This is a genomic window from Pseudomonas onubensis (assembly GCF_965653655.1).
Classification (GTDB): domain Bacteria; phylum Pseudomonadota; class Gammaproteobacteria; order Pseudomonadales; family Pseudomonadaceae; genus Aquipseudomonas.
Map to the genome: position 1 here is coordinate 57347 of NZ_CBFHAZ010000001.1, position 114088 is coordinate 171434.

At 58.1% G+C, this 114088-nt stretch carries 100 protein-coding genes, 1 other RNA gene and 1 pseudogene; 54 read left to right on the top strand and 48 right to left on the bottom strand.

Annotation, left to right across the window (positions count from 1 at the left end; translation table 11 throughout):
* The first annotated feature begins 50 nt into the window (after nt 1-50).
* A complete protein-coding gene (rlmKL, locus tag ACTD9P_RS00250) occupies nt 51-2315 on the top strand; it encodes a bifunctional 23S rRNA (guanine(2069)-N(7))-methyltransferase RlmK/23S rRNA (guanine(2445)-N(2))-methyltransferase RlmL (RefSeq protein WP_219269247.1) in 2265 nt (754 codons plus the stop codon).
* A 151-nt stretch (nt 2316-2466) separates the two neighbouring features.
* Nucleotides 2467-4851 carry a sensor domain-containing diguanylate cyclase gene (locus tag ACTD9P_RS00255; protein ID WP_438866234.1) on the top strand — a complete coding sequence of 795 codons (2385 nt, stop codon included), beginning with the start codon at nt 2467-2469 and terminating at the stop codon, nt 4849-4851.
* A 118-nt stretch (nt 4852-4969) separates the two neighbouring features.
* Here ACTD9P_RS00255 and dacB read toward each other — a convergent pair whose 3' ends face one another.
* Nucleotides 4970-6430, bottom strand: coding sequence for a D-alanyl-D-alanine carboxypeptidase/D-alanyl-D-alanine endopeptidase (gene dacB, locus ACTD9P_RS00260; protein ID WP_438866235.1), 1461 nt, complete (start codon nt 6428-6430; stop codon nt 4970-4972).
* A gap of 236 nt (nt 6431-6666) precedes the next feature.
* Here dacB and ACTD9P_RS00265 point away from each other — a divergent pair, with 236 nt between their 5' ends.
* On the top strand, nt 6667-7011 hold the full coding sequence (locus tag ACTD9P_RS00265; protein WP_438866236.1) for a YggL family protein: 345 nt from the start codon (nt 6667-6669) through the stop codon (nt 7009-7011).
* A gap of 37 nt (nt 7012-7048) precedes the next feature.
* Here the strand turns inward: ACTD9P_RS00265 and ACTD9P_RS00270 are convergent, their stop codons facing one another.
* On the bottom strand, nt 7049-8239 hold the full coding sequence (locus ACTD9P_RS00270) for a benzoate/H(+) symporter BenE family transporter (RefSeq protein WP_438866237.1): 1191 nt from the start codon (nt 8237-8239) through the stop codon (nt 7049-7051).
* A 214-nt stretch (nt 8240-8453) separates the two neighbouring features.
* On the opposite strand from ACTD9P_RS00270, the gene ACTD9P_RS00275 reads away from it, so the two are divergent.
* The gene (locus ACTD9P_RS00275) at nt 8454-9218 is read left to right on the top strand and encodes a GntR family transcriptional regulator (RefSeq protein ID WP_003175499.1); all 765 of its coding nucleotides are present in this window, start codon (nt 8454-8456) and stop codon (nt 9216-9218) included.
* A gap of 139 nt (nt 9219-9357) precedes the next feature.
* Here the strand turns inward: ACTD9P_RS00275 and guaD are convergent, their stop codons facing one another.
* The 4 genes from guaD to xdhA form a co-directional block, all read right to left on the bottom strand.
* Nucleotides 9358-10662 carry a guanine deaminase gene (gene guaD / locus ACTD9P_RS00280; RefSeq protein ID WP_438866238.1) on the bottom strand — a complete coding sequence of 435 codons (1305 nt, stop codon included), beginning with the start codon at nt 10660-10662 and terminating at the stop codon, nt 9358-9360.
* Nucleotides 10663-10677: 15 nt separating this feature from the next.
* On the bottom strand, nt 10678-11517 hold the full coding sequence (gene xdhC, locus ACTD9P_RS00285; RefSeq protein WP_438866239.1) for a xanthine dehydrogenase accessory protein XdhC: 840 nt from the start codon (nt 11515-11517) through the stop codon (nt 10678-10680).
* A 120-nt stretch (nt 11518-11637) separates the two neighbouring features.
* Nucleotides 11638-14025 (bottom strand): xanthine dehydrogenase molybdopterin binding subunit, encoded by a 2388-nt coding sequence (gene xdhB, locus ACTD9P_RS00290; RefSeq protein ID WP_438866240.1) that lies wholly within the window; start codon nt 14023-14025, stop codon nt 11638-11640.
* Nucleotides 14018-15466 carry a xanthine dehydrogenase small subunit gene (gene xdhA, locus ACTD9P_RS00295; protein WP_438866241.1) on the bottom strand — a complete coding sequence of 483 codons (1449 nt, stop codon included), beginning with the start codon at nt 15464-15466 and terminating at the stop codon, nt 14018-14020. Before xdhA ends, xdhB begins: the two co-directional genes overlap by 8 nt.
* A 280-nt stretch (nt 15467-15746) precedes the next feature.
* Here xdhA and ACTD9P_RS00300 point away from each other — a divergent pair, with 280 nt between their 5' ends.
* The 6 genes from ACTD9P_RS00300 (at nt 15747) to ffs (ending at nt 25050) form a co-directional block, all read left to right on the top strand.
* Complete coding sequence (locus tag ACTD9P_RS00300; protein WP_438866242.1) at nt 15747-16406, top strand: GntR family transcriptional regulator; 660 nt, start codon at nt 15747-15749, stop codon at nt 16404-16406.
* Nucleotides 16407-16408: 2 nt separating this feature from the next.
* Nucleotides 16409-19897, top strand: coding sequence for a chromosome segregation protein SMC (gene smc / locus ACTD9P_RS00305; RefSeq protein ID WP_438866243.1), 3489 nt, complete (start codon nt 16409-16411; stop codon nt 19895-19897).
* 259 nt (nt 19898-20156) lie between these two features.
* Complete coding sequence (gene zipA, locus ACTD9P_RS00310; RefSeq protein WP_017134785.1) at nt 20157-21026, top strand: cell division protein ZipA; 870 nt, start codon at nt 20157-20159, stop codon at nt 21024-21026.
* Nucleotides 21027-21113: 87 nt separating this feature from the next.
* Nucleotides 21114-23471 carry an NAD-dependent DNA ligase LigA gene (gene ligA, locus ACTD9P_RS00315; RefSeq protein ID WP_438866244.1) on the top strand — a complete coding sequence of 786 codons (2358 nt, stop codon included), beginning with the start codon at nt 21114-21116 and terminating at the stop codon, nt 23469-23471.
* Nucleotides 23472-23547: 76 nt separating this feature from the next.
* Nucleotides 23548-24714, top strand: a complete 1167-nt coding sequence (locus tag ACTD9P_RS00320) for a zinc-binding metallopeptidase family protein (protein WP_438866245.1) — start codon at nt 23548-23550, stop codon at nt 24712-24714.
* A gap of 239 nt (nt 24715-24953) precedes the next feature.
* An RNA gene (gene ffs, locus ACTD9P_RS00325) (signal recognition particle sRNA small type) lies at nt 24954-25050 on the top strand.
* Between the two features lie 56 nt (nt 25051-25106).
* Here the strand turns inward: ffs and ACTD9P_RS00330 are convergent.
* On the bottom strand, nt 25107-25256 hold the full coding sequence (locus ACTD9P_RS00330) for a hypothetical protein (RefSeq protein WP_438866246.1): 150 nt from the start codon (nt 25254-25256) through the stop codon (nt 25107-25109).
* Here ACTD9P_RS00330 and ACTD9P_RS00335 point away from each other — a divergent pair.
* The 3 genes from ACTD9P_RS00335 (at nt 25255) to ACTD9P_RS00345 (ending at nt 27993) form a co-directional block, all read left to right on the top strand.
* On the top strand, nt 25255-26196 hold the full coding sequence (locus ACTD9P_RS00335) for an N-acetylmuramidase family protein (protein WP_438866247.1): 942 nt from the start codon (nt 25255-25257) through the stop codon (nt 26194-26196). The two genes, ACTD9P_RS00330 and ACTD9P_RS00335, sit on opposite strands and share 2 nt — an antisense overlap.
* Nucleotides 26197-26351: 155 nt before the next feature.
* Nucleotides 26352-27398, top strand: a complete 1047-nt coding sequence (locus ACTD9P_RS00340) for an N-acetylmuramidase family protein (RefSeq protein ID WP_438866248.1) — start codon at nt 26352-26354, stop codon at nt 27396-27398.
* Nucleotide 27399: 1 nt separating this feature from the next.
* On the top strand, nt 27400-27993 hold the full coding sequence (locus tag ACTD9P_RS00345) for an SH3 domain-containing protein (RefSeq protein WP_438866249.1): 594 nt from the start codon (nt 27400-27402) through the stop codon (nt 27991-27993).
* Here ACTD9P_RS00345 and ACTD9P_RS00350 read toward each other — a convergent pair.
* Nucleotides 27990-28853, bottom strand: a complete 864-nt coding sequence (locus tag ACTD9P_RS00350) for a LysR family transcriptional regulator (RefSeq protein ID WP_438866250.1) — start codon at nt 28851-28853, stop codon at nt 27990-27992. The genes ACTD9P_RS00345 and ACTD9P_RS00350 overlap by 4 nt on opposite strands.
* 102 nt (nt 28854-28955) lie before the next feature.
* Between ACTD9P_RS00350 and ACTD9P_RS00355 the strand changes: the two genes are divergently transcribed.
* Entirely contained in the window at nt 28956-29915 is a 960-nt protein-coding gene (locus ACTD9P_RS00355) for a DMT family transporter (RefSeq protein ID WP_438866251.1), read from the top strand.
* Here the strand turns inward: ACTD9P_RS00355 and ACTD9P_RS00360 are convergent.
* On the bottom strand, nt 29829-30200 hold the full coding sequence (locus ACTD9P_RS00360; protein ID WP_438866252.1) for a VOC family protein: 372 nt from the start codon (nt 30198-30200) through the stop codon (nt 29829-29831). The two genes, ACTD9P_RS00355 and ACTD9P_RS00360, sit on opposite strands and share 87 nt — an antisense overlap.
* Before the next feature lie 54 nt (nt 30201-30254).
* Nucleotides 30255-31046, bottom strand: coding sequence for a transporter substrate-binding domain-containing protein (locus ACTD9P_RS00365; RefSeq protein ID WP_438866253.1), 792 nt, complete (start codon nt 31044-31046; stop codon nt 30255-30257).
* Between the two features lie 133 nt (nt 31047-31179).
* Between ACTD9P_RS00365 and dnaX the strand changes: the two genes are divergently transcribed.
* From dnaX to ACTD9P_RS00390, 5 genes are all read left to right on the top strand, one after another.
* Nucleotides 31180-33264 (top strand): DNA polymerase III subunit gamma/tau, encoded by a 2085-nt coding sequence (gene dnaX / locus ACTD9P_RS00370; protein ID WP_438866254.1) that lies wholly within the window; start codon nt 31180-31182, stop codon nt 33262-33264.
* A 46-nt stretch (nt 33265-33310) separates the two neighbouring features.
* Nucleotides 33311-33649 (top strand): YbaB/EbfC family nucleoid-associated protein, encoded by a 339-nt coding sequence (locus tag ACTD9P_RS00375; RefSeq protein WP_438866255.1) that lies wholly within the window; start codon nt 33311-33313, stop codon nt 33647-33649.
* A 132-nt stretch (nt 33650-33781) separates the two neighbouring features.
* A complete protein-coding gene (gene curA / locus ACTD9P_RS00380) occupies nt 33782-34816 on the top strand; it encodes an NADPH-dependent curcumin/dihydrocurcumin reductase (protein WP_438866256.1) in 1035 nt (344 codons plus the stop codon).
* Between the two features lie 66 nt (nt 34817-34882).
* On the top strand, nt 34883-35485 hold the full coding sequence (gene recR / locus ACTD9P_RS00385; protein WP_017134798.1) for a recombination mediator RecR: 603 nt from the start codon (nt 34883-34885) through the stop codon (nt 35483-35485).
* 188 nt (nt 35486-35673) lie between these two features.
* Complete coding sequence (locus ACTD9P_RS00390; protein ID WP_438866257.1) at nt 35674-36822, top strand: acyl-CoA dehydrogenase family protein; 1149 nt, start codon at nt 35674-35676, stop codon at nt 36820-36822.
* 109 nt (nt 36823-36931) lie between these two features.
* Here the strand turns inward: ACTD9P_RS00390 and ACTD9P_RS00395 are convergent, their stop codons facing one another.
* Together ACTD9P_RS00395 and fnr are read right to left on the bottom strand one after the other, a co-directional pair.
* Nucleotides 36932-37480, bottom strand: coding sequence for an adenine phosphoribosyltransferase (locus tag ACTD9P_RS00395; RefSeq protein ID WP_438866258.1), 549 nt, complete (start codon nt 37478-37480; stop codon nt 36932-36934).
* A gap of 81 nt (nt 37481-37561) precedes the next feature.
* Complete coding sequence (gene fnr, locus ACTD9P_RS00400; RefSeq protein WP_056861531.1) at nt 37562-38296, bottom strand: fumarate/nitrate reduction transcriptional regulator Fnr; 735 nt, start codon at nt 38294-38296, stop codon at nt 37562-37564.
* Nucleotides 38297-38449: 153 nt separating this feature from the next.
* Here fnr and ACTD9P_RS00405 point away from each other — a divergent pair, with 153 nt between their 5' ends.
* Nucleotides 38450-38935, top strand: a complete 486-nt coding sequence (locus ACTD9P_RS00405) for a hypothetical protein (RefSeq protein WP_438866259.1) — start codon at nt 38450-38452, stop codon at nt 38933-38935.
* A gap of 6 nt (nt 38936-38941) precedes the next feature.
* Here ACTD9P_RS00405 and hemN read toward each other — a convergent pair whose 3' ends face one another.
* The 16 genes from hemN to ccoN (ACTD9P_RS00485) form a co-directional block, all read right to left on the bottom strand.
* A complete protein-coding gene (hemN, locus tag ACTD9P_RS00410) occupies nt 38942-40324 on the bottom strand; it encodes an oxygen-independent coproporphyrinogen III oxidase (protein ID WP_438866260.1) in 1383 nt (460 codons plus the stop codon).
* 103 nt (nt 40325-40427) lie between these two features.
* Entirely contained in the window at nt 40428-41111 is a 684-nt protein-coding gene (locus ACTD9P_RS00415; protein ID WP_438866261.1) for a sulfite exporter TauE/SafE family protein, read from the bottom strand.
* Nucleotides 41104-41316: a cbb3-type cytochrome oxidase assembly protein CcoS gene (gene ccoS, locus ACTD9P_RS00420; protein WP_017134806.1), complete on the bottom strand. Its 213-nt coding sequence runs from the start codon at nt 41314-41316 to the stop codon at nt 41104-41106. The genes ACTD9P_RS00415 and ccoS overlap by 8 nt, the downstream gene beginning before the upstream one ends.
* 22 nt (nt 41317-41338) lie before the next feature.
* A complete protein-coding gene (locus ACTD9P_RS00425; RefSeq protein WP_438866262.1) occupies nt 41339-43789 on the bottom strand; it encodes a heavy metal translocating P-type ATPase in 2451 nt (816 codons plus the stop codon).
* Nucleotides 43790-43913: 124 nt separating this feature from the next.
* Nucleotides 43914-44453, bottom strand: a complete 540-nt coding sequence (locus tag ACTD9P_RS00430) for a FixH family protein (protein WP_056861526.1) — start codon at nt 44451-44453, stop codon at nt 43914-43916.
* Nucleotides 44454-44471: 18 nt separating this feature from the next.
* On the bottom strand, nt 44472-45887 hold the full coding sequence (gene ccoG, locus ACTD9P_RS00435; RefSeq protein ID WP_438866263.1) for a cytochrome c oxidase accessory protein CcoG: 1416 nt from the start codon (nt 45885-45887) through the stop codon (nt 44472-44474).
* A gap of 207 nt (nt 45888-46094) precedes the next feature.
* On the bottom strand, nt 46095-46505 hold the full coding sequence (locus ACTD9P_RS00440; protein WP_438866264.1) for a type II toxin-antitoxin system VapC family toxin: 411 nt from the start codon (nt 46503-46505) through the stop codon (nt 46095-46097).
* Complete coding sequence (locus ACTD9P_RS00445; RefSeq protein ID WP_017134811.1) at nt 46505-46759, bottom strand: type II toxin-antitoxin system Phd/YefM family antitoxin; 255 nt, start codon at nt 46757-46759, stop codon at nt 46505-46507. Before ACTD9P_RS00445 ends, ACTD9P_RS00440 begins: the two co-directional genes overlap by 1 nt.
* Nucleotides 46760-46911: 152 nt before the next feature.
* Nucleotides 46912-47889 carry a cytochrome-c oxidase, cbb3-type subunit III gene (gene ccoP / locus ACTD9P_RS00450; RefSeq protein ID WP_438866265.1) on the bottom strand — a complete coding sequence of 326 codons (978 nt, stop codon included), beginning with the start codon at nt 47887-47889 and terminating at the stop codon, nt 46912-46914.
* Nucleotides 47886-48071, bottom strand: a complete 186-nt coding sequence (locus tag ACTD9P_RS00455; RefSeq protein WP_005790274.1) for a CcoQ/FixQ family Cbb3-type cytochrome c oxidase assembly chaperone — start codon at nt 48069-48071, stop codon at nt 47886-47888. Before ACTD9P_RS00455 ends, ccoP (ACTD9P_RS00450) begins: the two co-directional genes overlap by 4 nt.
* A 5-nt stretch (nt 48072-48076) precedes the next feature.
* A complete protein-coding gene (gene ccoO / locus ACTD9P_RS00460) occupies nt 48077-48685 on the bottom strand; it encodes a cytochrome-c oxidase, cbb3-type subunit II (protein WP_056861521.1) in 609 nt (202 codons plus the stop codon).
* Nucleotides 48685-50127, bottom strand: a complete 1443-nt coding sequence (gene ccoN, locus ACTD9P_RS00465; RefSeq protein WP_438866266.1) for a cytochrome-c oxidase, cbb3-type subunit I — start codon at nt 50125-50127, stop codon at nt 48685-48687. Before ccoN (ACTD9P_RS00465) ends, ccoO (ACTD9P_RS00460) begins: the two co-directional genes overlap by 1 nt.
* Nucleotides 50128-50545: 418 nt before the next feature.
* Nucleotides 50546-51460, bottom strand: coding sequence for a cytochrome-c oxidase, cbb3-type subunit III (gene ccoP / locus ACTD9P_RS00470; RefSeq protein WP_438866267.1), 915 nt, complete (start codon nt 51458-51460; stop codon nt 50546-50548).
* Nucleotides 51457-51657 (bottom strand): cbb3-type cytochrome oxidase subunit 3, encoded by a 201-nt coding sequence (locus tag ACTD9P_RS00475; protein WP_056861518.1) that lies wholly within the window; start codon nt 51655-51657, stop codon nt 51457-51459. The genes ccoP (ACTD9P_RS00470) and ACTD9P_RS00475 overlap by 4 nt, the downstream gene beginning before the upstream one ends.
* A 3-nt stretch (nt 51658-51660) precedes the next feature.
* Nucleotides 51661-52269 (bottom strand): cytochrome-c oxidase, cbb3-type subunit II, encoded by a 609-nt coding sequence (ccoO, locus tag ACTD9P_RS00480; RefSeq protein WP_065909614.1) that lies wholly within the window; start codon nt 52267-52269, stop codon nt 51661-51663.
* A gap of 10 nt (nt 52270-52279) precedes the next feature.
* Nucleotides 52280-53704, bottom strand: coding sequence for a cytochrome-c oxidase, cbb3-type subunit I (gene ccoN / locus ACTD9P_RS00485; RefSeq protein WP_138814392.1), 1425 nt, complete (start codon nt 53702-53704; stop codon nt 52280-52282).
* Nucleotides 53705-53783: 79 nt separating this feature from the next.
* On the opposite strand from ccoN (ACTD9P_RS00485), the gene ACTD9P_RS00490 reads away from it, so the two are divergent.
* Nucleotides 53784-54476, top strand: coding sequence for an alpha/beta family hydrolase (locus ACTD9P_RS00490; protein ID WP_438866268.1), 693 nt, complete (start codon nt 53784-53786; stop codon nt 54474-54476).
* A gap of 102 nt (nt 54477-54578) precedes the next feature.
* On the opposite strand, the gene ACTD9P_RS00495 is transcribed toward ACTD9P_RS00490, so the two are convergent.
* Nucleotides 54579-56144 (bottom strand): methyl-accepting chemotaxis protein, encoded by a 1566-nt coding sequence (locus tag ACTD9P_RS00495; RefSeq protein ID WP_438866269.1) that lies wholly within the window; start codon nt 56142-56144, stop codon nt 54579-54581.
* A gap of 73 nt (nt 56145-56217) precedes the next feature.
* A complete protein-coding gene (locus ACTD9P_RS00500; protein WP_438866270.1) occupies nt 56218-57009 on the bottom strand; it encodes a CPBP family glutamic-type intramembrane protease in 792 nt (263 codons plus the stop codon).
* A gap of 421 nt (nt 57010-57430) precedes the next feature.
* Between ACTD9P_RS00500 and ACTD9P_RS00505 the strand changes: the two genes are divergently transcribed.
* The 13 genes from ACTD9P_RS00505 (at nt 57431) to ACTD9P_RS00565 (ending at nt 73037) form a co-directional block, all read left to right on the top strand.
* Entirely contained in the window at nt 57431-58291 is an 861-nt protein-coding gene (locus ACTD9P_RS00505; protein WP_438866271.1) for a DMT family transporter, read from the top strand.
* Between the two features lie 255 nt (nt 58292-58546).
* Nucleotides 58547-59521, top strand: coding sequence for a glycosyltransferase family 2 protein (locus ACTD9P_RS00510; RefSeq protein WP_438866272.1), 975 nt, complete (start codon nt 58547-58549; stop codon nt 59519-59521).
* Between the two features lie 4 nt (nt 59522-59525).
* Nucleotides 59526-60596, top strand: a complete 1071-nt coding sequence (gene rfbB / locus ACTD9P_RS00515) for a dTDP-glucose 4,6-dehydratase (RefSeq protein ID WP_438866273.1) — start codon at nt 59526-59528, stop codon at nt 60594-60596.
* The gene (gene rfbD, locus ACTD9P_RS00520) at nt 60593-61489 is read left to right on the top strand and encodes a dTDP-4-dehydrorhamnose reductase (protein ID WP_438866274.1); all 897 of its coding nucleotides are present in this window, start codon (nt 60593-60595) and stop codon (nt 61487-61489) included. Before rfbB ends, rfbD begins: the two co-directional genes overlap by 4 nt.
* A gap of 2 nt (nt 61490-61491) precedes the next feature.
* Entirely contained in the window at nt 61492-62376 is an 885-nt protein-coding gene (rfbA, locus tag ACTD9P_RS00525; protein WP_438866275.1) for a glucose-1-phosphate thymidylyltransferase RfbA, read from the top strand.
* 505 nt (nt 62377-62881) lie between these two features.
* Entirely contained in the window at nt 62882-63712 is an 831-nt protein-coding gene (locus tag ACTD9P_RS00530) for an ABC transporter permease (RefSeq protein WP_438866276.1), read from the top strand.
* A gap of 17 nt (nt 63713-63729) precedes the next feature.
* Nucleotides 63730-65079, top strand: coding sequence for an ABC transporter ATP-binding protein (locus ACTD9P_RS00535; RefSeq protein ID WP_438866277.1), 1350 nt, complete (start codon nt 63730-63732; stop codon nt 65077-65079).
* On the top strand, nt 65072-66136 hold the full coding sequence (locus tag ACTD9P_RS00540) for an acyltransferase family protein (protein ID WP_438866278.1): 1065 nt from the start codon (nt 65072-65074) through the stop codon (nt 66134-66136). Before ACTD9P_RS00535 ends, ACTD9P_RS00540 begins: the two co-directional genes overlap by 8 nt.
* A complete protein-coding gene (locus ACTD9P_RS00545; RefSeq protein ID WP_438866279.1) occupies nt 66129-67196 on the top strand; it encodes an NAD-dependent epimerase/dehydratase family protein in 1068 nt (355 codons plus the stop codon). The genes ACTD9P_RS00540 and ACTD9P_RS00545 overlap by 8 nt, the downstream gene beginning before the upstream one ends.
* Nucleotides 67193-68110: a glycosyltransferase family protein gene (locus ACTD9P_RS00550; RefSeq protein WP_438866280.1), complete on the top strand. Its 918-nt coding sequence runs from the start codon at nt 67193-67195 to the stop codon at nt 68108-68110. The genes ACTD9P_RS00545 and ACTD9P_RS00550 overlap by 4 nt, the downstream gene beginning before the upstream one ends.
* A 5-nt stretch (nt 68111-68115) precedes the next feature.
* The gene (locus tag ACTD9P_RS00555; RefSeq protein WP_438866281.1) at nt 68116-69981 is read left to right on the top strand and encodes a methyltransferase domain-containing protein; all 1866 of its coding nucleotides are present in this window, start codon (nt 68116-68118) and stop codon (nt 69979-69981) included.
* Nucleotides 69982-70050: 69 nt separating this feature from the next.
* Nucleotides 70051-71007: a glycosyltransferase gene (locus tag ACTD9P_RS00560; protein ID WP_438866282.1), complete on the top strand. Its 957-nt coding sequence runs from the start codon at nt 70051-70053 to the stop codon at nt 71005-71007.
* 149 nt (nt 71008-71156) lie between these two features.
* Nucleotides 71157-73037, top strand: coding sequence for an LTA synthase family protein (locus ACTD9P_RS00565; protein WP_438866283.1), 1881 nt, complete (start codon nt 71157-71159; stop codon nt 73035-73037).
* Nucleotides 73038-73283: 246 nt separating this feature from the next.
* Here ACTD9P_RS00565 and rfbC read toward each other — a convergent pair whose 3' ends face one another.
* Entirely contained in the window at nt 73284-73829 is a 546-nt protein-coding gene (rfbC, locus tag ACTD9P_RS00570) for a dTDP-4-dehydrorhamnose 3,5-epimerase (RefSeq protein WP_438866284.1), read from the bottom strand.
* An 861-nt stretch (nt 73830-74690) separates the two neighbouring features.
* Here rfbC and ACTD9P_RS00575 point away from each other — a divergent pair.
* Nucleotides 74691-74833 (top strand): annotated as a pseudogene (locus ACTD9P_RS00575) (glucose-1-phosphate thymidylyltransferase RfbA); the annotation flags it as partial.
* Here ACTD9P_RS00575 and ACTD9P_RS00580 read toward each other — a convergent pair.
* A complete protein-coding gene (locus ACTD9P_RS00580) occupies nt 74830-75723 on the bottom strand; it encodes a DMT family transporter (protein ID WP_438866285.1) in 894 nt (297 codons plus the stop codon). The pseudogene ACTD9P_RS00575 and the gene ACTD9P_RS00580 sit on opposite strands and share 4 nt — an antisense overlap.
* A gap of 64 nt (nt 75724-75787) precedes the next feature.
* A complete protein-coding gene (locus tag ACTD9P_RS00585; RefSeq protein WP_438866286.1) occupies nt 75788-77413 on the bottom strand; it encodes a methyl-accepting chemotaxis protein in 1626 nt (541 codons plus the stop codon).
* Nucleotides 77414-77800: 387 nt separating this feature from the next.
* On the opposite strand from ACTD9P_RS00585, the gene aceK reads away from it, so the two are divergent.
* From aceK to ACTD9P_RS00610, 5 genes are all read left to right on the top strand, one after another.
* Nucleotides 77801-79510 (top strand): bifunctional isocitrate dehydrogenase kinase/phosphatase, encoded by a 1710-nt coding sequence (gene aceK / locus ACTD9P_RS00590; protein ID WP_438866287.1) that lies wholly within the window; start codon nt 77801-77803, stop codon nt 79508-79510.
* 184 nt (nt 79511-79694) lie between these two features.
* The gene (gene hrpA / locus ACTD9P_RS00595; RefSeq protein ID WP_438866289.1) at nt 79695-83606 is read left to right on the top strand and encodes an ATP-dependent RNA helicase HrpA; all 3912 of its coding nucleotides are present in this window, start codon (nt 79695-79697) and stop codon (nt 83604-83606) included.
* Between the two features lie 366 nt (nt 83607-83972).
* A complete protein-coding gene (locus ACTD9P_RS00600; RefSeq protein ID WP_438866290.1) occupies nt 83973-85094 on the top strand; it encodes a beta-ketoacyl-ACP synthase III in 1122 nt (373 codons plus the stop codon).
* A gap of 124 nt (nt 85095-85218) precedes the next feature.
* Nucleotides 85219-85833 (top strand): RNA polymerase sigma factor, encoded by a 615-nt coding sequence (locus ACTD9P_RS00605; RefSeq protein ID WP_016973332.1) that lies wholly within the window; start codon nt 85219-85221, stop codon nt 85831-85833.
* On the top strand, nt 85827-86060 hold the full coding sequence (locus tag ACTD9P_RS00610; protein ID WP_438866291.1) for an anti-sigma factor family protein: 234 nt from the start codon (nt 85827-85829) through the stop codon (nt 86058-86060). The genes ACTD9P_RS00605 and ACTD9P_RS00610 overlap by 7 nt, the downstream gene beginning before the upstream one ends.
* A gap of 161 nt (nt 86061-86221) precedes the next feature.
* On the opposite strand, the gene ACTD9P_RS00615 is transcribed toward ACTD9P_RS00610, so the two are convergent.
* A complete protein-coding gene (locus ACTD9P_RS00615; RefSeq protein WP_017134842.1) occupies nt 86222-87544 on the bottom strand; it encodes a putative porin in 1323 nt (440 codons plus the stop codon).
* 282 nt (nt 87545-87826) lie between these two features.
* Here ACTD9P_RS00615 and ACTD9P_RS00620 point away from each other — a divergent pair, with 282 nt between their 5' ends.
* The 3 genes from ACTD9P_RS00620 to ACTD9P_RS00630 all read left to right on the top strand — a co-directional run bounded on the left by ACTD9P_RS00620 (nt 87827) and on the right by ACTD9P_RS00630 (nt 89533).
* A complete protein-coding gene (locus ACTD9P_RS00620) occupies nt 87827-88951 on the top strand; it encodes a GNAT family N-acetyltransferase (protein WP_438866292.1) in 1125 nt (374 codons plus the stop codon).
* Between the two features lie 77 nt (nt 88952-89028).
* On the top strand, nt 89029-89307 hold the full coding sequence (locus ACTD9P_RS00625; protein ID WP_438866293.1) for a BrnT family toxin: 279 nt from the start codon (nt 89029-89031) through the stop codon (nt 89305-89307).
* Nucleotides 89285-89533, top strand: a complete 249-nt coding sequence (locus ACTD9P_RS00630) for a BrnA antitoxin family protein (protein ID WP_438866294.1) — start codon at nt 89285-89287, stop codon at nt 89531-89533. Before ACTD9P_RS00625 ends, ACTD9P_RS00630 begins: the two co-directional genes overlap by 23 nt.
* A 101-nt stretch (nt 89534-89634) precedes the next feature.
* On the opposite strand, the gene ACTD9P_RS00635 is transcribed toward ACTD9P_RS00630, so the two are convergent.
* The 4 genes from ACTD9P_RS00635 to ACTD9P_RS00650 all read right to left on the bottom strand — a co-directional run bounded on the left by ACTD9P_RS00635 (nt 89635) and on the right by ACTD9P_RS00650 (nt 93858).
* On the bottom strand, nt 89635-91467 hold the full coding sequence (locus tag ACTD9P_RS00635; RefSeq protein WP_438866295.1) for an ABC transporter ATP-binding protein: 1833 nt from the start codon (nt 91465-91467) through the stop codon (nt 89635-89637).
* Between the two features lie 82 nt (nt 91468-91549).
* Entirely contained in the window at nt 91550-92113 is a 564-nt protein-coding gene (locus ACTD9P_RS00640; protein ID WP_438866296.1) for a peptidylprolyl isomerase, read from the bottom strand.
* Nucleotides 92114-92116: 3 nt separating this feature from the next.
* Nucleotides 92117-92920, bottom strand: a complete 804-nt coding sequence (locus ACTD9P_RS00645) for an alpha/beta fold hydrolase (protein ID WP_438866297.1) — start codon at nt 92918-92920, stop codon at nt 92117-92119.
* 14 nt (nt 92921-92934) lie between these two features.
* Nucleotides 92935-93858, bottom strand: coding sequence for a PA3225 family LysR-type transcriptional regulator (locus ACTD9P_RS00650; protein ID WP_065929812.1), 924 nt, complete (start codon nt 93856-93858; stop codon nt 92935-92937).
* Between the two features lie 49 nt (nt 93859-93907).
* On the opposite strand from ACTD9P_RS00650, the gene ACTD9P_RS00655 reads away from it, so the two are divergent.
* The 3 genes from ACTD9P_RS00655 to ACTD9P_RS00665 all read left to right on the top strand — a co-directional run bounded on the left by ACTD9P_RS00655 (nt 93908) and on the right by ACTD9P_RS00665 (nt 96043).
* Complete coding sequence (locus ACTD9P_RS00655) at nt 93908-94222, top strand: 3-phosphoglycerate kinase (protein WP_438866298.1); 315 nt, start codon at nt 93908-93910, stop codon at nt 94220-94222.
* Between the two features lie 151 nt (nt 94223-94373).
* A complete protein-coding gene (locus ACTD9P_RS00660) occupies nt 94374-94973 on the top strand; it encodes an FMN-dependent NADH-azoreductase (protein ID WP_017134849.1) in 600 nt (199 codons plus the stop codon).
* Nucleotides 94974-95176: 203 nt separating this feature from the next.
* Nucleotides 95177-96043 carry a carboxylate/amino acid/amine transporter gene (locus tag ACTD9P_RS00665; RefSeq protein WP_438866299.1) on the top strand — a complete coding sequence of 289 codons (867 nt, stop codon included), beginning with the start codon at nt 95177-95179 and terminating at the stop codon, nt 96041-96043.
* Nucleotides 96044-96152: 109 nt separating this feature from the next.
* Here ACTD9P_RS00665 and ACTD9P_RS00670 read toward each other — a convergent pair whose 3' ends face one another.
* Nucleotides 96153-97451 (bottom strand): mechanosensitive ion channel family protein, encoded by a 1299-nt coding sequence (locus ACTD9P_RS00670; RefSeq protein ID WP_138814430.1) that lies wholly within the window; start codon nt 97449-97451, stop codon nt 96153-96155.
* A 193-nt stretch (nt 97452-97644) separates the two neighbouring features.
* On the opposite strand from ACTD9P_RS00670, the gene ACTD9P_RS00675 reads away from it, so the two are divergent.
* The gene (locus tag ACTD9P_RS00675) at nt 97645-98991 is read left to right on the top strand and encodes a DEAD/DEAH box helicase (protein ID WP_026013512.1); all 1347 of its coding nucleotides are present in this window, start codon (nt 97645-97647) and stop codon (nt 98989-98991) included.
* Between the two features lie 114 nt (nt 98992-99105).
* Here ACTD9P_RS00675 and ACTD9P_RS00680 read toward each other — a convergent pair whose 3' ends face one another.
* On the bottom strand, nt 99106-99381 hold the full coding sequence (locus tag ACTD9P_RS00680; protein ID WP_438866300.1) for a hypothetical protein: 276 nt from the start codon (nt 99379-99381) through the stop codon (nt 99106-99108).
* A gap of 156 nt (nt 99382-99537) precedes the next feature.
* Here ACTD9P_RS00680 and ACTD9P_RS00685 point away from each other — a divergent pair, with 156 nt between their 5' ends.
* Complete coding sequence (locus ACTD9P_RS00685) at nt 99538-99927, top strand: hypothetical protein (RefSeq protein WP_017134854.1); 390 nt, start codon at nt 99538-99540, stop codon at nt 99925-99927.
* Nucleotides 99928-100041: 114 nt separating this feature from the next.
* On the opposite strand, the gene ACTD9P_RS00690 is transcribed toward ACTD9P_RS00685, so the two are convergent.
* The 3 genes from ACTD9P_RS00690 to ACTD9P_RS00700 all read right to left on the bottom strand — a co-directional run bounded on the left by ACTD9P_RS00690 (nt 100042) and on the right by ACTD9P_RS00700 (nt 102084).
* Entirely contained in the window at nt 100042-100908 is an 867-nt protein-coding gene (locus tag ACTD9P_RS00690; protein ID WP_438866301.1) for a DUF6279 family lipoprotein, read from the bottom strand.
* Nucleotides 100909-100974: 66 nt separating this feature from the next.
* Nucleotides 100975-101697, bottom strand: a complete 723-nt coding sequence (locus ACTD9P_RS00695; RefSeq protein WP_438866302.1) for a TorF family putative porin — start codon at nt 101695-101697, stop codon at nt 100975-100977.
* Nucleotides 101698-101904: 207 nt separating this feature from the next.
* On the bottom strand, nt 101905-102084 hold the full coding sequence (locus tag ACTD9P_RS00700; protein WP_003193095.1) for a PFL_1563 family small protein: 180 nt from the start codon (nt 102082-102084) through the stop codon (nt 101905-101907).
* A 324-nt stretch (nt 102085-102408) separates the two neighbouring features.
* On the opposite strand from ACTD9P_RS00700, the gene ACTD9P_RS00705 reads away from it, so the two are divergent.
* The 3 genes from ACTD9P_RS00705 to ACTD9P_RS00715 all read left to right on the top strand — a co-directional run bounded on the left by ACTD9P_RS00705 (nt 102409) and on the right by ACTD9P_RS00715 (nt 105337).
* Nucleotides 102409-103245: a CvfB family protein gene (locus ACTD9P_RS00705; protein WP_438866303.1), complete on the top strand. Its 837-nt coding sequence runs from the start codon at nt 102409-102411 to the stop codon at nt 103243-103245.
* A 52-nt stretch (nt 103246-103297) separates the two neighbouring features.
* On the top strand, nt 103298-103696 hold the full coding sequence (locus tag ACTD9P_RS00710; protein ID WP_438866304.1) for a DUF2177 family protein: 399 nt from the start codon (nt 103298-103300) through the stop codon (nt 103694-103696).
* Nucleotides 103697-103894: 198 nt separating this feature from the next.
* Nucleotides 103895-105337, top strand: a complete 1443-nt coding sequence (locus ACTD9P_RS00715) for an NCS1 family nucleobase:cation symporter-1 (RefSeq protein ID WP_438866305.1) — start codon at nt 103895-103897, stop codon at nt 105335-105337.
* On the opposite strand, the gene ACTD9P_RS00720 is transcribed toward ACTD9P_RS00715, so the two are convergent.
* Nucleotides 105249-106448 carry an MFS transporter gene (locus ACTD9P_RS00720; protein WP_438866306.1) on the bottom strand — a complete coding sequence of 400 codons (1200 nt, stop codon included), beginning with the start codon at nt 106446-106448 and terminating at the stop codon, nt 105249-105251. The genes ACTD9P_RS00715 and ACTD9P_RS00720 overlap by 89 nt on opposite strands.
* A 104-nt stretch (nt 106449-106552) precedes the next feature.
* Here ACTD9P_RS00720 and ptrR point away from each other — a divergent pair, with 104 nt between their 5' ends.
* From ptrR to ACTD9P_RS00735, 3 genes are all read left to right on the top strand, one after another.
* A complete protein-coding gene (ptrR, locus tag ACTD9P_RS00725; RefSeq protein ID WP_438866307.1) occupies nt 106553-107446 on the top strand; it encodes a putrescine utilization regulator PtrR in 894 nt (297 codons plus the stop codon).
* Between the two features lie 142 nt (nt 107447-107588).
* Entirely contained in the window at nt 107589-107711 is a 123-nt protein-coding gene (locus ACTD9P_RS00730; protein WP_017134862.1) for a PA1414 family protein, read from the top strand.
* 319 nt (nt 107712-108030) lie between these two features.
* Entirely contained in the window at nt 108031-109572 is a 1542-nt protein-coding gene (locus ACTD9P_RS00735; RefSeq protein ID WP_438866308.1) for an NAD(P)-dependent oxidoreductase, read from the top strand.
* 70 nt (nt 109573-109642) lie between these two features.
* Here ACTD9P_RS00735 and ACTD9P_RS00740 read toward each other — a convergent pair whose 3' ends face one another.
* The 4 genes from ACTD9P_RS00740 to speB are packed head-to-tail and all read right to left on the bottom strand — an operon-like array spanning nt 109643 to nt 114083.
* Complete coding sequence (locus ACTD9P_RS00740) at nt 109643-111025, bottom strand: sodium:solute symporter family protein (RefSeq protein ID WP_438866309.1); 1383 nt, start codon at nt 111023-111025, stop codon at nt 109643-109645.
* A 29-nt stretch (nt 111026-111054) separates the two neighbouring features.
* A complete protein-coding gene (locus tag ACTD9P_RS00745) occupies nt 111055-112692 on the bottom strand; it encodes a purine-cytosine permease family protein (RefSeq protein WP_438866310.1) in 1638 nt (545 codons plus the stop codon).
* 21 nt (nt 112693-112713) lie between these two features.
* Nucleotides 112714-113133, bottom strand: a complete 420-nt coding sequence (locus ACTD9P_RS00750; RefSeq protein WP_438866311.1) for a YybH family protein — start codon at nt 113131-113133, stop codon at nt 112714-112716.
* Nucleotides 113133-114083, bottom strand: a complete 951-nt coding sequence (speB, locus tag ACTD9P_RS00755; RefSeq protein WP_056861477.1) for an agmatinase — start codon at nt 114081-114083, stop codon at nt 113133-113135. Before speB ends, ACTD9P_RS00750 begins: the two co-directional genes overlap by 1 nt.
* Nucleotides 114084-114088: the final 5 nt, after the last annotated feature.

A 114088-nucleotide genomic window follows, 5' to 3' on the forward strand; every position in this document is an offset into this window, starting at 1 on the left:
CTGGCGATGCGTCGCCCGTTCATTTATTGCTGAAAAGCCTGGAATGCCCCATGTCGGACCGTTTTGAACTCTTCCTCACCTGCCCCAAGGGCCTCGAAGGCCTGCTGATCGAGGAAGCCGTCGGGCTTGGCCTTGAGGAAGCCCGCGAGCACACCTCGGCCGTGCGCGGCATGGCCGACATGGAAACCGCCTACCGCCTGTGCCTCTGGTCGCGCCTGGCCAACCGTGTGCTGCTGGTGCTCAAGCGCTTCCCGATGAAGGACGCCGAAGACCTCTACCACGGCGTGCTGGATATCGAATGGGCCGACCACATGGTCCCGGACGGCACCCTGGCCGTTGAATTCAGTGGCCACGGCTCGGGCATCGACAACACCCACTTCGGCGCGCTGAAGGTCAAGGATGCGATTGTCGACAAGCTGCGCACCCCGACCGGCGAACGTCCGTCCATCGACAAGATCAACCCGGACCTGCGCATTCACCTGCGCCTGGACCGTGGCGAAGCCATCCTTTCCCTTGACCTGTCCGGCCACAGCCTGCACCAGCGCGGTTATCGCTTGCAGCAGGGCGCTGCACCGTTGAAGGAAAACCTCGCGGCCGCGATCCTGATTCGCTCTGGCTGGCCGCGCATTGCGGCCGAAGGTGGCGCGCTGACGGACCCAATGTGTGGCGTGGGCACCTTCCTGGTGGAAGGCGCAATGATCGCCGCCGACATGGCGCCTAACTTGAATCGTGAGCTGTGGGGCTTCACCACCTGGCTCGGTCACGTGCCGGCGCTGTGGAAAAAGCTGCACACCGAGGCCACCGAGCGTGCCGCCATCGGCATGAACAAACCACCATTGTGGGTACGTGGCTACGAAGCTGATCCGCGCCTGATCCAACCTGCGCGCAACAACATCGAACGCGCAGGCCTGAGCCACTGGATCAAGGTGTACCAGGGCGAAGTCGGCACCTTCGAGCCGCGCCCGGACCAGAACCAGAAAGGTCTGGTGATCTGCAACCCACCCTACGGCGAGCGCCTGGGTGACGAAGCCAGCCTGTTGTACCTCTACCAGAACCTCGGCGAGCGTCTGCGCCAGGCGTGCATGGGCTGGGAAGCGGCGGTGTTCACCGGTGCGCCGGACCTGGGCAAGCGCATGGGCATCCGCAGCCACAAACAGTATTCGTTCTGGAACGGCGCATTGCCGTGCAAGTTGCTGCTGATCAAGGTCAACCCGGACCAGTTCGTCACCGGCGAGCGCCGTACCCCGGAACAGCGTCAGGCAGAACGTGAGCAAGCCGCTTACGATCAGGCCCCGACCGAGCCGGTCGAGCGCCAGTACAACAAGAACGGCAACCCGATCAAGCCGGCTCCAGCCCCGGTGGTTGAGCAGGCGCGTCTGAGCGAAGGCGGGCAGATGTTCGCCAACCGCCTGCAAAAGAACCTCAAGCAACTGGGCAAGTGGGCCAAGCGCGAAGGCGTGGACTGCTACCGTGTGTACGACGCCGATATGCCGGAATACTCCATGGCTATCGACCTGTACCACGATTGGGTGCATGTGCAGGAATACGCCGCGCCGAAATCCATCGACCCGGAAAAAGCCTCCGCACGCATGTTCGATGCGCTGGCGGCGATTCCCCAGGCGTTGAACGTCGACAAGAGCCGCGTGGTGGTTAAACGTCGCGAACGTCAGAGCGGCACCAAGCAGTACGAACGTCAAAGTGCCCAAGGCAAGTTCACTGAGGTCAGCGAAGGTGGCGTGAAGCTGCTGGTCAACCTCACCGACTACCTGGACACCGGCCTGTTCCTTGACCACCGGCCAATGCGCATGCGCATCCAGAAGGAAGCGGCCGGCAAGCGGTTCCTCAACCTGTATTGCTACACCGCCACCGCCAGTGTGCATGCCGCCAAGGGCGGCGCGCGCAGCACCACCAGCGTCGACTTGTCCAAGACTTACCTGGACTGGGCACGTCGCAACTTCTCCCTCAACGGTTTCTCTGACAAGAACCGCCTGGAGCAGGGTGATGTGATGGCCTGGCTGGAAGCCAGCCGCGATGAGTTCGACCTGATCTTTATCGACCCGCCGACCTTCTCCAACTCCAAGCGCATGGAAGGCATCTTCGACGTGCAGCGTGACCACGTGCAGTTGCTCGACCTGGCCATGGCGCGCCTGGCCCCGGGCGGCGTGCTGTACTTCTCGAACAACTTCCGCAAGTTCGTGCTCGAGGACAACCTCAGCGAGCGCTATGCGGTCGAGGAAATCAGCGACAAGACCCTGGACCCGGACTTCGCCCGTAACGCGAAGATTCACCGGGCGTGGAAAATCACCGCGCGCTGATTGACACACTCAAGCTGCACCAAAAAGCCGCAAGCCCGGACTAATCCGGGCTTGCGGCTTTTTTGCGCTGGTCAAACGCCGGCCTCATGGCTATAACTTAACGCCTAGCCAAAGTGACACCCCCCGCACGCTGGCGTTGTGAGTGTTGCCTATGCCGATGCAAGCCGTTCGCCCGAAAATACTAGGCTTTATCAGTGAGCAGGCGTCGGCTTGGCTGGTGGCATTGGTGGTGTTATTGGCAGGTGGCGCGCTGACGGGTATCGTCGCCTGGGCGGCCTCCGACCTCTATCAGCAGCAAGTGCGCCAGCGTTTCCAGTTGTTGGTCAACGAGCGCTACACCCGCCTTCAGGAGCGTTTTGAAGACCAGGAGCAACGCCTGGCCAGCCTGCAGCGCTTCTTCGTCAATTCCAGTGATGTGTCCCGCGCCGAGTTCGATGGTTTCGCCAAGCCTTTGCTTCTGCGCGCCCGCGCCTATGCCTGGGCGCCACGTATATTTCGCGAACAGCGCAACGCTTTTGAACAAGAAATCTCGCGTCAGCGTGGTACACCTTTCGTCATTCGAGAGCTGAACGCGTCGGGTGAGCTGGCGCCTGCGCCTGAGCGCGACGAGTATGTGCCGGTGTTGTACAGCCAGACGCAAAGCTTGCTGGGGTCGCCCCTGGGATTTGATCTGTTGGCCCAGCCGCTGCGCCGTTCGGTGCTTGAACGGGTGCAAAAAAGCGGCCGGCCTGCGGTGTCCCAACCCATGCAACTGGTGGGTGTGGAGCCGGCTTATGCCGCCGGCGTTTTGCTGGTGGCGCCGGTGAGCAAACCTGCCGACACCGAGCCCCATGGTTATGTGATGGCAGTGATCAGCATGCGCCAATTGGTCGCCGATGGTTTGCCCAAGCCCAACCGCGACAACCTGGTGATGCAAATCGTCGACACCTCCGACACGCAACAGCGTGTGCTGTACGCGTCCAGCAACGCGGTAGGCGACAGCAACCTTATCGCCACGCGCCGGCTCACCCTCGGCGACCATGTGTATGCCTTGAGCATTCGCGCCAGCCAGATGTTCGACCAGGCCAATCACTCGTCGATGCACACCATCCTGGCCATGGGCGTGCTCCTCAGCCTGCTGCTCAGTGCGTTGCTGTATGTGTTGGTCAGCCAGCGCCAGCGCGCGCTCAAACTGGTGGAGCAACGCACGCAGCAGTTGCACTTGCGTGAGCAGGAGCTTCGCGCGGCCCACGGGCAATTGCGCAGTGTGCTGAACGCCGCCACCCATGTTGCGATCATTGCCACTGATTTGCGGGGTGTGATCAACACCTTCAATGCCGGTGCCGAGAAAATGCTCGGGTTCAAGTCCGAGGCGGTGGTGGGGCGGCTGACCCTGGAAAGCCTGCACCTGGGCCTAGAACTCGAAGCGCGCGCGGCCAGTTTGAGCGTGACCTTGGGCAAACGTATTCCGCCGAGCCAGGCGATGTTGGTGGAAAGCCCGGACAATCTGCACGAGGCGCGCGAGTGGACATTACTGCGCGAGGATGGCAGCTACCTGACGGTGAATATGCTCACCACCGTGTTGCTGGACGACTATGGCCTGTGGATCGGGCACTTGGCTATTTACCTGGATGTGACCGAACAAAAACGCGCCTACGAGGCGTTGGCCGCGCGCGACCGCCTACTGAAAAAACTCAGTGCCCACGTGCCTGGCGGGATCTTTCAGTTCACCCTCGAACCCCAGGGCAAAGGGCGTTTCATCTATGCCAGCGATGGTATGCGCGATATTTATGAGATCGATACGGGCGTATTGCAGCAAGACGCGGACACCGTGTTCGAACGCATTCATCCGCAGGACGTGGAGCGGGTGCGCCAGTCTATCCGGCTGTCGGCGTTGCAGTTGAGCCATTGGCGCGAAGAGTATCGGGTGGTGTTGCCGCAACGCGGCCTGCGCTGGATACGCGGTGAAGCCACGCCGGAGGAGTTAACCGGCGGTGGCACGTTGTGGCATGGCTACGTGTCGGATATCTCCGATCTGAAGCGTGTCGAGGAGGAGTTGCGCGCGCTGTCGATTACCGACTCGCTGACGGGCATTCATAACCGCCGTTATTTTCAGGATCGGCTCAAGGCCGAAATGCTCAGGCTCAACCGAACCACGGGCACGCTGTCGTTGATCATGCTCGATATTGATCACTTCAAGCGCATCAATGACCAGTACGGGCACGCCGTGGGCGATGGCGTGTTGCAGGAGGTGTGTAAGCGCATCGGCCAGCGCCTGCGGCGCACGGATGTGTTCTGCCGCTTGGGGGGCGAAGAGTTCGTGGTGCTGTGCCCGCATACCGATGCCCAGCAGGCTTACAGCCTGGCGATGGAGTTGTGGCAGTCGCTGCGCACCGAACCGATGGAGGTGGTGGGCGTTGTGACCGCCAGCTTCGGTGTGGCCAGCTGGCGCATTAATGAAGGGATTGACGGGCTGTTGCTGCGCGCCGACTCGGCGGTGTATGTGGCCAAGCAGGCGGGCCGCGACCGGGTGGAAGCGGAGCGCTTACGTGCCTGATCGTTCCCGCGCTCTGCGTGGGAACGCCTCTTGTGACGCTCTGCGTCACGCTTTGGGACGCAGAGCGTCCCAGGCTGCGTTCCCACGCGGAGCATGGGAACGATCAGTTAACGATCAGTTACAAGACGGGCGCCGCGGCTGTCAGCTTCGGCTGGCGATACAGGTCCAGCAGCACCTGATCGAGCACCGACGACGCGCCCCATGGCTTCGAATCGTTGAGGATCGCCACCACTACCCAGGTGTTGCCGTTGTTGTCGCGGCTGAACCCGGCAATGGCGCGCACGGTGTTCAAGGTGCCGGTCTTGACGTGAGCCTCGCCGCGCAGGGCCGTGGTTTTCAGGCGCTTGCGCATGGTGCCGTCAGTGCCGGCAATCGGCAGCGAACTGATGTATTCCGCCGCATACGGGCCTTTCCACGCGGCTTGCAGCATGGCCGCCATCTCGCGGGCGCTGACACGTTCGGCGCGGGACAGGCCGGAGCCGTTTTCCATCACCAGGTGCGGCGCGGTGATGCCTTTTTTCGCCAGCCACTGGCGTACCACGCGTTGCGCAGCCTTGGCATCGTCGCCATCGGCGTCGTTACGGAACTGCGCGCCCAGGCTCAGGAACAACTGCTGGGCCATGGTGTTGTTACTGTATTTGTTGATGTCGCGGATGATCTCGGCCAGGTCCGGCGAGAATGCACGGGCCAGCACTTTAGCGTCCTTGGGCACTGGCGCCTGGATATCACGGCCCTGGATGGTGCCACCCAACTCCTGCCAGATCGCGCGCACGGCGCCGGCGGTGTAGGTGGCGTGGTCGAGCAGCGACAGGTAGGTCTGCGAGCTGCACCCATCACCCAACTGGCCACTGACGGTCACGGTGACGCTGCCATCGGCGGCGGTGACCGGGCTGTAGCGCACATCGCCGGTGCACTGTTTGGCGTTGGAGACTTTGACCTGGTTGTCGATGCGGATGCTCGCAATCGGCGGCTCGACCGAAACGATCACTCGGCCAGCGTCATTGCGGGTGACAAAACGCAGAGCCTTGAGGTTGACCAGCAGGGCGTCGGGCTTGACCAGGAACGGTTTGTTCTCGTCGTTACCGTCGTCATTGAATTCAGGCAATTGCGGCTGGTTGAAGAAGCTGCGGTCCAGCACCAGATCGCCGGTAACTTGCTGCACGCCATTGGCGCGCAGGTCGCGCATCAACAGCCAGAGTTTTTCCATGTTCAGCTTGGGGTCACCGCCACCCTTGAGGTAAAGGTTGCCGCGCAACACGCCACCGCTGAGGGGGCCGTCGGTGTAGAACTCGGTCTTCCACTGGTGGTTGGGGCCGAGCATTTCCAGGGCCGCGTAGGTGGTGACCAGCTTCATGGTAGACGCCGGGTTTACCGAGACATCCGCGTTGAATACGGTCGGCGTGCCGGGCCCGGTCAGCGGCAGCATCACCAGGGACAGCGAAGTATTGGGTATTTTGGCTTTCTGCAGCGCCTGCTGAACATTCGGCGGCAGGGTGTTGTTGATCGGGGCGGCGTTGACGGAAAAGGCCAGTGGTAGAAGAAACCCGGCAAGTAACACTGAACGAAAAGAATTGATCATAAGAAGTAGAACCCTACTGCTGAGAAGGGTGAAAAAGGCGAGGGGTATGGAAGAAAATCCCTCATTGGTCACGAAAGTGTCGGCATTATGCCCCAAGGTGCATCCAGTTGTAGCTGAACCATAGCCGGTATTACGGGTTTTTTTGCAGACCAACGGCCGTCCGTCCCAGAGAGTCGGGCAAAGGTCGCCCTAAACTGCTAAAGTGCCGGCCGTTATTACTTAAGAGGATTGTTTCAATGGCGACTAACCGTTCCCGGCGTCTGCGCAAAAAACTGTGCGTTGATGAATTTCAAGAGCTGGGTTTCGAGCTGAACCTGGACTTCAAAGAAGACCTGAGTGAAGAAGCTACCGATGCTTTCCTCGAAGCATTCATCAAAGAAGCCATGGAAGCCAACGGTCTGGGCTATGTCGGCGGCGATGACTTCGGTCTGGTTTGCCTGCAGAAGCGTGGCTCGGTCAATGAAGAGCAACGTGCAGCTGTTGAAAGCTGGCTCAAAGGCCGCAGCGAACTGAAAAGCGCTGAAGTCAGCCCACTGCTGGACGTGTGGTATCCGGAAAAGCCGATCAACGCGGCTAAGTGATACTGAAAAAAACGGCGACCCTCGGGTCGCCGTTTTTTTATGCCTTGCGCCAGTTCAGAATCAGCAGCGTCAGCACCCCCGCCACAATCCCCCAGAACGCCGAGCCGATGGAAAACAGCGTCAAGCCAGACGCGGTGACCATAAAGGTGATCAGCGCCGCTTCCCGCTCCTTGGGCTCATTCATGGCGATACTCAAGCCATTGATGATCGAGCCAAACAACGCCAGCGCTGCAATCGACAGCACCAGTTCTTTTGGCAAGGCTGCGAACAAGGCTGCCAATGTGGCGCCAAATACCCCGGCAATCCCGTAGAACACCCCGCACCAGACGGCCGCGGTGTAGCGCTTGTTACGGTCTTCATGGGCGTGTGGCCCGGTGCAGATCGCCGCGCTGATGGCCGCCAGGTTGATGCCGTGGGAGCCAAACGGCGCCAGCACCAGCGAGGCCAGGCCAGTGGCGGTAATCAACGGCGAGGCGGGTACGGTGTAGCCGTCGGCGCGCAGCACGGCGACGCCGGGCATGTTTTGCGAGGTCATGGCCACTACGAACAGCGGGATGCCGATGCTGATGGTCGCCGCGAGCGAGAACTGCGGCGTGGTCCACACCGGTGTGGCCACTTCCAGGTGAAAACCGCTGAAGTCCAGCAAGCCCATCAGCCCCGACAACAGGGTGCCGATCACCAATGCAGCCAGCACGGCATAACGCGGCGACAGGCGCTTGATGATCAGGTAGGTGAAAAACATCCCCAGCACCAGCCCGGTGCGATGTTGCGCGGCGACGAAAATCTCGCTGCCGATCTTGAACAGAATCCCCGCCAGCAGCGCTGCCGCCAACGAGGCGGGAATGCGCTTGACCAGTTTTTCAAAGCTGCCGGTCAGCCCGCAGAGCGTGACCAGCACGGCGCAGGTGATATACGCGCCGATAGCCTCGCCGTAACTCACACCGCCCAGGCTGGTGATCAGCAGCGCGGCGCCGGGCGTGGACCAGGCAATGGTGATCGGCGTGCGATAGCGTAACGACAGGCCAATGCTGCACACCGCCATGCCGATGGAGATCGCCCAGATCCACGAAGAAATCTGCGCCGTGGTCAAACCGGCGGCCTGACCGGCCTGGAACATCAATACCAGCGAGCTGGTGTAGCCGGTCATCATGGCGATGAAGCCGGCGACGACGGCCGACGCAGAAGTGTCGGCCAATGGGCGCAAGGGCGCTTGAGTGGCGTCGGTCATGGAGAGGTGTTCCTTTTACCTGGGAAAAAGCGAATTCAAGCCTAAACTCAAACGTAACCACTCATTGCAATACAGCCGCCGCCGCAAATAGCCGTACAGTGTGTTGGCGCACTGGGTTGTGTACAATGTGCCCTGTTTTTAGGTGATACTTGCCAGCGACACGCTGTTGACGTATTACCGTTAATTCGCCGCCGTTCTCTAAACCCGAGTGCCCATGAACGAACAGTTGCAACCTCTCAAGAAACAACCGCGAGCCGGCAAGGCTGGTCGCAGCGGAACCCAGGACGATATTGTCTATGCGCATATCTTCGAGGCCATCCTCGAACAACGCCTGGCGCCCGGAACCAAATTGAGTGAAGAAGCACTGGGCGAAATCTTCGGCGTCAGCCGCACCATCATCCGTCGCGCGCTGTCGCGCCTGGCCCATGAAGGCGTGGTGCTGCTGCGGCCCAATCGTGGTGCGGTGGTGGCAAGCCCGAGTGTAGAAGAAGCGCGCCAGGTATTCCTTGCCCGGCGGCTGGTGGAGCGAGCGATCACTGAGCTTGCGGTGCAGCACGCCACCGCCGAGCAATTGGCCGAACTGCGCCAGATGGTCAACGACGAGCGCGACAGTTTCTCACGCGGCGATCGTGGTGCCGGTATCCGTCTTTCCGGCGAGTTCCACTTGAAGCTTGCCGAAGCGGCGAAGAATGCGCCGCTGATCAGCTTCCAGCGCAGCCTGGTGTCACAAACCTCGTTGATCATCGCCCAGTACGAAAGCGGCAACCGCTCGCACTGTTCCTATGATGAGCACACCCAACTGATCGATGCGATCGAAGCCCGCGATGCGGCACTGGCAGTGAATTTGATGATGCACCACATGGATCACATCGACAGCAAGCTCAACCTCGACGAAGAAAGTGCGTCGGATGATTTGCACGCGGTGTTCTCGCATTTGTTGCAGACCAAGAAGCCAGGGCGTTCTTCGGTCAAACTGTAATTTTCCAGGTTCGCCTGGGACTAAAAATGTGGGAGCGGGCTTGCTCGCGAATACGGAGTGTCAGTCACCAGATGTAGTGACTGATCCACCGTATTCGAGAGCAAGCCCGCTCCCACATTGATTTTTGCTGGCTGTGAAATTAGCGCTGGTGCACCAACTGACCCGCTGCATATGTTTGCAACACCGTCCGGTCATCCCCCAGCGTCATCAACACAAACAACGTCTCGGCAATGTTATTGGCCTGCTTCAAGCGATAGCTGAGCAGCGGCGTTGCGTTGTAGTCCAGCACCAGGAAGTCCGCATCCGTGCCCGGTTGCAACGTGCCGATCCTGTCTTCCAGGCGCAGCGCCCGCGCACCGCCCAAGGTGGCCAGGTACAGCGACTTGAACGGGCTCAAGCGCGCGCCCTGCAGTTGCATGACCTTGTAGGCTTCATTCAGGGTTTGCAGCAGCGAGAAGCTGGTGCCACCGCCCACGTCAGTGCCCAAGCCGACATTCAACTTGTGCTTCTCGGCCATCGGCAAGTTGAACAAGCCACTGCCAAGGAAGAGGTTCGAGGTAGGGCAGAACGCCACGGCCGAGCCCGTTTCGGCCAGCCGTGCGCACTCGTCATCACACAGGTGTACGCCGTGGGCAAACACCGAGCGCTCGCCCAGCAGCTTGTAATGGTCGTACACGTCCAGGTAGCCGTTGCGCTCCGGGAACAGCTCTTTTACCCACTCGACTTCCTGCTTGTTCTCACTGATGTGCGTCTGCATGTACAGGTCCGGATATTCGCCCAGCAGTTGCCCGGCCAGCGCCAGTTGCTCCGGGGTGCTGGTCGGCGCAAAACGTGGCGTGACGGCATAGTGCAAGCGGCCCTTGCCGTGCCAGCGTTCGATCAGCGCCTTGCTCTCCTGGTAGCCGGATTCGGCGGTGTCGGTCAGGTAGTCCGGCGCATTACGGTCCATCATCACCTTGCCGGCGATCATGCGCAGGTCGAGTTTCTCGGCCGCTTCAAAGAACGCGTTCACTGACTGCGGGTGCACGCTGCCGAACACCAATGCGGTGGTGGTGCCGTTGCGCAGCAACTCCTTGATGAAGATGTCCGCGACTTCTTCGGCGTGGGCCTTGTCGGCGAACTGGCTTTCACACGGGAAGGTGTAGGTGTTGAGCCAGTCCAGCAACTGCTCGCCATAGGCACCGACCATGCCGGTTTGCGGCAGGTGGATATGGGTGTCGATCAAGCCAGGCGTAATCAGCGCATCCTGATAATGGCTCACGTCGATGTCGGCGGGCAGGGTCGGCAGCAAATCGCTGGCGTGGCCCAGGGCGCTGATCTGGCCGTTATCGATGACCAACAGGCCGTCTTCGAAGTACTCATAAGAGGCTTCGATCCCCACTTCGGCGGGGTCGGCGATGCTGTGCAAAATGGCGGCACGGTAGGCTTTGCGAGTCAAAGGCATGGTGATCTCAATGGTTTAGATAGCTTGGCTGCGGCGCGAAACCGGCAGCAGTTTGGCAATAGGTTCGGCGCTCGCACTGTGCTGGCCGAAATTCGCGTTATAGGTGGCGATGATTTCGCCGGCGATGGAGATGGCGATCTCCACCGGCAGTTTGCCCTTCACCTCGGTGAGGCCCATGGGGCAGCGCATGCGTTGCAGTTGCGCGGTGTCGAAGCCGCGATCACGCAGACGGTGTTCGAACTTGACCCGCTTGGTCTTTGAGCCAATCAGGCCGAAATAGGCAAAGTCATTGCGCTTGAGCAACGCGGCAGTCAGTTCCAGGTCCAGCGCATGATTGTGGGTCATCACGATGCAGTAGCTGCCCACCGGCAGGTCGGCAATTTCGTCGACCGGCTCTTCGCTGACGATTTTACGCACGCCCTGAGGGATGTGTTCCGGAAACTCCTGATCACGCGAATCAATCCAGCGCACCCGGCACGGTAGGCTTGCCAACAACGGCACCAGCGCGCGGCCGACATGGCCGGCGCCAAATACCGCGATCTGCGCCTGCACCTGGCCCATGGGTTCGAACAGCAACACCGTCACGCCGCCGCAGCACTGGCCCAGGCTGGCGCCGAGGCTGAAGCGCTCCAGGTGCGTATTTTGCTGGCCGCGCACCAGCATGTCGCGGGCAATCTGCATGGCCTTGTATTCCAGGTGCCCGCCGCCGATGGTGTCGAAGGTGTGAGCGGCGCTGATCACCATTTTTGAGCCAGCATTGCGCGGCGTGGAGCCGAGCTCTTCGATGATGGTCACCAGCACGCAGGGTTCACCCTGGTTCTGCAGGTCGGCGAGGGCGCTGATCCAGTTGTTCATAGTCACCTCCAGTCAGATCGTTCCCACGCTCCGCGTGGGAATGCATACCGTGACGCTCTGCGTCACAAGAGCGGACGCAGAGCGTCCAGGGCGGCATCCCCACGCAGAGCGTGGGAACGATCAAGCCAGTTCAGTCTCAACAGCTTTTGCAGTGCTCAACTGCCGCATCTGCTCACAGCCCCACAACACCCGCTCCGGCGTCGCCGGTGCATCAATTCTCGGTTGATGGCGATAGTCACCCAGGCTCGCCACGGCATCCTTGATCGCACACCACGAAGCGATCCCGAGCATGAACGGCGGCTCGCCCACGGCCTTGGAATGGAACACCGTGTCTTCCGGGTTCTTGCGGTTTTCCACCAGTTTCACGCGCAAATCCAGTGGCATGTCCGCCACGGCCGGGATCTTGTAACTGGCCGGGCCGTTGGTCATCAGCTTGCCCTTGTTGTTCCATACCAGCTCTTCCATGGTCAGCCAGCCCATGCCCTGGATAAAGCCGCCTTCGACCTGGCCGATGTCGATGGCCGGGTTCAGCGAGGCGCCCACATCGTGAAGGATGTCGGTGCGCAGCATCTTGTATTCGCCGGTCAGGGTGTCGACGATCACCTCGCAGCAGGCCGCGCCGAACGCGAAGTAGTAGAACGGCCGACCCCGCGCCTGGCTGCGGTCGTAAAAGATTTTCGGGGTCTTGTAAAAGCCGGTGCTCGACAGTGAAACCTGGGCGAAATACGCCTGCTGTATCAGCGCCTCAAACGTCAGGATCTGATCGCGCACGCGCACGTGGCCATTGTGGAATTCCACGTCCGCTTCACTCACGTCGTACTTGCGCGCGGCAAATTCCACCAGGCGTTGCTTGATGGTTTCGGCAGCGTTCTGCGCGGCCTTGCCGTTCAAGTCGGCACCGCTGGAGGCGGCGGTCGGTGAGGTGTTGGGCACCTTGTCGGTGTTGGTGGCAGTGATCTGAACGCGGTCGATCTCGACCTGGAATATTTCAGCCACCACCTGCGCGACCTTGATGTTCAAGCCCTGGCCCATCTCGGTGCCGCCGTGGTTCAGGTGGATGCTGCCGTCGGTGTAAATGTGGATCAGGGCACCGGCCTGGTTCAGAAAGCTTGCCGTGAACGAAATACCGAATTTCACCGGCGTCAGCGCCAGGCCTTTTTTCAGTATCGGGCTGTGGGCGTTGTACAGGCGGACCGCCTCGCGGCGCTCGGCGTATTGGCTGCTGGCCTCAAGCTCGGCGGTCATTTCTTCGAGCATGTTGTGCTCGACAGTCTGGTAGTAGTGGGTGACGTTGCGTTCGGTCTTGCCGTAGTAATTGACCTTGCGCACCGCCAACGGGTCCAGTGCCAAATGGCGCGCGATCGCATCCATGACTTCTTCGATGGCGACCATGCCTTGCGGGCCGCCAAAGCCGCGATACGCGGTGTTGGACGCGGTGTTGGTCTTGCAGCGATGGCCGTTGACCGTGGCGTCGCCCAGGTAATACGAGTTGTCGGAGTGGAACATGGCGCGGTCGACAATCGAGTTGGACAGGTCCGGCGAACAGCCGCAGTTACCTGCCAGGTCCAGATTGATGCCGTGCAGGCGGCCGTTGTCGTCAAAGCCCACGTCGTATTCGATATAGAACGGGTGGCGCTTGCCGGTCATCAGCATGTCCTCCACACGCGGCAGGCGCATCTTGGTCGGCTGGCCGGTCAGGCGCGCGACCACCGCGCACAAGCACGCGGGGCTTGCGGCCTGGGTTTCCTTGCCGCCAAAGCCACCGCCCATGCGGCGCATGTCCACGACGATTTTGTTCATCGACACGTCGAGCACTTCGGCCACCAGCTTTTGCACTTCGGTGGGGTTTTGCGTGGAGCAGTAGACGATCATGCCGCCGTCTTCGGTGGGCATTACCGAGGAAATCTGGGTTTCCAGGTAGAAGTGTTCCTGGCCGCCGATATGCAGGGTGCCCTGGATACGGTTTTTCGCGGTGGCCAGCGCACCGGCGGAATCACCGCGCTGGTGGGTGTGGCTGTCGAGTACAAAGTGTTTGTTGCGAAAGGCCTCCACCACATCCAGCACCGGTTCCAGGTCTTCGTATTCGATCACCGCCGCCATGGCCGCTTTGCGTGCGGTTTCCAGGTCGCGGGCGGCAACGGCCAACACCACTTGGCCGACAAACTGCACGGTGTCGATGGCCAGCAACGGGTCGCCGGGCATCAGCGGGCCGATGTCTTTAAGGCCCGGCACATCTTCGTGGGTGATGGCGATGCGCACGCCGTCAAAGGCGTAGCAGGGCGCGGTGTCGATGCTGATGATGCGCGCATGGGCGCGGTCGGACATGCGCGCATACAGGTGCAACTGGTTAGGAAACTCCAGGCGATCATCGATGTACTGTGCTTCACCGCTGACATGCTTGGCGGCGCTGTCATGCTTGACGCTGCGGCCGACCCCGGAGGTCAGGTCCTGGGCAAACAGCTCGGCGAGTTCGGCCTGGGTTTTAACGACGGCGTGATGGTTAGACATAAGCGGTCACCCGAGTCTCGATGTGCGGTGTTTGCAGTTCGATGAAGTATTTGCGCAGCAGGTTCTGCGCGCTGAGCAGGCGGTATTCCTTGCTGGCGCGGAAGTCTGACAGCGGGGTGAAATCCTGGGCGAGGGCGGCACAGGCTTTCTCCACCGTGGCGGCGTTCCAGGTGGCACCGACCAGTACGGTTTCGCAGCTTTTCGCGCGTTTGGGCGTGGCAGCCATGCCGCCAAATGCCACGCGGGCGTCGCTGATCACACCGTTGTCGAGCTTCAGGTTGAAGGCCGCGCAGACGGCGGAAATATCATCGTCCAGGCGCTTGGACACCTTGTAGGCGCGGAACAGCGTGTGGCCCTTGGGCACGATGATCTTCTCGATAAACTCACTGTCCTGGCGCGCAGTGACGCGGTAGTCGATGAAGTAATCCTCCAGCGCCAGGGTGCGACGGGTGTCGCCCTTGCACAGCACGATCTGCGCGCCGAGCGCGATCAGCAGTGGTGGCGAATCGCCGATGGGCGAGGCATTGCCGATATTGCCGCCCAGCGTGCCCTGGTTGCGGATCTGCAGCGAAGCGAAGCGGTGCAACAAGTCGCCGAAGTCCGGGTACTCGTGGTGCAGCGCGCTGTAGCAATCGGACAGCGGCGTGGCCGCACCGATTTCCAGGCGGTCGTCGAACGACTCGATGCGCTTCATCTCTTCAATGTTGCCGACGTAGATCATTACTGGCAGCACGCGGTGAAACTGCGTGACTTCCAGCGCCAGGTCAGTGCCACCGGCCAACAGCCGCGCCTGCGGGTAGGCGTCGTAGAGGTCGGCCAGGTCGGCCACGGTGAGCGGCACCAGGCAGCGTTTGTCGCCGCTGTTGAGTTCACCGGTTTGCGTGGGCGCGATGGCTTTGAGACGGGCGATGGTGTCGGCCTGGCGGCTGTCGAACTGATCCACCGGCTTGTTGCAGCAGGCCTGTTCGGCAGCCGCCAGAATTGGTCGATAACCGGTGCAACGGCACAGGTTGCCGGCCAGCGCTTCATGGGCTTTTTGGCTGTCGGGAGCGTCGCTGTTCTTTTGCAGGGCAAATAGCGACATCACAAAGCCTGGGGTGCAAAAGCCGCATTGCGAGCCGTGGCACTCGACCATGGCTTGCTGCACGCTGTGCAGTTGGCCTTGATGCTTGAGGTCTTCGACGCTGATCAGCTGTTTGCCGTGCAATGACGACACAAAGGTCAGGCAGGAATTGAGGCTGCGATAGCGAATCTGCTCCGCGCCTTGATCATCGGTGTGCAATTCGCCGACGACCACGGTGCATGCACCGCAATCGCCGCTGGCGCAGCCTTCCTTGGTACCGGATTTGCCCAAATGCTCGCGCAAATAGTTGAGCACGGTCAGGTTGGGGTCCAGGGCGTGCTCGCTACGGAGTTCCTGGTTAAGTAAAAACTGGATCACGGAAGGCCTCGCAGACTCATTATTGTTGTTAACCGCTTTGCGCCGAATCTAGTCATGTCTGACTTTTCGGTCAACGATTTTCTGACCGGAAGGTCAAGAAATTACGATCACAACCCTTTCAATTATGGTTCACGCTTCTGGAACCGGTGTTTTTGCTGGCTTTTGGCTTTTCAGCGTTGCTTATTTCATGCCAAATTCGCGCCTGTGGGCGTAGCGCCATCAGCCAGCCAATGCGCTACACTGCCGCGCTTGTACCGATAGAAGATTTTGAAGGGAAAACATGACGTTCAAGGCGCCGGACAGTCTCGCCGAGCAAATTGCTCACCACCTCGCCGAACGTATCATTCGCGGCGATCTCAAGCCTGGGGAGCGGATCCAGGAACAGAAAGTCACGCTGGCACTCAATGTCAGCCGTGGCTCCGTGCGTGAAGCTTTGCTGATCCTCGAGCGCCGCCACCTGATCGCGATCCTGCCGCGCCGTGGCGCCCACGTCACCGAACTCACCGCGCACAAGGTGCAGAGCCTGTGCACGCTGATGGGCGAGTTGTACATATTGCTCGGCAATTCGGTGGCCGAGGGCTGGAAGGTCCAGGCCGATATGGCGCCGTTCCTGCAGATCCAGCAACGCCTGATGACCAGTTTCGAACGTGAGGACGTGCGTGCCTTCGTCGAAGAAAGCTTCAGTGTGATGCGCGCCGCGTACCCCTTCGCCAACAACCCGTACTTGCAGGAAACCGTCGAAAACCTGCAGCCGGCGATGAACCGCGCCTATTACCTGGCCCTGGACCAGCGCAAGGCGGAGATGAGTGAGTACCTGACGCTGTTCGAGCAACTGCTCGCGGCGGTGCTCGCCCGTGACCTGCCGCAGATCCGCCAAGTGCTGTCTGCCTACTGCGAGCGCAGCAGCTCGCTGGTCATCGCTGCGTTGGCGGACGCCTAAAGGTGCGGCTCAAGTGCATCAAACTGGCGGGGTTCAAATCCTTCGTCGACCCGACCACGGTGAACTTCCCCAGTAACATGGCGGCGGTGGTCGGGCCCAATGGTTGCGGCAAGTCGAACATCATCGACGCCGTACGTTGGGTGATGGGCGAGAGCTCGGCAAAAAACCTGCGTGGCGAGTCGATGACCGACGTCATCTTCAACGGCTCCACCAGCCGTAAGCCGGTGAGCCAGGCCAGCATCGAACTGGTGTTCGATAACTCCGACGGCACCTTGATCGGCGAATACGCGGCCTACGCGGAAATCTCGATTCGCCGCAAAGTGACGCGCGACAGCCAGAACAGTTACTTCCTCAACGGCACCAAATGCCGTCGACGCGATATCACCGATATTTTCCTCGGCACCGGCTTAGGCCCGCGCAGCTATTCGATCATCGAGCAGGGCATGATCTCCAAGCTGATCGAAGCCAAGCCCGAAGACCTGCGCAACTTTATCGAAGAAGCCGCCGGCATCTCCAAGTACAAGGAGCGCCGCCGCGAGACCGAAAACCGTATCCGCCGTACCCACGAAAACCTTGCCCGCCTCACCGACCTGCGTGAAGAACTGGAGCGTCAACTTGAGCGCCTGCATCGCCAGGCCCAGGCGGCCGAGAAGTACCAGGAATACAAGGGCGAGGAGCGCCAGCTCAAGGCGCAGCTCTCGGCCCTGCGCTGGCAGGCGCTGAATGATCAGGTCGGCCAGCGCGAAGCGATCATCGGCACCCAGGAAATCAGCTTTGAAGCGCTGGTGGCCGAACAGCGTAATGCCGACGCCAGCATCGAGCGTCTGCGTGATGGCCACCATGACCTGTCCGAGCGCTTCAATCTGGTGCAGGGGCGTTTCTACTCGGTGGGCGGCGATATTGCCCGGGTCGAGCAGAGCATCCAGCACGGCCAGCAGCGCCTGCGCCAGTTGCAGGATGACTTGAAGGAAGCCGAACGCGCGCGTCTGGAGACCGAGTCGCACTTGGGCCATGACCGCACCTTGCTGCTGACGCTGGGCGAAGAACTGGACATGCTCACGCCCGAGCAGGAAATCACCAGCGCCGCCGCCGAAGAGGCCGCCGCCGCCCTCGAAGAATCCGAAACCACCATGCACGGCTGGCAGGAGCAGTGGGACACGTTCAACCTGAAATCCGCCGAGCCGCGCCGCCAGGCTGAGGTGCAGCAATCGCGCATCCAGCAACTGGAAACCAGCATGGAGCGCCTGGCTGAACGCCAGCGCCGCATGCAGGAGGAGCGCGCGTTGCTCGCCGCCGACCCGGAAGACGCGGCGATCATGGCGTTGAGCGAGCAACTGGCCGAAAGCGAAATGACCCTGGAGGAGCTGGAGGCCAGCGAAGAACAACAAGTGGAGCGCCTGGAGCAATTGCGTCAGCAACTGCAACAGGCGACCCAGGCCCAGCAGCAGGCCCAGGGCGATTTGCAGCGGCTCAACGGGCGCCTGGCGTCGCTTGAAGCCTTGCAGCAAGCCGCGCTGGACCCAGGCACCGGCACCGCCGAATGGCTGCGCGACCAGCACCTGGCCGAGCGCCCGCGCCTGGCCGAAGGCTTAAAAGTTGAAGCGGGTTGGGAGCTGGCGGTCGAGACCGTGTTGGGCGCCGACCTGCAAGCCGTACTGGTGGATGATTTTGGCGGTTTCGACCTGGCCGGTTTTGCCCAGGGCGATTTGCGTTTGCTCAGCCCAGCCGCCGATGGCACGCGAGTGCCGGGCAGTTTGCTCGACAAGGTGGAGGCGGCGATTGATCTGTCGCCATGGCTGGGCCAGGTCAAACCGGTTGAATCATTGGAGCAGGCCCTGGCCCAGCGCGGCCAATTGGGCGCCGGCGAAAGCCTGATCAGCCGAGACGGTTATTGGGTGGGCCGGCACTTCCTGCGTGTGCGTCGTGCCAGTGAGGCCGAGAGTGGCGTATTGGCCCGAGGCCAGGAAATCGTCAACCTGAGCGCCGAACGCGAAGAGCGCGAGGCCACCCTCGAAAGCCTCGAAACCGAACTGCAAACCTTGCGTGCCACTCAGCGCCAGCAAGAGACCGGCCGTGAACACCTGCGCCGCCTGTTGCAGGACGAAGCGCGCCAGCAAGGCGAATTGAAAGCCCAGCTGTCGGCGAGCAAGGCCAAGGCCGAGCAACTGACCTTGCGCCGTACCCGCCTCGACGAAGAAGTGGCCGAGATGGGCGAGCAGCGCGCCCTCGAACACGAACAGATCGGCGAAGCGCGCCTGCACTTGCAGGAAGCCCTCGACAGCATGGCGCTGGACACCGAGCAGCGCGAACTGCTGCTGGCCCAGCGCGACAGCCTGCGCGAACGCCTCGACCGTGTGCGCCAGGAAGCGCGCCAGCACAAGGACCACGCCCACCAATTGGCCGTGCGCCTGGGCTCGTTGCAGGCCCAACACACCTCCACGCGCCAAGCCCTTGAGCGTTTGGAGATGCAGTCCGAACGCCTCACTGAAAAGCGCGAGCAACTGAGCCTCAACCTGGAGGAGGGCGAAGCGCCATTGGAAGAATTGCGCCTCAAACTCGAAGAGTTGCTCGACAAGCGCATGACCGTCGACGAAGAGCTCAAGACCGCGCAGATCGCCCTCGAAGACGCCGACCGCGAACTGCGCGACGCCGAGAAGCGCCGGACCCAGGCCGAACAACAATCCCAGCTGATTCGCGGCCAACTCGAACAGCAACGCATGGAATGGCAAGCCCTGACCGTGCGCCGCAAGACCCTGCAAGATCAGTTGCTCGAAGACGGCTACGACCTGCACGGCGTGCTCACTACCTTGACCGCCCAGGCCAACGAAAAAGACGCCGAAGAAGAACTTGACCGCATCGCCGCGCGTATCCAGCGCCTGGGCGCGATCAACTTGGCGGCCATCGACGAATACCAGCAACAGTCCGAGCGTAAACGTTATCTGGATGCTCAAGACGCGGACCTGGTGGAAGCGTTGGACACTCTGGAGAACGTGATTCGCAAGATCGACAAGGAAACCCGTAATCGCTTCAAAGATACCTTTGATCAGATTAATGGCGGTTTACAGGCGTTATTCCCGAAAGTTTTCGGTGGAGGCAGCGCCTACCTGGAACTGACGGGCGAAGATCTACTCGATACAGGGGTGACGATCATGGCGCGGCCGCCGGGCAAGAAGAACAGCACCATCCATTTGTTGTCCGGTGGCGAAAAGGCCCTGACCGCATTGGCCCTGGTATTTGCGATCTTCAAGTTGAACCCCGCGCCGTTTTGCATGCTCGACGAAGTTGACGCGCCGCTGGATGACGCTAACGTTGGACGCTACGCTCGGTTGGTTAAAGAGATGTCCCAGACCGTGCAGTTCATCTATATCACCCACAACAAAATCGCCATGGAAATGGCTGATCAGTTGATGGGCGTGACGATGCATGAGCCGGGTTGTTCGCGGTTGGTGGCGGTGGATGTCGAAGAAGCGATGGCGATGGTTGAATCCTGAGCCGGGCTTGGAAAGGATTTTGGTAGGGCGATGTAAGGCGATTTACCGGTCTGGCAAAAGTGGCAAATGGACATATTTGTTCAAGGCATTTTGACAGACGGTGTAAAGTTATCTTTGGTCGTGCTAGTTTAATGTCAAATTTTCGTATGCGTGGGCAAAACGTCAGTCAGAACATAGAGTTGGCGCCACGTTTTAAAGCGGTTTGGACGTTGCTAAACCCCTTATTTTTCAGCATTTTTTATTAGAGGCACGGGATTACATGGAAATCGGTCTGCGCGAGTGGCTGATCGTCATCGGCATTATTGTCATTGCCGGTATTCTTTTTGATGGCTGGCGCCGCATGCGCGGTGGCAAGGGCAAGCTCAAATTCCGTCTGGACCGCAACCTGTCCAACTTGCCCGACGACGACGGCAGCGCCGAGCTGCTGGGGCCGCCCCGTGTGCTGGACAACCATAAAGAACCGCAACTGGACGAGCATGACTTGCCGTCGATGAGTGCGCCGGTGCGTGAAGCCCGCGAGCCGTCGTCCAAGCGTGGCAAGCGCGCGAGTGCCGCCGTGGCCGAGCCACATCAGGGCGACCTGAACCTCGACGTGGATGAAGGCCCGAGCTTCAGCAGCCGCGACGACGATTTCCCGGATGAAAATATCGGCAAGGCATCCAGTGCGCCGCGCCAATCGGTCAACGACCAGCCAGCTGCCGAAGAAGTCTTGGTGATCAGCGTGATCTGCCGCGACGCCGCCGGCTTCAAAGGCCCGGCGCTGTTGCAGAACATCCTTGAAAGCGGCCTGCGTTTTGGCGAGATGGATATTTTCCACCGTCACGAAAGCATGGCCGGCAACGGCGAAGTGCTGTTCTCCATGGCCAACGCGGTCAAGCCGGGCACCTTCGACCTTGACGATATCGACCTGTTCAGCACCCCGGCGGTGAGCTTCTTCCTCGGTTTGCCAGGCCCGCGTCACCCGAAACAAGCGTTCGATGTGATGGTGGCTGCCGCGCGCAAACTGTCCCAGGAACTCAACGGCGAGCTCAAGGACGACCAGCGCAGCGTGCTCACTGCGCAGACCATCGAGCATTACCGTCAGCGCATCGTCGAGTTCGAGCGTCGCGCCCTGACACAGAAACGCTGAGGATTGGTCTTCAGCGTTGTCAGTAGAATAAGCGCACTAACATATTGAGCAGCTTCGGCTGCTCTTTTGCTTTATGAGAGAACACCCATGACCGCCGCCCACACCCGCATCCTCGAACTGCGCGCTGAACTGGATCAGCACAACTACCGTTACCACGTCCTCGATGAGCCAAGCATCCCGGACGCCGAGTACGACCGGTTATTCCATGAGTTAAAGGCGCTGGAAGCCGAGCACCCGGAGCTGGTGACGCGTGACTCACCGACGCAGCGGGTCGGCAGTGCGGCGCTCTCGGCGTTCACCCAGGTCAAGCACGAGATACCGATGCTCAGCCTGGGCAACGCGTTTGATGAAACCACCATGCTCGAATTTGATCGCCGGGTTACCGAAGGTCTTGACCTGCCGGTAGGCGATTTGTTTGGCGGCGGGGCAGCGGTGGAGTACAGCTGCGAGCCTAAATTGGACGGCCTGGCGGTCAGCCTGCTGTATCAGGATGGCGAGCTGGTACGCGGCGCTACGCGTGGCGATGGCACCACCGGCGAAGACATCAGCGTCAACGTGCGCACCGTGCGTAATATCCCGTTGAAACTGCACGGCAGTGGCTGGCCGGCGACCCTGGAAGTGCGCGGCGAAGTGTTCATGTCCAAGGCCGGCTTCGAGCGCCTCAATGCCTCGCAACTGGAAGTGGGCGGCAAGACTTTCGCCAACCCGCGTAACGCCGCCGCCGGCAGCCTGCGCCAGTTGGACTCGAAGATTACCGCCAGCCGTCCGCTGGAGTTCTGCTGCTATGGCGTGACCACTGACATCAGCGACACCCATATCGGCAACCTGCAGCAACTGCAGAAGTGGGGCATGCCGATCAGTCATGAGCTGAAGTTGGCCAAAGGGATTCAGGATTGCCTGGCGTATTACCGCGATATCGGCGAGCGGCGTAACAGCCTGCCGTATGAGATCGACGGCGTGGTGTTCAAGGTCAACAGCATTGCTTCCCAGAGGGAGTTGGGCTTCCGCGCCCGTGAACCACGCTGGGCCATTGCGCATAAATTCCCGGCCATGGAAGAGCTGACCGAACTGCTCGACGTGGAATTCCAGGTCGGCCGCACCGGCGCGGTAACGCCGGTGGCGCGCTTGAAGCCAGTCAAGGTCGCCGGTGTAACGGTGTCCAACGCCACCCTGCACAACATGGACGAAGTCGCGCGCCTGGGTGTGATGATCGGCGACACCGTGATCATTCGCCGCGCCGGAGATGTGATCCCGCAGGTCGTGTCGGTGGTGCTCGAACGCCGCCCGGAAAACGCCCGTGCCGTGCCGATCCCCGAAAGCTGCCCGGTGTGCGGCTCCCATGTGGAGCGCACGCAATTGGTCAAGCGCAGCAAGGGCAAGGAAACCGTCAGCGAAGGCGCGGTGTACCGCTGCGTCGGGCGCCTGGCCTGTGGCGCGCAGCTCAAGCAGGCGATTATCCATTTCGTCTCACGGCGTGCCATGGACATTGACGGCCTGGGCGACAAAACCATCGAGCAACTGGTGGATGAAAAACTTATCGGCTCGCCGGCTGACCTGTACAAACTCAAGTACGAGCAGATCATCGACCTGGAAGGCTTCGCCGATATTTCCAGCAAGAAGCTGATCACAGCCATCGAAAACAGCAAGACTCCGACCCTGGCGCGGTTTATCTACGCCTTGGGCATTCCGGATGTTGGCGAAGAGACCGCCAAGGTACTCGCGCGCTCGTTGGCTTCCCTGGAGCGCGTGCAGCAGGCCTTGCCCGAAGTGCTGACGTACTTGCCGGACGTGGGCCTGGAAGTCGCCCACGAGATTCACAGTTTCTTTGAAGACAGCCACAACCAGGACGTGATTGGTGCGCTGCTGTCGCCGGATGAGTGCGGCTTGCAGTTGCAGGATCAGGGCGAGCTCAGCGCCGAATTCGCCGCCAGCACTACCTTGGGCGGCTTGCTCGACAAGCTGCATGTGCCGTCCGTGGGCCCAGGGGCTGCGCAAAAGCTTGCCGACAAGTTTATAAGCCTCGAAGGCGTGATCAAGGCCGACTGGCTGGACATGCGCCAGGCGCTGCCCGAGAAGCAGGCCAAGGCGGTGCGCGAGTTTTTTGATAGCCCGGACAATGCCAACCGTGCCCTGGCCATCGAGCAGCAGCTCAAAGACTTCGGCATGCACTGGCAGAGCGAGAAGAAGGTCGTCGAAGGCTTGCCGGAAGCGGGGCATACCTGGGTGCTGACCGGCTCCCTGGAGCTGATGAGCCGCGACGTGGCCAAGGACAAGCTCGAAAGCCTGGGCGCCAAGGTCGCGGGTTCTGTTTCGGCCAAGACCCACTGCGTGGTCGCCGGGCCGGGCGCGGGTTCCAAGCTGGCCAAGGCCACTGAGCTTGGCCTTAAGGTGCTGGACGAAGAGGCGTTTGTCGCCTTCCTGGCCAAACACAACATCACCGTCTGACGCTCGTTCCCACGCTCTGTGGGAACGATCTTTCACGGTAAATGATCTAGTCTTGGTCACCCAGGGAGAGATCGCCATGTTCCGCTACTTCGAGCAACTCAGTACGCGCATCGCCGCACCGTTCATGGCCGGATCCTCGCGCAGCAGCAAGGTCTGGCAGTGCCGCTGCGGCCAGTCGCTGTTCTTTCGCAACAGTCAGTGCCTGGCCTGCTCGGCCTTGCTGGGCTATCAACCGCAGCAAAGTCGGTTGTCGTCTTTGCAGCCCGGCCCCGTCGAAGGCACTTGGCTGCAAGACGATAACCTCGACGCCGGCGCCTTCCGCCGCTGCGCCAACCTCGACACCCCGGCCGCCTGCAACTGGCTGATTCCTGCCCACAGCACCGCAACATTGTGCGTGGCCTGTAGCCTTAATCGCACCATTCCCGACCTGTCGATCCCGGAAAACCACGAGCGTTGGCGCAAAGTGGAAACCGCCAAGCGCCGGTTGGTGGCGCAACTGATCAGCCTGGGCCTGCAAGTGCTGCCCAAAAGTGTTGATGAAGACAGCGGCCTGGCCTTCGATTTCGTCGGCATCGACCTGCAAGGCAACGCCCCCACCACTGGCCACGCCAACGGCCTCATCACCCTCGATATCAAGGAAGCCGACGACGCTCATCGCGAGAAAGTCCGTGTGCAAATGCGCGAGCCGTATCGAACGTTGCTCGGCCACTTTCGCCACGAAGTCGGTCATTATTACTGGGACCGGCTGATCGCCAGCAGCCATTGGCTTGAACCGTTTCGACGCCTGTTCGGCGACGATCGCGCCAGTTACGCCGAGGCCCTCGACCAGCACTACCAGAACGGCCCCCGCCCCGACTGGCAGCAAACCTGTGTCAGCGCCTACGCGACCATGCACCCCTGGGAAGACTGGGCCGAAACCTGGGCTCATTACCTGCACATGATGGACGCCGTCGACACCGCGCTGGGCTTTGGCATGAGCGCCCGCGAGATGGACCTGGATTACCAGCCGTTCCCGCTGACCACGCTCTACGACCCCGAACACCCTGGCGGCCCGGCGTTCCTGTCGTTCGTCAACGCCTGGATCGAACTGGCCGGCATGCTTAACGAACTGTCGCGCAGCATGGGCCAGCCGGATTTCTACCCCTTTGTGTTGCCGCCGGCGGTGATCGCCAAGCTGCACTTCATTCACTTGGTGATTCAGGAGGAGGGCGGCAGGGCCGATGAAGTCGTACAAGCACAGTAATCTGCCCGATGTGGGAGCTGGCTTGCCTGCGATTGCGGTGCATCAGTCAATGAATACCTGAACTGATACACCGCAATCGCGGGCAAGCCCGGCTCCCACAGGGTTCTGCCGGGTTATCGAGATGATGGACAAGTGCTTGAGCCCCTTCATATTTTTAATCGGGAACAACGGTTGTAACTTCCGATGAGATCGGTACAATGGCGCGGCTTGCCGAGAGGCCAGCGTCGTTATGGTGACCCCATCGGTCCCCCCGCAACGATTACCCGTGAACCTGGTCAGAGCCGGAAGGCAGCAGCCACAGCGGGAACATTGTGTGCCGGGGTGTGGCTGGTGGGGTTGCCTCCATAACGCTCTTCCTTGTTTTCCCGTCCTGTATCAAATCAAACACTCTTTTACTCGCTCATCTGCCATTTTTGCGCAGCGATGACGGCTTTGCGCTGGAAAACCTTCAGCCGCCTGCTAGCTTCAATCATGCAAGCGACACAGTGCTGGAGTAGTGAAGAAGTGATGGCACTCCTTTGATCAACAAGGATGATTGCCATGTCCAGCCCTCCAGTTTTACCCGGAGTTATCAGTGCTTCGGTCGGCACCCCAGGCAAGGCGCAGAATGTGCCTGCTGATGTTCGCTTTATCCAGCATCTGTTTAATCTGATCACGCCAGAATCCGCTTCGCGCCTTGTGGAAGACGGAAAGTGCGGCCCGCTGTTGTTGCAGCGCATCAACGACTATCAGGCCAATCGTCTCAAGGTCAGCAAGCCTGATGGTGTGATTGACCCAGCAGGTCGGACGTTCACTAGCCTGGTCGACGATGCTGGCAAAGGCAAAGGCAAAGACAATGCCGTTCTCGCTGCCGACTCACCGTTAGTCACCAGCCCCACTTGTGACGGTCATACCGCCCTCACCGAGGCTGACTTTCAGAACGCGGCTGCAGTGCTGGGCAACGGTATTTCGGTGAACCTGATCAAAGCGTTCGCCTCGGTCGAGTCCGGTGGGCGTTCCGGGTTCGGGCCGGCCAACATGCCGGTTATCGCCTTCGAGGGCCATATCTTTCGCAAGTACACTCAACATAAGTACGACAGGGCCTACCCCCTTTTGTCCTACCCCTTCCTGGTCAATGCCGGCCCGCAATGGAAAGCCAATAATAAAACCCAGGCGACTGCGTGGCGGACTCTGGTCGATGCTTACAAGTTGGATCAGGCAGCAGCGCTGATGTCGACGTCCTACGGTATGTTCCAGGTCATGGGCTTTAACTTTGCCGCCTGTGGTTATAAGGACGTGTTCGAGTTTGTCGCTGCACTGAAGCTTAACGCCAGCCAGCAATTGATGGCGTTCTGCGGCTTTTGTCGCAAGAATCCGGCCTTGCTCAGAGCGATGAAAAGCAAGGACTTTGCCGGCATGGCGCGCAATTACAATGGCTCAAGCTATGGCGACTACGACAGGCGTATCCAAAAAGCCTTTGAGGCGCTGGAAAGGAAAAGGTAGCGGCGTGTGTTGGCTGCTTCACAGCGTTGAGCGTGCGCACTGGACAACCTAAAACCATCTTGTTAGTTTCGCGCAGCCATTTGTTTCAAGTTATGACAAGTGCGCTGCGCTGATATTGAAGTGCTATCACTTCTTTAATTAACAAGGATGTCTTGATGAAAAGCCTGCCAGGGTTGCCACGTCTTATCAGTGCTTCAGTGGGCGCGCCGGGTAAAGCGCGCAATTTGTCCGCCGATGTTCAGTGCATTCAGTATTTATTTAATTTGATCATTCCCAAGATGGGCTTTGCGTTGGCCGAAAACGGTAAGTGCGATGGCCAATTGGTGCAGTGCATCAGCCAGTACCAGTTCCGGCATCTTAAGTATGCGCACCCCGACGGTGTGATTGACCCCACCGGTCGTACCTTCAACAGCCTGATCGAAGAAGCGGTGAAAGTGCCGGTAAAAGCTTTCCCGGCTATGCGCATTCCCAGCTTTCTCAACGCGTTTGGCAATAACGGCGGCGATGCGGTACAGGCCACGGTGAATGTGTACCTGGAACGCATGCGCGCCATGATCGAAGCCGAGCGGCGCAACCGGCAGCTGATGCTCCAGGCTACGTGTGACGGCGGTATGACATTGACCGACACCGACTTTCAGAGCGCCGCCACGCAGTTGGGCAGCGGCATTTCGGTGAATATCATCAAGGCGTTTGCCACGGTCGAATCCGGCGGGCGTTCCGGTTTCGGGCCGGCCAAGTTGCCGGTGATTGCCTTTGAAGGGCACTTGTTTCGCAAGTACACCAAGCATATCTACGACCAGGCGCACCCGCTGCTGTCTTATATCTACGTGAGAAAGGCCGGGCCGCAGTGGCAGGTCAATAACAAGGACCAGACCAAGGCCTGGGAGACCATGGCCACCGCGTTTGCGCTGGATCAGGAGGCGGCATTGATGTCGGCGTCCTGGGGCATGTTTCAAATAATGGGGTTCAACTACATCTCCTGCGGTTACAAGACGGTGTTTGAATTCGTCGCAGCGCTGAAGATCAATGCCGGTAACCAATTAAAAGCGTTTATCGGTTTTTGCAGCCAGAGCCCGGCCCTGATCAAGGCCATGAAAGATAAAGACTACGTGGCCATGGCGCGTAACTATAACGGCAAGGATTACGGCGACTACGACAGCCGTATCAAAAAGGCCTACGAAGCATTGGAAGGGAAGAAATAAGATGAGCCGTTTTCTAGCGATGAGCGTGTTGTCGTTTTGCGCCTTGGCGCCTACGTTGGCAGGTGCGGCCGAGCTGCACTCCGGCAAGTACGAAGGGCTGATGCTGGCGGTCACGCCTGAGCATCAGGTCGAAGGCTACTACGCAGATGAGTTGGGCGAGGGCGTGACCCGCAGTTGTGCGTTCTACTTGCAAGGCCCGCCCGAAGCGCTCACCACCTGGCTCGACAATGCCTACCCCGGCAGCGTGGCAGCGTCCTCCGACGGCGTGATTCTGACGGTAGAGCAGGGGCGCGAGCACCCCGGCTGCCTCAGTGTATTGATGCCGGAAATCGCCACCGGCCTGGACCTGACCCAAACCGCCAGCAAGCAATGGATCGGCTTGGTGACGGTGACGGCCGACAAGGCTTACCTGCTGAAAAAACCAGGCGCTGACGTAGCCAAGCGCGCGTATATCGTCAAGGATGATGTAGTCGGCGTTCTGGCGTTCAAGGACGGCTGGGCCAAAGTCGAGTTCACCAATGCCAAGGACCCTAGCTCCACCGGCTGGATCAGCCAGGACCAGTACGCACGCTTGGCTGCGCCGCAAGCCGACTAACCAAACGTCTCCCGCAGCAGCCCGGCAAATGCATCCCGCGCCAGGTGGCGCTGGGTGTCTGTGTGCCAGAACAGCAGGTTGTCGACGGCCTGCAATTCCTCGAACCGGTAGGACGCCAGTTGGTTGGCCTGCTCATAGCGGGCCAGGATGCCTTCCGGCGCCAAGGCCACGCCGATGCCTGCGCTGACGCAGCCAATGATCGTGCCCCAACTGGCATAGCTGGCGATGCTCGGCTTGAAGGCGTGCGGTTTGATCCAGTGCTCCAGCGCTGCGCGGTAGGGGCAGCCCGGCGGCCACACCAGCAAGGTGCGGCCTGCCAAGTCTTCGGCACCGTTGATCGGCGCGCCGGAGGCGCTGGCGATCAGCACCAGGCGTTCGCTGTAGACCACGCTGTGTTCGAGCTTGGCGCGCTTGCCGCCCGAGGCCACCAGCGCCACATCGAGGCGATGGTGTTGCAAGTCGTCGAGCAGTTGCGCCCAGGCGCCGGTGACCAGCTCCAGGCTGACATCCGGGTAGCGCCGGTGATATTCGGCCAGCAGTGGCGGCAGGCGGCCGCTGGCGCTGGATTCCACCGCGCCGATGCGCAAGGTGCCACGCGGAATCGCGTTGGCGTCAACGGCGCGTTTGGACTCATCCACCAGCGCCAGGATGCGTTCGCAGTAATCGAGGAAAATTTCACCAGCGGCACTGATGGCCAGCCCACGGCCTGCGCGAATAAACAGCGGCGTGCCCAACTCGCTTTCCAGCTGCTTGATGCGCGTGGTGATGTTGGATGGCACGCAGTGCAATTGCAGCGCGGCCTGGGCCACGCTGCCGGTTTGTGCCACGGCGCGCACCATTTTCAGTTGGGCCAGTTCCATTGCTCAGTTCCAGTGATTTCAGAAGTCAGAAACGCTTAATTGTCCTGCGCCGTGCGCGGCTCAAGACTGACGGTATTCCTTCTCAGTCTCTGGATGCCGTCGATGAATGCCCCGTCACCCGTAAAGCTTACGCTAGTCATCGCCGGCGTGATCCTCTGTTGGGCCTATTCGCCGATTGGCGTGCACATGGGGCTGCACAGCTACAGCCCCGGCCAGTTGGCGCTGCTGAGGTTTCTGATCGCGTCGGTGTTCATGGGCGGCATCGCCCTGGCGGTAGGCATCGGCCGCCCGCGTGTGCGGGATTTGCCGTGGCTGCTGGTATTGGGCTTTTTCGGCGTGTTCCTGCACCACACCAGCCTGAACTACGGGCAGCAGTGGGTGACGGCGGCGGCATCGAGTGTGCTGGCGCAGTCGGCGCCGCTGTTCAGTGTGGTGATCGCGTTTTTCTGTTTGAAAGAACGGGTCAGTGTCTGGCGCTGGAGCTGTGTCTTGCTGGGCTTGCTCGGTGTGCTGGTGGTGATCTGGGGCGATCATGGCGTTGGTGACATCGACCCGCGCGGCTTGCTGATCCTGCTGGCCGCCGTGTCGTGGAGCGTGTATTTCGCCATCCAGAAACACTACGCCCATCGCTATAGCCCGCTGACCATGGCGTGTTACATGGTGTGGGCGGGCACCTTGATGCTCTGTGTAAACCTGCCGGGCTTGCCGGCTGCTGTGGCCCAGGCACCGTTGCCGGAGAACCTCTCGGTGCTGGTATTGGGGATTTTCCCCAGCGCCCTGGCGTACCTGGCCTGGGGCTATGTGCTCAAGCACGTGGACGTCAGTCGCGCCTCGGTGGCGATGTACCTGATTCCGCCGGTGGCCATGCTGATGGCTTCGACACTGCTGGGCGAGCACATTGCCTTGCAAGTGATACTGGGCGCGGTGATCGTGCTGGCCAGTGTCGCCGCCATCAGCCTTGAAGGGCGCTGGCGCTCAATCGCTCAGGCTGAACGCGCGCAGCCGGTGGCCGTCGAGGTCCTCGGCGACAAAGGTGTAGCCGAAGTCCAGGTGGGTCGGTGATTGGGTGATGGTTGCGCCGCGCTCTACCCATTGAGCATGCAGGGCGTCCACAGCGGCTGGGTCCGCCAGCGAAAAACCGACCTCACCGCCGCCGCCGGTAAAGTGAGCCGCAGGCTCTACGGTGTGACGCGACCACAGCCCCAGCTTGACGCCGTTGTCGAGGATGAACAGGGCGAACGTCGGGTTCAGTTCCACCGGCGGCTTGCCGAGCAAGCGGCTATAGAAGTTGGCGCTGGTGGCCGGGCTGTCGACGTAGAGCAGGAAGTAATGGGCGACGGTGTGCATGCAGGCTCCTTGATAACGGGCGGTTAACTGAGCCCAGTCTAGGGGGCGGCCCTGTCAGTTCTTGTCAGGAGTGTTCTTGTAAGGAGTGTTCTTGTAAGGAGTCTGCAATGGTCGCGCATTCTCCCCGGTGTAGAGTTTGATCAGGTCGTCGATCTCGCCCGACATTTTCATCCGCAGCAGCGTGCGCAAGATCCGTTGCACCGGCACGTCGGGGTCATTGCGCACGATGCAGCCCAGGCTTTGTTCGTCGATCACCGCGACTTTGTGCAGCCGCAGGCTTTCGGGCACTTTCAGGTTAAAACGGTCCAGGGTCCATTCGTTGATCACGGCGTATTCGAAACGCGCGGCCACCAGCTTATGCAGCACCAACTCTTCGCTGCGCGAATCGTCGCGGGTCAGTTGGCCGCTGGCGAACAGCGGTTCGAGTACGGCGTAGCGGTAGTTGAGCACCGTGCCAATGGCCTGCGGTGCCAACCTGGCCACCTGAACCGGCGGTGCGTGGGCACTGGCCAGCACATTGCGCTGCACCATCAAGGGCACGCTCCAAGTGTAGTCGCCGGACAGATTGCCGAGCCAATCCTGGGCGACATAGCAGCGCACATCAACCTCAGCGCGTGCCATTGCGCCGGCCAGACGTGCTCGCGCCAACACGTGAAACTCCGCCGGCCGCCCGACCTGGGTGGCCAGGCTCAACATCAAGTCATACAAAATGCCCTGGGTGGGCTGGTCACCCTCTATCTGTGCCATGGGCATTGCCCAGCTGTCGGAAACCGAAAAACGCAACGGCGCGGGCGCCGCAAGGCTGACAACGGAAACCATCCATAAAGCGCCCAGGACTACGCGCATACACTCTCCGGGTTCAGGCCTTTGCGGGGCCATTCGTGCAAGCTTAGTCAGATTAGACGAGCGTGCCGGATGCAATTTCCCCCTTGCTCCGCTAGCATTACCGGCTTCCGCTTCCCAGTTGCGACGGTTTTCGATGAGTTATCAGGTTCTTGCACGTAAATGGCGTCCGCGCTCGTTCCGCGAAATGGTCGGCCAGACCCATGTGCTCAAGGCTCTGATCAATGCCTTGGACAGCCAACGGCTGCACCACGCCTACCTGTTCACCGGTACTCGGGGGGTGGGCAAGACCACCATCGCGCGCATTATTGCCAAGTGCCTGAACTGTGAAACCGGCATCACGTCGACACCCTGCGGTACCTGTTCGGTATGCCGTGAGATCGACGAAGGGCGTTTTGTCGACCTGATCGAGATCGACGCCGCGAGCCGCACCAAGGTCGAAGACACCCGCGAGCTGCTCGACAACGTGCAGTACGCGCCGAGCCGCGGGCGCTTCAAGGTCTACCTGATCGACGAAGTACACATGCTCTCCAGCCATTCCTTCAACGCGCTGTTGAAGACCCTGGAAGAGCCGCCGCCCTACGTTAAGTTCATCCTGGCCACCACCGACCCGCAGAAACTTCCTGCAACGATTTTGTCGCGGTGCTTGCAGTTCTCCCTGAAAAACATGACGCCTGAGCGCGTGGTCGAGCACTTGACCCATGTACTCGGCGTCGAAAACGTACCGTTCGAAGACGACGCGTTGTGGCTGCTTGGCCGCGCCGCTGATGGTTCGATGCGTGATGCGATGAGCCTCACCGACCAGGCCATCGCCTTTGGTGAAGGCAAGGTCATGGCGGCCGATGTGCGCGCCATGCTCGGCACCCTCGACCATGGTCAGGTATTCGACGTGTTGCATGCGTTGATCGAGGGTGACGCCAAGGCGTTGCTCGAAGCCGTGCGCCACTTGTCGGAGCAAGGCCCGGACTGGAACGGCGTACTCTCGGAAATCCTCAACGTGCTGCACCGCGTGGCCATCGCCCAAGCGTTGCCCGAAGGTGTCGACAACGGCCATGGCGACCGCGACCGCGTGTTGGCGCTGGCCCAGGCGTTGCCGGCCGAAGATGTGCAGTTCTACTACCAGATGGGCCTGATCGGCCGTCGGGATTTGCCCTTGGCGCCAGACCCGCGTGGCGGCTTTGAAATGGTCTTGCTGCGGATGCTGGCCTTCCGGCCCGCCGACTCGGCAGACGCACCGAGACAGCCGCTAAAGCCAGTGGGGATCAGCCAGGCCACAGTTGATTCCGCCAAACCAGTGGCTGGCGCGGCGGCAGTCGCGCCAGTAGTTGCTGCACCTGAACCTGCGCCAGTTGCTCCGGCGCCAGAAACAGTGGTTGCCGCGCCGGTGGTCGAACCTGCGCCCGTGGTTGAGCCTGAACCTGCTCCCGCGCCGGTGGTTGACCTGCCTTGGAACGATCCGGTCGACGCTGAAGCTGCACCTGAGCCTGAATCTGAAGTCGAGCAAGTGCCTGCCGTGGAGCCCGTGCTGGAAACCACCGGCGAGCAGCCCGAACTGACGCCGATGCCCACGCCGACCCCGGACAGCGCGGTGCCGGACGCGCCGGAATGGGTGTCGGCACCGGTTCCCGAGCCGACTGTCGCGCAGGTAGACGCGGCCACGCCGGGTATCGACCTCGATGACGAGCCGCCGCTGGACGAAGATTACATTGAGCCGGACATGGACTCGGCCTACAGCTACCTGGACGACTTGGCCAGCGAGCACACCGCCGAGCCGGCCCCCGAGCCCGAAGCGGAACCCGCTGCCGCCCCGGCCACCGGCCTGGCGTTGCAATGGTTGGAGTTGTTTCCGAAATTGCCAATCTCCGGCATGACCGGCAGCATCGCCGCCAACTGCACCTTGATCTCCATCGAGGGCGACCACTGGTTGTTGCACCTGGACCCGGCCCACAGCGCCCTGTTCAACGCCACCCAGCAACGCCGACTCAACGATGCGCTGAACCAGTACCATGAACGCACGTTGACCATTGCCATCGAACTGATCAAGCCTGAGCAGGAAACCCCGGCCCAGGCGGCGACTCGTAAGCGCATCAACCGTCAGCGCGAGGCTGAAGACTCGATCCATGGCGATCCGCTCATCCAACAGTTGATGCAACAGTTCGGTGCGGTGGTGCGTCACGATACTATTGAACCTGTCGAAGCCCCGGTGTCCCAAGCGTCATGAAGCCGGGCTACTAATTGATTGACCCACGTACTTTGAGGTGATTCCCATGATGAAAGGTGGCATGGCCGGCCTGATGAAGCAGGCGCAGCAGATGCAGGAAAAGATGGCCAAGATGCAGGAAGAACTGGCCAACGCCGAAGTCACCGGTAAAGCCGGTGGCGATATGGTCAGCGTGGTGATGACCGGTCGTCACGACATCAAGCGCGTAAGCATCGACCCTAATGTGTTGCCAGGCGTGGGCGAAGATGACCTGGAAATGCTCGAAGCGCTGTTCGCCGCGGCCGTCAACGACGCCGTGCGCAAGATCGAAGCCAACAGCCAGGAAAAAATGGGTGGCGTGACTGCCGGCATGCAACTGCCGCCGGGCATGAAGCTGCCGTTCTGATTGTGCAGCGTTAGCTAGACTCAAATGCCAGGCATCGCGCCTGGCATTTTTGTTTGTGCTAATCCGATCGAACCCTGACACGGCACGCAGGGTCTGCACCCTATACCGAAAGATTCGTTAAAGGAGCCCCTCATGCCTCAAGAGCCCATTCTTAACCAGCGCATTGTCCTGGTCTCGCGCCCGCAAGGCGCACCCACGCCGGAAAACTTTCGCCTGGAACGGGTGAACCTGCCGGAATTGGCCGACGGCCAGGTGCTGCTCAAAACCCTCTACCTGTCCCTCGATCCCTACATGCGTGGGCGCATGAGTGACGCGCCGTCCTACGCAGCTCCGGTGGAAATCGACGAGGTGATGACCGGTGGTGCCGTCAGCCGTATCGAACAATCGCGTAACCCGAAGTTCGGCGTGGGTGACCTGGTAGTAGGTTCCACCGGCTGGCAGAGCCATAGCATATCCGACGGGCACAACCTGATACCGGTGCCCAAAGGCCTGGCCAGCCCCTCGATGGCACTGGGCGTCTTGGGCATGCCCGGTATGACCGCCTACATGGGCCTGATGGATATTGGCCAGCCCCAGGCTGGGGAAACCCTGGTGGTGGCGGCTGCCTCTGGCGCGGTGGGTTCGGTGGTCGGGCAAGTGGCCAAGCTCAAGGGCTTGCGCGTGGTGGGCATTGCCGGCGGTGCGGACAAGTGCCGTTATGTGGTCGATGAGCTGGGCTTTGACGCCTGTATCGACCACAAGAGCGCCGATTTTGCCCATGAGCTGGCGTTGGCCTGTTTCAAGGGCGTGGACATCTACTTTGAAAACGTCGGCGGCAAAGTTTTCGATGCCGTGCTGCCGCTGCTCAACCCCAAGGCGCGCATTCCGCTGTGCGGCCTGATCGCCAGCTACAACGCCCATGAAGCCCCCGGCGGTCCCGATCGGCTGCCGGCACTGCAACGCACTTTGTTGACCAAGCGCGTGCGCATCCAGGGCTTTATCGTGTTCGACGACTATGGCGATCGCCAGCCCGAATTCCTCAGCGCCATGGCGCCGTGGGTGCGCGACGGCAAGATCAAGTTCCGCGAAGACGTGGTCGACGGCCTGGAACAGGCACCCGAAGCCTTTATCGGTTTGCTCGAGGGGCGCAACTTCGGCAAGTTGGTGGTGCGCGTCGCGCAGGATTGAGCATTTGACGCTAATCCGAGGCGCGGGTATAAACCGCGTCTCGTTGTTTTGTCGGACCCTTCGCCCATGAGCTTCAGCCCCCTGATTCGCCAACTGATCGACGCCCTGCGCACTTTGCCGGGCGTGGGCCAGAAAACCGCCCAGCGTATGGCGCTGCAACTGCTGGAGCGTGATCGCAGCGGCGGCACGCGGTTGGCCCAGGCCTTGAGCCAGGCCATGACCGGCGTCGGCCACTGCCGCCAGTGCCGCACCCTGACCGAAGAAGACCTGTGCCCGCAATGCGCCGACCCACGTCGCGACGACACCTTGCTGTGCGTCGTTGAAGGGCCGATGGACGTGTACGCCGTGGAGCAGACCGGCTATCGCGGGCGTTACTTCGTGCTCAAGGGGCACCTTTCTCCGCTGGACGGCCTGGGGCCGGAAGCCATTGGCATCCCGCAACTGGTGACCCGCATTGAAGAGCAGGGCACGTTTACCGAGGTGATCCTGGCGACCAACCCAACGGTGGAAGGCGAGGCGACCGCGCATTACATCGCCCAGTTGCTGACCAACAAAGGTTTGATCACTTCGCGTATTGCCCATGGCGTGCCGTTGGGTGGCGAGCTGGAATTGGTGGATGGCGGTACGCTGGCGCACTCGTTCGCCGGTCGCAAGCCGATCGCGCTTTAAATAACCACACTGTTCAAATGTGGGAGCGGGCTTGCTCGCGAATGCGGTGGATCAGTTAAGAAATCTTTGACTGACACTCCGCCTTCGCGAGCAAGCCCGCTCCCACAGTGGTTTTGTGTTGCTACGGATATGTTGATAACCAAGCAAGCGCTTGGTAAGTTCTCTCCACCTTACCGTGGAGCTTGCCGATGTCTGCCTATCAGGACTACTTCGACCCCAGCCACCAATTGGTCCGCGACAGCGTGCGCCGTTTTGTCGAGCGCGAAATGTTGCCGGGCATCGAGCAATGGGAGGAGGCCGAGAGTTTCCCCCGCGAGCTGTACCTCAAGGCGGGCGCGGCGGGGATCCTGGGCATCGGCTACCCCGAAAGCCTGGGCGGCAGCCACGAATGCGACCTGTTCGCCAAGGTCGCTGCCAGCGAAGAGTTGATGCGTTGCGGTTCCGGTGGCGTGGTAGCGGGCCTGGGTTCGCTGGATATCGGCTTGCCGCCGGTAGTCAAATGGGCGCGCCCCGAGGTGCGTGAGCGCGTTGCGCCGCAAGTGCTGGCCGGGGAGAAGATCATCGCCCTGGCCGTTACCGAACCCGGTGGTGGCTCCGATGTGGCCAACCTGCAAACCCGCGCCCTGCGCGATGGCGACTGTTACCGCGTCAGCGGCAGCAAAACCTTTATCACCAGCGGCATCCGCGCCGACTTCTATACGGTAGCCGTACGCACCGGCGGGCCGGGGTTTGGTGGCATCAGCCTGTTGCTGATTGAAAAAAACACGCCCGACTTCACCGTTGGCCAGCCGCTGAAGAAAATGGGCTGGTGGGCGTCGGACACGGCTGAATTGTTCTTCGACGATTGTCGCGTGCCGGTAGGCAACTTGATCGGCGTCGAGAACATGGGCTTCGCCTGCATCATGGGCAATTTCCAGAGTGAACGCCTGGCGCTGGCGCTGATGGCGAACATGACCGCGCAGCTCGCCCTGGAAGAAAGCCTCAAGTGGGCGAGCCAGCGCGAGGCCTTCGGCAAACCTATCGGAAAATTCCAGGTGCTCAAGCATCGGTTGGCGGAGATGGCCACGGCGGTGGAAGTCTCCCGCGAGTTCACCTACCGCCAGGCAGCCAAAATGGCGGCCGGCAAGAGTGTGATCAAGGAGATTTCCATGGCCAAGAACCTGGCCACTGATACGGCTGATCGGGTGACCTATGACGCGGTGCAGATACTGGGTGGGCAGGGCTATATGCGTGGCAGCCTGGTGGAACGGCTGTATCGGGATAACCGCATTCTGTCTATCGGCGGTGGCACGCGTGAGGTGATGAACGAGATCATCAGCAAGCAGATGGGGTTGTGATGTGGGGTGTCCTTGAGGGCATCTTCGCGAGCAAGCCCGCTCCCACACTTGGAATGCATTTAAAATGTGGGAGCGGGCTTGCTCGCGAAGGCGTCAGTACTGACAAGCCTTATCTCTCGGTCAACCCAAACTGCGTCAGGCAAAACGTCGCAATGCCCATATCCTGCAGGCGCTGCGAACCACCCAGCTCCGGCAGGTCAATGATCGCCGCCGCTTCGAAGATCTTCGCGCCCATACGCCGCACCAGGTTAGCCGCAGCAATCAAGGTGCCGCCGGTGGCGATCAAGTCATCGAACATCAGCACCGAGTCGCCGTCACACAGGCTGTCGGCGTGCACTTCGAGAAAGGCTTCGCCGTATTCGGTCTGGTAACCCTCGGCCAGCACGTCAGCGGGCAGCTTGCCCTGTTTGCGGAACAGGATTAGCGGCTTGTTCAACTGGTAGGCGATGATCGAACCGATCAGGAAACCCCGGGCATCCATCGCGCCGATGTGGGTAAAGTCGGCCTCGACATAACGCTGGGCAAAGCTGTCGGCCACCAGGCGCAGGGCGCGGGGCGATTGGAACAACGGGGTAATGTCACGAAAGATCACCCCAGGCTTGGGGAAGTCGATGACGGGGCGGATCAGGGATTTGATGTCGAACGAATCGAAGGTCATCGTCGAAGAGTCCTGGGAGCGGAAAACGGACTCGAAGTATACCTGCGGCCTTGCCGATTGGCGCGGCCGCAAGCGTCTGCCTCAGACTTCCAGCGAGCCCCCGGCCAGGGCGCACAGCTGGATCGGGTCGAGGATATGCACTTCCTTGCCTTCGGCGGCAATCAGCTCGTTTTGCTGGAAACGGGTAAACACGCGGGACACGGTTTCCACCGCCAGGCCCAGGTAATTGCCGATTTCGTTGCGCGACATGCTCAGGCGGAACTGGTTGGCCGAGAAGCCACGGGCACGGAAGCGTGCCGACAGGTTGACCAAAAACGTGGCAATGCGCTCGTCGGCGGTTTTCTTCGACAGCAGCAACATCATCTGTTGGTCGTCACGGATCTCGCGGCTCATCACCCGCATCAACTGGCGGCGCAGTTGCGGCAGTTGCAGGGCCAATTCATCCAGGCGCTCGAAGGGGATTTCGCACACCGAGGTCGTCTCCAGGGCCTGGGCCGACACCGGGTGAATCTCGGTGTCCATGCCGGACAACCCGACCAGCTCGCTGGGCAGGTGGAAGCCGGTGATCTGCTCTTCGCCGCCGTCGCTGAGGCTGAAGGTCTTCAACGCGCCTGAACGTACTGCATAAACGGAATCGAACTTGTCGCCCTGGCGAAACAGAAACTCGCCTTTTTTCAGCGGGCGACCGCGTTTAACGATTTCGTCCAGCGCTTCCATGTCTTCCAAATTCAACGAAAGTGGCAGGCAGAGGGGGGCCAGGCTGCAATCCTTGCAGTGAGCCTGGCTGTGAGCGCGCAGTTTAACTGGCTCGGACATTTCTTAAATCCTTGTGGGAAAACACACATAAGACGTAAGGGTAACGCACCGAGGGTGGCTGAGGCCAGCGTGTACAAAAAAGCAACAGCGGTATAAAGCTCCTTGTATCGGTGCCGATACATAGGTGTCTCTCTATGAGCTGGAGCTCAGATCATGTCAGTCAGTACTGTCTCAAACCCGCAGATCAATGTTGCGGCGGTATCGGTCTGGAACGCCGCCGATGCGGCCAAGGATAAAGACGCCGCGCCCAAGGCCGCCACCGAAGCCAAGCCCGCTGAGCCTACCGCCGCAGAAGGCGTGAAGGTGGTCATTTCCGGTGCGGGCATGGGCATGGCCTCGACTGAAAAATCCTCCAATAGCGATATTGATGAAAGCAATCTGAAAGACAACATCAAACAGTTGCTGAAGATGATCCGCGAACTGAAAAAGCAGCTTGCCGAAAAGATGGCGCAGCTCTCGGCAGCCATGAATGACACCACCCTGACCCCGCAAGCACGCCAAGCCAAGGTGGCGGGTTTGCAGGGCGACGTGGCGACGATACAGGCCGGTTTAATGACCGCCCAATCACAACTGGCCAAATCGCTGAAAGATGAGTCGCCTGAGGCTCAGATGGAAGCCATGAGCCTGATGGCGAAATAAAGCCCTTTAGATCACCCGCGAGAATCGCTGCCTGTTCTGGTGCTCCAGGTAGGCATCGAACACCATGCACACCGAGCGCACCAGCAAGCGCCCGGCCGGCAATACGCGAATGCCGTGGGTATCCAGTTCGATCAGGCCGTCGGCGGCCATTGTCTCCAGCCGTGGCCAGAGTTCGTCGAAATAGCCGCGAAAATCGATGTTGAAAGCCTGTTCGATCCGCTCGAATGCCAGGCTGAAATTGCAAATCAACTGCTGAATCACTTCCCGCCGTAAACGATCGTCCGTGGTGCATACCAGGCCACGGCTGGTGGCCAGTTGCGCGCTGGCCAGGGCGTTCTGATAGTGATTGAGGTCGCTGCTGTTCTGGCAATACAGGTCGCCGATCTGGCTGATCGCCGACACGCCCAGCCCAATCAAATCGCAATGCCCGTGAGTGGTGTAGCCCTGAAAGTTACGCTGCAGCGTGCCTTCTTCCTGGGCCACGGCCAGTTCGTCATCGGGCAGGGCAAAGTGGTCCATGCCGATGTAACGGTAGCCCGCGTGGGTCAGCTGCTCGATGGTGGTTTGCAGCATCAGCAGTTTTTCTGCCGGTGAGGGCAGGTCGTCGGTGTTGATGCGCCGCTGCGGCATAAAGCGCTCGGGCAGGTGTGCGTAGTTGAATACCGACAGGCGATCCGGTTGCAGGTTGATCACTTCTTCGACGGTGCGCGCAAAATTCAGCGGCGACTGCTTGGGCAGGCCGTAGATCAGGTCGATATTGATCGAGCGAAATTGCAGGGTGCGCGCGGCGTCGATCACCGCGCGGGTTTCTTCCAGGCTTTGCAGGCGGTTGACCGCACGCTGCACCTCGGGGTCCAGGTCCTGAAGGCCGATGCTCACGCGGTTAAAGCCCAGTTCGCGCAGCAGCCCCATGGTCGCCCAGTCGGCTTCACGCGGGTCGATTTCGATGCCGTAGTCGCCGGAATCATCATCGAGCAAGTTGAAGTGCTGGCGCAGGCGGGTCATCACCTGGCGCAGTTCGTCGTGGCTGAGAAAGGTTGGGGTGCCGCCGCCGAAGTGCAGTTGCTCCACGGGCTGTTTCGGGTCGAGGTGGCAGGCCACCAGCTGGATTTCCTGCTCCAGGCGTTGCAGGTAGGCCTGGGCACGGCCACGGTCCTTGGTGATGACCTTGTTGCAGGCGCAGTAGTAGCAGATGTTCGCGCAAAACGGCACATGCACATACAGCGACAAGGGCCGCACGGCCTTGCGGCTGTCGCGCAGGGCGTGGAGCAGGTCGAAGGTGCCGACCTGGCTGTCAAATTGTACGGCGGTAGGGTAGGACGTGTAGCGCGGCCCCGCCAAGTCGTAGCGGTGAATCAGATCTGTGTCCCAACGAATGGCGTCGAGCATGCGGGCGGTCCCCCGGATTGGCTAGTGGGCCGAGTCTAGGGGGGCGCTGCAGGTGCCATCTTGATTTGCATCAACGGGGAGCGGCGCTATGCCACATGGCGCTTTAATGGCCCATTAGCCAGTGTTGATGCGGGCCTGGCAGCGTCCATACCCCAAACACAATCACCAGCATGCCACCGGCCACACGCACGCTGCGTTTGCGCAGCACCGCCGTGACGCGTTCTGCCGCCAAGCCAGTGGCCAGCAGTACGGGCCAGGTTCCAAGCCCAAAGGCCAGCATCAGCATTGCGCTGTCCAGCGCATTACCCTGGCTCGCCGCCCACAGCAGCGTGCTGTAGACCAACCCGCACGGCAACCAGCCCCACAGCGCGCCCAGCAGTAATGCGCGTGGCAGGCTGGATACCGGCAATAAACGGGTGGCGACCGGCTGTATGTAGCGCCACAGGCCGCGCCCGAGGCTTTCGATGCGGGTGAGGCCGCTCCACCAGCCCGCCAGGTACAAGCCCATGCTGATCAGCAGCAGCCCGGCAAGCACGCGCATGAACATCGCCGCCGGGCTGTTGGCCACAGCCCAGCCGGCCAGGCCGATCAGTAACCCGGCAGCGGCGTAGCTGAGGATGCGCCCCAGGTTGTAGGCGAGCAGCAGGCGAAAACGGCGGCTGCGTTGTTCTTTGGGGATTGCCAGCGTCAGCGCGCCCATCAGTCCGCCGCACATGCCCAGGCAATGGCCGCCGCCCAGCAGCCCAAGGATCAGGGCCGAGACCAGCAGTGGCGCCAGCTCAAGCATGGGGTGGATCTTTGGGCGGTTGCTCGGCCCGGTTGGCTTCGTCGACGCCCGCCAGGTGGTTCGGGTCCTGGTCGTCGAACAGCACGCTGTGGGCCGGGCCGTCGAGGTCGTCGTACTGGCCGCTGTCCACCGCCCAAAAGAAAATGTAAATGGCCACGCCGACTAACAGCAGCGCCGCCGGAATCATCACGTAGAGAGCTGGCATCTGTACTCCAGGCCCGCGCGGCTCAAGCCGGCAGCGGGCGGGTGACTAAGGTGGCACTGCTAACCTGCGGGCTCGGCAGGCGGGTCAGGCGCAAGGCGTTGAGCACCACGGTCAATGAGCTGAGCGACATGCCGATCGCGGCCCAGATCGGGGTGATCCAACCGAGGGCGGCAAACGGCAGCATAAGGCCATTGTACAGCCCGGCCCACAGCAGGTTTTCAAGGATAACTCGGCGAGTGCGTCGCGCCAGGGTAAATGCCTGCACCACTGCATCCAGGCGGTTGGACAACAGCACTGCATCAGCGCTGGTTTTTGCCAGGTCGGTGGCCGAGCCCATCGCCACGCTGATATCGGCGGCGGCGAGTACGGGCACATCGTTGACGCCGTCGCCGAGCATCAGCACCTTGCGGCCTTGCTGGTGCAATTGTTGCAGCACCTGCAGTTTGTCGTCGGGGCGCAAGCCGCCTTTGGCCTCGTCGATGCCAAGCTCCAGCGCGACACTGGCGACCATCGGCGAGCTGTCGCCCGACAGCAGCAGCGTGCGCCAGCCTCGCGCTTTGCACGCAGCCAGCAGGGCGGGCGCATCGCTGCGCAGGCGGTCGTCCAGCACGAACCAGGCGAGCGCGCCGTTGCCGTCGCCCAGCAGCAGCCATTGGCCTGCTTCGTGCGGCGAGGCGGGGATTGCGCAGCCGCTCAATTGGCACACAAAGCCAGGCTGACCGATGCGCAATTGACGTTCGCCCACGCGACCTTCCAGGCCCAGACCGGGGAAGCTCAGCACCTCATCGGCCGCCAGTGGCGCACGCCCAAAAGCACGGGCTATCGGGTGTTCGGAGCGGTTTTCCAGCGCGGCGGCGAGGCCCAGGCAGTCGTCGCTGTTCAGCGCGCTCAAGGTGTGGATGGCGCGCAGGGCCAAGCGGCCTTCGGTGAGGGTGCCGGTCTTGTCGAAAATCACCGTGTCGATCTGGTTCAGGCCTTCCAGCACATGGCCGCGGGTCAGCAGCAAGCCGAGTTTGTGCAGCGTGCCGGTGGCAGCGGTGAGGGCGGTCGGTGTGGCCAGTGACAACGCGCAGGGGCAGGTTGCCACCAGCATCGCCAGCACAATCCAGAACGCCCGTGACGCGTCCAGCTCCCACCACAACAGGCCGATCAGCGCGGCCGCGATCAGCGAGCACAGCAGGAACCATTGCGCAGCGCGGTCGGCGATCTGCGCCAGGCGCGGTTTTTCGGCTTGGGCGCGTTCCAGCAGGCGCACGATGGCAGACAGACGGGTGTCATGCCCCAAGGCGCGCACCTCGACGGTCAGCGCACCTTCGACGTTGAGTGTGCCGGCGGTGACCGCATCGCCGACGTTGCGCGGCTGCGGCAGGTATTCGCCGGTGAGCAGGGATTCATCAATGCTCGACTGGCCGTCGAGAATCACTCCGTCGGCCGGCAGCACGGCGCCTGGATGCACCAGTACGCGGTCGCTCACGGCCAACTCGCTGAGCAGGATGCGCTCGCTCTGACCGTCACCTTTAAGCCGTAAGCACGAAGCGGGCAACAGGTTGACCAACTGCGCAGTGGCGGCGGCGGTGCGCTCCCGCGCCCGGCGCTCCAGATAGCGCCCGGCGAGCAGGAACAGCGCGAACATGCCCACCGCGTCGAAGTAGAGCTCGCCGGTACCGGTGATGGCCGTCCAGATACCCGCCAGGTACGCGCCGCCAATCGCCAGGGACACCGACACATCCATGGTCAGGTGGCGGGTGCGCAGGTCGCGCAGGGCGCCTTTGAAGAACGGCGCACAGCTGTAGAACACGATGGGCGTGGTTAGAAACATCGCCACCCAGCGCAGGATTACGTGCAACTCCGGGCTCAGGTCGATATTGAATTCCGGCCAGGTCGCCATGGTCGCCATCATCGCCTGGAACCACAGCAACCCTGCCACGCCGAGTTGGCGCAAGGCCCGGCGGTTTTCGCTGGCCAATTGCTCGGCGGCGCGATCGGCCTGGTAAGGATGGGCGGCATAGCCGATATGGCGCAGTTCGCTGAGCATCTGGCTCAACGGCAGTTGGCCATCGGCCCAGCGCACGTGCAGGCGGTGGTTGGACAGGTTCAGGCGCGCCTCGGCCACCGCGGGCAGGCTGCGCAGGTGTTTCTCGATCAGCCAGCCACAGGCGGCGCAGCTGATGCCTTCCATCAATAGGGTGGTTTCAGCCAGCTCGCCCTCGTGGCGCACAAAGGGTTTTTGCACGTCGGCGCGGTCGTACAGCGCCAGTTCGTCGACCAGTTGCACCGGCAGCGCCTCGGGGTTGGCCGAAGCTTCGCTGCGGTGCTGGTAATAGCTTTGCAACCCGCCGGCCACAATTGCCTCGGCCACGGCCTGGCAGCCTGGGCAGCACAGTTCGCGGCGCTCGCCGAGGATTTCGGCGGTAAACCGGCTGCCGGGCGGGACGGGCAGGGCGCAGTGGTAGCAGGGGGTTGGGCTGGTCATGGTTCAATTCCACAGATCGTTCCCACGCTCTGCGTGGGAACGCTTCGCTGGACGCTCTGCGTCCGCTGTTGTGACGCAGCGCGTCACGGGCTGCATTACCACGCGGAGCGTGGGAACGATCACGCTACTTTTTCAGGTCTTCGGCACCCTGCAACGGTTCATCGCCCAGCAGCAAGTCCTTGTCGTGGCTGACCTCTTCTTCTTCGAACAGGCGCCAGGTCTTGTCGCCCTCCACGCCGAGCAATTCCACGAAGCGCCGGCCCTCTACCTTGTCGGTGACCTGGCCGATGTAGCGGCCGGGTTCGCTGTCGCTGCGGGTCAGGTTGATCTTGCGGTCTTTCTCCGGCTGGGTCGGGGAAATCAGGTTCAGTTCCAGAGTGTTCGGGTTGCTGTAGCCCGTCAGTTGCAATTCGACTTCACCGGTGAGCTCGTCCAGGTGCAACTTGCCGCGCAGTTGCAGGGTCTGGGCCAGCCGCTCACGGTCCAGGGAGCGGTTGATGCCTTTGCCGGCCTCGTAGTAGTTGTCGTTGACCAGGTTGTCCGGGTTCTTCACCGCAATGGTCACCATGGACAAGGTCAAGGTCACCGAGCAGGCCAGGATCCCAATAATGATCCAGGGCCAGAGGTGCTTGTACCAGGGGCTTGCGGCAGTGGCTGCGGGCATTGTCGTGCTCTCTTCTAATTAGCGGACTTGTGGGCCGATGAATCGGCTCTTGGCTTCAATATGGACGCTGTCGTCATCGGCATCCCTGAGGATGAATTTCACCTCGTTGGTGCTCGATGGCAGTTGCTCAGGGGCGCTGGACAGCTCTACCGGCATGGTGAAGATGTCCCCGGCGGCAACCTTGATCTCGCGGCGGCCTTGCAGCTTGAGGTCGGGCAGGCCCGAGGCGTCGAGCACGTAGGTGTGGTCGCGCTGGTCCTTGTTCATGATCTTCAGGCTGTAGACGTTTTCGATGCGGCCTTCGGCGTTTTCGCGGTAGAGCACGCGGTCTTTGCTGACGTCGAAGCCCACCAGCGAGCGCATGAAAAATGCGCCGGCCAACAGGCCGATCATCGCCAGCAGCACCAAGGCATAACCGATCAGGCGCGGGCGCAGCTTATGGGTTTTCTGCCCGGACAGGTTGTGCTCGGTGGTGTAGCTGATCAGGCCGCGTGGGTAGTCCATCTTGTCCATGATGTTGTCGCAGGCGTCGATACACGCGGCGCAGCCGATGCACTCGATTTGCAGGCCGTCACGGATGTCGATGCCGGTGGGGCACACCTGCACGCACATCGTGCAATCGATGCAATCGCCCAGGCCCTGAGCCTTGTAGTCGATGCCCTTTTTGCGTGGGCCACGCACTTCGCCACGGCGCGGGTCGTAGGACACGATCAGGGTGTCCTTATCGAACATCACGCTCTGGAAACGCGCATACGGGCACATGTAGATGCACACCTGTTCGCGCAGCCAGCCGGCGTTGCCGTAGGTGGCCAGGGTGAAAAAACCGACCCAGAAATACGACCAGCCATCCGCCTGGCCAGTGAAGAAGTCGAACACCAGTTCGCGGATCGGCGAGAAGTAGCCGACGAAGGTCATGCCGGTGACAAAGCCGATCAGCAGCCACAGCGTGTGTTTGCTGAACTTGCGCAGGAATTTGTTGGCGCCCATGGGCGCCTTGTCGAGCTTGATACGCTGGTTGCGGTCGCCTTCGGTGACCTTTTCGCACCACATGAAGATCCACGTCCACACGCTTTGCGGGCAGGTATAGCCGCACCACACGCGCCCGGCGTACACGGTGATAAAGAACAGGCCAAAGGCCGCAACAATAAGAATGCCCGAGAGCAGGATGAAATCCTGGGGCCAGAAGGTCGCGCCAAAAATGAAGAATTTACGTTCCGGCAGGTTCCACCACACCGCCTGGTGGCCGCCCCAGTTCAGCCACACGGTGCCGAAGTAGAGCAGGAACAAACCGGCGCCACCGAGCATACGCAAGTTGCGGAACAGGCCGGTGAAGGCACGGGTGTAGATTTTCTCGCGCGAGGCGTAGAGGTCTACCGTGTTGCTGGCGTTTTTGGCAGGCGGGGTAACGTCATGTACCGGTATTTGGTTGCTCATCATTGCATCCCACGGCGGTGGAGATTTGCCTCGGCCAGTACGTGCCAGCCGGGGTCAAAAATAGGGTGTTGCAGTGGCGTAATGATACGCCTCTGGTACAGCGGAACGGGTGCGACCTTTGGTCGCGTTGGGGGAAATCAATTGATGGTATATGTGATCTGGATCAATTGACTTGGCAAGTATGGACGGTTTTCACCGGTAAGCAGGTCATTCATCCCATGGATTCATCAGAGGCACACCACTGGACTTGAAGTCACTGACGTTGCGCGTCACCACGGTGAGCCCATGCACCAGAGCGGTTGCGGCAATCAATGCGTCACTCTCGTTGGCCTGCTCCGGCACATGCAGATGCGCGCAACGCAGCGCAACGGCGGCATCAACCGGCAATATCCTGGCATCGAACGCTGGCATAACATGGCGCTTGAGCCATGTCCGTAACGCTTTCCCCTGAACCGGGTCTCGGCGCTCCATGCGCAGTACACCGGTTTCCAATTCCTTCAGCGTAATGGCCGAGATGAACATGCGCGCAGCGATAACACTTTTTGCCCAAGCCACTACTCTCGCGTCGGCGTGGGGTTTACGCAGTTCGGAGATTACGTTGGTGTCGAGTAGATACATCAAGAGAGGTCCACGGGTCGGTGAGTGATCACGGCACGTTCGGTTTCGAAGTCGATTTCGGCCGCTTCCGGCATCACCAACAGGTCAACGATGTCCACGTTCAGACCTGTCAGTTTCTGGTAGTCCTCAATGCTTAGCAGTACATGGGCAGGCTTGCCGCGATCGGTGATAAAAACCGGGCCTTTACTGGCGGCTTTTTTGGCACCGCTTGTGTCTTGATTGAATTCACGACTGGAAATGGTGGTGATGGTCATGGGGTATTCCCCTTCGGCAGATTAGATGTAGTAACGTTACTACTTTGCGTCGACGCGCAGCAAGTGCGAGGTTCCGAATGGTCATGCGCTGCAATCGCCGCAGCCCGGCAGAAAAAAGCCCCGCACTGCGGGGCTTTTTCGTTGCCGAGAGCTTATTGCTCCTCAGCCTGCTTATCCCCATGGGACAGGCTGTAAACATACGCCGCCAGCAAGTGCACTTTGTCATTGCCTTGCAGCAACTCCTGCGCCGGCATCTGGCCCTGACGGCCATAACGAATGGTCTGCTGCAATTGCGCGAAGCTCGAACCGTAGATGAATGCGCCCGGATGCGTCAGGTCGGGCGCGCCCATTGCTGGCGTGCCTTTACCGGCCGGGCCGTGGCAAGCCACGCAGTTGGCGGCGAAGAGTTTCGCGCCGTTGGCCACGTCGGCCTTGGCGCCTTCCGGCAGTTTGCGGCCATCGAGGTTGGTCACCACAAAGCCCGCCACGTCAGCCACGCCTTGTTCGCCAATGACCTCGGCCCAGGCCGGCATCACCGCGTGGCGGCCTTTCATGATGGTTTCCTTGATGGTGGCCGGCTCGCCGCCCCAGCGCCAGTCGGCGTCGGTCAGGTTGGGAAAGCCGTAGGCGCCCTTGGCGTCGGAGCCGTGGCACACCGAGCAGTTGGAGGCGAACAGGCGGCCGCCCATCTTCAAGGCTTGCGGGTCCTTGGCGACGTCTTCAATCGGCATCGCGGCGAATTTGGCGAAGATCGGACCGAACTTGGCGTCCGACTTGGCCATTTCCTTTTCCCATTCGTGTACGCCGGTCCAGCCGGTCTGGCCGTTGGCGAAGGGGGTTTGCTTGTCGTTGTCGAGGTAGTTGTAGCCCGGCAGCAGGCCTTTCCAGTTGCCAAGGCCGGGGTACAGCGCCAGGTAGCCGAGGGCGAAAATGATGGTGCCGACGAACAGCATGAACCACCACTTGGGCAGTGGGTTGTCGTACTCCTCAATGCCGTCGAACGAGTGGCCGACGGTCTCGTCCGTCTGTTCGGTGCGCTGGCCCCGGCGGGTCGACAGCAGCAGCCAGGTCAGGGCGAAGATGGTACCCAGACTGAGGACTGTGACGTACAGACTCCAGAACGTAGTCATTCTTTGTTACTCCTAGAAGCTTGCTCGACGTGCTTGATGGCCTCGGGATCATCTGCAAAGGGCAGCATGGTCGCGTCGTCAAACTCCGACTTGCGGCGCGGGCTGAACACCCACAGCGCCAGGCCGACAAAGGCCACCATCACCACAACGGTGCCCAGGCCACGAATCATCCCGATATCCATGAAGATCACCGTTTGCTTTTGATGATGGTGCCAAGGCCTTGCAGGTAGGCCACCAATGCGTCCATTTCGGTCTTGCCCTTCACGGCAGCGGCTGCACCGGCGATGTCTTCATCGGTGTAGGGCACGCCCAGGGTGCGCAAGACTTCGAGCTTCTTGGCGGTGTCCTTGCCGTCGAGCTTGTTTTCCACCAGGAACGGGTACGCCGGCATTTTCGATTCAGGCACCACGTTGCGCGGGTTGTACAAGTGCGCGCGCTGCCAGTCATCGGAGTAGCGTCCGCCGACACGGGCGAGGTCCGGGCCGGTACGTTTGGAACCCCACAGGAATGGGTGGTCCCACACGCTTTCACCGGCCACCGAGTAGTGGCCGTAACGTTCGGTTTCGGCGCGGAACGGGCGGATCATCTGCGAGTGGCAACCCACACAGCCGTTGGCGATGTAGACGTCGCGGCCTTCGACTTCAAGGGCGGTGCGCGGCTTCATGCCTTCGACCGGCTTGTTGGTCACGTCCTGGAAAAACAGCGGAACGATCTGGGTCAGGCCGCCGATACTCACGGCGATGACCATGAAGAAGGCCAGCAGGCCGATATTCTTCTCGACTACTTCATGCTTCATCAGTGAGCTCCCACAACGGCGATCTTGGCGGCGGCTTCGGCTTCTACAGGGTCGCAGGCACGCACGGTGCGCCAGACGTTGTAGGCCATCAGGAACATGCCGGAGGCAAAGAATGCACCGCCCAGGGCGCGCACGATGTAACCCGGATGGCTGGCTTGCAGCGCTTCGACGAAGGAGTAGGTGAGGGTGCCGTCATCGTTGATGGCGCGCCACATCAGGCCCTGGGTGATGCCGTTGACCCACATCGACGCGATGTAGAGCACGGTGCCGATGGTGGCCAGCCAGAAGTGCGCGTTGATCAGCCCGACACTGTGCATCTGCACACGGCCGAACAGTTTGGGGATCATGTGGTACAGCGCGCCGATGGAGATCATCGCCACCCAGCCGAGCGCGCCGGCGTGTACGTGGCCAATGGTCCAGTCGGTGTAGTGAGACAGCGAGTTGACCGTCTTGATGGCCATCATCGGGCCTTCGAAGGTCGACATGCCGTAGAACGCCAGCGATACCACCAGAAAGCGCAGGATCGGGTCGGTGCGCAATTTATGCCACGCGCCTGACAGCGTCATCATGCCGTTGATCATGCCGCCCCAGCTGGGCGCCAGCAGGATGATCGACATGGCCATGCCCAACGACTGCGCCCAGTCCGGCAACGCGGTGTAGTGCAGGTGGTGGGGACCGGCCCAGATGTACAGGGTGATCAGCGCCCAGAAGTGCACGATGGACAGGCGATACGAATAGATCGGGCGTTCGGCCTGCTTGGGCACGAAGTAGTACATCATCCCCAGGAAACCGGTGGTGAGGAAGAACCCTACGGCGTTGTGGCCGTACCACCACTGGATCATCGCGTCGGTTGCGCCGGCATAGGCCGAGTAGGACTTGAACCAGCTCACCGGCAAGGATGCGTGGTTGACGATGTGCAGCATCGCCGTCACCAGGATGAAGGCACCGTAGAACCAGTTGCCCACATAGATGTGCTTGGTCTTGCGCTTGACGATGGTGCCAAAGAACACCACGGCGTAGGTCACCCAGACGATGGCGAGCAAAATCGCGATCGGCCATTCCAGCTCGGCGTATTCCTTGGTGGTGGTGTAGCCCAGCGGCAGGGTGATGATGGCGCCGAGGATGACGGCTTGCCAGCCCCAGAAGGTGAAGGCGGCGAGGCCATCGGAGATCAGTCGCGTCTGGCAGGTGCGCTGCACGACATAGTAGGAAGTGGCAAATAACGCACAACCACCGAAGGCGAAAATCACCAGGTTGGTGTGCAGCGGGCGCAGGCGGCCGAAGGTCGTCCAGGGCAAACCGAAATTCAATTCCGGCCACACCAGTTGCGAGGCGATAAACACCCCGAGCCCCATGCCAAGGATCCCCCAGACCACCGTCATGATGGCGAACTGGCGGACGACCTTATAGTTATAAGCAGTCGGACTGATTGCTGTGCTCATTCTAAGGTTCCACGGTTTAGGTTTTTTTATAGGTAAAATCGGCCGCAAGTATGTAGAAACCGAGGGGCCATTGCAACGCAATGACTGACCTGTATCAATGCGTTCCGAGCCAGATTCTGCGCCCTTTCCATGTTTTGCGTAGGGACAAAATCGGAAATGGAAAGCTGATCGAGCGGACAGGAATTTTAAGGGGCGCAACGGATACCGTCGCGTAGGCCAGGATTGGTCCACTGTGGGAACAAGCGTAGACCCGAAAGTGAGGAGGGGAAAGTTGGGTTTCGCCAGGGTGCGACGAAGGGCCGCAGGGGGGGCAGCTGCAAGCGGCAAGTTGCAAGCCGCAAGAAAAAGCAGCTGCAAGATCAGAGTTGGAAGCTCTCCTCTTGCAGCTTGTCGCTCAAAACTTGCAGCTCATTTGCTGCTACTGATGCGAAAGGCTGTACACATAGGCCGCCAGCAGGTGCACCTTGTCATTGCCTTGCAGTACATCCTGTGCCGGCATCTGGCCTTGGCGACCGTGGCGGATGGTCTGCTGCAACTGCGCCAGGCTGGTGCCGTAGATGAAGCCGGCGGGCTCGGTCAGGTTCGGCGCGCCCATGGCTTCCATGCCGTGGCCTTGTGGGCCGTGGCACGCCACGCAGGTGGTATTGAACGCGGCTTGGCCGGCCACCAGGTCGGCCGTGTTGTCGGCCGGCAAGGGCAGCTTGGCCAGGTCATGACGCACATAAGCGGCGACATTTTTCACGCCGTCCTCACCGAGGATTTCTCCCCAGGCCGGCATTGCCGCGTGGCGCCCGCTCATGATCGTGGCTTTGATCGCTTCAGCCGAGCCGCCCCAGCGCCAGAGGTTGTCCGCCAGGTTCGGGAAACCATATGCGCCCTTGGCATCCGAGCCGTGGCACACCGCGCAATTGGAGGCGAACAGGCGCCCACCCATTTTCAGCGCCTGCGGGTCTTTGGCCACTTCTTCCACCGGCATGGCCGAGAATTTGGCGAAGATCGGCCCGAACTTGGCGTCCGCCCTGGCCATTTCCTTGTCCCATTCCTTGGTCTGGGTCCAGCCGTCTTCATAACCCGGCAATACGCCTTTCCAGTTGCCCAGGCCCGGGTAGAGGATCAGGTAGCCGACCGCAAACACCAGGGTGCCGGCGAACAGCATGAACCACCACTGGGGCAGCGGGTTGTCGTATTCCTCGATGCCGTCGAAGGCGTGGCCCATGGTCTGGTCCACGCTGCCTTTGGTTTCGCCCTTGCGGGTGCCGACCAACAGCCAGGTCAGCCCGATCAGGCTGCCGAGGGTCAATACGCAGATCCATGTACTCCAAAAGGTAGTCATGGCTGGGTGCTCCTTGTTGCTGGCTCTTCTTGAGCGTCGGACGGGGAAGGTTCATCGGCAAACGGCAGCAGGCGAGCCTGCTCGAAGTCCGCGTTGCGCCGGTTGTTGAACACCCACAGCGACAGGCCGATAAAGGCGATGGCGACCACCAGCGTGCCCAGGCCGCGGATGGTGCCCGCATCGAATTCAAATCCCATGGCTCACCTCTTGCTCTTGATGGCAGTGCCGAGCACTTGCAGGTACGCAACCAGCGCGTCCATCTCGGTCTTGCCCTTGAGGCTGGCGACGGCGCCACTGATGTCGTCGTCGGTGTACGGCACGCCGAGGGTGCGCATCACTTTCAACTTGGTCTCGGTGTGGCTGCTGTCGACCGGCGCGGTGACCAGCCACGGGTAGGCCGGCATTTTCGATTCCGGCACCACGTTGCGCGGGTTGTACAAGTGCGCGCGGTGCCAGTCGTCCGAGTAGCGTGCGCCGACGCGTGCCAGGTCCGGCCCGGTGCGCTTGGAACCCCACAGGAACGGGTGGTCCCACACGCTTTCGCCGGCTACCGAGTAGTGGCCGTAGCGTTCGGTTTCGGCGCGGAACGGGCGAATCATCTGCGAGTGGCACTGCACACAGCCTTCGCGGATATAGATATCGCGGCCTTCCAGCTGCAGCGCGGTGTAGGGTTTCATGCCTTCCACTGGTTTGTTGGTCACGTCCTGGAAGAACAGCGGGACGATCTGGGTCAGGCCGCCGATGCTCACGGCAAGCACCATCAGCAGCATCAACAGGCCGACGTTCTTTTCAATCGTTTCGTGTTTCATCATCGACTCCTCAGGCCAGCTGCGCAGTGGCAGTGGCTTCGACGGGTTGCGCCGAACGCACGGTGCGCCAGGTGTTGTAGGCCATCAGCAACATGCCGCTGAGGAAGATCGCACCGCCCACCAGCCGCACGATGAAGCCAGGGTGGCTGGCCACCAGGGTTTCGACGAAGGAGTAGGTCAAGGTGCCGTCTTCGTTGACTGCACGCCACATAAGGCCCTGGGCGATGCCGTTGACCCACATCGAGGCGATGTAGAGCACGGTGCCGATGGTGGCCAGCCAGAAGTGCGCGTTGATCAGGCCGAGGCTGTACATCTGCTCGCGGCCGAAGACTTTCGGGATCATGTGGTACAGCGCGCCGATGGAAATCATCGCCACCCAACCCAGCGCCCCGGCGTGTACGTGGCCGATGGTCCAGTCGGTGTAGTGGGAGAGGGCGTTGACCGTCTTGATGGCCATCATCGGCCCTTCGAAGGTCGACATACCGTAGAAGGCCAGGGAGACCACGAGGAAGCGCAAAATCGGGTCGCTGCGCAACTTATGCCAGGCGCCCGAGAGGGTCATCATGCCATTGATCATGCCGCCCCAGCTCGGTGCCAGGAGTACCAGTGACATCACCATGCCCAGCGACTGCGCCCAGTCCGGCAGCGCGGTGTAGTGCAGGTGGTGCGGGCCGGCCCAGATGTACAGGGTAATCAGCGCCCAGAAGTGCACGATGGACAAGCGATAGGAATACACCGGACGCTCGGCCTGCTTGGGCACAAAGTAGTACATCATCCCCAGGAAGCCTGCGGTGAGGAAAAAGCCTACCGCGTTGTGCCCGTACCACCACTGCACCATCGCATCCGTCGCACCGCCATAGGCCGAGTAGGATTTGGTCCAGCTCACAGGCAAGGACGCGTGGTTGACGATGTGCAGAATGGCCACGGTGATGATGAACGCACCGAAAAACCAGTTGCCGACATAGATGTGCTTGGTTTTGCGCTTCATCACGGTGCCGAAGAACACCACACCATAGGCGACCCAGACCACGGCGATAAGAATGGCGATCGGCCATTCCAGCTCGGCGTACTCCTTGGAGGTGGTGTAGCCCAGTGGCAGGCTGATAGCGGCCAGTACAATCACAAGCTGCCAGCCCCAGAAGCAGAACGCGGCAATTTTCGGCGCGAACAGCTGGGTTTGGCAGGTGCGTTGCACCGAGTAAAACGAGCTGGCGAACAGTGCGCAGCCACCGAAGGCAAAGATCACTGCGTTGGTGTGCAGCGGGCGCAAACGGCCGAAGCTGGTCCAGGGCAAATCGAAGTTGAGTGCAGGCCAAACCAATTGGGCGGCGAGAAAAACCCCGAGCCCCATGCCGACGATGCCCCACACCACCGTCATAATGGCGAATTGGCGGACCACCTTGTAGTTATAGGCGGTACTTAAAGTAGTGTTCATGGTTCCCCATCCACGGTTCAACCCAAGCAAATGCGGCACTTGGGCTGGAGTTATAGGCAGACTAAAAAGCGAGGCAAGCATGGGCAAAGAGCACAAGGCCAGTATTGACGGGGATCAATGGGCGCAGTGTGTACGCGAGCGCGGCTGGTTGTGGGATGCAGCGACCGTGGCTGGCGCACGTATACCTGTGACGCTGATCCTGGCCCACGGCGCTGGCGCCCCGATGGACTCATTCTTCATGAGCGATATGGCTGCACGCCTTGCCGGGCATGGCGTGAACGTGTTGCGCTTCGAGTTTCCGTACATGGCCCAGCGCCGTTTGGACGGCGGCAAGCGCCCGCCGAACCCGGCGCCGAAACTGCTCGAATGCTGGCGTGAGGTGTATGCCGAGGTGCGACGTCATGTCGCTGGGAAATTGGCGGTTGGCGGCAAGTCCATGGGTGGGCGCATGGCCAGTTTGTTGGCGGATGAACTGGGTGCGGATGGGTTGGTGTGTCTGGGCTATCCGTTTTATGCGGTGGGCAAACCGCAGAAGCCTCGAGTCGAGCATCTGGCCGGCCTGAAGACGCCGACGTTGATTGTGCAGGGTGAGCGTGATGCGCTGGGTAACCGGGCGGCGGTGGAAGGGTATGCGCTGTCGCCGAGCATCGAGGTGATATGGCTGGTGGCGGGGGATCATGATTTGAAGCCGTTGAAGGCTTCGGGGTTTAGTCATGAGCAGCATTTGGAGGCTGCTGCGGTGAAGGTGGCTGAGTTTTTGGGCGTTCACTGAAACCGTGGCGAGGGAGCTTGCTCCCGCTGGGCTGCGAAGCGGCCCCAAAATCTTGGGAGCGCTTCGCCCTCCAGCGGGAGCAAGCTCCCTCGCCACAAGGGTCTACCGGTTAAAACGCTCTACCAGCGAATACTGGGTATTCGCTGTATGCGTCAGCTCTTCACTCAACTGCGCCGAGTTCATGGCCTGTTCCGAGGTCTGATCCGCCAACAGCGCAATCGTGCTGATGTTACGGCTGATCTCTTCGGCCACTGCGCTCTGTTCTTCGGTCGCGGCTGCAATCTGCGTGGTCATGTCGGTGATATTGGCCACCGCCTCACTGATGCCCACCAGCGCCTGATCCGCCTCCATCACCCGCGCCACACCTTCTTCGGCCTGGCGATGCCCGGCGTCCATAGTTTGCACGGCCGCCGCTGCGGTGTGTTGCAGCTTGGCGATCAGCGTATGGATCTGCCCGGTGGACTCCGCCGTGCGCTGCGCCAGCTGGCGAACTTCGTCGGCCACCACCGCAAAACCTCGGCCCATCTCACCGGCACGCGCCGCTTCGATGGCGGCGTTCAGTGCCAGCAGGTTGGTCTGGTCGGCAATGCCTTTGATCACATCGACCACGCCGCCGATTTCATCGCTGTCCTTGGCCAGTTGGGTGACGGTTGCACCCGTCTCGCCCACGGCCACCGACAGACGCTGGATCGCTTCGCGGGTTTCTCCGGCGATGTCGCGGCCGCGACCGGTCAGGCGGTTGGCTTCCTGGGTGGCATCCGCCGTGCGCTGTACATGGCTGGCGACTTCCTGAGTAGTCGCGGCCATCTGGTTGACCGCCGTGGCCACCTGTTCGGTCTCTACACGCTGGCGTTCCAGTCCGCTGGAGCTTTTATGCGCCAAGGTGTTGGACTGCGCCGCCTGGTCGTTCAGGTGCTCCGCCGTGTCTTGCAAGCGGGTCAGACAGGTCTTCAGACGCGCTTCCTGGCTGAGGATCGACATCTCCAGCCGCGCTTGCGCGCCTCGGCTGTCGGTGTACATCTGCGCGATCAGCGGGTCAGACGTGGTCTGCTCAGCCAAACGCAGCAAACGCTTGAGGCCGCGCTGCTGCCAGCTCAGCCCCAACAGGCCCAGTGGCACCGACAAACCCGCCGCCAGGGCAAAGCCCCAGTGGGAGTTGAGTGACGCGCCGATCATAAAGCTCAGTTGGCTGACCAGGATAAACGGCAGCCAGTCCTGCAACACGGGCAGCCACTTGTCGCGCTGCGGCACGGCCGACTTGCCCTGGTTGATGCGCTGATAGAGCGCCTCGGCCCGGCGGATCTGCTCGGCGGTGGGCTTGATGCGCACCGATTCGTAACCGATCACCTGGTTGCCATCGAAGACTGGCGTCACATAGGCGTTAACCCAGTAGTGATCGCCGGTCTTGCAGCGGTTCTTGACGATGCCCATCCATGGCAAGCCTTGTTTGAGCGTGGACCACATGTGCGCGAACACAGCCGACGGAACATCCGGGTGACGCACCAGGTTGTGCGGCGCTCGGACCAGTTCGTCGCGGGTGAACCCACTGATTTCGACAAAAGCGTCGTTGCAGTAGGTGATCACACCTTTGGCGTCTGTGGTGGAGATCAACCGTTGCTGAGCGGGGAAGGTACGTTCGCGCTGGGTAACGGGTTGGTTATTACGCATGGTTGTTCAATCCGCAAGGCTTTCAGGGGGTATCGGCACTTGCGGGCTTTTATTTAACTTGTTTTTGCAATAATCAGCCGGCCAGCATCGGGTAAGTAAACAGCCCGAAGTGAAGCAGGTTCAGCCCGAAGTGCGTAGCGATCGCAGCGCCCAACCCACCAAAGCGATACGCCAGGCCATAGCCAACTCCGGCGATGCTTGCCAGCAATACCCAATGCCAACCTGCGCCCAGGTGCATTAAACCGAATAGCAGCGAGGCCAGCAGCAGTGCCACATTCTCGCCGTAGGGCAGGTGTTTGAAACGCTCGCTCAGGCCGCCCTGGATGTAGCCACGAAACAATGCCTCTTCAACCAAGGTCACCAACAGCAAATTGTTCAATACCCACAGCCACGCCTGTTCCGGCCATTTGGGCGCCCAACTGATCATCCCCAGCAGCATTGCGCCACCCAGTGCTGCGACTGCCGCAAGTGTCAACGCCAGCGCAGTGACGCAGATCGACAGGCGCAAGGACCTGCGTGCCACAATCCAGGGGCAGGCCAGCAGCAGCCAGAAGCCGATCAGCGGTTTGTCCTGGTTGAGGTACATCGAGAACGGCACCGAATCAGGCGTAAAGCGTTGAGGTGCGATGCCCCGGCCGTTGTAGAAGCCTGGCAACCAATGCATCGCCAGGCCCAGCGCCAGCACGATAAACAAGCCGTGCCCGAGGTAACGCGCCCACGGGTTGCGTTGCTGGCGAACGGCGTAACCCGCGACCAGCAGCAAGACCACGGAGACCGCCGCCAGCATGCCTAATTGCCCGTAGGTCAAGGCCAGTACATAGCCAATGGAAAGCAGCACCAGGTACAGCCAGGGCAGAGCAATCATGTGAAATCCTTGAAAAAAACCGGCCGGCATTATAACGACCGGTTTTCGTTGCAGGCATGAAAACTCTTCCACGCAAAACGCTTGGGTGAAGTGATTGCAAAACCGGTTGGCGGCTGGTTATAGTTCGCCGGTCCAAATCCTTTCAAAAAGATCAGCACATGCCAGCTTCCCAGCGCATAGCGGTAGTCGATTCAGCGGTCAACGCTGTGGTCGTGCCGTGTGGGAACAAGCAGCCTGCGCAGATCAGTCACTACCCCCCACCTGTCAGCAGCACGCCGGTGTACGCAGTCGTATCACCGCCGGGTGTTGGCATTACGGGCTGATCAGCAATGTGCTGTTCCCGTCTGCCCGCCTGAAAAAAACCTATTGAATCTCAGCGTCAGCTGAATCGGCTTTTTTTGCCTGATGACAGGTGGTAACCATGTCTGTTTTTTCGAAACAATCCGTGGCCGCGGCGGCCTCGACGAGCCTGTTTGTCCTGCTGTGGAGCAGCGGGGCGATTTTCTCCAAGTGGGGCCTGGCCCATGCTTCGCCCTTTGCCTTCTTACTGATCCGTTTTGCCATCGCGCTGGCGGGCTTGGTGATCCTGGTGCCGATCCTCAAGCTGAAACTGCCGCGCACCGGCAAGCCCATGCTGTACGCGGCGGCGACCGGCCTGGTGTTGTTGGGTGCGTATCAGATTTTCTATCTGCTGGCCCTGGACCTCAAAGTCACGCCAGGGATGATGGCCACCATCATGGGTGTGCAGCCGATCCTCACCGTGGTGCTGATGGAGCGTCAGCGCTCGTTAAGCCGGTTGTTCGGCCTTGGGCTGGGGTTGGCGGGGTTGATCATGGTGGTCTATCAGGGCATCGGGCTCTCGGGTATGTCCCTGGCCGGGATGCTGTTCGGCTTGCTGGCGCTGGCGAGCATGACTCTGGGTTCGATCATGCAAAAACGCATCACCGACAACCCGTTGGGCACGCTGCCGGTGCAGTACGTGGCTGGGCTTCTGCTGTGCGCGGTGTTTGTGCCATTCCAGCCGTTCCACTTTGAGCAAAGCGCCAGCTTTTACCTGCCGGTGCTGTGGATGGGGTTGGTGGTTTCGTTGCTGGCGACGTTGCTGCTGTATCGGCTGATCGCGCGTGGCAATCTGGTGAATGTCACGAGCCTGTTTTACCTGGTGCCGGCGGTAACGGCGGTGATGGATTACCTGATCTTTGGCAATCGGCTGGCGTTGTTGAGCGTGTTGGGGATGGGGTTGATCGTTGTTGGGTTGGGGTTTGTGTTTCGTCGGCACTGAACTATGCACTGAGCATTGAATGACGAGCTGACTGCAACCGGCCAAAGTGAATGCTCCATCGGAGTACAGCTAATAGAAGTGTTGCACCTAACAGGTGCAACACCTCGCTGTAGAGCGTTTGAGGAGCGCTGAGCGGTCGACCATCGGTCACAAGTAAGATTGCTCTTACAGGCCAATCCTGTAATAATTCCGACCTTATTGTGGCCTATATCCTACCTCCCTGCAGGATATGTAGTACGCTCGCAAAGGGATATTGTGTCTATATTCGCATCGCGCAGTCTTTCTAATACTCTCCCGAATGACGTTAGCTTGGCGAACGTTGCGGTGCTGATGTGCTCGTACAATGGTGAGACGTTTCTTGCGGAACAGCTCGACTCCATTGAGCGGCAGAGTCACCATGGCTGGAGATTATTCATCTCCGATGATGGTTCCAAAGATGGCTCGCCAGCGATTTTTCAGCAGTACTGTAATCGTTGGGGCAGCGACCGTTTAAGCGTGGTGTCTGGCCCTCAGAAAGGCTTCGTGGCAAATTTTCTCTCGTTGACTTGTCGCTCTGAGATTCAGGCGGATTATTTTGCCTGGTGTGATCAGGACGATATCTGGAACGATGAGAAACTGCAGGTGGCTGTCGACTGGTTGCAAAGCCAGCCTTCGAATGTGCCAGCACTTTATTGCGGCCGGACTAAGTTGGTCGGCGATTCTGGCACTGCGCTTGGTTTTTCTCCCCTTTTCGCGCTACCTCCACATTTCTCGAATGCATTGGTCCAGAGCATTGCGGGCGGCAATACCATGGTTTTCAACCAGGCCGCGCGCGAACTGATCATCGAGGCAGGTTCGGATGTCGTCGTGCCCTCCCATGATTGGTGGGCGTATCAACTCGTTACAGGCGCGGGAGGCGTCGTTCACTACGATCCCGAGCCGAGAATGCAGTACCGCCAGCATGATGAAAACCTGATTGGCAGCAACTCCAGCTGGGCAGCACGTCTGGTTCGCCTACGGATGATTTTTCAGGGGCGCTTTTACGAGTGGAACGAACAGAACATTCGTGCTCTCGAAGCCATGGAGCATCGTCTTTGTGAGGAACATCGAACGACGCTTGCGCGCTTTAAAGGTGCACGCAGTCAAACGTTATTTAGACGAGTGCTGGGGTTCTGGTCTGCCGGTTTGTATCGACAGACGTTCATGGGGAACCTCGGGCTAATTTTTGCAACATTACTGAAAAAGATCTGACTCAATGACTATCTTAGTAACCGGCGGTGCTGGCTTTATCGGTGCAAACTTTGTATTGGACTGGGTAGCCCAGGCGGATGAGCCGGTCATTAATCTGGACAAGCTGACGTATGCTGGCAATCTGGAGAACCTCAGCTCGCTCGAGGGCGACAAGCGCCATGTATTCGTACAGGGCGATATCGCCGATACCCAGCTGGTCCAGCGCTTGCTCGCTGAACACCAGCCGCGCGCTATCCTGAACTTCGCTGCCGAGTCGCACGTCGACCGCTCGATCCATGGCCCGGAAGACTTCATCGAGACGAACGTCGTCGGTACCTTCCGTTTGCTGGAAGTCGTGCGTACCTACTGGAAAGGTCTGGATGCCGATGCCCAGCAATCCTTCCGCTTCCTGCATGTTTCGACTGACGAAGTCTACGGCTCCCTGGCCAAGGACGACCCGGCGTTCACCGAAACTCACCAGTACGAGCCAAACAGCCCTTACTCGGCGAGCAAGGCCGCGAGCGACCATTTGGTCCGCGCCTATCACCATACCTATGGTCTGCCGGTGCTGACGACCAATTGCTCGAACAACTATGGTCCGTACCATTTCCCGGAAAAACTGATTCCGCTGATGATCGTCAACGCACTGGCCGGTAAAGCACTGCCGGTGTACGGCGACGGTCAGCAAATTCGTGACTGGCTGTACGTAAAAGACCACTGCAGCGCCATCCGCCGAGTGCTGGAAGCCGGTACTGTGGGTGAGGTCTATAACGTGGGCGGCTGGAACGAAAAGCCTAACCTCGACATCGTGCACATCGTTTGCGCCTTGCTTGATGAGTTGCGCCCTCGCGCGGATGGCAAACCGTACAAGGAACAAATCGCGTACGTGACGGATCGTCCCGGCCACGACCGTCGTTACGCCATCGACGCTCGCAAGCTTGAGCGCGAATTGGGCTGGAAACCGGCGGAAACCTTCGAGACGGGCATTCGTAAAACCGTTCAGTGGTACCTGGACAATCAAGATTGGGTGAGCAACATCCAGTCCGGCGCTTACCGTGAATGGGTTGAGAAAAACTACTCTGAGCGTTCGGCATGAAGATTCTACTGCTGGGTAAAAATGGTCAGGTCGGCTGGGAGCTTCAGCGTAGCCTGGCGCCTTTGGGCCAAGTCCTGGCGCTGGATTCCAAAAGCCAGGACTATTGTGGTGACCTGAGCGATCTTGATGGCCTGGCAGCGACCGTGCAGCGGTTTGCGCCGGACGTCATCGTCAACGCGGCGGCTTACACCGCCGTCGACAAGGCCGAAAGTGAGCCCGCCCAGGCACTGCGCGTCAACGCAGAAGCTCCCGCGGTATTGGCAGCCGAGGCCCTCAAGCTCAATGCCTTGTTGGTGCACTATTCCACTGACTATGTGTTCGCTGGCAATGGTGATACGCCTTGGCAGGAAAGCGATGTTGTGGGGCCGCTGAGTGTCTACGGCACTACCAAACTTCAGGGCGAGCAGGCGATTCAGGACAGCGGTTGCGCACACCTGATTTTCCGCACCAGCTGGGTATATGCAGCTCGAGGTAATAACTTCGCCAAGACCATGCTGCGCCTGGCCACGGAACGTGACAGCCTGAACGTGATCGACGATCAATTCGGCACACCGACCGGTGCTGATCTGTTGGCTGATGTGACGGCGCACAGCATTCGTGCGATGAAGCTTCAACCAGAACTTGGTGGAATTTATCATCTTGCGGCTGGAGGAGAGACTACGTGGTGCCGTTACGCGCGCTTTGTGCTTGAACAGGCCCAAGCAGCTGGCGTGGAACTTAAAGTAGCTCCTGCGCAAGTTGGCGCGATAGCGACTGAGGTTTATCCTACTCCTGCCAAACGCCCCAACAACTCCAGATTGAACACCCAAAAACTGCAAAATGCCTTCTCATTGTGCTTGCCTGAATGGCAATCCGGTGTGGCACGGATGCTGATGGAAACACTAGAGAAATGAACATGCTCAAACGTAAAGGGATCATCCTGGCCGGCGGCTCGGGCACGCGTCTTCACCCAGCGACACTGGCTATCTCCAAGCAGCTGTTGCCAGTGTATGACAAGCCAATGATTTACTACCCGCTGACGACACTGATGCTGGCGGGTATTCGCGATATTCTGATCATTTCTACACCGCAGGATACTCCGCGTTTCGAACAGTTGCTGGGCGATGGCAGCAATTGGGGGTTGAACATTTCTTATGCTGTTCAAGCCTCTCCGGATGGTTTGGCCCAAGCGTTCATTATTGGTGAGGATTTTATCGGTAATGATCTCTCGGCTTTAGTTCTTGGTGATAATATTTATCACGGTCATCATTTTAATGAGTTGCTTCAAAGCGCTATGGTTCGTGAGAATGGCGCAAGTGTTTTTGCTTATCACGTGAATGATCCTGAGCGTTATGGAGTTGTTGAGTTTAATGATCAGGGTAAGGCTATTAGTCTAGAAGAGAAACCATCTGAGCCAAGGTCGAATTATGCGGTAACAGGACTGTATTTTTATGATCAAGATGTAGTTGAAATAGCAAAAGCGATCAAGCCGTCACCTCGTGGTGAATTGGAAATTACCGATCTTAATCGTGTTTATATGGAACGGGGTAAGCTTTCTGTTGAAATAATGGGACGGGGCTACGCATGGTTAGATACCGGCACACATGATTCACTTCTTGAAGCCAGTCATTTCATTGCCACTCTTGAACATCGCCAAGGGCTCAAAGTGGCCTGTCCTGAAGAAATTGCGTTTCGGCAAAAATGGATTGATGCTGAGCAACTTGAAAAACTTGCAGTTCCTCTTTCAAAAAATGGTTATGGGCAATACTTACGTCGCCTACTCCACGACACTATTTATTAAACTTGCACGATATGGCGGGGCCTGATGTTTGATTTGATATTTTTTAAGGGGCGAATACCCACCAAGTTGGTTAACTATTTATAGTTAGGGTTTTGGGAACTAGCTAAGCGTTGAGTGTTAAGTGTGCTTGAGCGATATTAAAGTTATTAATAATTTTTGAAGTATGGTCATAGCATGGTGGATAGATGAAGGTTGTCGATTTTTGCAAAGCAGGTTCCGGTGAATAGGCGAATCATCGAGTTGAGCTAGCTGAGCAGAAACGCCCGCTAAAAAGTACTGTCCATGCGTTCGAGCGGTACTAAAGATAAGGATGTTTGAAAGTGTCGTATAACAGACTGCATTTGATGCAGTCGCTACAGTATAGATATATGAAGGCTTTAGAGTGTACTTGAATATTTGAAATTTAAAGTGCTGTTTTTTTGGGGTGTTATAAATCAGTTCGGTTTTAAGTATTTTAAGGCACTCAACCAAATATCTTGAGGATATTAAATATGTGGAAAGAACTATGAAAAACGGTAGCGGTAACCCCAGCTCTCCTTTGAGCTTGGTTCTCTCCTTGTGGAAGAATAGATCACTTATCCGCCGAATGACTCGGCGCGAGGTCGTTGGGCGATATAAGGGATCGGTTATAGGCATAGCATGGTCGTTTTTTAACCCATTATTGATGCTTCTCGTATATACATTTGTCTTTTCTAATATTTTTAAATCGAGGTGGCCATCTGTATCAGGTAATAGCACTGGTGATTTTGCGATTATGGTTTTTATAGGCATGATGATTCATGCTTTTTTTTCTGAGTGTTTGAATAAGTCGCCTGATACGCTTTTGAATAATAAAAACTATATAACGAAAGTTGTTTTTCCGCTAGAGATACTGCCTGTAATTAATGCAGGAGGTGCGATATTTCATTTTATTATAAGCCTTTTAGTAACGGCTGTTGCACTAGTTTGGCTTGGGCATTTTCCAGGCGTCTCGGTACTATTTTTTCCAGTTCTTATAACCCCCCTTATCTTGGGTACTTTAGGTGTTACATGGATAACTACTTCGTTGGGGGTGTATGTAAGAGATATCGGGCAGCTGGTTTTGTTTGCAAGCTCGGTTTTGCTCTTTCTTTCTCCTGTCTTTTATCCGACTTCTGCTTTGCCAGAAAAATACCAGCTGTGGCTTTCATTTAACCCTCTCACATATTTTATTGAGGGAAGTCGCGGGATATTATTGTATGATCAAGCTCCAGATCTAATGCAAGTTTTAAGTTCGTATCTGATATCAATTTTCATTTTTTTTGTAGGCTATTATTGGTTTCAGAAAACCAGAAAAGGCTTTGCAGACGTTCTTTGAACTTATAGGTGTTAGTTATGACTGATCAGATATCAATACAAGTTGATTCGATTTCAAAGAATTTTTTGATTTACGATAAACCATTTTATCGTTTATTACAGATGATTATTGGTAGTACAAAAAATCTTTTTAAAGAACATGCGGCACTGAGAAACGTGTCTTTTTCGGTCACTAAAGGTCAAACGGTTGGCATAATCGGCCGAAACGGTTCCGGAAAATCAACACTGCTTCAAATAATATGCGGAACACTTTCTGCTAGCGCAGGGAGCGTTAGCGCAGATGGACGAATTGCGGCGCTGTTAGAGCTGGGATCAGGATTTAATCCAGAATTTACAGGGCTTGAAAATATCTATATGAGCGGGCAGGTATTAGGCCTGACAAACGCTGAAATTGACGCGCGGGTAGATTCAATAATCGCTTTTTCGGAAATTGAAGATAAGATACATCAGCCGGTTAAAACATATTCCAGCGGAATGTTTATGCGTTTGGCATTCTCAGTTATCGCTCACGTTGAAGCACAAATTTTAGTGATCGATGAGGCGTTGGCGGTTGGGGATGCATACTTTGTTCAAAAGTGTATGCGATTTTTAGATGACTTCAAAAAAAAGGGCGGCACTTTACTGTTAGTGAGCCACGATAGTACGGCAATTACAACATTGTGCGATAAGGTAGTTTGGCTCGAAAATGGTAGCTTGCGTGCGATTGGCGATGCTAAGACAGTCACTCAAGAGTACCTTAAGGACTATTATTCGAAGCAACAATCTGTTGGGTCTGTGGATGATGTCTCTATCGCAAGGCCACGAGATCGTAAAAATTTCGTAGACCCTAGGCAGGCATTGCTCAAGCATTCAACGTTACGTAACGATTTACAGATTTTCTCTCCTGAAAATTATGGGAATAGATTTGGAAATGGCGCTGCAAAGATTTCGAATGTAAGTTTAATTTCAAGCTCAGGTGAACCACTTTTGTGGGCAATAGGTGGTGAGTCAGTTAGTCTAGTTGTAAGATTCGAAACTTATGAGGTATTGAAAAATTTAATTGTTGGTTTTATTGTTAAAAATAAAAACGGTGTTTCATTGTTTGGTGATAATACGTGTTTAACTTACTTTGATGATCCGAAAAGCTCGCGGGGAAATGAAGTGTGGGATTGTCGTTTTGATTTTGATATGCCAATTTTACCAGCAGGGGACTACTCAATTACAGTAGCTGTGAGCGATGGAACCCAAGATAACCATCGTGTTAATGATTGGGTAGACGATGCTGTTATAATTAGGAGCGAGTCTATGAATATGGCCTCTGGACTAATAGGTATACCTATGCGAGAGATCGAAATGGTACAACTCGAAGGCGAATTGATACATGGATAGCAGGTCAAATAATTTTGATTGCGTAAGGTTGCTTGCAGCGCTTGCAGTTATTTATGGGCACGCCTTTCCTTTGGCTTTGCTTGGTAGCCCAACATTATTAGGTAATTCGATACAGGCGTTTGCGGTAAAGATTTTTTTTAGCATTAGTGGGTTTCTAATATGTAAGAGTTGGGTAAGCTCCGCAGGTCTTGGGAATTACATAGCAAAGAGAGCGCTGAGAATATTTCCTGCGCTGATAGTTTTGGTGTTAGTTACTGTTCTTATTGTTGGGCCAGTTCTGACTTCATTGTCATTTTCTGAGTATTACTCAAATTTGACAGTGTTATATTATCTTAAAAACATCATGCTTTATCCAGTCTATAACTTAGTGGATCTATTTTCATATAATTCGTACAAGGGTGCTGTGAACGGTTCTCTTTGGAGCCTACCTGTAGAGTTTTTCATGTATATATTGATCGCATTATTGGCAATTAAGCGAAAGCGAGCCGTTGATGCATCACCTTCATCCGTATTGTTTATTGCAACTGCAATTATGGTGTCGCTTAGTTTAAGGCTAGTACATCATACTACACCTGAAATTCATCCTGTCGTTTATGGTACAGACCTGATTAGCGCCCTTGACGTTGCTCCATATTTTTTAATAGGCGCATTGTATTCATACTATTCGTTAGAGCGATTCTTTGATATGGGGGTTGCGCTATTTCTGGTAGGTTTTGCAGTGTTGTTTCAGCCGACATCTTCAGTAATGCAGGAAGCTTTTCTTTACGTAGTGGCGCCCTATGTGATTTTAAGCTTTGCTACGACCAAAACAATATATTTACATCGAGTGGGTCGGTACGGTGATTTTTCTTACGGTATTTATCTTTATGGATTTTTGATCCAGCAAGTAGTGAACGCTGTAACAAAAAATAGTATTTCACCATTGCAAAATGCACTAGTGAGTATGCCATTGGCTGTACTGTGCGCGTGCTTATCTTGGCATTTTATCGAGAAGCCTGCGTTAAAATATAAAACGAATTTAAATTTTATTTTCATCAGAGGAAAACAGCATGGGTGAGGTTTGCTTTGTAACGGGCGGTGCGGGATTTATCGGATGCGCTTTGTCAGCATCATTAGTCAAACGATACTCTAAAGTTGTGGCTATTGATAATATGCATCCGCAAATACACGCAACTTCTGATCGGCCAGAATTACTCCATCCTTTAGTGGAGTTGATAGAGGGTGACATTACAGACCCTAAAACGTGGGAAAATGTCCTTGCACTCTACACTCCGAATGTGGTCTATCACTTAGCAGCAGAAACGGGTACAGGTCAATCACTCGTAGAGTCAAGCAGGCACGCTGAGGTAAATATTCTTGGCACTACCCGTATGCTAGATGCTTTTTCTGCTCATAACGTATTCCCTAGTCGCATTGTATTAACGAGCAGTCGCGCCGTATATGGCGAAGGTAGTTGGGCGGCCGAAGATGGAAAGGTCAGTTATCCGGGACAAAGAACCAATGAAATGTTGAAAAACTCTCTTTGGGATTTTCCAGGTCTAACTGCGCTGCCATTTAGGGCAAGCGAAACATTTACCTATCCTACTAGTATTTATGGGGTTACAAAGTTAAGTCAAGAGCAGTTGATTTCTTGCTGGGCCAACGCTTACGGAGTCAAAACTGCAGTTCTTAGATTGCAAAACGTATATGGCGTGGGCCAGTCGTTGACTAATCCATATACTGGCATAGTTTCGTTTTTTGCCCAAATGGCGAAGTCTAAACAGAGTATTCCTCTTTATGAGGACGGAAAAGTCGCCCGTGATTTCGTATATATTTCCGACGTCGCAAACGCTTTACTTGCGGCAGCTGAGAGTTCCGAGGAACACTTTATATGTGATGTTGGCTTGGGTGAGTCTGTAACAATTTTTAAATTGGCTGAAATCATTGCTGAGCATTACTCCGCGCCGGCGCCTCACGTGTGTGGGAAATACCGTAACGGCGACGTGCGGCACGCTAGTTGTGTGATTGACGATACATTGAATTCCCTGGATTGGAAACCGCAAGTCACAGTGGAGTCTGGTATTGATAAACTATGTAATTGGATCGATTCGTCATCAGTAAGAATGGTATTCAAATGACTACGAAATTTCAGAAAAACTTTGGAACATTACGCGTTCAATCTGTTCTCTATGGCAATGAAATCGCCAGGATTGAAAAAACCATCAGGCATTTAAATCGTGCTGCCGACTTGGCGATTGCAAAGGGAGTGTTTACATCAGTTTCGCTGATTTATGGCGACGCCTCTCCTCAGCGTGTATTGGATGAAGAAGCTCTACTGGAAATTTCTGCTGAATCTCATGCATTGAAGTCTATAGAGATAGATTTTTTTTCAAAAAATCTCGGTTCAGCTGCAGGGCATAATAGGCTTTTGGAGGGAACTGAGACAGACTTCGTCCTCATTATGAATCCGGATGTCATGATGGCACCTGATGCACTAATAGAGTTGGCTAGACCTTACACAGAGGCGAATGTCGGATTAGTTGAAGCCCGCCAACTCCCGATTGAGCATCCCAAGGATTACAATACCACTACAGGGGAAACCGATTGGGCCACTACAGCGTGTGCTCTCTTACCCACTGAACTTATTAAATCTATTGGTGGATTTGATAATGAATCCTTCTTTTTGTACTGCGATGATGTAGATTTGTCTTGGCGTATTAGATTAGAGAAGTTCAAGGTAATATATCAACCATCTGCTTCGGTTTTCCATGATAAACGCTTATCAGATGAAGGCACTTGGCTGCCGTCCAGCAGTGAGCAATACTACTCTGCTGAAGCTGCTCTGATGATGGCTCATAAATATTCCAGGCCTAAATTAGTTACAGAGCTTTTAGAGTCGTTTCAGCGCTCGGGGTCACAGAACTTAGAGCGTGCGGCTAAAGTTTTTATATCAAAGCGTGATCTAGGTAAACTTCCTTCTCCGATAGACAGTGCCCATAAAGTTTCTAGCTTTAATGGTGACTTCTATACTAATCATCGTTTTTCTCTGTGAATATCATGAATACATACGATAGCCCGTTTTTCCATGATAATGTTTATGGACACGCCCTAAAACTGTTGGAAAAAACCTCATCTGGAAGTGAGGGTGTCCATGTTGATATAGGTTGTAGCTATGCTCGTATCGCGGAAAAGGTTAGAGATGAATTAAATCGAGAATACTGTGGGTTCGACATAGATGAAGTCGCTCTGGAAGATCTAAGTACTCGAGGCTTTGAAACGGCCAAAATAGATCTTTCTCGACCTGCTGACGTTTTACGCATCGTTAGTGAGATCGTGGGCTCAAGGAAAATTGCATCGATTTCGATGCTTGACACCTTGGAACATATGACAAACCCTGAAGAAGTCGTAAATCTCGTTAGGGAGATTGCATCATCTAATCAATGTCCGGTAGTAATTTCAGTACCCAATTTTGCTCATCGGGATGTCGGTTTCAAGTTGGCATTCGGACGCTGGGACTATACTGAAAAAGGTATTCTCGATCGCACTCATTTTAGAGTCTTTACGAACGAAAATTTTAGTCGCCTTATGGCTAATGCAGGTCTGCACGAAATTGATAGATATGACGTGCAGATGGAGCTCAGTGACCAGAATTTCCCTGCATATCACCCCGCATTAGCCGCAAGCACGCCTCTACACACTTTTCTCAACGGCTTAAGAGAAAATGTAGACGGCTATGCTGCAACTAATCAATTTGTTCGGGTGTATTTACCAGGACCTGTTTCCAAAATTGAAAAAGATAGTCCCGTTAAGCGCCCGTTCCTCTCGGTTGTAACTCGGACTCAGGGTCGCCGATTAGATACCTTGAGAGATGTATTACTGTGCTTGTCAGCACAGACAAGTGAAGACTTTGAGGTGGTTGTTGTAGGCCATAAGTTAAGCAAATCTAACAAGCTTTTAGTAGAACGAGTTATAGAAGACTGCTTTGATGGCTTTAGGTCTAAAGTTCGGTTGGTACTCGTGGATAAGGGGAACCGTACTGAACCGTTGAATGTTGGCTTTAGTAGTGCTAATGGCGACTACATCGCGATTCTTGACGATGACGATATCGTGATGGCTAACTGGGTTGAAGCCTTTCATGACTTGGCGATCAAGTATCCAGGGCGTGTTCTTCGCAGCTCTACTGTTGCCCAGCAGTGGGTTCCAGTCCAAACGTTACATAGCACGACCGCAGTGCGTGCAGTAGGGGGAATGGAAAAGCGTTACCCTAGCAAGTTCGATTACTTTACCCATTTAATTGAAAACTCGACTCCGCCTGTTAGCTTGGCATTCCCTGCTGACTGCTTTAATCATATCGGCATAAAATTTGACGCTTCTCTGTCAACTACCGAAGATTGGGACTTTTTCATGCGGACTGCTTCAGTCTGCGGAGTGGGTTCTAGCGCCGAAATTACATCGATCTACCGACAGTGGTACACAGGAGAGTCTTCATTCACGATTCACTCTCCCACCGAGTGGATGGCCAATCATCACGCGATTTGGAAGAAGTTAGATGAGTTTCCTATTCTTCTAGACGCTGGAAGCTCTACGAGAATCAGGAATTTGGTTTCGTTCTGGCTAAGTAACCAGCCAGACGCAAATAAAGACAACGTGAATTTGGATAGGCTTCCTCATCCAGAACTCGAGCATGAAGCATATAAAAACGCATTACGTTTGCAGATACATCAAAGGCTGCATAGTCGTGCTTGGCGTTTAACTTATCCTATGCGTTTACTGGGCGTTCTAATAGGGCGTAAACACAGTTTCCCAATGCTCTGGGCGATGGACGCTAGCTCACTCGAGACGCTTAACAACTCTATTCAAAACTCTAATAGCATGAAGGTTTCGAGAAAGATAAAAAGCTTTATATCTCGAGTTAGGAGGTGAGGTTTTGCTCGCGCAGCTTGTCGGGACTGAGCTGCGCGAGCAACTACTTGAATTTAAAGAGACTGCCTCATGCTTAGAACATCTGTTATCGTTTGTACATATAATGGTGATTTGTATTTGGAGGAGCAATTAAATAGTCTTATAATTCAGGAGAGTTCTCCTGATGAAATTATTATCGTGGATGATTGTTCCACTGATAACTCTTGGGACTTGATTTGTTGCTTTGAAAAACTCAATCCAGAATTCAATATTCGAATTTTTAGAAATGAAGATAATTTAGGTTATATTAAAAACTTCTCATTAGCCGCTAATTTAGCTACTCATGAACTTGTTTTTTTCTGTGATCAGGATGACGTTTGGTCATCCGATAAGATTTGTAAAGTCGTCCAAAAATTTTCTGAAGATTCAAAGCTTACATGTTTGCATACTAACGCTTATGTTGTTGGCGAGAACCTCGAGGACCTTGGTAAAGATTTGTTCGCTATGCTAAAAATTAGCCGGCACGAGTTGAAACTTATGGACGTTGGTCGTTACTTTGAGGTGCTTCTCAGACGTAATGTCGTTACCGGCGCGACTATGGTAATCAGGCGGGATATTTTATCTAGGGTTTTACCCATCCCTACAGGCTGGATTCATGACGAATGGATTCCCATGGTTAGTTGTTTGATTGGAAGGGTTTCATACGAAAAAACTCGCCTCATTAGTTATAGGATACATCGTAATAACACGATAGGGCTAAATGGTGGTGGGCGTAAACTAATTTTTTTTACTCGACGCCAATTAATTAGGGAATTCTACAGTTTCAAAGCCTCTAAGTTGATAGGCCTGCAACAGAGAAATATAGCTTCTGATGCTGAGCGTAATTATCTAGATGCCTTTATTTCACATCTTCACTTTAGGGTTTTGGTCTCTGAACTACCTTACCGAAAAAAAGTCATTCCGATATTTAATAAGGTGCTAGATGGATCCTATTCACGGTTCAGTCGTGGGTGGCTATCAGCGCTACGTGATTTTTTATTTCTTTGAATATTTGGCTCGTTGAATTTCCGCCTTGTAATTGTTGCTAACAGGAGAAGTCTCATCTTGTTTGTAATGGTGTGGCGTTTAATATGGCTGTTTTTCATTATGCTGCACGCCGCCCTAATATATTGATTTATGCTGAGGAATAACAGTAAATGATCGTGCTGAAAAATCTTAACTCAACTTCGTTGAGGTATTTGTTTGTAAGTGCAGCGATTTCATTATTGCTGGTTTTTTTTGCTCAGGTTTTTTCTACGTCGTATGATCTAGCTGTTTCTTTTTCTAAGAACTCTACAAAGGAATGGTGTTTCACAGCGCTGGTAATTTTTCTTGTGTGTTTGTGCTTGGATTGTCTCGCTGGCCGAAAATACATTTCGATTCCCATAGTGTCATGTCTCTTATTATTGTTGTCAGGCATAAGCGGGCAAAAATATGGATATCGTTCGGAGCCACTTTATCCATGGGATTTTCTTTCTATAAATCAAGTCATTGATTTATTGCCCGTCCTTTTTAAAGAGCGACCTGGCGCTTCGGTTATCATCGCTGTTGTAGGGCTGGCTTTGATAGCATTTGTTATTTGTATTATTTATAAAATTTATAAGTGTGCAAAAATTAAGTTGAGGCGGCGACTAGGTATAGGAGGGGCTAGCTTTGTTGTTTTAATTTTTTGCTTGTACAGTATTAGTCCTCTGGGTACGACGAAACTTTATAATGTCACTGGTATTATGAATATGGCTTGGGATCAGTCTATTAACTATCCCAAAAATGGCTTTCTATTGGCGTTTTCTTTTAGTATCAATTCGGCCCTAATAAAAAAGCCAAAAATTGAAATAGAATCCGTTTTGCGTGATCTCGAAAATTCTGTAGAGGAAGTTGAATTAAGCAAAAATAAGATTGATGTCATAGTTGTAATGAATGAATCGTTTTGGGATCCAACAAAGCTACCTGGGGTTAGTTTTTCTTCTGATCCAATGCCAACAGTTCGATTGCTTCAAAAGGGTGAGGTTTTCTCGCCTGTATATGGAGGAGGCACGGCAAATGTCGAGTTCGAAGCATTGACAGGTTTTTCGAATGCTTTTCTTCCAACTGGCAGCCTTCCTTATCAGCAGTATATAGCTAGAAATACGCCATCTATCATATGGGCATTAAAAAATATTGGTTATAGATCGGTTGCTGTCCATCCTTATCATCGCTGGTTTTGGAATAGAGATCTTGTATACTCTAAATTAGGGTTTGATAGGTTTGTGAGCATAGATGAACTTCCAAAAAATAATAATAAAGGTCTATTTTTTTCGGATGAGCAGCTTTCTCGAGAAATAATAAAAATTATGGATGAAACTGATCAGCCAACTTTTTTGTTTGCGGTAACCATGCAGAATCATGGGCCTTATGAAAAGCTAAGGTATCCCGAGAAAAGTATTGATGTTCGTACGGATATAGATATTGGTAAGCTTAATTATGAGGGGTTGCAAACTTATACTGAAGGTATTCACGATGCAGATAGGGGGCTAAATATTTTGGTTTCTGAGCTTTCTAATCGAGCACGTCCAACTCTTTTAATTTTTTTTGGTGATCACTTACCAATGATGGGGCAAAATTTCGAGGTTTTTAAGGAGACGGGGTTCGTGGCGGGCGCGACTACCGATTTTTCTTCCGAACAACTAAAAAAAATCAGAACAACACCTTTTGTTGTTTGGTCAAATTCCCTTGGTGATTATAAGGGTGAAGGTTTAATTAGTCCGTCATTAATTCCTAATGTCATAGATAGTGCTGTTGGTCTTAATCACCCATTTTATGGGCGGTTTTTGGGCAGTGTTCGAAAAAACTACAGCGTGATAGAACAGAAAATATTAGGACGGGCGTCTGGGGGGCTTGAGGAAAATTGGCACGGAACATCTGAAAAAACAATTAATCAGTATCAGTCAATTCAATATGATTTAATGTTTGGTAAAAGACTATCTTCAAGTATTCTTTTTCCGGGTTTCCGTCCGGATTGTTGTGGTGAATCTAAAACGGATTTTGCAAATACAAAATAGCTCGTCGAAGCTGAAGTAATTAATTTAATAAATGTTTGTTTGAGAGGTTTTGATTTTTGTTCCCCTAAAGGTCCGACTTGCCAAATGAATCACTGGTTTTAGCTTAAAATGGTGATTTTTATTAAGAGGGTTGTCATCGGAGCTTTTCATGTCCGATGACTTTAGCTGCCACCCTACAATTGATAAAATGGCTATTGCGCGTTCGGACCTAACGTTATGTTGAGAAATATAGGCCGTTGCGATTTATTAATTGAACGTCTCAGCCTCTTCTAGGGTTTTAGCAAATTGGTCTTTGGAGGATAATGTTGGTTCTCCTTCAAAGTCCCAATTTATTGATAGTTTTGGGTCGTTCCACGCTAAGCTACGCTCGTACTGAGGAGCGTAATAATCTGTGGTCTTATAGAGAAACTCGGCTTTGTCTGACAGGACGACAAAACCGTGTGCGAAGCCTTCAGGAACCCAAAGTTGATGTCGGTTACTGGCGCTTAGGTGAGCGCTGACCCAATGTCCAAAGGTTTTAGAGCTTTTTCTCAAGTCAACAGCTACGTCCAAAACCTCACCGAGGATGACACGTACCAGTTTTCCTTGTGGTTGCTTAATTTGATAATGAAGCCCCCTCAGGACTCCCTTTACGGAACTTGAATGGTTGTCCTGAACAAATTTAACCGGTCGTCCTACAGCGTCTTCAAAGATTTTTTGATTGAAGCTTTCGTAGAAGAAACCTCGATCATCTCCAAAAACTTTAGGCGTAAAGAGAATGACTTCGGGAATCGTAAGAGGGGTAGCGTTCATAAACGTAAGGTCTCCGCTTGGAAGGTTAAATAGTATGTGCTTTGGCTGCACTCACGCGTGCCTTAGCTAATTCAATGTAATTCATGCGACAGAGGTCGCTGCAGAGGCTTCTGCCGATTGGCGAGTCCCAAGAAAATGATAACACTTGTAGTGTCAAACATGTGGTTCAAAAAAGGTCGAGTGATGTGATTTTGTAGCGGTCGTCATTGATCTGAATTCATGGTTTAGACGTGCGCTACTGCTTGATCTTCCTGCCAAGCGCAATCATAGCGTCTATTCTATATTCATAAGCGCCAGGGGCGCTTGGCTGTAGACGACGCAGTTATCTTGCTCTTAGAAAGATCCAGCATTCGTCGGAACGTCGAGTACCTTTTGCTATTTTCGTAAGCGGTGCCAATCCCACTACGTAGGCATTTTATAAACCCAAAATTTAAATTCGCCGCCTTATTCCGGGTGCTGTGCTTCCGGTCTTTTTCCTGGAGCCTATCCTGCATGATGCGTCCTGAAGCCAAAGTCGGAAAAGTCTATCTCTGACCAAACCCATCGACTTCCGAAAAACCATTGATAGCCCTGTCGCGTTGGGCAATCGGGGTATCAAGGTTGCTGTATTCGACCCGGGCTGTTTACTATTGAGCAATCGCGTGGAGTTCCTGTAGTTGGAATGCAACGGCTCCTGCCTTTGGCTCAAACGCCTTGAACCCGGATGTTTCAAAACGTCGCCCGATGCTGCCGACGAGGCTGTTATTTTGGCCGTGCAACAACTGAACAGGCTGTCGGATTGCTTCGACGTCTGACGCATTAATCGCACCAACTGTTGACGCCGCGATTCTTTGTCTAGTTCGGTGTAATCAAGGACCTTAAGTGGCCTGCCTGGCAGAAATAGCCTTTCGCCAGAAGTGGATTGATGCCGCCATTTGGAGACGGTTGCGGCACCACTCTGCAAGAATGGCTACGGCCAATACCCCAAGCGTTTACTGCGTGACCAGATGATTACGGGTGCCTAGCGGGCCGATAATTTCCCTGGTCGCAACACCAACCACAACGCCCCCCCAATCAACACCCCCCCATACAAATGCGCCATCGACAACGGCTCCCCCAGCAACAACGCGCCCCACAACACCCCAAACGGCGGAATCATAAACGTCACGGTCATCGACTTCACCGGCCCAATCGATGACAGCAAACGGAAGTACAGGATGTAGGCAAACGCCGTACACACCAGCCCCAACCCGAGCAACGACGACCATACCTGCCAGCCACCCCAGCTCGCCGGTGGGTGGCTGATGGCGCTGTAGGCAAAGAGCGGCAGTAAGAACAGGGTAGCGCCGAGCATGCTGCCCAGCGCCGAAAGTCGGCTGTCCAGGCCGCCGCGCTGATCGAGCCAGCGCCGCGCCAGGAACCCGGCAAAGCCGTAGCACGTGGTGGCCAGCAGGCAGGCCAATGCGCCCATCAACAGGTCCCTATCAAAGGCTACCGGCCCGGCACGGGTCAGTACTCCTATGCCGAACAGGCCCAAACACACGCCCGCGATTTTGGACGGGGTCAGGCGCTCACTGAAGAACAACCCGCCAATCAATACACCCATCAACGGCGTGGTGGCGTTGAAGATCGCCGAGTAACCCGCCGGCAGCACCTGGGCCGCCACGGAGTACATGGTGGCGGGAATCCCGGAGTTGATCACGCCGAGCAGCAGCACGGTCTTGAACTTGCCCTGGAAGTCCCAGTTCACGCGCATCACGGTGAGGATGACCAGCAGGCCGGCTGCCGCAATCGACACGCGAAAAAACGCAGTCGGCACCGTGCCGATTTCCGGCGCGATGATACGCATGAACAGGAAGCTGGCGCCCCAAATGGCAGCCAGCCCCAACAGGTACAGGGTGTCGACAGGTCTCACGGAACACTCCTACATCAATAAGGCGGCGAGTGTTGCCCAGTGGCCTGCGCGACACAATCGCTAATTACAGGACAAACCGGGTGACCATGCCGTTGAGGTCCACCGCCAGGCGTGACAGTTCCTGGCTGGCCGCCGAGGTCTGGGTGGCACCGGCGGCGGTCTGGGTCGACAGGTCGCGGATGTTCACCAGGCTGCGGTCGACGTCGCGGGCCACCAGCGCCTGTTGCTCGGCGGCACTGGCGATCACCAGGTTGCGTTCACTGATCTGCGAGATGGCCGCGGTGATTTTTTCCAGGGCGCTGCCGGCGCTGTTGGCTCGTTGCAAGGTCTGGCCGGCGTGTTCGGCGCTGCTGTTAAGCGCTTCGACGGTGCCTTGGGTGCCTTGCTGGATGCCGTTGATCATCTGCTCGATTTCTTCGGTGGAGTCCTGGGTGCGTTGCGCCAGCGAGCGCACTTCGTCGGCCACCACTGCAAACCCACGCCCGGCCTCGCCTGCGCGGGCGGCTTCGATGGCGGCATTAAGCGCCAGCAGGTTGGTTTGCCCGGCGATGCCGCGGATCACTTCCAGTACTTTACTGATGTCCTGAGCCTGCACCGCCAAGCCTTCGGCCTTGCTGGACGCGCCGAGCACTTCGTCCACCAGGTTCTGGATCGAGCTGATGGTTTCGCTGATCTGGTAATGACCGTGCTTGCTGTCTTCGTCGGAGGCCTTGGACGCCTCGGCGCTGGACACCGCATTGGCCGCGACTTCGTCCACTGCCGCGCTCATCTCGTTGACGGCGGTGGCGGCCTGTTCGATTTCATCGTTCTGCGCTTGCAGGCCACGGGTGCTCTGTTCCATCACTGAACTCATCTCTTCGGCGGCGGACGCCAGTTGCTGCGCCGACTCGCTGATGCCATGAATGGTGGTGCGCAACTGGTCCTGCATGGTGGCCAGGGCCGTCAGCAATTGCGCCGGTTCGTCGCTGCCTTTGACCACGATGGGCTGGCTCAAATCGCCACCTGCAATGCTGCGCGCCACGGCCAGCGCCTGGCCGAGCGGGGCGGTGATGCTGCGGGTCAGCAGCCAGGCGAGCAACAAGGTCGCGATCAGTGCACACACAATGATCAAGCCGACCACCCACTGCGCGCGGGTATACATCTGCGCCGCCGCGTCCGCTGCGGCTTCCACGCCTTGCTGATTGAAGGTGATCATGTCCTCCAGGCTTTTATTCAGGACCGTGCCCTGAGGGCCGATGCGTGTGTTGAGCAGGTCGATGGCGTCTTGCTGCTGGTCCTTGTCGACCAGCTCCATCATCTGGCTGACGATGCTGTTGTAGGTGTTCACATCGCTGTTGAGCTGCTTGAGCATGGCGCGTTCATCGTCGCTGCTGAGCAGGTCCGTGTGGTGCTCAAGCAGGGTTTTTAGTTCGTTGCGCTGGCTGGCGATCAGGCTTTTGCTGGTGTCGCGGATGCGTGATTCGTCGGTGGTCGCCATGCGCATCGACTCCAGGCGGATGCTGGCGATGCAGGCCGCCGCGTCGTGGATATTCTCGATGCTCGGCATCCACGACTCTTCAATCACCAACGCGCTTTCGCGTAGCTTGGCCATCTGCCCCAGGCCAAACATTCCGACGATCACCAGCATGCTGGCCAACACCCCAAAACTCAGGCTGGCGCGCAGACCGATCGGCATATTCCTCAATGACATCTTAGTGCTCCTTAGGCGGTTTGAACCGGTTCCCGGGTCGGTCTTCAGACCTTGTTAGGTTGGGAAAGGGCGCGCTATATATCAAAGTGCCATCAAGGTAGTAATCGGGGTTTCCCCTAAGTGGTATCAAGGGTGCTACATAAGTTGTGAATTCACAGGTTGATGCGGTTTCTGCTCGGTGAGCGTATAGCCACGCGGTTTCAAGCCTGTAGCGGTGGTGCCAGTGACTTTTGTTGTGTTTATTGACCGATTGGTCGAATTGTGAAAATTGAAAATAAATCTACAAATTGGATGATGTTGTGCAGTCAGGCCGCGCAAATCATCCTTCTCCTGCCTCGATTCACTGGCTAAGCTCAGGCATCCAGATACCCGTTCGAGGTTGCCCGCATGTCGTCATCCGCCCCTGCCATTGCCCGCATGATCCTCGATGGCTTCGACGATTACCGTGAGCACTTTCGTCAGATCACTGACGGTGCCCGCGAACGTTTTGAAACGGCTCAGTGGCAACAAGGGCAGGCGGCGTCGGCGGCGCGGATCAATTTGTATGAAGAGAAGGTTGCTGAAGTCACGGCGCGCCTGCGGGCTAACTTCGATGCGGCGACATTGCTGGCGGTGGACCTGTGGCCGTTGGTCAAGAGCGCGTACATCGGCCTGATCGACCTGCGTTTTGACGATGAGCTGTCCGAGACCTGGTACAACTCGATCTTCTGCGGGCTGTTCAGTCATGACCTGATCAGCGACGGCTGCATGTTCATCCACACCACGCGGCCCAGCCTGCGCCGGGCGCGTGCGGCGCAAACCCGCACGTATCAGCCTGCGGGCGACCTGGCGGCGACACTGGCGCAGATCTTCGCCGATTACCGCTTCAGCGAAGCCTACGCCGACCTCGACGGCGACCTGCGCCGCCTCCAGGCGCAGTTGCGTGAAAACCTGCCGGATTGGGTGTGCAAAGACCCAGAGCTGAGTATCGAGCTGTTTTCTTCGGTGCTCTACCGTAATAAAGGCGCCTATCTGGTCGGCCGCATTTACACCCGCGATGAGCAATGGCCACTGGTGATTCCGCTGTTACACCGCGAAGGGCGCGGTATCCAGATCGACGCGCTGATTACCGATGAAGCCGACGTGTCGATCATCTTCTCCTTCACGCGCTCTTACTTCATGGTCGATGTGCCGGTGCCGGCGGAGTTTATCGGCTTTCTCAAGCGCATCCTGCCCGGCAAGCATATTGCCGAGCTATACACCTCGATCGGGTTTTACAAGCACGGCAAGTCGGAGTTCTACCGTGCGTTGATCAACCACCTGGCCACTACCGATGATCAATTCATCATGGCACCCGGCGTGCGCGGCATGGTCATGAGCGTGTTCACGCTGCCGGGTTTTAATACCGTATTCAAGATCATCAAGGACCGCTTTTCACCGTCGAAAAACGTCAACCGCGCCACGGTGATCGAGAAGTACCGGCTGGTCAAAAGTGTTGATCGCGTGGGGCGCATGGCCGATACCCAGGAGTTCGCCGACTTCCGCTTTCCCCTAAGCAAATTCGAGCCCGAATGCCTGGCCGAACTGCTTGAAGTCGCCGCCGGTACGGTGCAAGTTGAGGGCGATACGGTACTGATTCGCCACTGCTGGACCGAGCGGCGCATGACCCCGCTCAACCTTTACCTGGAGAACGCCAACCCCGCCCAAGTGCGCGAAGCCCTGGAAGACTACGGCCTGGCGATCAAGCAGCTGGCGGCGGCGAACATCTTCCCCGGCGACATGCTGCTGAAGAATTTCGGCGTCACCCGCCACGGTCGTGTGGTGTTCTATGACTATGACGAGATCTGCTTTCTCACCGAGGCCAACTTCCGCCACATCCCCGCACCGCGCACGCCTGAAGATGAAATGGCCTCCGAGCCCTGGTACTCCATCGGCCCGCTGGATGTGTTCCCGGAAGAGTTCCCGCCGTTCCTGTTTGCCGATGCCGGCCAGCGCAAGCTGTTCGACGAGTTGCATGGCGAGTTGTACAACGCCGACTACTGGAAAGGCCTGCAGGAAGCGATTCGCGCCGGCAAGGTGATCGATGTGTTTCCGTATCGGCGCAAAGACCCGCTGTAAAACGCCTATTCCTGTGGGAGCGGGCTTGCTCGCGAAAGCGGTGCATCAGTTGACCATTAAGGTGACTGGCACACCGCATTCGCGAGCAAGCCCGCTCCCACATTTAGAGAGGCGTCTGCCAGATCAGCTGCTTTTCTGCCACACTTGCCGGCCGTGCATAAATAGACGACCTGCAAAGTACCTGATGACTGACCAAGCGCCCGCTATCGACCAACTGCTCAAAAACCTCGATCACGCCATGCTCGCCGACCGCCACCGCTTGCGGCGCCAGTTGCTTGAGCTGCGCAAGAAGCCCGACGAGGAGAAGCTGGCGCAGTGGGTCACGCGTATGCAGGCGTCCTGCGCCCAAGTCACTGCGCGGCGTGCCAGCCTGCCAGTGATTCGCTATGACGACAGCCTGCCGATCGCGGCCAAGCGTGACGAGATCAAAGAGGCGCTAAACAAGCATCAGGTGTTGATAATTGCCGGCGAAACCGGCTCGGGTAAAACCACCCAGTTGCCGAAGATCTGCCTGGAGATTGGGCGCGGCCAGTACGGCCTGATCGGCCATACCCAGCCGCGCCGAATTGCTGCGCGCAGCGTCGCCAGCCGGGTTGCCGAAGAGCTTGCGACACCCCTGGGCGCGCTGGTCGGCTATCAGGTGCGTTTCGAAGATCAGAGCGATTCCAACACGCTGATCAAGCTGATGACCGACGGTATTTTGCTGGCGGAAACCCAGAACGACCGTTATCTGGAACGCTATGACACCATCATCGTCGACGAAGCCCACGAACGCAGCCTGAACATCGACTTCCTGCTCGGTTACCTGAAAACCCTGCTGCCGCGCCGCCCTGACCTTAAGGTCATCATCACCTCGGCGACTATCGACCTGGAGCGTTTCTCCAAGCACTTCGACGATGCGCCGATTGTCGAGGTCTCGGGCCGCACCTTCCCGGTGGACACCTGGTATCGCCCGCTGACGCTGGAGCAGGACGAGGAGGGCAACCGCGTCGAGGATGACTTGACCGTCGACCAGGCGATCCTTGCCACCCTCGACGAAATCGCCGCCTATGAGCGCAGCGAACGCCGCAGCCCCGGCGATGTGCTGGTGTTTTTGCCGGGCGAACGCGAGATTCGCGATGCCGCCGACATGCTGCGCAAGGCCCAGCTCAAACACACTGAAATTCTGCCGCTGTACGCGCGCTTGTCGCCCGCTGAACAGCAGCGGATTTTCCAGTCCCACCCAGGCCGCCGTGTGGTGCTGGCGACCAACGTCGCGGAAACCTCGCTGACCGTGCCGGGCATTCGCTATGTGATCGACAGCGGCACTGCGCGCATCAGCCGCTACAGCTACCGCGCCAAGGTGCAGCGCCTGCCGATCGAAGCGATTTCCCAGGCCAGTGCCAACCAGCGCAAAGGCCGCTGCGGCCGGGTTGAGCCGGGCATTTGCATTCGCTTGTACAGCGAAGAAGATTTTATCGGTCGCCCGGAATTTACTGACCCGGAGATCCTGCGCACCAACCTCGCCGCCGTGATCCTGCAGATGCTGCACCTGCGCCTGGGCGAAATCACCGACTTCCCGTTTATCGAACCGCCGGATGGCAAGGCGATCAGCGACGGTTTCAACCTGCTGCAGGAACTCTCGGCAGTCGACCGCAACAGCCAGCTCACACCCCTGGGCCGCCAGTTGGCGCGCCTGCCGGTGGACCCGCGCATGGGCCGCATGCTGCTTGAGGCAGCCAAGCTCGGCAGTTTGCAGGAAGTGTTGATTGTGGCCAGTGCCATGTCGATCCAGGACCCGCGCGAGCGTCCGCCGGAGCGTCAGCAAGCCGCCGACCAGGCCCACGCACAGTGGAAGGATGTGGATTCGGACTTCGCCGGGCTGGTCAATCTGTGGCGCGGCTTTGAAGAACAGCGCCAGGCACTGACCGCCAGCCCGTTGCGCAACTGGTGCCGCAAGAACTTCCTGAATTACCTGCGCCTGCGCGAGTGGCGTGACTCCCATCGCCAGTTGAGCCTGATCTGCCGTGATATGCAGCTGACGGTCAACAAGGAGCCGGCCGACTTTGCGAAACTGCACAAAGCGGTGCTGTCCGGTTTGCTCAGCCAGATCGGGCAAAAAACCGAAGACGGCGATTACCTCGGCGCACGGCAGCGGCGTTTCTGGATTCACCCGTCCTCAGGCATCGGCAAAAAACGCCCGCAATGGCTGATGACTGCCGAACTGGTAGAAACCACCAAACTGTATGCGCGCATGGTAGCCAAGATCGATGCCGACTGGATCGAGCCGCTGGCCGGGCATTTAATCAAGAAAAACCACTTCGAACCGCACTGGGAAAAAAAGCGCGGCCAAGTGGTGGCGTTTGAGCAGATCACCCTGTTCGGGCTGATTGTGGTCGGGCGCCGGCCGGTGCATTACGGGCCGATTGACCCGGTAGTGTCCCGCGAGTTGTTTATTCGTGAAGGTTTGGTACGTGGCGAGATTCAATCCCGCGCCAAATGCCTCACGGCCAACCAGCAACTGCTGGAACAGCTCGATGAACTGGAGGCCAAGGCCCGTCGTCGCGATATTCTGGCGGACGAAGAGACCCTGTACGCCTTTTATGACGCGCGCTTGCCGGCAGAGATCCACCAGACCGCCACGTTCGACAGCTGGTACAAGGTCAACAGCCAGAAAGACCCGCAACTGCTGATCATGCGTGAAGAAGACGTGCTGGCCCGCGAGGCCAGCGAGGTCACGGCCGCGCATTACCCGGACACCCTGCACCTGGGCGACCTGGAACTGGCCCTGAGTTACCACTTTGAACCCAACCACCCGCGCGACGGCGTAACCCTGCGCGTACCGGCGCCGCTGTTGCCGGCGTTGCCGCCCGAGCGCCTGGAGTGGCTGGTGCCGGGTGTGATCGAAGCCAAGTGCATTGCACTGGTGCGCAACTTGCCCAAGGCGCTGCGCAAGAACTTTGTGCCGGTGCCGGATTTCGTCAAGGCCGCCCTGCAACGTATCGAGTTTGGCCAGGGTTCGTTGCCCCAGGCGCTGGGCCGCGAACTGTTGCGCATGACCGGCGCGCGGGTCAGCGATGAGGCCTGGACCGAGGCCGCGCAGCAGGTGGAAAGCCACCTGAAGATGAACCTGGAGGTGGTCGACGGCCAGGGCAAGTTCCTGGGCGAAGGCCGCGATCTGGCGGAACTGACCGCACGTTTTGCCGAAGCCAGCCAGGCCGCATTGGCCGTACCGCAAACCGCGAAAAGCCAGCAACCGGTGGAGGCGAAGGTGTTTGCCGCCGTGGCGGAAAAGACTCAGCAAAAGATTGCTGGCCTGTCGATGACGGTCTATCCGGCACTGGTCGAAGAAAACGGCACGGTCAAGGAAGGGCGTTTCTCCACCGCCGCCGAAGCCGAGTTCCAGCACCGCCGCGCCTTGCAGCGCCTGCTGATGCAGCAACTGGCGGAGCCGGCAAAATTCCTGCGCGGCAAGTTGCCTGGGTTGACCGAATTGGGCCTGATGTACCGTGATCTGGGGCGTATCGACGCGCTGGTGGAAGATATTCTGCTGGCCAGCCTCGACACCTGCGTGCTCGAAGGCGAAGCCAGCCTGCCGCGTGACGGTGCCGGGCTGGCTGCGTTGGCCGAACGCAAGCGCGGCAGTTGGGCCGAGCACGCCGAGCGCCTGGCGCGCTTGACCCTGGACATACTGAAACTCTGGCACGGCCTGCAGAAGCGCTTTAAAGGCAAGATCGACCTGGCTCAGGCGGTGGCGCTGAACGACATCAAGCAGCAACTCGGCAACCAGGTGTATCCAGGTTTTGTGCGCGAAACCCCGGCGCAATGGTTCAAGGAATTGCCGCGTTTTCTCAAGGCCATCGAACTGCGCCTGGAGAAACTGCCGAGCCAGGTGCAAAAAGATCGGGTCTGGAGTACCGAGCTTGGCGGCTTATGGGCGCAGTACCAGAACCGCCTGAACAAACACGCCCAGGAAGGCAAGCGTGACCCGCAGCTGGAGCTGTACCGCTGGTGGCTGGAGGAATACCGGGTGTCGCTGTTTGCCCAGCAGTTGGGCACCAAGGTGCCGATTTCCGATAAGCGTTTGAGCAAGCAGTGGAGCCTGGTCGAGGCCTGAACACTGTAGATGAGCGGCTATTGTGGCGAGCGAGCTTGCTCGCGCTGGGCTGCGAAGCAGCCCCAACCTGGGCACCGAGGTATATGAGTTGAAACGCGGTTGCAGGCAATAGGGGCCGCTGCGCGCCCCAGCGCGAGCAAGCTCGCTCGCCACAGGGTTTGTGTACAGCCGTTACAGCGGGTGGCGCCAAATCTGCAGGGTTGTGGCAAACTTCGCAGTCATAAAGACCGGTAACGCCGCGAAACACTGTGGCGCGCCGGGATAAAGCGTTGCCAGTTTGCTGCCCGCTGGAGGGCATCGAACGACTTAAAGTTTGGTACGAGGGTACCAATTTCTTCTCTGCCTGACAGATTTAGAGGAACGACCGTGCATAACGTCGTCATCAGCGGCACTGGCCTGTACACCCCGGCCAACAGCATCTCCAACGAAGAGCTGGTGCAGTCTTTCAATGCTTACGTGCAACAGTTCAACAGCGACAATGCGGCGGCCATCGAGCGCGGTGAGGTGCAGGCGCTGACCGAGTCCAGCGCGGCTTTTATCGAGAAGGCTTCTGGCATCAAGAGCCGCTTTGTGATGGACAAGGACGGCATCCTTGACCCGCAACGCATGGCCCCGCGCTTGCCTGAGCGCAGCAACGACGAGTGGTCGGTACTCTGCCAGATGGCCGTCGGCGCCGCCGAACAAGCCCTGCAGCGCGCCGGCAAGACCGCCGCCGACATCGATGGCGTGATCGTCGCCTGCTCCAACCTGCAGCGCGCCTACCCGGCCATCGCCATTGAAGTCCAGGAAGCCCTGGGCATCGCAGGTTTCGGTTTTGACATGAACGTGGCGTGCTCCTCGGCCACCTTCGGCATCCAGAACGCCGCCAACAGCATCCAGTTGGGCCAGGCTCGGGCGATCCTGATGGTCAACCCGGAAGTCTGCACCGGCCACCTGAATTTCCGCGACCGCGACAGCCATTTCATCTTCGGTGATGCGGCCACGGCGGTGATTCTTGAGCGTGCTGATCTGGCGACCTCCGAACACCAGTTCGACGTAGTGAGCACCAAGCTGCTGACCAAGTTTTCCAATAACATTCGTAACAACTTCGGTTTCCTCAACCGCACCGCCGAAGAAGGCATCGGCGCGCCGGACAAGCTGTTCGTGCAGGAAGGCCGCAAAGTCTTCCGTGATGTCTGCCCAATGGTTGCCGAGTTGATCGGAGTACACCTGGAAGAAAACCAGCTGAACGTGACCGACGTGAAGCGCTTCTGGCTGCACCAGGCCAACCTGAGCATGAACCACCTGATTGTGAAGAAACTGCTGGGCCGCGAAGCCTCGGTGGAAGAAGCGCCGGTGATCCTTGATACTTACGCCAATACCAGCTCGGCGGGCTCGGTGATCGCGTTTCACACCTATCAGGATGATCTGCCCAAGGGCGCTGTTGCAGTGCTCAGTTCGTTCGGCGCGGGTTATTCGATTGGCAGCGTGATCCTGCGCAAGCGCTAATCTTGTGGGAGCTGGCTTGCCTGCGATGGCATCACCGTGGTGTGACTGATCCACCGAGGTGCCTGCATCGCAGGCAAGCCAGCTCCCACATTGATCCTATTTCCAAGGCAAGATCGAGGTTTGAATGGCAGCAGCGGACGACGCGCACCTGCTTGAACGGCTGCTCAAGGGCGAGCAGCGGGCCTACAAGGAACTGGTCACCACCTACCAGAGCGCCATGCGCGCGGTCGCCTATGCCATTGTCGGCCAGCGCCACGCCGATGAAGTGGTGCAGGACGCCTGGCTGTCGGTGGTGCGTAACCTGGCCAAGTTCGAGGGGCGCTCCAGCCTCAAGACCTGGCTGCTGACCATCACCGCCAACTCCGCCAAGGGCCGCTACAAACAGAATCGCCGGGAAGTATTGCTCGATGATTTGCCTTCGCCCCACGGCACCATTGGTGATGACCGCTTCGTCCCCGACGACGGCCACTGGGCCGTTGCGCCTTACGCCTGGCACCAGGACACACCGGAAGCCTTGCTGACCGAGGATGAGCTGCGCAAGTGCCTGGAGCATACAATCCTGAGTTTGTCGGAGCTGCAAAGCAGCGTGCTGGTGCTGCGTGAACGCCAAGGCCTGGAATTGGAGGAGATTTGTAATCTTCTGACCCTCTCGCTCTCCAATGTTCGTGTGCTGTTGCATCGAGCACGGCTTAAAGTCTTCGCCACGGTGGAGCATTTTGAGGAAACGGGCGAATGTTGACCTGTAAGGAACAAGTGGCGCGGTCCAGTGATTATCTCGATGGGCAATTGACCTTTCGAGAGCGTCTGCTGGTGCGTCATCACTTGATGTTCTGCCCCAACTGCCGGCGATTTATTCGTCAGATGCGCCTGATGCAGGCGACTTTGAAGATTTTGCCAGAGGAGCCGGTAAAGGATGCTGATGCGTTGGCTGAGCGGCTGGCTGCCGAACGGCTCAAGGATCAGTAAAGGCGGGGTAAAGGCAGGCTCGCGTGGGTGAGTCGAACGGATGATGGGGATCGATCCGCCCACGCAAGGCTGTTAGAGAAGCGCTTCAAGCGGCAAGCTTGAAGCTGCAAGTGAAGCGTACATTCTTGACGCTTGTAGCTTGAAACTTACCGCTGTCTTACTTAGAACTTGGCTTCAGCATCCAGCTGCAGGGTGTTGGTGTTGGCATCACGCTGCGTGCGGCTGGCGTAGTCAGCCTTGGTCAGGAAGTACGTAGCGCCGAGGGCGAAGTTCTTGTCGATGTCGTAGCTGACTTTGAGCTTGTGGCCGCGCGAGCCGGTGGTGCCGTTGGCGAAGTCCGAATCTGTGAAGGCGCCTACCACCGCGTCACGCTGAGTATCGCGGTAGTTGTAGTCCAGGTTGAAACCAAACACCTTGGACTTGGCACCGATCAACCAGGCAGTGTCCTGATCGGTCACCGCATCGTTGTTTTTCACGTACTGGCCGTAGAACGCCAAAGGCACGGCCAGGCCGCCGATGTCGGCTTGGGCAAAGCCTTCATACAAGCGGAATTCGTTGTTGGCCGAGTTGCCGTTGACCGCCAGCGCGCATGGCGTGGTGGTGGTTGTGCAGCGGCTGTCCTTGTCGTTCTGGTAGGCGTAGACGCTGCCGCCCAGGGTCATTTTCAGGTTGTCGGTGAGCGAGAAGCGCGTGCCCAACTGGCCGGACGTCAGGCGCAGGTCATGGCGAAATTGCACGCCGTCGCCGTCCACGTTGTCCTTGAGGTTGTAGTTACCCAGGCTGCCGAACAGCTCGGCGCTGCCGCCCAATGGGTACTTGTAGGTGACGGCCAGGCCTTCAGGGTTGATGTCGCTATCCCAGATAACGTCGCCCATGTTCACCCACGGTTGCAGCATCTTGCCGCCGATCACGTGCAGGTTCTTGATCTGGTCCGGGTGGTAGTCGATGTAGCCCAGGTCCAGCCAGATCGACTTCTTGTCGAAGTAGTTGTCCTGATCCTGGTTGGTGGAGCGCGCGTCATCACTGCTGCCGGTGGCCACGCGGATGCCGGTGTCGACCTGGGAGTTGATCTCGGTGTAGGCGCCCAGGCGAGCACGGATTCGCTGACGGTCTTTGTCGCGGCCGCCGTTGTTGGATTCGCCCTGGATTTTCACGGTTTCCTGACGGAAGCGCACATCGCCCTTGAGCTGGGTGCGCGCGGCCCAGGCCAGCTTCTGATCGAAGACGCTGAGGTCGTTGGTTTTCTTCGCGGTGGCCGCGATCTGCTCGTTGGTCTCTTGTTGAGCTTGCTGTGCGATCTGCTTTTCTTTCTGGTCCTTGGCTAATTCCGTTTGCAGTTCAGTGTACTGCGCAGCGGTGATCTGGCCGTTGGCCTTGAGCATGTCGAGCAATTTAGCGTCGACTGCAGCGCTGGCCGGAACGCTCAGGGCCAGCAACAGACCGCCACACAGGGCCGCCGCAGTTTTAGTGGAAGCAAGACGCATATCAATCTCCGAAAGTGAGGAGGGATGGCAAACCATCCAGGACACAACCGACCGATGACGGACGGAAAATAGCCGCCTGGTAGAACCGGGCGCTCTAAAAACAGGCGTCAGTATCGCGATCGTTTATGACGGAGTAGTGGCTAAGTGATTTCACCTAGATGACAAATTATTTAATCTGGAACTAATTGTTTCGAGGTTTGTCTCGCTCGTTTCAAGGTGTGCCCGCCGTCGCGATAGGCGATACTCGCCAGGCTTTCACGCCAAGAAACAGTGAGGATGCCGATGCCGCTGCAACGCCTGGACAGCCTGTCCGCAATCGCCCCAGAGGTCTGGGATGCCCTGGTGCCGCAGGCCCAACCCTTTGTGCGGCATGCCTTCCTGAGTGCGCTGGAAGACAGCGCCAGCCTGGGCCCGCAGTCCGGTTGGCAGCCCGAGCATTTGCTGCATTGGGAAGGTGAGCGACTGGTTGCAGCCTTGCCCAGCTACCGCAAGTGGCACTCCTACGGCGAGTACGTGTTTGATCACGGCTGGGCGGATGCTTGCGCGCGTGCGGGCATCGAGTACTACCCCAAGTTGCTGACGGCGGTGCCGTTCAGCCCGGTGAGTGGCCCGCGCTTGTTGGCCAGGAATGCCGAGGACGGGTTTGAACTGCTGGGCAGCTTGCCCGGTTATCTGGAAATCGAAGGGCTCTCCAGTGCCCATATCAACTTCACCGACCCGTTGGCCGATGCGGCATTGGCTGGGCAAGCGGATTGGTTGCAGCGCCTGGGCTGCCAGTTTCACTGGCAAAACCGCGGCTATCGCGACTTTCAGGACTTCCTCGATGCCTTGAGTTCACGCAAGCGTAAACAGATGCGCAAAGAACGCGAGCAAGTGGCGGGGCAGGGCATTGATTTTGAATGGTTACAAGGCCATGAGTTGAGCGAGGCGCAGTGGGACTTTGTCTATGCCTGTTACGCCAACACCTACGCGGTGCGTCGCCAGGCACCCTACCTGACCCGCGCCTTTTTCAGCCTGCTGGCCGAACGCATGCCCGAGGCGATCCGCGTGGTGCTGGCCAAACAAGGCACACGCCCAGTAGCCATGGCCTTCAGCCTGATCGGTGGTGACAGTTTTTATGGCCGCTACTGGGGCTGCCTGGCGGAGTTCGACCGCCTGCATTTTGAAACCTGTTTCTACCAAGGCATGGACTACGCCATCGCCCACGGCCTGCAACGTTTTGATGCCGGCGCCCAAGGCGAACACAAGTTGATTCGCGGCTTTGAGCCAGTTATTACGCGGTCGTGGCACTATCTGCGCCATCCGGGTTTGAAGAATGCCGTCGAAGACTTCCTGGAGCGTGAGCGGGTGGGGATTCTGGCGTATGCCGAAGAGGCGAGGGCTGCGCTGCCTTATCGGCAGGGCTGAACCATTGGTCTGGCAGGGCGGGCAGAAATTCTTGAAACCTCTATCCTGTATGTACAAAAGTACATACAGGATGTGTCATGCTTTTTGAGTGGGATGAGTCCAAAAATCAGATCAATATTGCCAAACACGGCATCGATTTCAATGACGTCCCCGATATCTTTCGGCATCCAATGCTGGCCTTACGCGATGATCGGGCAGATTATGGCGAAGATCGTTGGATCGGTATTGGCTGGATAAAACTATTAATGGGTGTGGTCGTATACACCGAACGGTGTGGTGATGTGATCCGTATCATCTCCGCTCGAAAAGCAACCAAGAAGGAGGCCAAATACTATGACGCAAACATCGAAAACTGATTGGGAGCGCTTGGCCAAGATGAGTGACGAAACAATCGATACCAGCGATATTCCTGAGCTGGACGCCGACTTTTTCCGGCGTGCGCAGCTACGTGTGCCGGTGAAGCAGGCGGTCACCATTCGGCTCGATGCTGATGTGCTGGAGTGGTTCAAAGGCCAGGGTACCGGCTATCAGACGCGCATCAATCAGCTATTGCGCCAGTACATGCAGGCTCATCAAGGCTGAGGTCAGCTTTCCTGGTCCAGCCCAGACCGCGAGACCCTTGGCGCTGATCAAGTAGTGTGGGAGCAGGCAAGCCAACTCCCACACGGTTTCGCGGTGTACTTTTAATCGATGCCGACAAACCCGCCGGTCTGGTGCTGCCACAACCTGGCATACAAGCCACCATGGGCCAGCAGTTCGGCATGGCTGCCTGTCTCTGCAATCTGGCCTTTCTCCAGCACTACCAGGCGGTCCATGCGCGCAATGGTCGACAAGCGGTGCGCAATCGCGATCACGGTCTTGCCTTGCATCAGGGTTTCCAGGCTTTCCTGGATCGCCGCTTCCACTTCCGAATCCAGCGCCGACGTCGCTTCATCCATGATCAGGATCGGCGCGTCCTTGAGCAGCACCCGCGCAATGGCAATACGCTGGCGTTGCCCGCCCGAGAGTTTCACCCCGCGCTCGCCCACGTGCGCATCCAGCCCGGTTCGCCCTTCGGCATCCGACAGCAGCGGGATGAACTCATCGGCGCGGGCTTTGTGGATGGCAGCGTTAAGCTCCTCATCGGTGGCATCCGGCTTGCCGTACAGCAAGTTGTCACGGATCGAGCGGTGCAGCAGTGAGGTGTCCTGGGTGATCATGCCGATCTGTGCCCGCAAGGACTCCTGGGCAACTTCGGCGATGTTCTGGCCGTCGATGAGGATGCGCCCGCCTTGCAGGTCGTACAGGCGCAGCAGCAGGTTGACCAGGGTGGATTTGCCCGCACCGGAAGGGCCGATCAGGCCGATTTTCTCACCGGCCTTGATCTGAAGGTTCAAGCCGCCAATGATCCCGCTCTTTTTGCCATAGTGGAAATCCACCTGCTCGAAACGGACTTCGCCGTGGGGTACTTGCAGGAGCGGCGCGTTTTCGCGGTCGGTCACCGCCAGCGGCGCAGCGATGGTTTTCAGGCCGTCCTGCACCATGCCGATGTTTTCGAAAATACCGTTGACCACCCACATGATCCAACCGGACATGTTGACGATACGGATCACCAGGCCAGTGGCGAGGGCGATGGCGCCCACGGAAATCAGCGACTGCGTCCACAGCCACAAGGCCAGGCCGGTGGTGGTGACGATCAACAACCCGTTCAGGATCGCGATGGTCACGTCCATGCTGGTGAGCACGCGCGCGGCCAACTGGGTTTTTTCAGTCTGCTCGATGATCGCTTCCTTGGCGTATTCCTGCTCATTTTGCGTATGGGCGAACAGCTTCAAGGTGGTGATGTTGGTGTAGCCGTCGACAATGCGGCCCATCAATTTGGAGCGCGCCTCGGAGGAAATCACCGAGCGTTCTTTCACGCGTGGCACGAAGTAACGCAGCGCCAGGCTGTAAAGAACGATCCAGGTAATCAGCGGGATCATCAGGCGCCAGTCCGCCTCGGCAAACAGCACCAGGGCGCTGATGGCGTAGATCGACACGTGCCAGATGGCTTCCGCCGTCGCTACCGCCGAGTCGCGCAAGGAGTTGCCGGTTTGCATGATGCGCTGGGCGATACGCCCGGCGAAATCGTTCTGGAAAAAATTCAGGCTCTGCTTGAGCACGTAGCTGTGGTTCTGCCAGCGGATCAGGCTGGTCATGCCGGGGTTGATGGTCTGGTGTACCAGCAAGTCATGCAGGCCGTTGAAGATCGGGCGAAGCAGCAGGGCCACCACGGCCATCCAGATCAGTTCGGCACTGTGAATCTGGAAAAAATTCGCGGGCGGTGTGCCTTGAGCCAGGTCGATGATGCGGCTCAGGTAGCTGAACAGCGCCACTTCGATCAACGCACCGATCAGGCCGACCACCAGCAAGGCGGCAAAGCTTGGCCACACCTGGCGCAGGTAGTAGAGGTAGAAAGGCAGGACTTTATCAGGAGGGGCGGCGCTGGGCGCGTCGCGGAAGATGTCGATCAGTTGTTCAAAGCGACGATAGAGCATTCAGTCTGACGCCCGCGCTGCGGGCTCTCCTTTCAAATGCGCACGCGGCGTTGTGGGCCGCGTGCGGAGCTTGCTGCGGACCTCAGTCGATGCGCTTGGCCGACTTGATGTACACAGGGTCGATTGGCACGTTCTGCATGCCTTGCTTGGTCGTGGTTTGCGAGTTGACGATAACGTCGACGACGTCCATGCCCTTGACCACTTTGGCGAACACGGCATAACCCGCATCGCGGCCCGGGTCGAGGAAGGCATTGTCGGCCACGTTGATGAAGAATTGGCTGGTGGCCGAATTTGGATCATTGGTGCGTGCCATCGACAAGGTGCCGCGCACGTTATGCAGGCCGTTGCTGGCTTCGTTCTTGATCGGCGCTTCGGTCGGCTTCTGCGACATCTGCGCGGTGAAACCGCCGCCCTGGACCATGAAGCCCGGGATCACGCGGTGGAAAATCGTGTTGGTGTAGAAGCCTTTGTCGACATAGGCCAGGAAGTTCTTGGTGCTGATCGGCGCCTTGACCGGGTCCAGTTCGATTTCGATGTCGCCGTTGGTGGTGGTGATCAGGACGTGAGGGGCCTTGGCAGGCTCAGCAGCCATCAGGTTGGCTGCGAACAATACGGAGCCGGCAAAGAAGGCGATTTTTTTCAGCATGGGTCAGTGATCCTGGGTAGTGGTTTCGACTGTCTTTAGAAAATCGAGCAAGGTAGCGTTAAAGACTTCGGGTTGGTCCAAGGGCGTGGCATGGCGGGAATCCTCGATCACCACCAGCCGCGCATCGGGCAGCAGTTTTACATAGTTTTCTTTCTGCGCCACGGGGGTGTAGTCGTGGTCGGCGCTGATGACCAGCGTAGGACAGGTAATTCGGGAAAGTTGTTCCTGTACGCCCCAGCCGACAATCGCATCGAAGCTGGCGAGATAAGCACGTTTGTCGTTTTTTGCCCAGCGTTCGGCCATTTTGCGCCGCAGGTCGGCTTGCTCGGGTTTAGGGAACAGCCGATCGCCCAGGGCCTTGCCGATGGTGGCCAGGCTGAGCACGCGCGCCAGGCTCCAGCGCTTGGCCCATTGCCAGTAATCTTCGGCGCTGCGCACCTTGACCTCCGGTGCGCTGTTGATGATGCACAGGCTCTTGACCCGCGCGGGCTCGTCCACGGCCAGCTGGAACGCGATCATGCCGCCCATGGACAAGCCCACGACATGGGCGGGCGGCAGGTTCAGGTGTTCGATCAACGCCAGCAGATCGAAGGTAAAACCCTGGATGCTGTAACGTTCGCGGGGTTTGTCGGAGCGACCGTGACCGCGTACATCCACCACGATCAGGCGGTAATACCGGGCCAGCACCGGAATCTGCAATTCCCAATCCTGGCTGCTGGAACCCAGGCCGTGGATCAGGATCAGCGGGGTGCCGTAACCGTATTCCTCGTAATGCAGGCTGCAGCCTTCGTGGTCGAACCAGGCCATGGGTGAACTCCGTTTCAGGCTTGCTGGGGGGCGGCGAAAGGGGCGTCCAGGGGAGCGGTGTCAAAGGTGCGCAACAAATCGATAAGAATCTGCGTGGCCGGCCCCAGGGGTTTGTCTTTGTTCGAGTACAGGTAGAACGTCGGGTTGCGGCTGCCACCCTTTTCCAATGGCAGCTGCTTGAGCAGGCCATCCTTGAGTTCGCGTTCGATCAAGTGCCGGGGCAACCAGGCGAAGCCCAGGCCGCTGCTGACGAAGGTAGCGGCGGTGGGCAAGCTGCCGACGGTCCAGCGCTGTTCGGCGCCAAGCCAGCCGACGTCGCGCGGCTGTTGGCGGCCGGAGTCACGGATCACCACTTGCATCTGGCTTTCCAGGTCCTGGAAACTCAGTTCGCGGTTCAGGCGATGCAGTGAGTGGTCGGGATGGGCCACGGCGATAAACTCCACGTCGCTCATTTCCGTGCCCAGGTAGCCCGGAATGATGAAACTGCTGATGGCCAGGTCAGCCATGCCATCTATCAACAGCTCTTCAACCCCCGACAGTACTTCTTCACGCAGGCGCACGCGGCAGCCACGGCTTTGCGGCATAAAGGCGGTGAGCGCTCGCACCAGGCGCGCATTCGGGTAGGCGGCGTCCACCACCAGACGTACTTCGGCTTCCCAGCCCTGTTCCATATGGTGGGCGAGGTCTTCCAGCTGGCTGGCGTTTTTGACGAGTTGCCGCGAACGGCGCAACAGCACTTCACCGGCCTCGGTGAGCACGGCCTTGCGCCCGTCGATGCGCAGCAATGGCACGCCGAGCTGGTCTTGCATGCGGGCCACGGTGTAGCTCACCGAGGACTGCGAACGGTGCAGTGCTTCAGCCGCCTGGGCGAAGCCACCGTGGTCGACCACGGCCTGCAGCGTGCGCCATTGATCGAGGGTAACGCGGGGCGCTTTCAAGATGAGCTCCTCTTGTCCTAAGCTGGCGGTCCTTATTGGAGACTGCCGAATGAGAAAATTCTGTTGTGTGTTGCTGGCGCTGCTGCCGATGAGCGCGTTTGCCTATTCCACCGACGTTACTAAAAAGATCGAGGGCGTGAGCATTGACTACACGGCGTCCGACGTCGACAACGACATCAGTTCCATACAGCTGAATAACTACGGCCCCAATGACGCGGTGTGCTCGGTAACCTTCACCAACGGCCCGGAATCGCCGCGTCGTCGAACGGTCACGGTGCCGGCAGGTAAAAGCACCAACACCACGGTCAAATTCACCCGCTCGATTATCAAGATGCGTATCGCCCTGGCGTGCGTTCCAAAATAACGCGGCAGCGGAGCATGCCCACAGCAATACTCCGCTTATGAACAAATTTATAGATGGGTTATAGCAGTTTTTTACGCTTTTTTATCGAATTGGCTCTGTTTAATCTTCGCTCCATCGTCTTACAGCATTTACAGATGGAGCCTACCCAGCCATGTCCAATGTTCTGATCATCGAAAGCAGCGCCCGCCAGCAGGATTCGATCTCCCGCCAGCTGACTCAACAGTTCATCAGCCAATGGCAGGCCGCCCACCCGGCGGATCAGATCACCGTGCGTGACGTGGCCCTCAACCCGGTCCCGCACCTGGACGCCAACCTGCTCGGCGGCTGGATGAAACCCGCCGACCAGCGCAGCCGCGTCGAACAGGCTTCCCTGGACCGTTCCAACGAACTGACCGACGAATTGCTCGCCGCCGATGTGCTGGTGATGGCCGCGCCGATGTACAACTTCGCCATACCCAGCACCCTAAAAGCCTGGCTGGACCACGTGCTGCGCGCCGGTGTGACCTTCAAGTACACCGCCACCGGCCCGCAGGGTTTGCTCACCGGCAAGCGCGCTATCGTGTTGACCGCTCGCGGTGGCATCCACACCGGCGCCAGTTCCGATCACCAGGAACCGTACCTGCGCCAGGTCATGGCCTTTATCGGGATTCACGACGTTACGTTCATTCATGCCGAAGGCGTGAACCTGAGTGGTGACTTCCAGGAGAAGGGCATCAACCACGCCAAAGCGCTGCTGGCACAAGTCGCGTAACGTTTTAATCGTCACATAATCGCGCGGTGTTTATATCGCTCCACGCAAACCCTTCAAGTACGCGTATCGAACCTCCCTTTGCACTTGTTGCTCCTGAGTGCTCCTGCCCGACTGCCGCTATAGCGAGGTCGGGTTTTTTTTGCCTTGAGTTTCAGTAAACGCCGAAAACCTTTAATGTCCCGCCCATTCAAAACGAGGCGCGCATGGGCTACTTACTGGTTGTTACCCTGATTCAGGCATTTTCCTTCAGCTTGATCGGCGAATACCTCGCCGGTCACGTCGACAGCTACTTCGCCGTGCTGGTGCGTGTGGTATTGGCCGGGCTGATCTTCATCCCGCTGACTCGCTGGCGGTCGGTGGCGCCACCCTTCATGCGCGGCATGTTGCTGATCGGTGCGCTGCAGTTCGGCGTGACGTATGTGTGCCTGTACTTGAGCTTTCGTGTGCTCACGGTGCCGGAAGTGCTGCTGTTCACCATCCTCACGCCGTTGCACGTGACCCTGATCGAAGACGCGCTTAATCGCCGCTTCAACCCTTGGGCATTGGTCGCCGCCTTGGTGGCCGTGGGCGGCGCAGCGGTGATTCGCTTTGACCAGATCACGCCGAACTTCCTGATGGGCTTCTTGCTGTTGCAACTGGCCAACTTCACCTACGCTGCCGGGCAGGTGATGTACAAGCACCTGGTGGCGCGTTACCCGAGTGATTTGCCGCACTACCGGCGCTTTGGCTACTTCTACCTGGGCGCCTTGATCGTGGTGCTGCCGGCGTTTCTGCTGTTCGGTAAAACCAACTTTTTGCCCGAAGCGCCGCTGCAGTGGGGCGTGCTGGTATTCCTTGGGCTGGTCAGCACGGCGTTGGGCATGTACTGGTGGAACAAAGGCGCCTGCCTGGTCAACGGCGGCACATTGGCGGTGATGAACAACCTGCACGTGCCGGTGGGGTTGTTGCTCAACTTGCTGATCTGGAATCAGCACGAGCCGCTGGGGCGCTTGGCGCTGGGAGGTTTGGTGATTCTGGGGGCGGTGTGGATCAGCCGGTTGGGTGTGCGCAAGGACGCGATCCACCGCTGAGGCTAGTGTGGCAACGGGCCTGCCCGCGATGGCGGAATGTCAGGTTTGTATATTTCGACTGATTCACCGCTATCGCGGGCAAGCCCGCTCCCACAGGTAATTGATGGCGTTAGGCAGATTCGTTTTCCAGGGCTGGCAAATGACTGGCCCCCAATACCGCCGGCAACACGCCCGCACGTAGATCATTGCCACTCGGCTGCTGATACAGGCTCAAGCCAAACTCCGGCAGCACCGCCAGCAAATAATCGAAGATATCGCCCTGGATCCGCTCGTAATCCGCCCACGCTGTAGTGCGGGTGAAACAGTAGATTTCCAGCGGCACGCCTTGGGCGGTGGTTTGCATCTGACGCACCATGCAGGTCATGTTCGGCTGGATGTCCGGGTGGCTTTTCAGGTACGCCAGGGCATAGGCGCGGAAGGTGCCGAGGTTGGTCATGCGGCGGCGGTTGGCCGACAGTTGCGCGCTATGGCCCTGGGCTTCGTTCCAGGCCTTGAGTTCGGCCTGCTTGCGGCTGATGTAGTCGGTGAGCAGGTGTACTTGGGTCATGCGCACTTCTTCGTCGTCGCGCAAAAAACGCACACCGCTGGCATCGATATACAGGCTGCGTTTAATGCGGCGACCGCCGGAGGCCTGCATGCCGCGCCAGTTCTTGAACGACTCGGACATCAGGCGCCAGGTCGGGATCGAGACGATGGTTTTGTCGAAGTTCTGCACCTTGACCGTATGCAGGGTGATATCCACCACGTCACCGTCGGCGCCGACCTGGGGCATCTCGATCCAGTCGCCGACCCGCAGCATGTCGTTACTGGTCAGTTGCACGCTGGCCACAAACGACAGCAGCGTGTCCTTGTACACCAGCAAAATAACTGCCGACATGGCACCCAGGCCGGAGAGCAGCAAGAGCGGCGAACGATCGATCAAGGTGGCGACGATGATGATCGCGGCAAACACGAACAGCACCATCTTCGCCAACTGCACATAGCCCTTGATCGAGCGCGTGCGCGCATGTTCGGTGCGTGCGTAGATATCCAGCAAGGCGTTAAGCAGGGCGCTCACGGCCAGCGTCATGAACAGGATGGTGAACGCCAGCGCCACATTGCCGATAAACAGGGTGGCGGTCTTGCTCAGGTCGGGCACCAGGTACAGGCCGAACTGGATCACCAGGGAAGGCGTCATCTGCGCCAGGCGGTGGAAGACTTTGTTATGCCGCAGGTCATTGAGCCAGTGCAGCGCCGGTTGCCGGCCGAGCAGTTTGACGGCGTGGAGGATGAGGTAGCGCGCTACCCGCCCGACCAACAGGGCGACGACCAGCAATATCAGCAAACCCAGGCTGGAATGCAGCAGTGGGTGTTCATCGAGGGCGCCCCAAAGGTCTTGGACGTTGAGCCAGAGCTGTTTGATATCCATGGGTAAAACCGATTCTTCTGTAAGACAACACGGGCCGATTAGAGCATTTATGTGCAACAAAGTTGGTTTTGCGGACAAATCTGCTGACAAAAAAGCAGCTGATTAGCGCCGGTCGCGTAAAGAAACTCGGTTTGAGCGCCCGAAACCGTTACCCTATGCAGCTGATATTTTGTATTTCTTCGAGGTAGCACCCGTGTTTTCCCAATTCGCCCTGCACGAACGCCTGCTCAAAGCCGTGGCCGAGCTTAAATTTGTCGAGCCTACGCCTGTGCAAGCAGCGGCCATCCCGCTCGCGCTCCAAGGGCGTGACCTGCGGGTGACGGCGCAAACCGGCAGCGGTAAAACCGCCGCTTTTGTCTTGCCGGTGCTGAACCGCCTGATTGGCCCGGCCAAAGTCCGTGTGAGCATCAAGACCCTGATCCTGTTGCCGACCCGTGAGTTGGCGCAGCAGACCTTGAAGGAAGTGGAGCGCTTTTCGCAGTTCACCTTCATCAAGTCCGGCATTATCACCGGCGGCGAAGACTTCAAGGTCCAGGCTGCCATGCTGCGCAAGGTGCCTGACATCCTGATCGGCACCCCAGGCCGGATGATCGAGCAACTCAACGCCGGCAACCTCGACCTCAAGGAAGTCGAAGTGCTGGTGCTCGACGAAGCCGACCGCATGCTCGACATGGGCTTTGCCGACGATGTGCAGCGTCTTGTGGCCGAGTGCGTCAACCGCCAGCAGACCATGCTGTTCTCCGCCACCACTGGCGGCTCGACCTTGCGCGACATGGTTGCCAAGGTGCTGAACAACCCTGAGCACCTGCAGGTAAACAACGTCAGCGACCTGAACGCCACCACGCGTCAGCAGATCGTGATGGCCGACCACAACGTGCACAAAGAGCAGATCCTGAACTGGCTGCTGGCCAACGAGACCTATCAGAAGGCCATCGTCTTCACCAACACCCGTGCCGCAGCCGACCGCATCTACGGTCGTCTGGTGGCTCAGGAATACAAGGCGTTCGTGCTGCACGGCGAGAAAGACCAGAAGGACCGCAAACTGGCGATCGACCGCCTCAAGGCTGGCGGCGTGAAGATCCTGGTGGCCACCGACGTTGCCGCGCGCGGCCTGGACGTGGATGGCCTGGACATGGTCATCAACTTCGACATGCCGCGCAGCGGCGACGAATACGTGCACCGTATTGGCCGCACCGGGCGTGCCGGTAACGATGGCTTGGCGATCTCGCTGATCTGCCACGGTGACTGGAACCTGATGTCGAGCATCGAGCGCTACCTCAAGCAGTCGTTCGAGCGCCGCACCATCAAGGAAGTCAAAGGCACCTACACCGGGCCGAAGAAGGTCAAGGCGTCGGGCAAGGCCGTTGGTGTGAAGAAGAAAAAGACCGACGCCAAGGGCGACAAGAAGAAAACCGGCGCCAAGTCGCCGACCAAACGCAAAATCGCCAACCGGCCGAAGACCGACAACCTGTCGCTCGTCAGCAAGGATGGCATGGCGCCGCTCAAGCGCCGCAAGCCAGAAGCGCCAGCTGCCGAATAAGGCTGCTGATATGAAAAAACCGGACGCTGTCCGGTTTTTTTATGCCCTCATTTAATCGTTCCTGCGCTCTGCGTGGGAATGCCGCCAGGGGCGCTCCACGTCCCATTGTTGTGGTTAATTTTTCGCTTTGGCGGCCGCTTCATCCAGCTCCTTGAGGCGCTGGTCGATCAGTTGGCACTTGTCCGGCAGATCCGCGCTGGCGGTCTCCAGGTTCATGTGTTGCAACTCATCGTTGATTTCCTTGGCCTTGGCCGGGTTTTGCTGGGTCAGTTTGGTCACTTCCTTGGCCAGTTGCTCGCGTTTGGCCGTGGCCTCTTCCGGCGTGCAGGCCCAGGCGGGCAGGGCGCCTAGCAGGGTGGCGGCGATGGCCAGGTTCATCAGGGTTTTCATGGTCGGACCTCCTTGGCAGTGATGTTCAGTTGAGGGGGCGAACGTCTGGAAAGTTCAGAGAAATGACGCTGGTCTATTGGGATGAACGGCCAGTGTTCGGTCGTGTCACTACCTATGACGGGCCACTTTTTTAATCTGCCCGCAGGAGGAATCAGGATGACGACTTACAACTGGGATTTGATCGAACGTCTGCTGCATGAAGTGCAGAACGGCGAAGGCAGCTTTGCGCCGCGCAAATATGCTGAACAGGAAGCGGCCGAAAAAGCCACAGCGGGTGAGTCTACGGGCAATCTGGATGCGCTGAAGAAGACTGCTGCCGATTATGAAGCGCTGCTTTTCAAACGCGGGTTTATTGAGTCGCGCCCGGAAGAAGAGGGCGGCAATGGTGAGAACTTCATCCTCACGGCGCTGGGCGCGCAGTTGCTGGCCCTGATCGACAGCTCGATCCCGGGCAACGATCACCCGCGGCAAGTGCTGGACGAGCAGGCAGACGCACTGGACCCGGCGACGTTTGCCGAGGTGGCTTCCAAGGCGCAGATTGCGTAAAAAGGCACACCCCATACCAAAATGTGGGAGCGGGCTTGCTCGCGAATGCGGTGAATCAGTCGATGAATCTATCAACTGACACACTGCATTCGCGAGCAAGCCCGCTCCCACATTTTAAGTTGAGGCGGCCTTGAGGCATTTGAGGGCCTTGAAGTCGCTGCGTACGCCGTTGATCTTCTGAGTCAGCTTCAGCCGCTGCTTTTGGGTGCTTTCGGCCATCAAGTCTACGATTAGGCTACGTGCAGCGGCTTCGGTCTGCGCATAGGCTGCACGGTACTCCGAAGTCCACAAGCTTTCCCGATCTACCAGCAATTGCTGGATTTTCTGTGGGAAGTCAGCGCTGCGACGCTGCTGCAAGGCGTCGATAAATTGCGCCTGCCAATGGGCGCGATTACCGATCCATTCCTGATTCTGTTCGCCCAGTGCGATTGACCACGCCGTCACTCGGTTCTGCTGGCTGGCACTCAACGGCCCCATCCACGCATCCAGGCGTTTGCTCATGCGCTCGGCGCGCTCCTTGATCTGCACGGCCAGTGGCGGTTTGAGGTATTCGTCCTGGCGCTTGCGCAGGTCTTTGGCCAGCGCATCACTCATGTCTTTGACTTGTTGATCATCCAGGCCCTGCAGTAACTGGATGGCTGATGGCGTGATCTCGCGGGCCACTTCAGCGATCGCCTGCTTGGCTTCGACGGTGCGCGCTTGCAGCGCGGCGTCGGTGACCTGGTTGTTGTCGACCATCTGTTGCAGGCGATCAAGCCAGTCCAGGTAACCCGGTAATTGGGTGGTGCAGTGCCAGGCCAGATGCTCCTTGAGGGTGTCGTTGAACCAGCTCTTTTGCCCGGCGTTCATGTCCAGGTAGTCGTTGAGCGTCCAGGGGATGATCACATCAAGGTTACGGTAGGCCAGGCCAACGCGATTGCAGCCGGCGAGCACCAGGCTCAAGGTCAGTACTACCACCAGTAATTTGAGCCGACGCAGCATGGGCGTGTCCTTGCGCAGAGATGGTTCATGTATGTGAACCTGCGCGGGGCGCGACAGTTCAGCCCATCAATAAAACGACCGTGCGGCCTTCAAGGTCAACAGGCCGTCGCATTGCGAATTGTGTCCGGAGTAGGCCGAGCAGTCGCCACCACTGAGGCTGGAGCCGCTGTAGATCAGGTCCAGGTCCACGCCTTTCCAGGCGCGCGAGAACTGCACCGACCAGTCGCTGAAGCTGCTGATGGTGCCGCCGTCTACCGCCGCTGGCGTGCCGAGTTGGTGAGTGGTGTACTTCATGCTGACGCCGATGCCGAAAGGCTGTGTACCGCCGAGGTCGGCAAACAGCGTGCTGTCCTGGCGATCCGGGTCGTTGCTGAAGGACACGCCGAAGCGATTGCCCAGCAGGTTCAGGCCGCCGTAGAACTCCTGGCTGTCGAGAGGGCTGAGCTTGGGGTAGCTGTAGTGGATCATGCCCACTTCGTAGCCCAGGGTCTGGTCGAAGGGGCGCTTGAAGCCCATGTAGGAGTCGACTTCGAGGTTGTTGGCCGAGGACAGGCCCATGTTGGGCGAGAACTGGCCGAAATACAGGCCACTGTCGTGGCTCAGGTCCAGGCCGCCGTGGAAGGAATCGCTGCCCGGCGAGGTGGGCTTGACCAAACCCTGGGCCATGCTGCGGCTGGGCGTGGTGCCTAACTTGAGGTCGAAGTCACCCAGCTCACGCTGAAAAATCTGCGCGTGTGCAAGAGGGCTTGCCGCGAGGGCAGCGATGAGAAACAAGCAGGGCTTGAGCATGCTTCACTCCATGAAAAGCGAGGAGCAGTTACGAAAAAATCGGACAGATGCCCGTGCTAGACGGGTGCAAGCATACCGGCGAATGCTACGCGGTGAGCCCCGTTCATCGATTAGCGCATCAGGAGATGTAGCGGGAGGGTGTTTCAGACTCTAGTCCTGGCGCCTTGGAAGGCAAGACGCTTAGGAGCTAGATGCGATGCGCGGTAGTTACTTTTTGCCCAGGCTGATCTGCTTGGACGGGCCGAAAGTCTGGCCGCTCACGCCCTTGGCAATTTGCTGGATTTCGCCGCCGGACTTGAGGAAAGCAGCAATTTGGCTGTTGATCGATTCGCTGGTTTCAACGGCGGGAGCTGGCTTTGCTTTGCTATTGGATGCTTTTACGCGCATGGCGGCCACTAACCTGTAGAAAATTAACTTGGCCAGGCATCGTACAGGAAATACTTGACAATTGCTTGGCAAATATCCTCCGGGAATAACCCAGGCCGCTATCATCGGCCAAAGTTTGACCTTTGAATAAACCGCTAACTTACTGTTTTAACTCGAAACCACAGGGTTTGTTCGGCTGCTGGCCACCGGCAAAATTCGATCGATTGATCAGACGAGCGGGGCGGTGCCATTACCAGGCCACGTTGCCCCGCGATTTTTTAGGCGCACGCGCGTGGCGGGCGCAACTCGGGTAGAATGCCGCCCACGTAACGAAGGTATCTGGAAATGGCTTTAGTCGGGCGCTACAACAGCTTGCAAGTGGTTAAACACACTAACTTTGGTTTGTACCTGGATGGTGCGCAAGATGGCGAAATCCTCTTGCCTAATCGGTATATCCCCAAAGATATTCCCAGTGAAGATGAAGACTGGCTGAACGTTTTCATTTATCTGGACAGCGATGACAAACTTATCGCGACGACTGAAAAGCCGAAAGTTCAAGTCGGCGAATTCGCCAGTTTGAAAGTCGTCGAAGTCAACAGCATCGGCGTATTTCTCGACTGGGGTTTGCCCAAGGACCTGTTGCTGCCGTATTCGGAAGAAAAACGCCAGATGACCGCGGGTGAATACTGCGTGGTGCACGTCTACCTCGACAAGCACACCAAGCGCATCACCGCCACCGCGCGACTTGACCGCTACCTGGATAAGACGCCTGCCAACTATCAGGTGGGCCAGGAAGTCGACCTGCTGGTGGCCGAAGCCACCGACATGGGTTTCAAGGCGATCATCAACAACAAGCACTGGGGCCTGATCCACAAGAACGAAGTGTTCAAGTTCCTGCGCCCGGGCAAGGAAGAGAAAGGCTTTATCAAAGAGATCCGCGCGGACGGCAACATCAGCCTGAGCCTGCAACCGGTCGGCCAGGAAGCGGCCTCCAGCCTGAACTCGAAGATCCTCGCCAAGTTGCGTGAAAACAACGGCAGCTTGCCGGTCAGCGACAAGAGCGACCCGGCGGTGATCAGCAATTTGTTCGGCGTCAGCAAAGGCAACTTCAAGAAAGCCATTGGTGCGCTCTACAAGGCGGGCCAGATTGTGATTCACGCCGATCGCATTGAACTAAGCTGATCGCGTTTTGCTCTTCTGTAGGTGCCGCTCGGCGCCTACAGAGGCTGCAACCATGACCCGCAAAATACTCTTCGCCTACCTCGGCACCTTGCTCGCGTTTCTGGTGCTCGACGGCCTCTGGCTCGGCGTCCTCATGGGCCCCACCTACAAAGCCCTGCTCGGCTCGCTGATGCTTGATCAGCCGCGCCTGTTGCCCGCTGTGCTGTTTTATCTGCTGTATGCCATCGGTTGCGTGGTGTTCGTGGTCCTGCCCAGCGGCAGTTGGCAACGTGCGGCGCGCCTTGGCGCATTGCTCGGCCTGGTGGCCTACGGCACCTATGACCTGAGCAACTGGGCGACGCTGAACGGCTGGTCAGCCGGGCTGGCGCTGATGGACATGGCCTGGGGCACCTTCCTGACGGCCGTCTGTTGCAGTGTCGGCTATGTGTGTGCACATCGGGTGCAGCATTGATTGTGTACAGGATTGACGTGCACTGTTGCTGAGCATACCCCCCGCCAATAAGCCCTCATAAACCCCTTTGGAACACCGTTTCAGAGGGATTGTGTGCCATTGGCACGCATTCTGCTGAACACCTCGTATACAAACCAGGCCGCCTCCCGTATGCACACCGTTACGGCAGCGCGGGCCGGTATTTCGAGGAGCCAAGCGATGACCGAACAATTGCCCAAAGGCTACAGCCCGCGCCTGTACAACCAGGACCTCGGGCCGCTGCCGCAGAAATGGACCTGGTACAACATTTTCGCCTTCTGGATGAGCGACGTGCATAGCGTCGGCGGCTACGTGTTCGCCGCCAGCCTGTTTGCCCTTGGGCTGGCCAGTTGGCAGGTGTTGATCGCCTTGCTCGCCGGCATTTGCATCGTGCAGTTGATCGCCAACCTGGTGGCCAAGCCGAGCCAGCAAGCGGCGGTGCCATACCCGGTAATCTGCCGGCTGGCATTTGGCGTGTTTGGGGCGAATATTCCGGCAGTGATTCGCGGTTTGATCGCTGTGGCCTGGTACGGCATCCAGACGTACTTGGCATCGAGTGCCTTGATTATCGTAGTGCTGCGCTTTTTCCCACAGATGGCGGTGTATGCAGAGCCGCACTTTGCGGGCCTGTCCTACCTGGGCTGGTTTGGCTTCCTCAGCTTATGGACGCTGCAGGCAGCAGTATTCTGGGCCGGCATGGAGTCCATCCGCCGCTTTATTGATTGGGCGGGGCCGGTGGTCTATGCGGTGATGTTTGCTCTGGCTGGCTGGATTGTGTGGAAGGCGGGTTGGGCGAACATCAGTTTCACCCTGGCGGAAAAATCCCTGTCAGGCTGGCAGGCGTTTGGCCAAGTGATTGTGGCGACGGCGCTGGTGGTGTCTTACTTCTCCGGGCCTACGCTCAATTTCGGCGATTTCAGCCGCTACTGCCGCAGCATGCACGACGTGCGACGCGGCAATTTCTGGGGGTTGCCGGTTAACTTCCTGGCGTTCTCGCTGGTGACTGTCGTCATCGTTTCGGGCACTTTGCCGGTGTTTGGCGAAATGTTGCATGACCCAATCGCTACGGTTTCGCGCATCGACAACAGCATGGCCGTGCTGCTCGGCGCTTTTGCTTTCGTGACCGCCACAATCGGCATCAACATTGTCGCCAACTTCGTTTCACCGGCGTTTGATTTCGCCAACGTCGCGCCGAGCAAGATCAGCTGGCGCGCCGGTGGCATGATCGCGGCCGTGGCCTCGATCTTTATCACGCCGTGGAACCTGTTCAACAACCCGCTGATGATCCACTACACCCTGGACATTCTCGCTGCGTTTATCGGGCCGCTGTTCGGGATTTTGATTGTGGATTTCTACCTGATCAAAAAGCAGAAAATCGACGTGGATGCCCTGTTCGACGACAGCCCGAACGGCCGTTATTACTACGACGGCGGCGTGAACTGGACCGCCGTCAAAGCCTTGGTGCCAGCGACGCTGGTGGGCGTCGCTATCACCTTCACGCCTGCATTGCAGGGCATGGCCAACTTCGCCTGGTTTACCGGGTGCTTCCTGGGAGGGATGTTTTTCCTGGTGCTGGCGCGGCGCGAGCAGGTTCGTGCGCCAACGTCGCTGGTTGCCGGTTGACCAACACCGTACCCGCCAACACCAAACCACAGCCGGCGATCACCAACGCCGGTTGCAAGCCGCCATTCAAGTGGCTGCTCACCGACGCCAGCAATGGGCCGCACAGTTGGCCAATCGCAAAGCTGGCGGTGAGCAGCCCGGTGCTGCGCTGGTAGCCGTGGGGCGCCACGTCGCGCAAACGTGCCATCACCAGTTGCATGCACGCCAGGAACGGCGCACCACACAGCAACACCCCCAGTGCCAGGCCCCAACCATTGCCCAACAGGCAGGCGAATACTCCGGCCGCTTGCAGCCATAACGTCGTCATCAACCAGCGGCGGGTGGTGTTCGGGTCCTTGCGACGAAGGCTCGCCACCACCACACCCAGCGCCGCCGCCAGGCCAAAACACGGCCAGAACAGATCGGCTTGCCAGGCGCCTTTGAATTGCGCGCTGGCCATCTGCGACAAGAAGGTCGCAGGGATGATGTAGCCCAGGCCATACAAGAAGTAGATCCAGCACAGGTGCGCGATGCTGGCGTTGCTGCCCGCGCTGGTGGCATGGGCCACCGTCACGGTCGGTTTCGGTAAAAAGGGCAGGATGGCCAGCAACATCACCAATGCCACCACGCCATAGACCAGCCACAAGGTCGCAGAGTCTTCGCCCAACAGATTGGAACCCAGTGCCAGCAACCCGGTCAGCAGAATCCCCAGGCCCGGCCCGGCAAATACCAATGCCCCCAAGCGTGGCCGCCCGGCAGCTATTGCCAGCGGTTGGCTCAAACTGGTGATCATTACCAGCGCCCAGGCGCTCGCCACGCCGGTGCCAAAGCGCAGCAGCAAGTGCGGCCAGAAGCCATGCGCCCAATATGACCCCAGGGTCAGCAGCACGCACAGCCACAGCCCTCCATACAATCGCGCTTTTATGTGGTGATGGCTGCGGGCAAAGATCGAATCCACCGCGCCGACGAAATAGCCCAAGTAGTTGGCGGCGGCAATCAGGCCGGCGCCGGTCAGGTCAATCTGCCCCTCGCTGAGCAAATGCGGCATCTGCGGGGTGAGGGCGAAGCGGCCAATGCCCATGGCCATCATCAGAGCAATAAAGCTGGCGGTTAAGCGAATCAGCGGTGACATGTTCAGGTTTCCTACGGGGAAGCGAATAACCTCTAGGCTAAAGCGAATTGACTTTCTGTAAAAATGAATAATAGTGAGTAACTTGTTCAGTTTTGGAGAAAGGTATGGAGTTCAGTCAATTGCGGATTTTCCAGGCCGTGGCGGAAGAGGGCTCCATCACCCGCGCGGCTGAGCGCCTGCATCGAGTGCCATCGAACCTGTCGACACGGCTCAAGCAGATGGAGGAGCAACTTGGCGTCGAGTTGTTCGTGCGCGAACGCCAGCGCTTGCAGCTTTCTCCTGCGGGCAAAGTGCTGCTGGACTACAGCACTCGTCTGCTGGCGCTGCATGATGAAGCCCATGGCGCGGTGCAAGGTGGGCAACCGGCAGGCGATTTTGTGCTGGGCAGCATGTACAGCACGGCCGCTGTGCATTTGCCCAAACTGTTGGCGCGCTATCACAAAGCCTATCCGATGGTGAACCTCCAGGTGCAATCGGCGCCCAGCGGCGAGTTGTTAGAGGGTTTGATTACTGGCCGTCTGGATGCAGCCTTGGTGGATGGCCCTATCACCATTGCGTCGCTGGACGGTGTGCCTCTGTGCGAAGAGCGCCTGGTGATTATTTGCGAGGCCGATCACCCGCCCGTGCGTGGCCCCCAGGATGTCTCCGGCCGTTCGGTATTCACCTTCCGACGCAGCTGCGCCTACCGCGCGCGCCTGGAAACCTGGTTTTCCCACGAGCGCGTGGCCATGGGGCGCGCCATCGAGATTGAGTCTTACCAAGGCATGCTCGCCTGCGTGATCGCCGGTTCCGGCGTGGCGTTGATGTCCGAATCGATGCTCGACAGCCTGCCAGGCAAGGACAGTGTGTCCGTTCATCCGTTGATCGGGCCTTTTGCCACTGCCACCACCTGGTTGATGTGGCGCAAGGGCATGCTCGGCGCTAACCTCAATGCATGGATCGATCTGCAACAAGAGGGCAAGGCCGATTTCCTGCAAGACACGCGCGCGATTGCTTGAACGATCCGTCGGGATTCAGATCAATCCTGTAATAGTTCGTTGTGGTTTCGTTCAAGCATTACCTAGGACTTAGAGCTACTATCACTGTAGGAAAAGGCGACAGAACTGCCGCCTAGCCGCATTACCCTCAAAGGGGGCAACCATGAAAGAGAAAATTCAAAACTGGCTCCACGACCTCGGCGTTGCGCTGGGCCTGATTGAACCACCGCTGCAGCCTATTCCGATTCGCACAGATGACGAGCAGCGTCGTCCGCGTCGCCGCTAAGCTCAGGTTGCAACAGGTTTTATAATGTGGGAGCGGGCTTGCCCGCGATAGCAGCGTATCAGTCGATAAAAAGTTGACTGACACACTGCTATCGCGGGCAAGCCCGCTCCCACAGTTGTTTTGTACAAGGTGAAAAAACGGGCGCGACATGTGACGTTTCTTTCGCGACAACAGCTCTCATAACTCTAAGTGTCGGAACCGGACTACCTGTTCTTCAGAATCGGCTGGCTTATTTCAATCCAAATATGCGCTTAGGTTGCCACCAAGCACGTAGCTTTCCTCGGATTAAAAGTTAAGTCAGCGTTCCTGGAGACAAGCAATGAAGCCCTCTTGCGTTCCCCCAGTCGCCGCGTCATTGATCGCCACAACCGGAAATGTTTTGCACATCGCCCCGGTGTCCAGAGGCTGGAAGGCTGATGCACCCGCCAACGTCGTATTTTTCCCGCCTACCCTCACCAAGCAAGCGCTACTCATGCAGATAGGGCTTTTGCGGCCTTCAACCCTCATTATCGGGGACCAGATTATCGATGCGGACGTCATCGACCAATGGCGCATATCCCACCCATTTGGAACCCTCCATTTGGTCCGCAGGGGGACAAGTCTGGATAAGGTGGCACTGGAACTGTGCGCGTTGAACGATATACGGGTGGTCAATACGCCTGGGGTCAATGCGCCGCATGTCGCAGCCTATATCGCCTATTGGTTGACACTGGCCGATGGTTCCATACCCCGCGATGTTTGCGTGATGGGATATGGCAATGTGGGAAAAGAACTTGTCCGGTTGTTACTTGATCGAGATCCGGATGTTCGGATCAAGGTTATCAACAGACAGGGGCGAGCGCCGGATAACAGTGGCAACACCCTGTGCAATTCCAGGGTGTCATTTGTCGCAGACTGGCGCGGGGCATTACATGACGCTTATGCCGTGGCCATTTGTCTGTCCCTGAACGATGAATCCGCCCATCGCATTGATCGGTCTCTCATCCAGGGTTTACATAAAAACGCTCGCCTCGTCTGCGTCGCCAAGCCGGACGTCTTCAGCGACGATGCTTTGCAGAGCCTGGCAACGGCTGAAGATATGCAGTTGGTATTGGACTACGGGCCTAAGACACTGGACGCGTTTCGAATGCGCACTCAAGCACTCGGCTGCAGTGTCGGCACGTGGCGCAAACCGGCGACGCTGACGACCCAGGCGGCAACCACCGAAGCCTGCAAATGCGACCTGGATTACGCGGTCTCGGTTCAGTTGAGCTTGATGGCCTTGCGCGGTCTTGTCAGCCGCAAACTCGCACACTCTCTGAGGATTCCTGCTGAGAAGCTAGAGGGCGGTGCTCCGCGCGTGTCGATCATCGGCAGAGGGATCAACGGCCTGTTCCAGGCGGTGATGTTCCGCCTGGCCAATTATCAGGTTACGGTTTACGGCGGGAATCAGCAGCGTGATGGCGCCAGTAATACGCTGATACCCGCCAATCAATATTTGACGGTTGAGTGCAATCGAGCAGGTGTCGAGCTGTTTGAAAAATTCCTGGCCGACAACTCGTCGCTGGCACAACTCGCGCGGTCAGGGATTGATGAAGCGTATAGGGCTGATGCCAGTGATGTGGAGGTTGCAATAGGTGCGCTTTTGCAGCGTTCTGGGGTTCGGTTTGTTCCTCGGCATTTGAGTCCGGCCGAAATTGCTGAACTGAGCAGAGAGCACTTGGTTGTCACTAACCTGGATCCAGACGGTCTCTCAATCGTCCACTGGTCCGCCTACAACCAGATCGTGGCCGGGGCAACGTATGCCGGGGGCACCACACAGGGATTGTTGTGGGCCTCTCTGGTCGAGGAAATTATTCAGGCGAAAGCGCCTGATAATTGAAGAATAAAAAAACGGGCGCGACATCCGACGTCGCGCCCGCTGAAGAAACCGCTCTAAATCCCGTTACCTGTCAAATGGCCCGAGCTACTGAAGCCTCTGGCCGGGGCGACAACAAACTAACTACTACAAAACTCACCAGCCCAACCGCCAGGCTGTAGTAGATCGGCGTGTTCGCGTCCAAGCCGTCTTTGAACATAAACACCAGCGCCGTCACAAAGCCCAGTGTCATGGATGCAATCGCGCCGGAGGTGGTGGCGCGCTTCCAGAAAATCGCCCCCATCAGCGGGATCAGCATACCGCCCACCAGCAGGTTGTAGGCCAGGGTCAGGGCGCTGATCACGTCGTTGACCACCAGCGCGATACCGAGCACGGCGATGCCGGTCAGCATCGTAAACAGACGGTTAATATTCAGGCTCGACTGCTTGCCGCCGCGCAGGCGTGGCAGCAGGTCTTCGGTCAGTACAGTGGACGCGGCGAGCAGGCCGGCGCTGGCGGTGGACATCATCGCAGCCAGTGCGGCGGCGATCACCAGGCCGCGAATACCATCGGGCAGTGAGGCTTTGACGATGGCGGCGAAGGCGTTGTTGACGTTGTCCAGGTTCGGCAGCAGCACATGCGCGGCCATGCCGATCAGGGCGCAGGCCAGGCCGTAGAGGATGCAGTAGAACCCGGCGAACGTGCCTGCGTACTGGGCGACCTTTTCGTCGCGGGCGGTGAACACGCGTTGCCAGATGTCCTGGCCGATCAGGATGCCGAAGAAGTAGATCATGAAGTAGGTGATGATCGTGTCCCAGCCGATTTCGGTGAAGCTGAAATTCGACGCCGGCAGCTTGGCCACCAGTTGATCCCAGCCGCCGACGCGGTACAGGCAGATCGGCAGCAGGATAAACATCAGGCCGACGGTCTTGATCACGAATTGCACGATATCGGTAAGGGTCAGCGACCACATGCCGCCGATGGTCGAATACACCACCACCACACCACCGCCGAGCAGCACCGACACCCAGAACGGCAGACCGAACAGCACTTGCAGCACGGTGCCAATGGCCAGGATCGAGGTCACGCCGATCATCAGGGCGTAGGCCAGCATGATCACCGCACTCGCTTGGCGGGCCATGGGGTTGTAGCGTTTTTCCAGGACCTGGGTGACCGTGAAAATCTTCAGTTTGAGCAGCGGCTTGGCCAGGAACAGGTTGAGCGCGATGATCCCCGCGCCCAGCGCGGCGCACAGCCAGAAGCCGGAGATGCCATGCACATACCCCAGGCGCACGGTGCCGACAGTAGATGCACCGCCCAATACCGTGGCAGCCATGGTGCCCATGTACAGCGACGGCCCCAGGTTACGACCGGCCACCAAATAGTCTTCGTGGGTCTTGGCGCGGCGCATGCCGTAATAGCCGAGCACGAGCATGCCGGCGGCGTAGATGAGTACGACGAATAAATCCAAAGCCATGACGGCGGTTCTCCGTTTATTTTTTTAGGCTATTGAGAAGCTTTGTGCAGGAAGGGAGCCTGCTCTGGCGAGGGCGCTTGCTGTGGTGAGGGAGCTTGCTGTGGCGAGGGAGCTTGCTCCCGTTCGACAGCGAAGCTGGAGCCGGCTTTTTTAGGGCCGCTCCGCACCCCATCGGGAGCAAGCACCCCATTGGGAGCAAGCTCCCTCGCCACAACGGCCGGACCATAGACGGCGGCCGGTTCCGGGAACATGCGAAGCAAGGTCAGGTACACCACCGACGCCAGCCCCAGCGTCACCGGCAGGCTGATATCGATGCCATCGGCCAGGTTGCCCAGCGGCCCGACAAACTGCCCCGGCAGGTTGACGAAGCACAGGCCCACCAGCGCGCTCGGGATCCAGGCGCCCAGGCCGCGCCAGTTCCAGCCGTGGCTGAACCAGTAGCGCCCGCCGGTCTCGCCACGGGTGAACACCTGCAAGTCATCCGGGCAGTAGAAGCCGCGGCGCACGATCAGGCCGATGATCATCATCACCATCCATGGCGTGGTGCAGGTGATGATCAGTACGGCGAAGGTCGACACGCTTTGCACCAGGTTGGCGGCGAAACGTCCGATAAAGATGAAGGCAATCGACATCACCCCAATCAGCAACGTGGCCTTGACTCGCGACAGCAGGCGCGGGAACACGCTGGACATGTCCAACCCGGTGCCATACAGCGAGGTGGTGCCGGTGGACATGCCGCCGATCACCGCGATCAGGCACACCGGCAGGAAGAACCAGCTCGGTGATACGGCCAGCAAACCGCCGACATAGTTGTTGGCCGCGATGTAGTCCGGCGCCTTGATCGCCACGATGGTCGCGGTGGCGAGGCCGAACAGAAACGGGATCAAGGTGGCGATCTGCGCCAGCACCACCGCCAGCATGATGCGCATTTTCGGCGTTTCACGCGGGATGTAGCGCGACCAGTCACCCAGGAACGCGCCGAAGGAAATCGGGTTGCTCATGGCCACCAGTGCCGAGCCGATGAAGGCAGCCCAGAAGCCAGCCTGGCCCATGGCGACGGTGCCGGCGAAGTGGCTGTCGAACGCTGGCGCGAAGGCGAAGATGCCCAGCAGAAACAGCAGGCTCGCCGCCCACACCGCAATGCGGTTGACCCACAGCATGAAGCGAAAGCCGTAGATGCACACGGTCAGCACCAGCAGGGCAAACAATCCATAGGCCAAGCCCAGGGTCAGGTCGGTTTCCGGCAGGCCAATCAGACGTTTCGCACCACCGACCAGCGCATCACCGGAACTCCACACCGACAGTGAGAAGAAGGCAATCGCCGTCAGCAGCGACAGAAACGAGCCGACAATCCGCCCATGCACACCAAAGTGCGCACCCGAAGACACAGCGTTGTTGGTGCCATTGATCGGCCCGAACAAGCCCATGGGCGCCAGGATCAGCGCGCCCACCAACACGCCCAGCACAATCGCCCAGACCCCAGCCTGGAACGACAAGCCGAACAGCACCGGAAACGAGCCCAGCACGGCGGTGGCAAAGGTATTGGCACCGCCGAATATCAGGCGAAACAGATCCTTGGGCCTGGCGGTACGTTCGTGGTCCGGGATCTGTTCGACCCCGTTGGTTTCTATTCTGCGAATACTGTTTTGGTTGTTTTTATTATTCATGATCAGCTCCGATCACATTGGCTAAGGGGGCGGCAGCCCTTCCGGCATAGCGGACAAATGTTCGTGACAGGCCAGCCACAGGCCTTGTTGTTTTAGGTGAGACGCTTGCCGTTTGAAGACAATGGTCTCGCGCTCCTGGCTAAAAAATTGCTCCCCGTTCATGCGCAGCTCGGTGGCCACGTCATGAATAAATACCGCCACGTCACCTTGCAGGCTGACAAAGGCATTGCTTGAGGTGCAGGACAGCACCTCAAACCCCTCGTCCGCGCGCCAGCTGTCCCACAACGCCTGGTAGGCATTGCGGCTCAGCAGCGGTTGGGGGAGGGTGTAGAACACGAAGCTGGCATCGGCGGTGAATGCGCCAAAGTAAGCCTCGCGGTCATTCGCGGCGAAGGCCGCCACCAGCTCGGCGGCGGCTTTCAATACCTGCTGCAGGCTCATCAGCGATGCGCCACGCCGGGCAGTACGCAGAGCATCTCGTACAGCAGGTTGGCGCCGAGCAGCGAGGTGTTGCCGGTGGTGTCGTAAGGCGGCGAAACTTCTACCAGATCACAACCAACCAGGTCGAGGCCCTGGCAGCCACGGATGATCTCGATCGCCTGGATGGTGGTCAGCCCGCCGATTTCCGGGGTGCCGGTGCCAGGTGCCCAGGCCGGGTCGATGCCGTCGATATCAAAGCTCAGGTACACCGGGCCGCCGCCGACTTTTTCGCGCACTTCGGCCATCAACGGCGCGAGGGAGTGGTGCCAGCATTCTTCGGCCTGGACCACGCGGAAGCCTTGTTTGCGGCTCCAGTTAAAGTCTTCGGCGGTGTAGCCCTGGGCGCGCAGGCCAATCTGTACGACGCGGTCGCAATCGAGCAGGCCTTCTTCCACGGCGCGGCGGAAGGTGGTGCCGTGGGCGATTTTCTCGCCGAACATATGGTCGTTGACGTCAGCGTGGGCATCGATGTGCACCAGCCCAACCTTGCCGTGCTTTTTGTGGATAGCGCGCAGGATCGGCAGGGTGATGGTGTGGTCGCCGCCCAGGGTCATGGGGATTACGTCGTGCTCAAGGATCTCGTCGTAGGCTTCTTCGATGATGCGCACGGCGTCGAGCAGGTTGAAGGTGTTGATCGCCACGTCGCCGATGTCGGCAACCGACAGCGAGTCGAACGGTGCGGCGCCGGTGGCCATGTTGTAAGGGCGGATCATCACCGATTCGGCGCGTATTTCACGCGGCCCGAAGCGGGTGCCGGCGCGCAGCGAGGTACCGATATCCAGGGGCACGCCGACAAAGGCGGCGTCCAGGCCTTTGGCCGTTTGCAGGTGGGGAAGTCGCATCATGGTGGCGATGCCGGCGAAGCGCGGCATTTCGTTGCCGCCCAGTGGTTGGTGGAAAATCTTGTCCACGGGAG

Bases quoted from the DNA above. Each gene is read 5' to 3' on its own strand.
- rlmKL (WP_219269247.1), top strand. From the start codon at position 51: ATGTCGGACCGTTTTGAACTCTTCCTCACCTGCCCCAAGGGCCTCGAA.
- ACTD9P_RS00255 (WP_438866234.1), top strand. From the start codon at position 2,467: ATGCCGATGCAAGCCGTTCGCCCGAAAATACTAGGCTTTATCAGTGAG.
- dacB (WP_438866235.1), bottom strand. From the start codon at position 6,430: ATGATCAATTCTTTTCGTTCAGTGTTACTTGCCGGGTTTCTTCTACCA.
- ACTD9P_RS00265 (WP_438866236.1), top strand. From the start codon at position 6,667: ATGGCGACTAACCGTTCCCGGCGTCTGCGCAAAAAACTGTGCGTTGAT.
- ACTD9P_RS00270 (WP_438866237.1), bottom strand. From the start codon at position 8,239: ATGACCGACGCCACTCAAGCGCCCTTGCGCCCATTGGCCGACACTTCT.
- ACTD9P_RS00275 (WP_003175499.1), top strand. From the start codon at position 8,454: ATGAACGAACAGTTGCAACCTCTCAAGAAACAACCGCGAGCCGGCAAG.
- guaD (WP_438866238.1), bottom strand. From the start codon at position 10,662: ATGCCTTTGACTCGCAAAGCCTACCGTGCCGCCATTTTGCACAGCATC.
- xdhC (WP_438866239.1), bottom strand. From the start codon at position 11,517: ATGAACAACTGGATCAGCGCCCTCGCCGACCTGCAGAACCAGGGTGAA.
- xdhB (WP_438866240.1), bottom strand. From the start codon at position 14,025: ATGTCTAACCATCACGCCGTCGTTAAAACCCAGGCCGAACTCGCCGAG.
- ACTD9P_RS00300 (WP_438866242.1), top strand. From the start codon at position 15,747: ATGACGTTCAAGGCGCCGGACAGTCTCGCCGAGCAAATTGCTCACCAC.
- zipA (WP_017134785.1), top strand. From the start codon at position 20,157: ATGGAAATCGGTCTGCGCGAGTGGCTGATCGTCATCGGCATTATTGTC.
- ligA (WP_438866244.1), top strand. From the start codon at position 21,114: ATGACCGCCGCCCACACCCGCATCCTCGAACTGCGCGCTGAACTGGAT.
- ACTD9P_RS00320 (WP_438866245.1), top strand. From the start codon at position 23,548: ATGTTCCGCTACTTCGAGCAACTCAGTACGCGCATCGCCGCACCGTTC.
- ACTD9P_RS00335 (WP_438866247.1), top strand. From the start codon at position 25,255: ATGTCCAGCCCTCCAGTTTTACCCGGAGTTATCAGTGCTTCGGTCGGC.
- ACTD9P_RS00330 (WP_438866246.1), bottom strand. From the start codon at position 25,256: ATGGCAATCATCCTTGTTGATCAAAGGAGTGCCATCACTTCTTCACTA.
- ACTD9P_RS00340 (WP_438866248.1), top strand. From the start codon at position 26,352: ATGAAAAGCCTGCCAGGGTTGCCACGTCTTATCAGTGCTTCAGTGGGC.
- ACTD9P_RS00345 (WP_438866249.1), top strand. From the start codon at position 27,400: ATGAGCCGTTTTCTAGCGATGAGCGTGTTGTCGTTTTGCGCCTTGGCG.
- ACTD9P_RS00350 (WP_438866250.1), bottom strand. From the start codon at position 28,853: ATGGAACTGGCCCAACTGAAAATGGTGCGCGCCGTGGCACAAACCGGC.
- ACTD9P_RS00355 (WP_438866251.1), top strand. From the start codon at position 28,956: ATGAATGCCCCGTCACCCGTAAAGCTTACGCTAGTCATCGCCGGCGTG.
- ACTD9P_RS00360 (WP_438866252.1), bottom strand. From the start codon at position 30,200: ATGCACACCGTCGCCCATTACTTCCTGCTCTACGTCGACAGCCCGGCC.
- ACTD9P_RS00365 (WP_438866253.1), bottom strand. From the start codon at position 31,046: ATGCGCGTAGTCCTGGGCGCTTTATGGATGGTTTCCGTTGTCAGCCTT.
- dnaX (WP_438866254.1), top strand. From the start codon at position 31,180: ATGAGTTATCAGGTTCTTGCACGTAAATGGCGTCCGCGCTCGTTCCGC.
- ACTD9P_RS00375 (WP_438866255.1), top strand. From the start codon at position 33,311: ATGATGAAAGGTGGCATGGCCGGCCTGATGAAGCAGGCGCAGCAGATG.
- curA (WP_438866256.1), top strand. From the start codon at position 33,782: ATGCCTCAAGAGCCCATTCTTAACCAGCGCATTGTCCTGGTCTCGCGC.
- recR (WP_017134798.1), top strand. From the start codon at position 34,883: ATGAGCTTCAGCCCCCTGATTCGCCAACTGATCGACGCCCTGCGCACT.
- ACTD9P_RS00390 (WP_438866257.1), top strand. From the start codon at position 35,674: ATGTCTGCCTATCAGGACTACTTCGACCCCAGCCACCAATTGGTCCGC.
- ACTD9P_RS00395 (WP_438866258.1), bottom strand. From the start codon at position 37,480: ATGACCTTCGATTCGTTCGACATCAAATCCCTGATCCGCCCCGTCATC.
- fnr (WP_056861531.1), bottom strand. From the start codon at position 38,296: ATGTCCGAGCCAGTTAAACTGCGCGCTCACAGCCAGGCTCACTGCAAG.
- ACTD9P_RS00405 (WP_438866259.1), top strand. From the start codon at position 38,450: ATGTCAGTCAGTACTGTCTCAAACCCGCAGATCAATGTTGCGGCGGTA.
- hemN (WP_438866260.1), bottom strand. From the start codon at position 40,324: ATGCTCGACGCCATTCGTTGGGACACAGATCTGATTCACCGCTACGAC.
- ACTD9P_RS00415 (WP_438866261.1), bottom strand. From the start codon at position 41,111: ATGCTTGAGCTGGCGCCACTGCTGGTCTCGGCCCTGATCCTTGGGCTG.
- ccoS (WP_017134806.1), bottom strand. From the start codon at position 41,316: ATGCCAGCTCTCTACGTGATGATTCCGGCGGCGCTGCTGTTAGTCGGC.
- ACTD9P_RS00425 (WP_438866262.1), bottom strand. From the start codon at position 43,789: ATGACCAGCCCAACCCCCTGCTACCACTGCGCCCTGCCCGTCCCGCCC.
- ACTD9P_RS00430 (WP_056861526.1), bottom strand. From the start codon at position 44,453: ATGCCCGCAGCCACTGCCGCAAGCCCCTGGTACAAGCACCTCTGGCCC.
- ccoG (WP_438866263.1), bottom strand. From the start codon at position 45,887: ATGAGCAACCAAATACCGGTACATGACGTTACCCCGCCTGCCAAAAAC.
- ACTD9P_RS00440 (WP_438866264.1), bottom strand. From the start codon at position 46,505: ATGTATCTACTCGACACCAACGTAATCTCCGAACTGCGTAAACCCCAC.
- ACTD9P_RS00445 (WP_017134811.1), bottom strand. From the start codon at position 46,759: ATGACCATCACCACCATTTCCAGTCGTGAATTCAATCAAGACACAAGC.
- ccoP (WP_438866265.1), bottom strand. From the start codon at position 47,889: ATGACTACGTTCTGGAGTCTGTACGTCACAGTCCTCAGTCTGGGTACC.
- ACTD9P_RS00455 (WP_005790274.1), bottom strand. From the start codon at position 48,071: ATGGATATCGGGATGATTCGTGGCCTGGGCACCGTTGTGGTGATGGTG.
- ccoO (WP_056861521.1), bottom strand. From the start codon at position 48,685: ATGAAGCATGAAGTAGTCGAGAAGAATATCGGCCTGCTGGCCTTCTTC.
- ccoN (WP_438866266.1), bottom strand. From the start codon at position 50,127: ATGAGCACAGCAATCAGTCCGACTGCTTATAACTATAAGGTCGTCCGC.
- ccoP (WP_438866267.1), bottom strand. From the start codon at position 51,460: ATGACTACCTTTTGGAGTACATGGATCTGCGTATTGACCCTCGGCAGC.
- ACTD9P_RS00475 (WP_056861518.1), bottom strand. From the start codon at position 51,657: ATGGGATTTGAATTCGATGCGGGCACCATCCGCGGCCTGGGCACGCTG.
- ccoO (WP_065909614.1), bottom strand. From the start codon at position 52,269: ATGAAACACGAAACGATTGAAAAGAACGTCGGCCTGTTGATGCTGCTG.
- ccoN (WP_138814392.1), bottom strand. From the start codon at position 53,704: ATGAACACTACTTTAAGTACCGCCTATAACTACAAGGTGGTCCGCCAA.
- ACTD9P_RS00490 (WP_438866268.1), top strand. From the start codon at position 53,784: ATGGGCAAAGAGCACAAGGCCAGTATTGACGGGGATCAATGGGCGCAG.
- ACTD9P_RS00495 (WP_438866269.1), bottom strand. From the start codon at position 56,144: ATGCGTAATAACCAACCCGTTACCCAGCGCGAACGTACCTTCCCCGCT.
- ACTD9P_RS00500 (WP_438866270.1), bottom strand. From the start codon at position 57,009: ATGATTGCTCTGCCCTGGCTGTACCTGGTGCTGCTTTCCATTGGCTAT.
- ACTD9P_RS00505 (WP_438866271.1), top strand. From the start codon at position 57,431: ATGTCTGTTTTTTCGAAACAATCCGTGGCCGCGGCGGCCTCGACGAGC.
- rfbB (WP_438866273.1), top strand. From the start codon at position 59,526: ATGACTATCTTAGTAACCGGCGGTGCTGGCTTTATCGGTGCAAACTTT.
- rfbD (WP_438866274.1), top strand. From the start codon at position 60,593: ATGAAGATTCTACTGCTGGGTAAAAATGGTCAGGTCGGCTGGGAGCTT.
- rfbA (WP_438866275.1), top strand. From the start codon at position 61,492: ATGCTCAAACGTAAAGGGATCATCCTGGCCGGCGGCTCGGGCACGCGT.
- ACTD9P_RS00530 (WP_438866276.1), top strand. From the start codon at position 62,882: ATGAAAAACGGTAGCGGTAACCCCAGCTCTCCTTTGAGCTTGGTTCTC.
- ACTD9P_RS00535 (WP_438866277.1), top strand. From the start codon at position 63,730: ATGACTGATCAGATATCAATACAAGTTGATTCGATTTCAAAGAATTTT.
- ACTD9P_RS00540 (WP_438866278.1), top strand. From the start codon at position 65,072: ATGGATAGCAGGTCAAATAATTTTGATTGCGTAAGGTTGCTTGCAGCG.
- ACTD9P_RS00545 (WP_438866279.1), top strand. From the start codon at position 66,129: ATGGGTGAGGTTTGCTTTGTAACGGGCGGTGCGGGATTTATCGGATGC.
- ACTD9P_RS00550 (WP_438866280.1), top strand. From the start codon at position 67,193: ATGACTACGAAATTTCAGAAAAACTTTGGAACATTACGCGTTCAATCT.
- ACTD9P_RS00555 (WP_438866281.1), top strand. From the start codon at position 68,116: ATGAATACATACGATAGCCCGTTTTTCCATGATAATGTTTATGGACAC.
- ACTD9P_RS00560 (WP_438866282.1), top strand. From the start codon at position 70,051: ATGCTTAGAACATCTGTTATCGTTTGTACATATAATGGTGATTTGTAT.
- ACTD9P_RS00565 (WP_438866283.1), top strand. From the start codon at position 71,157: ATGATCGTGCTGAAAAATCTTAACTCAACTTCGTTGAGGTATTTGTTT.
- rfbC (WP_438866284.1), bottom strand. From the start codon at position 73,829: ATGAACGCTACCCCTCTTACGATTCCCGAAGTCATTCTCTTTACGCCT.
- ACTD9P_RS00585 (WP_438866286.1), bottom strand. From the start codon at position 77,413: ATGTCATTGAGGAATATGCCGATCGGTCTGCGCGCCAGCCTGAGTTTT.
- aceK (WP_438866287.1), top strand. From the start codon at position 77,801: ATGTCGTCATCCGCCCCTGCCATTGCCCGCATGATCCTCGATGGCTTC.
- hrpA (WP_438866289.1), top strand. From the start codon at position 79,695: ATGACTGACCAAGCGCCCGCTATCGACCAACTGCTCAAAAACCTCGAT.
- ACTD9P_RS00605 (WP_016973332.1), top strand. From the start codon at position 85,219: ATGGCAGCAGCGGACGACGCGCACCTGCTTGAACGGCTGCTCAAGGGC.
- ACTD9P_RS00610 (WP_438866291.1), top strand. From the start codon at position 85,827: ATGTTGACCTGTAAGGAACAAGTGGCGCGGTCCAGTGATTATCTCGAT.
- ACTD9P_RS00615 (WP_017134842.1), bottom strand. From the start codon at position 87,544: ATGCGTCTTGCTTCCACTAAAACTGCGGCGGCCCTGTGTGGCGGTCTG.
- ACTD9P_RS00620 (WP_438866292.1), top strand. From the start codon at position 87,827: ATGCCGCTGCAACGCCTGGACAGCCTGTCCGCAATCGCCCCAGAGGTC.
- ACTD9P_RS00625 (WP_438866293.1), top strand. From the start codon at position 89,029: ATGCTTTTTGAGTGGGATGAGTCCAAAAATCAGATCAATATTGCCAAA.
- ACTD9P_RS00630 (WP_438866294.1), top strand. From the start codon at position 89,285: ATGACGCAAACATCGAAAACTGATTGGGAGCGCTTGGCCAAGATGAGT.
- ACTD9P_RS00635 (WP_438866295.1), bottom strand. From the start codon at position 91,467: ATGCTCTATCGTCGCTTTGAACAACTGATCGACATCTTCCGCGACGCG.
- ACTD9P_RS00640 (WP_438866296.1), bottom strand. From the start codon at position 92,113: ATGCTGAAAAAAATCGCCTTCTTTGCCGGCTCCGTATTGTTCGCAGCC.
- ACTD9P_RS00645 (WP_438866297.1), bottom strand. From the start codon at position 92,920: ATGGCCTGGTTCGACCACGAAGGCTGCAGCCTGCATTACGAGGAATAC.
- ACTD9P_RS00655 (WP_438866298.1), top strand. From the start codon at position 93,908: ATGAGAAAATTCTGTTGTGTGTTGCTGGCGCTGCTGCCGATGAGCGCG.
- ACTD9P_RS00660 (WP_017134849.1), top strand. From the start codon at position 94,374: ATGTCCAATGTTCTGATCATCGAAAGCAGCGCCCGCCAGCAGGATTCG.
- ACTD9P_RS00665 (WP_438866299.1), top strand. From the start codon at position 95,177: ATGGGCTACTTACTGGTTGTTACCCTGATTCAGGCATTTTCCTTCAGC.
- ACTD9P_RS00670 (WP_138814430.1), bottom strand. From the start codon at position 97,451: ATGGATATCAAACAGCTCTGGCTCAACGTCCAAGACCTTTGGGGCGCC.
- ACTD9P_RS00680 (WP_438866300.1), bottom strand. From the start codon at position 99,381: ATGAAAACCCTGATGAACCTGGCCATCGCCGCCACCCTGCTAGGCGCC.
- ACTD9P_RS00685 (WP_017134854.1), top strand. From the start codon at position 99,538: ATGACGACTTACAACTGGGATTTGATCGAACGTCTGCTGCATGAAGTG.
- ACTD9P_RS00690 (WP_438866301.1), bottom strand. From the start codon at position 100,908: ATGCTGCGTCGGCTCAAATTACTGGTGGTAGTACTGACCTTGAGCCTG.
- ACTD9P_RS00695 (WP_438866302.1), bottom strand. From the start codon at position 101,697: ATGCTCAAGCCCTGCTTGTTTCTCATCGCTGCCCTCGCGGCAAGCCCT.
- ACTD9P_RS00700 (WP_003193095.1), bottom strand. From the start codon at position 102,084: ATGCGCGTAAAAGCATCCAATAGCAAAGCAAAGCCAGCTCCCGCCGTT.
- ACTD9P_RS00705 (WP_438866303.1), top strand. From the start codon at position 102,409: ATGGCTTTAGTCGGGCGCTACAACAGCTTGCAAGTGGTTAAACACACT.
- ACTD9P_RS00710 (WP_438866304.1), top strand. From the start codon at position 103,298: ATGACCCGCAAAATACTCTTCGCCTACCTCGGCACCTTGCTCGCGTTT.
- ACTD9P_RS00715 (WP_438866305.1), top strand. From the start codon at position 103,895: ATGACCGAACAATTGCCCAAAGGCTACAGCCCGCGCCTGTACAACCAG.
- ACTD9P_RS00720 (WP_438866306.1), bottom strand. From the start codon at position 106,448: ATGTCACCGCTGATTCGCTTAACCGCCAGCTTTATTGCTCTGATGATG.
- ptrR (WP_438866307.1), top strand. From the start codon at position 106,553: ATGGAGTTCAGTCAATTGCGGATTTTCCAGGCCGTGGCGGAAGAGGGC.
- ACTD9P_RS00730 (WP_017134862.1), top strand. From the start codon at position 107,589: ATGAAAGAGAAAATTCAAAACTGGCTCCACGACCTCGGCGTTGCGCTG.
- ACTD9P_RS00735 (WP_438866308.1), top strand. From the start codon at position 108,031: ATGAAGCCCTCTTGCGTTCCCCCAGTCGCCGCGTCATTGATCGCCACA.
- ACTD9P_RS00740 (WP_438866309.1), bottom strand. From the start codon at position 111,025: ATGGCTTTGGATTTATTCGTCGTACTCATCTACGCCGCCGGCATGCTC.
- ACTD9P_RS00745 (WP_438866310.1), bottom strand. From the start codon at position 112,692: ATGAATAATAAAAACAACCAAAACAGTATTCGCAGAATAGAAACCAAC.
- ACTD9P_RS00750 (WP_438866311.1), bottom strand. From the start codon at position 113,133: ATGAGCCTGCAGCAGGTATTGAAAGCCGCCGCCGAGCTGGTGGCGGCC.